Origin of the sequence: Stenotrophomonas sp. PAMC25021 (assembly GCF_004795795.1) — a bacterium.
Taxonomy (GTDB): domain Bacteria; phylum Pseudomonadota; class Gammaproteobacteria; order Xanthomonadales; family Xanthomonadaceae; genus Stenotrophomonas; species Stenotrophomonas muris.
Genome location: NZ_CP039255.1, coordinates 1912417 through 2024216, shown reverse-complemented (window position 1 = coordinate 2024216; position 111800 = coordinate 1912417). Strand labels below are relative to the sequence as shown.

Sequence of the window (111800 nt, the reverse complement as noted above, 5' to 3'; positions counted from 1 at the left end):
CAACCCGGAACAGCTGTTCGCCGCTGGCTACTCGGCCTGCTTCCTGGGCGCGCTGAAGTTCGTGGCCGGCCAGGCCAAGGTCGCGCTGCCGGCCGACACCACCGTCACCGGCAAGGTCGGCATCGGCCAGATCCCGACCGGCTTCGGCATCGAGGCAGAGCTGACCATCAACGTGCCGGGCGTGCCGCGCGAGCAGGTGGAAGAACTGGTGCAGAAGGCGCACATCGTGTGCCCGTACTCCAACGCCACCCGCGGCAACATTGATGTAACGCTGATCGTTGCCTGATGCGGCGCCGGGGTCGGATCCCTTTGCCACCGGCAAAGGGCTCTGACCCCATCCCAGGCCCGCACGGCTATATGGGGTCAGAGCCCTTTCGCGTTGCGAAAGGGATCCGACCCCCAAAAAAATGGGCGGATGCCGGTGGAAACCGAACATCCGCCCATCCCACCTCCGTTGTCCCGCACGGGGGCATGAGGTTGCCGGCCAGCGGCCGGCACTACCAGGTCACTTCTCGCTCGTGATGAGCTGCACGACGCTGGAGAAATCCAGCTTGCCGCGGCCGGCCTGGTGGTTCATCGAGTAGAGATTGCGGGCCACTTCGCCCAGCGGAATCGAAGCGCCGACACTCATCGCCGCTTCCACCGCCAGGCCCATGTCCTTCAGCATCAGATCACTGCCGAAACCGCCGCTGTAGCCACGCGAGGCCGGCGCATTCTCCAGCACGCCCGGCCACGGGTTGCACACTTCGGTGGCCCAGCTGCGGCCGGTGCTGACCGCCATCATCTGCGACAGCACCTTGGGGTCCAGCCCGTGCGCCACGCCCAGTGCGATGGCTTCACCGGTCACCGCCATGATCACGCCCAGCGCCATGTTGTTGCACAGCTTGGCGACCTGGCCAGCGCCGCTGGCGCCGACGTGGAAGATGTTCTTGCCCATCGCCTGCAGCACCGGGCGTGCGCGTTCCAGCGCGTCTTCCTCGCCGCCGACGATGAAGGTCAGGGTGCCGGCCTGGGCGCCGGCGGTACCGCCGGACACCGGTGCGTCGATCATCTGCAGGCCACGCGCGGCGGCCGCTTCCGAGACCTTGCGGGCGCTGGCCGGGGCGATCGTGCTGCAGTCGATGACCAGTGCACCGGCCGGGATCGCGGCAAGAATGCCGTCGTCGCCCAGGTACACGCCTTCGACATGACGGCTGGCCGGCAGCATCGAGATCACCACTTCGGCATCGGCCAGGGTGTCGCGCGCCGACGATGCAGCGCTGGCGCCGGCGTCGACAGCGGCCTGCACCGCGGCCGGAACCAGATCGAACACGCGCACGCTGTGGCCGTTCTTGACCAGATTGGCGGCCATCGGGCCACCCATGTTGCCCAACCCGATGAATGCAATGCGGCTCATGCAAGGCTCCTTTCAACAAGGGGAGTGCCCAGGTCGGCCAGCGGATGCGCGGCGTCGGCCCAGGGGGAAGCGAAGAAGGTGTCTGCCCACGCGCCGGTGGCCTCGGCCAGGGTGGCCGGGTTCCACTGCGGGTTGCGGTCCTTGTCGATCAGCAGCGCGCGGATGCCTTCGGCGAAATCACCATGGGCGGCGCAATGCAGGGCGACGATGTACTCCAGGCGATAGATCGCGGCCAGGTCCTGGCCGGCACTGCGGCGCTGCAGTTCGTACGCCAACCGTGCCGAACCCGGTGCACCGGCAGCAAGGGTCTTCTGAGCCGCCTGCAACCAGGCGTCGTCGGTCTGCAGGCCGGCAATGCGCGCCACGATGGCTTCAAGGTCATCGCCTCCGCACAACGCATCGACCTGCGCCGCGTGGGCCAGCAGTGGACCGGTGGCGGCATCGCTGGCATGCGACTGCAGCAGATGGGTCAGGCGTTCGTGGTTGTGTGCGGTGTCATTGGACCAGGCCACCTGCAGCAGCGCATCGAACACCGCGCTGCGGCGCTCTTCGGCCACGTGCACGTCGGCCAGGCCGGCGTAGATGGCATCGCCCGGGTTGAGCAGTGCGCCGGTCAGGGCCAGGAACAGGCCGCCGTTGCCCGGCACGCGCGGCAGCAGCCAACTGCCACCGACATCAGGGAACAGGCCGACGGTGATTTCCGGGAAGGCCAGCTTGGAGCGTTCGCTGACCACACGGTGGCTGGCGCCGGACATCAGGCCGATGCCGCCGCCCATCACGATGCCGTGGCCCCAGCACAGGATCGGCTTGGTGTAGGTGTGGATGAGGTAATCGACGCGGTATTCGACGTCGAAGAACTCGGCGGCATAGGCGTTCTGGCGGATGTCGCTGTGGCCGGCCTCACGGAAGGCGACCATGGCCTTGTACAGGCTGTGCAGGTCGCCACCAGCACAGAACGCCTTTTCGCCGGCGCCCTGCAGCACCACCATGGCGATGCCATCGTCGTCGGCCCAGGCGTTGAGCTGCTTCAGCAGCAGGTGCGCCATCGGCAGCGAGAAACCGTTGAGCGTACGCGGCGCATTGAGCGTGGCGATGCCGATGCGCGTGCCGTTGCCAGCCACGCGCTCTTCGAACAGCACCGGTGCGTCGTCGGCAGCGGTATCCGTGCTCATGCGTTCTTCCACTGCGCGGCGCGCTTTTCCAGGAAGGCAGTCACGCCCTCGACCTGGTCGGCGGTGTCGAACAGGTCGACGAAGGCTTCGCGCTCGGCCACCAGCGCCGAGGCGTGGGTGCCGGTGCGGGTGGACTGCACCAGGGTCTTGCAGGCGGCGATGCTGGTCGGGCTCTGCTTGCCGGCCTTCTTCGCCCATTCCAGCGCCAGCGCCTTGGCTTCGCCCTTGCCGACCTTTTCTTCGGCCAGGCCAATGCGCAGCGCGGTCTCGGCGTTGATGCGCTCACCCAGCAGGATCATGCGCTTGGCCCAGCCCTCGCCGACCAGGCGCGGCAGGTTCTGGGTACCGCCGGCACACGGCAGCAGGCCGACGGTGGCCTCCGGCAGCGCGACCTGGGCATGGTCTTCAACGATGCGCAGGTCGCAGGCCAGCGCGCACTCCAGGCCACCGCCCATGGCGTAGCCGTTGATCGCGGCGATCGACACGCCACGGAAACCGGACAGCGCTTCGAAGGCTTCACCGAAGCGGCGCGCGGCCTCACGTGCAGCGGCCTTGTCGCCGGAGGCGAACTGGTTGAGGTCGGCACCGGCGGAGAAGAATTTCTCGCCGTCACCGGTGATCACCAGCGCGTAAATGTCGCGGTCTGCGTTGAGCGCGCCGACCAGGTCGCGCAGCGCCGACAGGCTGTGCACGGTCCAGGTATGCGCCGGCGGGTTGTTCAGGGTGACCACGGCGGTGTGGCCATCCACCTCCACCTTCAGGCCCACGTGCTCCTGGGTACGCCAATCCTTCATCGCAGTTCCTCTTCGGTGTTGAGCAGGTGACGGGCAACGATCACCCGCATGATCTCGTTGGTGCCTTCCAGGATCTGGTGCACGCGGCAGTCACGCAGCAGGCGCTCGATCGGGTATTCGCGGATGTAGCCGTAGCCCCCGTGGATCTGCAGCGCTTCATTGCAGACGTTGAAACCGGCATCGGTGGCGAAGCGCTTGGCCATCGCGCACCACACGTTGGCATCGCTGGCACCGGCATCGAGCTTGCGTGCCGCGGTGTGCACCATCTGCCGTGCAGCCACCAGCTGGGTGACCATGTCGGCCAGCTTGAACTGCAGCGCCTGGAACTCGGCCAGCGCCTTGCCGAACTGGCGGCGCTCGCCCATGTAGCGGCGCGCAGCATCCAGTGCACCCTGTGCGGCACCCAGCGAGCAGGCGGCGATGTTGATGCGGCCGCCGTCCAGCCCCTTCATCGCCAGCTTGAAGCCGCCGCCTTCCTCTCCCAGAAGGTGGCTGACCGGCACGCGGACGTTCTCGAAGGTGATGCCACGGGTGGGCTGGCTGTTCCAGCCCATCTTCTCTTCCTTGCGGCCGAAGCTGATGCCCGGCAGGTCCGCCGGCACCGCAATGGCGCTGACACCGCCGGCACCGGCACCGCCGGTACGCGCCATCACCACCAGCAGCTCGGTGGCACCGGCGCCGGAAATGAAGGCCTTCGAGCCGTTCAGCACGTAGAAGTCGCCATCGCGCACGGCGGTGGTCTTCAGCGACGCCGCATCGGAACCGGCGCCCGGTTCGGTCAGGCAGTACGAGGCCAGCTTGCTGCCCGATGACAGGTCGGTGCCCCACGCATCGCGCAGGGCCGGCTGGCCCCACCTGGACACCATCCACGAGGCCATGTTGTGGATGCTGATGTACGCCGCGGTCGACGGATCGACGTTGGCGAGCTCCTCGATGACGACGGCGGCGTCCAGTCGGCTCAGGCCGCTGCCGCCCACTTCCGGGTCCATGTACAGACCGCAGAAGCCCAGTTCACCGGCCTTGGCGATCGCCTCGCGCGGAAAGATGCCCTCCGCATCCCATCGCGCGGCGTGCGGCGCCAGTTCGGCCTGTGCGAAGTCGCGCGCCGCCTCGCGGTACGCCTGCTGCGCTTCTTCCAGTTCCGTCGTCATCGAGTGGCTCATGGCTGCTCCTGCCGTTACTTCAGGCTGATCGTGGTGTTGACGCCGTGGCTCAGCGTCTCGTCATCGAACCAGCGCGCGGTGACCGTCTTGGTCTGGGTGTAGAACAGCACCACCTGCTTGCCATACGGGCCCAGGTCACCCAGCTTGGAGGCGCGCGAACCGGTGAACGAGAACAGCGGCACCGGCACCGGGATCGGCACGTTGATGCCGACCTGGCCGACGTCGATGTCTTCCTGGAACTTGCGCGCGGCAGCGCCGGACTGGGTGAACAGTGCGGTGCCGTTGCCGTTCGGGTTGCTGTTGACCATCGCGATGGCCTCTTCCAGCGTTTCCGCTTCGAGGATGACCAGCACCGGCCCGAAGATTTCTTCCTGGTAGATGCGCATGTCGGTGGTGACACCGGCAAAGATGGTCGGGCCAACGAAGTTGCCCTTCTCGAAGCCATCGACCTGCGGCTTGCGGCCATCGAGCACCAGCTTGGCGCCCTGCTCCACGCCCGAGGCGATCAGGCCTTCCACGCGCTCGCGGGCGCTGCAGGAGATGACCGGGCCGACGTCGGTACCGGACACGGTGCCGGCGCTGACCTTCAGGGTCTGGGCCTTGGCCACCAGGTCCTGCACCCAGTTGCGCGCTTCACCGACCAGCACCAGCGTGGAAGCCGCCATGCAGCGCTGGCCAGCGGCACCGAAGGCGGCACCGACCATTGCGTTGAGGGTCTGTTCCTTGTTGGCGTCCGGCAGCACCACGGCGTGGTTCTTGGCGCCCATCATGCATTGCACGCGCTTGCCGGCCAGCGAGGCGCGGTTGTAGACGTGGGTGCCGACGCGGGTGGACCCGACGAACGACACGGCCTTGATGTCCGGGTGGTCGCAGATCGCGTTGACCACTTCTTCGCCGCCGTGGACGACGTTCAGCACGCCCTTGGGAATGCCGGCTTCCAGCGCCAGCTCGACCAGGCGCATGGTGACCATCGGGTCCTGCTCGGACGGCTTGAGGATGAAGGTGTTGCCCGTTGCAATCGCCATCGGGAACATCCACAGCGGAATCATCGCCGGGAAGTTGAACGGGGTGATGCCAGCGCACACGCCCAGCGGCTGCATGATCGTGTAGGTGTCCACGCCATTGGCCACGTTGTTGGCCAGCTCGCCCAGCTGCAGGTTGCCGATGGCGGCGGCGTGCTCGACCACTTCCAGGCCGCGGAACACATCACCTTCGGCGTCCGGCAGGGTCTTGCCCTGTTCGGCGGTGAGGATGTGGGCCAGCTCACTCATGTTTTCGCGGATCAGCTGCTGGTACTTCAGGAAGATGCGCGCGCGGGTGCCGATCGGGGTCTTGCGCCAGGTCTTGAAGGCTTCCTTGGCGGCGGCGACGGCGGCGTCCACTTCGCCGGTGGTGGCGAACGGCACCTGGGCCAGCACGTCCTGGGTGGCCGGATTGATCACGTCCTGCCAGTGGGAAGTGGCCGATTCAACGAACTGGCCATCGATCAGCATGCGGATACGGGGCGCTGCAACAGTCATGACGACAATCCCACAGGGTGCGAAAGATGCTTGGCATTATTCACAGCACCCGGCTCGATTTCCGGGCTGAATCCGCTTAATCTGGCCAATGCGCCCCACGATTCCTGTTAATTCTGTGAATTATTCAGCTCCCCAGCGGCAACTCGGCCTGCGCCTGCTGCGGCTGCGCGAGCAGCGCGGCTACAGCCAAGCCGATCTGGCGCGTGCGCTGGGGCTGTCGGCCAGCTACCTGAACCAGATCGAGCGCAACAAGCGCCCACTGACACCGGCGGTGCAGAAGAAGCTGGGAGAGGTGCTGGGCGACGTTTCCTCGCTGTTCGATGACGATGAGCCCGCCGCCCTGCAGGAGGCGCTGGGCGAAACCCTGCGCGACCTGGGCCTGGCCGAGGTCAGCGCGACCGAACTGCGCGCCCTGGCCGGCAACCTGCCGCAGGTCAGCCGCGCGCTGTTGGACCTGCACCGTCGTCACCTGGCGCTGCGCGAGCACGCGGCCGCACTGGAGTTCCAGCTGGGCGAGCCCGGCGCCGGCAGCACCCTGCCCGCCGGTGACCAGGTGCGCGAGTTCTTCAACCGCATGCACAACCACATTCCCGAGCTGGACGAGCTGGCCGAGCAGCTGTTCGCCGAATGGGGGCTGTCGCCCGGGCATGTTGCACCGCGGCTGCGCCAGCTGCTGGCCGACCGCCATGGCGTGCTGGTGGAAGTGGCCGCACTGCAGGCCGGGCGCGAAAAGCGGCACTACGATGCCGGTGCGCGGCGGCTGTGGCTGCCCGATTACCTGGAGCCCGGACAGCAGGCGTTCCAGATGGCGGCCGAGCTGGCCCTGCACGGCTACCTGCCGCAGATCGATGCGGTGGTGGCGCGCGCCGGGTTCACCGATGAGGCACGCATCGCGCAGGCGCGGATCGGTCTCTCCAACTATTTCGCCGGTGCGCTGGTGATGCCGTACATGCGCTTCCTGCGTGCAGCCGAAACCAGCAGCTACGACATCGAACTGCTGGCGCACCAGTTCGGCGTCGGCTTCGAAGCGGTCTGCCACCGTCTGAGCACGCTGGCACGGCGCAGCGCGCCCGGCCTGCCGTTCTTCTTCATCCGCGTGGATCGGGCGGGCAACGTCTCAAAGCGCCATTCGGCCACCGATTTCCACTTCTCGCAGGTGGGTGGATCGTGCCCGCTGTGGATCGTCTACGAGGCGTTCAACCAACCCGGGCGCATCCTCACCCAGACCGCGCGCATGCCCGATGGCCGCCGTCATTTCTGGCTGGCGCGGCAGGTCAGCAGTGGCCCGGTCGGCCATGGCCAACCGCGCAAGACCTTCGCGGTGGCGCTGGGCTGCGACCTGCAGCATGCCGAACGCCTGGTGTATTCACTGGGGCTGGATGTGCAGAGCCCGGGCAATTCGGTATCGATCGGCCCGGGGTGCCGGGTGTGCCCGCGCGAGGACTGCATGCAGCGCGCGTTCGCGCAGTTGCCGGGGCGATAGGGCGGGTTTGGCAGGGCCGCGCCCTGCACCCGTGGTAGCGCCGGCCGCTGGCCGGCAAGAGCAGCAACCACTGCGGGGTCAGATCCGTTTTCCTGCGGAAACGGATCTGACCCCGATTCGACCGCAGGATCGGGTCAGTAGATCGGGGTCACCTTCATCTGCGGCAGCGGACGCGGTGCGCCGTCGGTAAGGTCCGGGCCGAGGTCCTCCCAGGTGCGGCCCTGCTCGACCATCAAGCCCCACAACTGCTGCGAGGCCAGCCGTTTGTCTTCCGAGCCCAGCTTGTACGACGGTGGCGTCGGCTGACCGCTGGCGACCATCGCGTACGCCGCGCGGTAGGCCAGCACCTGCTGCGCCGGATCATCGGTGCGCGCCACTTCCAGCGTGTAGCGCTGGTAGGCCGAGGCCAGGTTGCGCCAGCGGATCCAGTAGTGGTTCTCGAACGAAAACGAACAGAAGCGCGCACCGGCCAGGCTGCCCTTGTCGGCGATGCGGGAGAGTACCTCCTGCGGCATGTCCAGGTTCATGCCGCCTTCGTCGCCCTGCAGGCTGACGTGCACGATGCGGTCACGGTAGCCCGGCGCACGCGCCTGCAGCAGGTCGCGCCAGTTCTGCATGGTCGCCACGACGGCGAAGAGGAAGCGCCCCAGTTCGGCTGCGGCCAGCGGCGTGGCAATGGACTGGTAATGCCGTTGCCAGCCGTGGCGGTTTTCGGTGGGCAGGAACACCGCATGTTCCAGCGCCTGGCGGCCACCGCTGCCCTGGCTCACCGCTTCGGCGTGCTGTGGATAGACCAGGTTGATGGCGAAGGTCGGCCAGCGCGGCAGCGCGGCGTCGAACAGATGGATCGGGAAGTTGCTGCTGATGCCGCCATCGGAGAACCAGCAGATGCGGAAGGCGGTGATCACCGGGCCGCAGGTCTGCCCGGCACTGGTCAGCCCTTCCATGCTGTCGGCAACGTTGTGCTCCTGGTCGGCTGCGGGGGCGGTCGGTTCGCAGCGTCGTTCGCGGCGTGAGGGTTCATGCAGCGGCACCGCGCTGATCAGCAGCGGGAAGCTCAGGCTCATGCGCGTGGCCACCAGCACCGGCAGCTTCGGGCCCTGTGGCAGGTGGTAGTACTGCCGCCCTTCCACCTCCAGCGGCGGGCCGGCCTGGCTCACCAGCCACTGCACCACGCTGGCGGGGAACAGCTGCTCGAACTCCTCGCGCAGGAACCAGAACTGCGCACCGCCCAGCGGCAGCGTGCGCGGCTCATTGTGTGAGATGCAGGTGGTGATCATCTGCAGGCTGATCGCATGCGGGCTGTCCGGCTCACCGGCGTAGCGCGGCGCATCGTGCAGGTCGGCGAAGGTCAACGGTGCATCCAGCGGCTTGCCCGACAGCTGCTGCAGGCATTCATGCAACCACTCGGTCAGCGCCGGCCTGCGTGGATCGCGGCTGAGGCCGCTGCACAGGCCCAGCAGGTTGCGACGCGCCACCCGCGCGACCCGCAGCGCGGCACCGGCCACACCCGCACCGTAGGCGCACAGCAGTGATGGCAGCAGCGTGGCGGCCACGCCGCTCCAGCCACCGCCCCACCAACCCAGGCCGAGCAGCAGCGCCAGCGACACCAGCACTTCCAGCGGCGCGATCTCGAATACCGCAACGGCCAGGCACAGCAGTTTGTGCGGCAGGCGGGCATTGCCGGTCAGCACCACCAGCAGCCGATAGGCCGCGCGCGCGCCGCGCGCCGGCTGGAACAGGCTGTAGATGAAGCCGCGCCGGGACAGCTGTGCCGACACCGCCGACAGCCCGCCATAGCCTGCATCGCCGGGCAGCTGCTCGCCGGCCTGCTGGCGGCGATCGCCGCAGGCCGCTGCAGCCGCCACCGCTGCCGCAATGGCGCCGGCTGAAGTGCCGCCGATGCTCTTGAAGCGATACTCGCGGGCCAGCGCCAGTACCGCATTGGGGTACACGATGCCGCTGGTGATGCCGCCTTTCATGACCAGATCGCAGTACTTGTCCGCCACTGTCTTGCCCCCGAGCATGCCGTCCGCCGCGTGGGTTGCAGTATGGCGCAGGGGCTTCTCAGGGCCTGAGAACAACGGCGCAGTCCGCGCACGCAATGCGCCGTTCAGCAGAAAGCACGGCTGCAGGCTTGACCCGCCCCGCCATCGGCGTAGCATCTGCAGCAAGCCAAGGGACAGACCCGCGGCTGCCACAACGACATGAGGGATTCTCATGGAATTCGACTATCTCGTCTTCATCGGGCGATTCGAGCCCTTCCACAACGGCCACGCCGCCGTTGCCCGCCTGGCCCTGAGCCGGGCCCGCAAGCTGATCTTCCTGGTCGGCTCTGCCGATACCCCCCGCAGCCTGCGCAATCCCTGGACCGTGGCCGAACGCGCCGTGATGATCCAGGCGGCCCTCGACGGCCACACCGACCGTCTGCTGATCCGCCCGCTGCGTGACCACCTGTACAATGAAGCACAGTGGATCGCCAACGTGCAGCGCCAGGTGGCTGACGCCCTGCGCAACGACGGTGCCGCCGCCGATGCCAGGGTGGGCCTGATCGGCATGGACAAGGATGCATCCAGCTACTACCTGCGCGAGTTCCCGCAGTGGCCGCTGGTGGACGTGCAGCACACCGCCACCCTGTCGGCCACCGAGCTGCGGCGCTACCTGTTCGAGGCCGGCGACGTCGACTTCCACGGCGCGCTGCTGATGCTGCGTGGCAATGTGCCGGCGCCGGTGTACGACATGCTCGAAGCGTTCCGCAAAAGCGCGCCTGCGTATGGCCAGCTGGTGGCCGAGTACCGCTTCATCGAACAGTACAAGGCCGCCTGGAAGGATGCGCCCTACGCGCCCACCTTCGTCACCACCGATGCGGTGGTGGTGCATTCGGGCCACGTGCTGTTGGTGCGTCGCCGCTCGGAACCCGGCAAGGGGCTGTGGGCATTGCCCGGCGGCTTCGTCGGCCAGGAACAGAGCCTGCTCGACAGCTGCCTGCGCGAACTGCGCGAGGAAACCCGGCTGAAGATTCCGTTGCCGGTGTTGAAGGGGTCGCTGAAGGGCCAGCAGGTGTTCGACCACCCGGACCGCAGCCAGCGTGGCCGCACCATCACCCACGGTTTCCACTTCGAGTTTCCGGCCGGCGAGCTGCCGCCGGTGCGCGGTGGCGACGATGCCGACAAGGCACGCTGGATACCGGTGAGTGAAGCACTGGACATGGGCCCGCAGCTGTTCGAAGACCACCTGCACATCCTGGAGTACTTCCTCGGCCGCGGCTGACCGGCCCGGCTTTCCCACTGGCGGATAGACCGCCGGTGCCACCCGACGCGAAGGAGCTTCCGTCATGCACTACCTCGATAATCTTCTCCTCAACACCGACAGCTACAAGGCCAGCCATTGGCTGCAGTACCCGCCGGGTACCGATGCCACGTTCTTCTACGTCGAATCACGTGGCGGCCTGCACGATCGCACGGTGTTCTTCGGCCTGCAGGCGATCCTCAAGGACGCGCTGGCACGGCCGGTCACCCACGCCGACATCGACGACGCTGCTGCGGTGTTCGCCGCGCATGGCGAACCGTTCAACGAGGCCGGCTGGCGCGATATCGTCGACCGGCTTGGCGGCCACCTGCCGGTGCGCATCCGCGCCGTGCCCGAGGGCAGCGTGGTGCCCACCCACCAGGCGCTGATGACCATCGAATCGACCGATCCGGCCGCGTTCTGGGTGCCGTCGTACCTGGAAACGCTGCTGCTGCGCGTGTGGTACCCGGTCACCGTGGCCACCATCAGCTGGCACGCACGGCAGACCATTGCCGCGTTCCTGCAGCAGACCAGCGACGACCCGCAGGGGCAGCTGCCGTTCAAGCTGCATGACTTCGGCGCGCGCGGTGTCTCGAGCCTGGAATCGGCCGCGCTGGGCGGTGCCGCGCACCTGGTCAACTTCCTCGGCACCGATACGGTCTCGGCCCTGTGCCTGGCGCGCGCGCACTACCACGCGCCGATGGCCGGCTATTCGATTCCCGCCGCCGAGCACAGCACCATCACCAGCTGGGGCCGCGAGCGCGAGGTGGACGCCTACCGCAACATGCTGCGCCAGTTCGGCACGCCCGGTGCGATCGTGGCGGTGGTATCGGACAGCTATGACATCTACCGCGCCATCAGCGAGCACTGGGGTACCACCCTGCGCGATGAAGTGATCGCCTCGGGCGCCACCCTGGTCATCCGCCCGGACTCGGGGGACCCGGTGGAGGTGGTGGCCGAAAGCCTGCACCGGCTGGATGAAGCGTTCGGCCATAGCCTCAACAGCAAGGGCTACCGCGTGCTCAACCACGTGCGGGTGATCCAGGGCGATGGCATCAATCCGGACACCATCCGCGCGATCCTGCAGCGCATCACCGACGACGGCTACGCCGCCGACAACGTGGCCTTCGGCATGGGCGGTGCGCTGCTGCAGCGGCTGGACCGCGATACGCAGAAGTTCGCGCTGAAGTGCTCGGCGGCGCGGGTCGAGGGTGAGTGGATCGACGTCTACAAGGATCCGGTCACCGACGCCGGCAAGGCCAGCAAGCGTGGCCGCATGCGCCTGCTGCGCCGCCTGGACGATGGCAGCCTGCACACGGTGCCGCTGCCGGCCAACGGCGACGACACCCTGCCGGACGGCTTCGAGGACGCAATGGTGACCGTGTGGGAGAACGGCCGCCTGCTGCACGACCAGCGGCTGGACGACATCCGCACGCGGGCGGCCGCGGGGCATTGAAGGTGCATCCCGACCGGGGTCAGAGCCCGCTGCGTGGCAGCGGGATCCGACCCCTTCCTTCCGCTGGGGTCGGATCCCGTTGCAGCGTAGCGGGTTCTGACCCCTGCGCTCTTGACCGGCGCCACCAACAGGTCCACCTTGCACACGCCGAAGGTATCCCTCCCATCGCTGCGGCGCGGGGAGGGATTTAAACGGGAATCCGGTGAAGCCGCCTCGCGCGTCCATTCCGGAGCTGCCCCGCAGCGGTGAATGGAAACGAATCCTGCCAACAGCACTGGGCTCGCGCCTGGGAAGCGGCGGGTAGTAGGTGGGCTGCGGCCCGTGTCCATCAGCCCGAATACCGGCCCCGGCCGGGGGACACGACCGTCCCCTGACTCGACCTGGAATCTCCGCGGGGAGGTTGCCGGGGCCGTCGTCGTCCTGCGCGTGCAGGCGGTGTGGCCGCGCGCGTCCTGTTCACGGTATCCGGCCAGACCCGTTCACCCACGCACTGATGCATGGGCCACCGCCGTTGCCGGCGGTCCATGCGGTACCTGACGATGACCGAGCTCCAACGCCCCACCCTGACCCTGCCCGCCGACGGCAAGCGCCTGCTGCTGCATTCGTGCTGCGCGCCCTGTTCCGGCGAAGTGATGGAGGCGATCACCGCCTCCGGGATCGACTACGCGATCTTCTTCTACAACCCCAACATCCACCCGGTGAAGGAATACGAGCTGCGCAAGCAGGAGAACATCCGCTTCGCCGAGCAGCACGGCATTCCTTTCATCGACTGCGACTACGACACCGACAACTGGTTCAGCCGTGCACGCGGCATGGAAAACGAACCCGAACGCGGTATCCGCTGCACGATGTGCTTCGACATGCGCTTCGAGCGCACTGCGCTGTACGCGCACGAGCACGGTTACGACACCATCAGTTCTTCGCTGGGCATCTCGCGCTGGAAGAACATGGCGCAGATCAACGACTGCGGGATCCGTGCGGCGTCGCGCTATGAAGGCCTGCAGTACTGGGACTACAACTGGCGCAAGGGCGGCGGCGCCAGCCGCATGATCGAGATCAGCAAGCGCGAGCAGTTCTACCAGCAGGAATACTGCGGCTGCGTGTACTCGCTTCGCGATGCGAACCGCCATCGCCGCGAGAATGGCCGCGAGCGGATCAGGATCGGCCTGCTGTACTACGGGCAGGACGCTGGGACGCCACAGGGCGATTGACGTGCAGGCATGGGGCGGCCACGCTGGTCGCCCCTTCTGTTGTAGCGGAACTGCCATGACCGCCCTGCCCGCCGATGTCGCCCTGCTGGTGATCGACCTGCAGCCGGACTTCATGCCCGGTGGCGCCTTGGCCTGCGACCAGGGCGATGCGCTGGTGGCACCGATCGCCGATCTGTTGGCGCAGCGCCGCTACCGCACCGTGGTGGCGACCCAGGACTGGCACCCGGCCGACCATGCCTCGTTCGCCAGCCAGCACCCCGGCCAACGCCCCTTCGAGACCATCCTGCTGCACGCGCAGCCGCAGACGCTGTGGCCGGACCACTGCGTGCAGGGCAGCGCCGGTGCCGCGCTGCACCCGGGCGTGGACTGGACCGTGGCCGACCTGATCCTGCGCAAGGGCACGCGCCAACAGGTGGATTCGTACAGCGCCTTCCGCGAGAACCATGGCCCCGATGGCGAACGCCCGGCCACCGGCCTGGCCGGCTGGCTGCACGAACGCCGCATCCGCGAAGTGCACGTGTGCGGCCTGGCCCGCGACTACTGCGTGCTGTGGAGCGCGCAGGATGCGGTGAAGTCCGGCTTCCGGGTGAAGTTCCTGTGGGACCTGACCCGGCCGGTGACCGAAGCCAACGACGCGATGGTGCGCGATGCGCTGGGCAAGGCGGGGATCGCGACCGCCTGACCCACAACGGTAGTGCCGGCCGCTGGCCGGCAACGCCTGGATCCCTGCAGTTGCCGGCCAGCGGCCGGCACTACCGGATCACACCCGTGGGTAGCGCCGGGCCATGCCCGGCGGACGCGGGATGGGCGATTACCGGAACACCACCGTGCGATGCCCGTTGAGCAGGATGCGGTGCTCCACATGGCGGCGCACGGCGCGTGCCAGCACCAGCGATTCGGTATCGCTGCCCAGCCGCACCAGCTCGCGCGGCGCCATGGCGTGATCCACGCGGGCCACGTCCTGTTCGATGATCGGTCCTTCGTCCAGATCCTCGGTGACGTAGTGCGCGGTGGCGCCGATGATCTTGACCCCGCGCGCGTGTGCCTGGTGGTACGGCTGCGCGCCCTTGAAGCTGGGCAGGAAGCTGTGGTGGATGTTGATCGCACGGCCGGCCAGCGCGCGGCACAGCGTGGGTGACAGGATCTGCATGTAGCGCGCCAGCACCACCAGGTCGATGCGCTCGCGCTCGACCAGGTCGATGATCTGCTGCTCCTGCACCGCACGCGTATCGGCGGTTACCGGCAGGTGGTGGAACGGTACCTGGTAGGACGCGGCCAATGGCGCGAAGTCGGCGTGGTTGGAGGCCACCGCGGCAATGTCGACCTTCAGCTGGCCGCTGTGGGCGCGGAACAGCAGGTCGTTGAGGCAGTGCCCCTGCTTGCTGACCAGCACCAGCAGGCGTGCACGGCGGCGGCCATCATGCAGCTGCCAGTCCATGCCGAAGCCTTCGGCAAGCGTGGCCATCGCGGCGTGCACGGTCTCCAGCGGCAGGCCGGCGTCACGGTCGAAATGCACGCGCAGGAAGAAGCGGCCGCTTTCCTCATCGCCGAACTGCTGGGCGTCGAGGATGTTGCAGCCGTGGTCGAACAGCAGGCCGGACACGCGGTAGACGATGCCGGTACGGTCGGGGCAGGACAGGGTGAGGATGGAATCGGGGCGCATCGCCACAGTGTAGGGCAGCTTCCTGTCCAGCAGCCGGATGATCACCGATGCAACCGAACCGCTTGGTTCAGTCCCAAGCGATACTTGGCCATCACCGTGGCAAGCTGGTCGGTCATGAACCTGTTGCAACTGATCCGCAGCTTCACCCGCACCGCAGAGACCGGCAGCATTGCCGCCGCGGCCCGCATCCTTGGCATCAGCGCCACCGCAGTCGGCCAGAACATCAACCGGCTGGAAGCGCATCTGGGCGTACGGCTGCTGAACCGGAGTACGCGCCAGCTGGCGCTCAGCGAGGCCGGCGCGCTGTACCTGGCGCAGGTCCGCCACATCGAGGCCGACCTGGCGCGCGCGCAGGCGATGGTCACCTCCGGTGATATCGAACCGGCCGGGCCGCTGCGCATCGCCAGCAGCAGCGCGTTCGGCCGCCACGTGCTGGCCCCGTTGCTGCCGTCACTGCAGCAACGCTACCCGCAGCTGCAGCTGGAACTGCGGCTGACCGACCGCGCCGTGCAGCATGGTCCAGAGGCGGTGGATGCCAGCATCCGCATCGGCGCGCAGCTGGAAGACGGCGTGGTCGCACGGCAGCTGGCACGCGTACCGTTCGTGTTCTGCGCCTCGCCGGCCTACCTGAAGGCCCATGGCACCCCGCAGGAACCATCGGATCTGGGCAGCCATCGCGGGCTGCTGCACCGCTTCCCCACCGATGGCCGGCCGTTGCGCTGGGGCCTGCTGAAGGACGGCCAGCGTGTGGACGCCGTGCTACCGCCGAGCATGGTCTGCGATGACATCGATGCGCTGGCGTCGCTGGCGGCGGCCGGTGCCGGCATCACGCGATTGGCTGCGTTCGTGGCCGAGCCCTACCTGCGCGATGGACGCCTGCAGGCCGTGTTCGGCGCCGACAGCACGTGGCGTCCGGAGCCGATGGAGGTCTATTTCTGCGTCAGCGATCGCCGCGACTTCACCGCCAAGATCCGCGCGCTGTTCGAGCACCTGCGGGCCGGCATGGCGCCGGCCTGGCGGGTGTGAGCCTCAGCGCGCCTTGAACACGCCGCGCGCATCGCGCGGCTCGCAGCGCAGGTACTGCGGCGCCGGTTCCACGCTGTCGCGCAATGCGGCGGCGGCATGCCACGGCCAGCGCGGGTCGTAGAGGATGCCGCGCGCCAGGGCCACGGCATCGGCGTGGCGATGGCGCAGGATCGATTCGGCCTGCTCCGGTTCGGTGATCATGCCCACGGCGATCACCGGCATGCGCACCTTGGCCTTGATCGCCGCCGCGAACGGCACCTGGTAACCGGGGCCGACGGTGATCTTCTGGCGCTCGTCCAGGCCGCCACTGGAGACATGCAGGAAATTGCAGCCGCGCGCGTCCAGCACCTGGGCCAGTGCTTCGCTCTGCACCAGGTCCCAGCCACCCTCGACCCAGTCGCTGGCGGAAATGCGCACGCCCACGGCGACCTTGTCGGACACCGCCGCGCGTACCGCGTCGAACACTTCCACCAGCAGGCGCAGGCGGTTCGGCAGCGACCCACCGTAACCATCGGTGCGGCGGTTGCTCAGCGGCGACAGGAACTGGTGCAGCAGGTAACCGTGCGCGGCATGCAGCTCGATCAGCTCGAAGCCCAGGCGCTCGGCGCGCACCGCACTGGCAGCGAAGGCGGCGATGACCTCGGCGATGCCGGCTTCGTCCAGTTCCTGCGGTGCCGGATCGGCGGCATGGAACGGCAGCGGCGACGGCGCCACGGTGGCCCAGCCACGCGCATCGCCGGCCGGCAACTGGCCACCCCCGTCCCACGGGCGGGCGGTGGATGCCTTGCGGCCGGCATGGCCCAGTTGGATGCCCAGCGGCATCGGCGACCAGCGGCGGACGCTGGCCAGCACCTGTGCCAGCGCGGCCTCGGTGCCGTCATCCCACAGGCCCAGGTCGGCCCAGCTGATGCGGCCGCGCGGCTCGACCGCGGTGGCTTCCAGGATCAACAGGCCGGCGCCGGACTGCGCCAGGTTGCCCAGGTGCATGGCGTGCCAGTCGCTGGCGCGGCCGTCTTCGGCGGAGTACTGGCACATCGGCGCGATGACGATGCGGTTGGACAGGGTCAGGGGGCCGAACGAGATCGGCGAAAACAGCTGGCTCAAGGGGGTGATGAACGACGTAGGGGGTGTGTATTGCACCGCTGCGCGGCTTCTGGATCAACCGTCTGGATGGATCGCTGTTTCGCAGCCGATCATGCCGCCGAGCGCCGAACAGCCCCTTGTAGAGCCGAGCCGACGCTCGGCTCAGCCCGCCACCCAACCGGACAAGGCTTCAGCGCAGTCCCGCTCATCCTTGAACAACAGCAGGTCGTCGGCACGGGTGCGGCCGCGGTTCAGCGCCGCCACCGGCAATCCTGCCTTCGCCGCCGCCTGCACGAAGCGGAAGCCGGAATAGACCATCAGTGACGAGCCCACCACCAGCACCGCATCGGCCTGCTGCAGATGATCGTGCACCGCCGCCACCCGCTCGCGCGGCACGTTCTCGCCGAAGAACACCACGTCCGGCTTCAGCAGGCCGCCGCAGTGCGGGCAATCGGGCACCACGAATGTGGAGAAATCGGTCTCCAGGTCGGCATCACCGTCGGGGGCGATGCCGGCCTCCAGCGCGTCCCAGCCGGGATTGGCGTCCAGCAGCCGCTGCTGGAAATCCTCGCGGCCACTGCGGCGCTCGCAGCCCATGCAGCGCACCAGATCCAGGCGGCCATGCAGGTCGATCACGTTGCGGCTGCCGGCGCGCTGGTGCAGGCCGTCCACGTTCTGGGTCAGCAGCACCTGCAGCTTGCCGCGGCTTTCCAGGGCGGCCAGGGCCTGGTGGGTGCCGTTGGGCCGGGCCAGGCCGAAGCGCGGCCAGCCCAGCAGGCTGCGCGCCCAGTAACGCTGGCGGGTGGTCGCCTCGCCCATGAAGGCCTGGTAGGTCACCGGCGGCGTGCGTTTCCACTGGCCGTCGGCGTCCCGGTAATCGGGTATGCCCGAGGCGGTGCTGCAACCCGCGCCGGTCAGCACGAACAGGCGCTCGGCGCGGTCGATGAAGTCGGTCAGTGGCAGGGTCATGGCTGCCAGATGGGGGCGTCGCAGCGCCCCCGCAAGCACCGGTTCAGCCGCTGGTCTCAGGCGGCCGGCAGCGGCGGCACCGCGATCGGGTGGCCTTCCTCGTCCAGCGCGATCATCACGAAGTGGCCGCGGGTGCACAGCTTGCGCTCGCCGCTGTGCAGGTCCTCGGCGACCAGTTCCACCTCCACCTTCATCGAGCTGCGGCCGACTTCGACGATGCGGCCGATGGTTTCCACCATCTGGCCGATGCGGATCGGCAGCTTGAAGTCGACCTGGTCGCTGCGCGCGGTCACCACGGTGCGGCGCGAATAGCGGGCGGCGGCCAGGAACGCGGCCTTGTCCATCCATGCCAATGCCTGGCCACCGAACAGGGTGCCCAGGTGGTTGGTGTGGTTGGGGAAGACGATTTCAGCCATGCGCACTTCGGTGGGCGGCACGGTCTCGGGGATCGGGGTCATGGGGGTGCTTCGGTGTGGGGTGCTGCGGATTCTAAGCGACCGGCGTGATGGCCATCGGCATGCACGTGCAACGGTCACCCGGCAGCGGTGCCTGCGCAGGCCGCGCCTGCGGCAGGCGTTACACTGCGCCACGCCCACTGCCAGGACTGCCCATGCCCGCCACTTCCGACCTGCTGGCCTTTGCGCTGGTTTCGCTGGCCATGGTGCTCACGCCCGGGCCGAACATGATCTACGTCATCTCGCGCTCGATCTGCCAGGGGCCGATGGCTGGCCTGATCTCGCTGGGCGGGGTGGCGCTGGGCTTTGTGTTCTACATGCTGTGTGCGGCACTGGGCATCACCGCCCTGCTGATGACCGTGCCGTTCGCCTACGACGCGCTGCGCATCGGCGGCGCGCTGTACCTGCTGTACCTGGCCTGGCAGGCGCTCAGGCCCGGCGGCCGTTCGCCGTTCGCGGTGCGCGACCTGCCGCAGGACAGCCCGCGCAAGCTGTTCACGATGGGCTTCCTGACCAATCTGCTGAACCCGAAGGTGGCGGTGATGTACCTGTCGCTGCTGCCGCAGTTCCTGCACCCGGACGGCGAAGGCAGCGTGCTGATGCAGTCGATCGTGCTGGGCTCCACCCAGATCCTGGTCAGCGTCAGCGTGAACGGCATGATCGCGCTGACCGCCGGCAGCATCGCCGGCTTCCTGGCCGCGCGCCCCACCTGGCAGATGGTGCAGCGCTGGCTGATGGGCACGGTGCTGGCCGGGCTGGCGGTGCGCATGGCGGTGGAAGGGCGGCGCTGATTGTAGAGTCGAGCCATGCTCGACTTTCTTGCGAGCAGCAGTCGAGCGTGGCTCGACGCTACGGAAACAAAAAACCCCGGCATTGGCCGGGGTTCTTCGTTGCGGCAGGCCTGGCCGGTTCGATCAGAAGTTCATGTCGAAGGCGACTTCGCCCTGAACGCCGACCTGGTAGGCCGAGACGCGGCGTTCGAAGAAGTTGGTCAGCTCCTGCACGTCCTGCAGTTCCATGAACGGCAGCGGGTTGCGCACGTTGTACTTCTTTTCCATGCCCAGCTTGGCGAAGTGCTGGTCGGCGCAGTGCTGCAGGTACTGGCGCATGTCGCGGGTCGAGATGCCGGCCACGCCACCGGACAGCACGTCCTCGGCGAACTGCACTTCGCATTCGATGGCTTCGGCCAGCATGTCGTAGACCTGCTGCTTCATCTCGTCGTCGAACAGGTCCGGCTCTTCCTCACGCACCACGCGCACCGACTCGAACGCAAACTCCATGTGCGCGCTCTCGTCGCGGAACACCCAGTTGGTGCCCGAGGCCAGGCCCGGCAGCAGGCCGCGCGAACGGAAGTAGTACACGTAGGCGAACGCAGCGAAGAAGAACAGGCCTTCGATGCAGGCGGCAAAGCAGATCTGGTTGAGCAGGAACTGGCGGCGCTGTTCGCGGGTCTCGATGCGGGTCAGGTCTTGGATCGAGTCGATCCACTTGAAGCAGAAATCGGCCTTCTTCTTGATCGAGTCGATGTTCTCCACCGCCGAGAACGCCTTGGCGCGCTCTTCCGGATCCGGCAGGTAGTTGTCCAGCAGGGTCAGGTAGAACTGCACGTGCAGTGCTTCCTCATACAGCTGGCGCGACAGGTACATGCGCGCTTCGGGCGCATTCAAGTGCTGGTACAGGTTCAGCACCAGGTTGTTGGACACGATCGAATCGCCGGTGGCGAAGAACGCGACCAGGCGGTGGATCAGGTGGCGCTCACCCGGCGACATCTTGCTGTGCAGGTCGGTGATGTCGATCTGGAAGTTGATCTCTTCCACCGTCCAGGTGTTCTTGATCGCATTCCGGTACATGTCATAGAACTGCGGGTAGCGCATCGGGCGCAGGGTCAGTTCAAAACCGGGATCGAGCAGCATCTGCTTGGGCTTGTCGGCCATGGGTGTCTATTTCCTTACTTTAGGAGACTGGGCCGCCGCAACGGCGGCCCAATCACTTCTTACCGATCTTTGTTGGACTGAGAAACGAGGCTCGCAGCCAACATACGAGTAGCATCTGCGTACTTGTCGCTTGCAAGAACGCGACCAGCAAGCTCTTCCATCTGCGCTCCAGTCTGACTACCAGTCCGATGCTGCGCCAATGCCGATGCAGCAAGCTGCTTTGCAATCTGCGACGAATTGTTGTTCAGCAGAGTGTGAGATGCGAGCGAAGCGACAGAACGAGAGGTGCTTTTAGTATTTTTACTCACAGCGATATCCTCTGAATCATTAAGGATGCCTGAGTTCGAACCTTGATCTGCGCCTCACCAATTCCAGGAACAGAATTAGTACAATGAGTGCACTTCCTAGCCGAAGTAGCAGATCAAGAACACCCTCCTCAAGCGGTGGATGTTTTGTGAAGCATCAGAAGGGCCCCGAGTTACCCCTCGGGGCCCTTCTTTTTTACTGACAGGCCTCGCAGGCTTCCGGGTTTTCCAGCGAGCAGGCGATGGCTTCGTCCGGGCTGAACACCTTGGCCGGGGCGGCAGCGCTGACCGTGGTCTTGGCGATCTTGGTGGCCGGGCGCGAACGCAGGTAGTAGGTGGTCTTGATGCCCTGCTTCCAGGCGTACATGTACATGGAGGACATCGCGCCGATGTTCGGGCTTTCCATGAACAGGTTGAGCGAGGCCGACTGGTCGATGAAGGCGCCACGCTCGGCGGCCATGTCGATCAGCGAACGCATCGGCAGTTCCCACGCGGTGCGGTAGACCTCGCGCAGCGTTTCCGGAATCTGCGCCACGCCGGCGATGGAGCCTTCGGCCAGCTTGATGGCATCGCGCATGTCGGCGGTCCACAGGCCCAGCTTCTTCAGCTCGTTGACCAGGTAGCGGTTGACCTGCAGGAAGTCACCGGACAGGGTCTCGCGCTTGAACAGGTTGGACACCTGCGGCTCGACGCACTCGTAGCAGCCGGCGATCGAGGCGATGGTCGCGGTCGGGGCGATCGCGATCATCAGCGAGTTGCGCAGGCCGTGTTCCTTGATGCGGGCGCGCAGGGCATCCCAGCGCGCGGTGTCTTCCGGCACCACGTTCCAGGCGTCGAACTGCAGTTCGCCACCGGCGGCACGGGTGTCGTTGAACGACGGGTGCTTGCCACGTTCCTGGGCCAGCTCGCAGGAGGTTTCCAGCGCGTGGAAGTAGATCGCTTCGGCAATCTTCTTCGACAGGGCGCGGGCTTCGGCGCTGTCGAACGGCAGGCGCTTGCGGAAGAACACGTCCTGCAGGCCCATGCAGCCCAGGCCGACCGGACGCCAGCGCAGGTTGGCGCGGCGGGCGGTTTCGATCGGGTAGAAGTTCAGGTCGATGACGCGGTCGAGCTGGCGCACGGCCAGGCGAACGGTCTCGGCCAGCTTGTCGAAGTCGAACTCGTTGTGCTCGTCGAAGTGGTTGCCCAGGTTGATCGAACCCAGGTTGCACACGGCGGTTTCATCGTTGGAAGTGACTTCCAGGATTTCGGTGCACAGGTTGGACAGGTGGATCACGTTGCCCGGGCGCAGGGTCTGGTTGCTGGCGCGGTTGCACTTGTCCTTGAAGGTCATCCAGCCGTTGCCGGTCTCGGCCAGGGTACGCATCATGCGGGCATACAGCTTGCGCGCGGAGATGGTGCGGTTGGCCTTGCCCTGGGCTTCGGCCTGCAGGTAGGCCTGCTCGAAGGCTTCGCCGAACAGGTCGGTGAACTCCGGCACGACGCGCGGATCGAACAGCGACCATTCCTGGTCGGCTTCGACGCGCTTCATGAACAGGTCCGGCACCCAGTTGGCCAGGTTCAGGTTGTGCGCACGACGGGCCTCGTCACCGGTGTTGTCGCGCAGCTCGAGGAAGTCCTCGATGTCGGCGTGCCAGGTTTCCAGGTACACGCAGGCCGCGCCCTTGCGCTTGCCGCCCTGGTTCACTGCGGCCACCGACGAATCCATGGTCTTCAGCCACGGCACGATGCCGTTGGAATGGCCGTTGGTCGACTTGATCAGCGAACCACGCGAACGCACGCGGGTGTAGCTGACGCCGATGCCGCCGGAGAACTTCGACAGCTGGGCGATGTCGCCGTACTTGGAATAGATCGATTCCAGCGAGTCCTGCGGCGAGTCCAGCAGGAAGCACGAGGACAGCTGCTCGTGGGTGGTGCCGGAATTGAACAGGGTCGGGCTGGACGGCAGGTAGTCCAGGTTGCCCATGCGCTTGTACAGCGCCAGGGTCTCGGACACGTCCTCGCTCAGCGCGCTGGCGATGCGCAGGAAGAACTGCTGCGGGGTCTCGATCACCTTGCGGGTGTGCGGGTGGCGCAGCAGGTAACGGTCGTACAGGGTACGCAGGCCGAAGTAATCGAAGTTCAGGTCCAGCGAGATGTCGATGGCATCGTTGAGCTTGCGTGCGTTGGTCTGCACGAAGTTCAGCAGGCGGTCGTTGATCAGGCCGACTTCATGGCCACGGCTGACCGACTGCGAGAAGGCGTAGATTTCCTGGCCCGAGACTTCCTTGGCGATGTAGTTGGCCAGCAGGCGCGCGGCGAGACGGCCGTACTCGGGCTCTTCACCGATCAGCAGGGCGGCGGTGCGGATGGACAGTTCGTCCAGCTCGCGGGTGGTGGCACCGTTGTACAGGCCGGAAATGGTGCGGGTGGCCACGCGCATCGGGTCGACGGCGTGCAGGCCTTCGGAGGAACGCTGCACCGCACGCACGATCTTGTTCAGGTCCACCAGTTCGGTGGTCCCATTGCGCTTGGTCACACTCATCGCGTTGGCCGTCGGCGGCGACGTCAACAGGAATTCGCTTTCCTTCTCGATGGTGGCGCTGGATTCGGTGCTCACGGCGTGTGTCCTCTTGGCGTGATTTGGGGGTGCTCGATGCATCGGGTGACGCGGCCCGGGACATGACAGCCCAGGATGGCAGGACGGCGTCGCAGGGGATGAGACCCTGCGCCTGCCACTGCCGTTGACGATCGCGGATGGGTACCCCGGGGCAACCCCTGGAATGGGGGTTGCTGCGACCGACGGCCACAAGATAGTGGGGGTCATGGGGTCCGTCAACGCCAAATGTAGTGAAATTCGGCAATCCCTTGCGCCGCAAGGATCGTGCCATCGGCGCCCGGATCAGACGCTTCAGACCTGCCGGAACGGGCTGCGCAGTCAAGCCCGAAAGGCGTCATTGCGGTGGCACAACGCACCGCGAAAACGGAACAATGACAGCTTCACATGACAGTGATGAAACTGGCTAGGGACAACCCTGTGGATAGGTGGTGGGCAGCCGGTGGGAAAGCCGGTATGGCCGGACGAATCGCCACGCGCAGTGACTTTCGGCGGGTGACGGCGCCTGCCGAACGCGGGATGCTGGGGTCCTGCAATGACCGGAAAGGATTCCACCATGCGCCTGTCAGCACCCGCCTTGGCCCTGCTGGCTGCTGTGGTCACCGTACCTGCAATTGCCGCTGACACCCCGAAGCTGCGCGCGGACCAGTGCGGTATCCACACCGACTATGACGTGCTGGTGGACAGCGGTGGCATCTGGCTGCGGCATGGCCCGCAGGCACCGCACGAGGTGGTGTTCCACGATGGCGTGCTGAGCCTGGACGACACGGTCGTGCCGGTCAGCGAGGCCGACGCGGCCCGCCTTCGGCAGATGGAGGCCGGGGCACGGCAGCTGATGCCGGCCGCCACGGCGCTGGCCCATGAAGTGAGCGGACTGAGCTTCGACGTGCTCGACGGGGTCTATGAAAGCCTCACCGGTACCGCCAACAGCCGCAAGGTCCGGCGCCTGCGCCGGCAGGCCGATGACTGGATCGGCGGCACGCTGGGCAAGGGCTACTGGGAACAGGCTGTGTTCGGGCCAGGCTTCGAGGCCAAGGTGCAGGACATGGCCGAGTCGCTGTCCGCCTCCATCGCCCGCAGCATGCTGTGGCAGATCTTCACCGGACGCAGCGATGCGATGGAGGCACGCGCCGACCGTCTGGACGCGCAGATGGAACAGCAGCTGGAAGGCCGCGCCGAACGCATCGAGGCCCAAGCACAGTCGCTGTGCCCGCTGGTGCAGTCGCTGGCCGACACCCATGACGCGCTGGAAGTGCGCTACCAAGGCCAACCGCTGCGGCTGCTGGAGCGCAGCGAGAGCGTTCGGGTGGAGCACGGCGATGGCTCGGGCCTGCAGGTGTCGGCCGGGCCGGATGAGCGGCCGCGTGGGAATGCGGTGGCGCCTTCCCGATAGCTGCGCGGCGCTGCTGTAGAGCCGAGCCCATGCTCGGCTCCCTTTCGGCACATCATCCAGAGGCAGCCGAGCGTGGGCTCGGCTCTACAGTAAACCGCCCTCACGCCCGGTGCGGGGTACCCAGGTACTCGGCGCTCTGCATCTCGATCAGGCGCGAGGCGGTGCGTTCGAACGCGCCCTGCAGGCGCTGGCCGGTGTACAGCTCGATCGGCGAGGTGCTGGCGGTGCAGACCAGGTTGACGTGGCGGTCGTACAGCTCGTCGATCAGGTTGACGAAGCGGCGCGCGGCATCCTCATTCAAGCGGTCGAAGGCGGGAATGCCGCCCAGCAGCACCGTGTTGAACTCGTGCGCGATCTCGATGTAATCCGAGGGCCCGCGCGGGCCTTCGCACAGCGCGGCGAAATCGAACCAGGCAATGCTCTTGCCGCGGCCACGCACCGGGATCTTGCGGCCCTCGATCTCGATGTTGCCGGGCTTGGCCGGCTGGCCGCCGCTCAGCTCGTTCCAGCGCGTGGCCAGCCAGTCGTCGCTGTTGGCCGCCAGCGGTGCGCGGTATACCGGCGAGCGGGTCAGCGCGCGCATCCGGTAATCCTCGGTACCTTCGGCGTACAGCTCGACGCAGAAGCGCTGCAGCAGGCCGATGGCCGGCAGGAAGCTCTCGCGCTGCAGGCCGTTGAGGTACAGGTTCTCCACTGCGGTGTTGGAGGTGGTGACCAGGGTCACGCCCTCGGCGAACAGGCGCTCGAGCAGCCGCGCCAGCAGCATCGCATCGCCGATGTCGGTGACGAAGAACTCGTCCAGCACCAGCACGCGCAGGTTGCTGCGCCATTCCTGGGCGATCTTCGCCAGCGGGTCGCTCTGGCCCTGGTGCTCGCGCAGGCGCTCATGGACGCTGCGCATGAAGCGGTGGAAATGGGTGCGGTACTTCTGCTTGATCGGCAGCCCGTCGTAGAACAGGTCGACCAGGAAGGTCTTGCCACGACCGACGCCGCCCCAGAAGTACAGGCCCTTGATCGGCTCGGGCTTCTTCCAGAACGAAGACAGGCGGTCCAGCCAGCCATCCTCGGCACTGTCCAGCAGGCCCAGGTGGATGCGGTCCAGCTCGGCCAGCGCCGCATGCTGGGCCGGATCGTTCTGCCAGTCGCCACGGGCAACCCCTTCCGCATACCGCTGCGACGGGGTCAGCTCGGGTGCACTCATGCCGCCGCGCCCAGCCAGTGCTTGACGCCGTGGGTCAGCGCGCCGCGCAGGTCGATCAGCTTGCGGTGGAAGAAGTGGCTGGTCTCGGGCATGCGTACCAGCTCATGCGGGGCGTCCAGCGTGTCCAGCCACTGGTAGACGGCCTGCGGGTCGACGATCTCGTCCTGCTCGCCCTGGATCACCAGCCAGCGCGCCGGCGGCGCGATGCCGTCGAAATCCCAGCGACCGGCCGGCGGCGCGATCGAGATCAGCGCTTCCGGCTGCAGCGTGGCGGCGGCCTTCAGCGACACGAACGCACCGAAGCTGAAACCGGCCAGCCACAGGCGGTCGTCCGGGCGCTGGCTGCGCACCCAGGCCGCGACGGCCTTCAGGTCATCCTGCTCGCCCACGCCGCCATCGAAGGTGCCAGCCGAACCACCCACGCTGCGGAAGTTGAAGCGCACCGTGGCGATGCCCAGCTCGCGCAGGGTGGAGGCGGTCATGGTGACCACCTTGTTGTGCAGGGTGCCACCTTCGGTGGACAGCGGATGGCAGACGATGGCCACGATCGGCTGCACCGGCACATCGGCCTTGGGCAGGTCGACGACCACTTCCAGCGGGCCGGCCGGGCCGTCCAGTTCGAGGCAGGCGGTTTCGCCGGGGGCGACGGGGAACAAGGGCTTGTGCATGGCACCATGATACCGTCCCCCGCCCCTGCCCTGTGCCCGCCCCATGCTCTATCTGTCACTGGCCGTGATCTGCAGTGTGCTGGTTTCGGTGTTGTTGAAGGTGGCCGCACGCCGCCAGCTGGATGTTGCGCAGATGGTCACCTGGAACTATCTGGTGGCGGCAACGCTCACCGCCGTGGTGCTGCAGCCACCGCTGGATGCGCTGCGCGCGCCGCGTGCGCCGTGGCCGTCACTGCTGGCGCTGGCGGTGGTGCTGCCCTCGATCTTCCTGGTACTGGGCCGCGCGGTGGCGGTGGCCGGCATCGTCCGCAGCGACGTGGCGCAGCGGCTGTCGTTGCTGCTTTCCCTGGCCGCCGCCTTCCTGTGCTTCGGCCAGACCGCAACGCCCTGGAAACTGGCCGGCCTGGGCCTGGGCCTGCTGGCGATGGTGGCCATCAGCCTGCGCCCGCGCGGCCCGGCGGTGGCGTCCTCACCCGGCGGCTGGGGCTGGCTGCTGGGCGTATGGGCCGGATTCGCAGTGGTGGACGTGCTGCTCAAGCAGGTGGCGCTGTCCGGCACGCCGTCGATGGCGGCGGTGCTGGCCAGTTTCAGCGTCGCCTTCGTGCTGATGCTGGCAATGCAGCTGTGGCGGCATGTCAGTGGCCGCAGCCGACTGGCCTGGCGCAACCTCGGCGCGGGTGCACTGCTGGGCCTGCTCAATGGCGGCAACATCCTGTTCTATGTGCATGCGCACCAGGCGATGCCAGAGAGCCCGGCCACCGTGTTCGCCGGCATGAACATCGGCGTGGTGGTGCTGGGCGCGCTGGTAGGCATGTTCGTCTTCGGCGAGGCCACCACGAAGTGGAACCGCGCCGGCCTGGCACTGGCGGTGCTGGCGATCGGGATGATCGCCTGGGGGTGAGCGATACCCGGGGTCGGATCCCATTCCCACGGAATGGGCTCTGACCCCTACGCCTCAGACCCCGCGATGCCTTGGGTCAGAGCCCATTCCGTGGGAATGGGATCCGACCCCGGCCTGGCGCGTTACTTGTCGAAGCCCAGCAGCAGCGGGTCGTGGTCGGAGCTGCGCCACGGGCCCTGCACGTTGCGGCCCTGGTAGCCGCTGGCGTCCTGCTCGTCGGCGTTGCTGTGCCATTCGGCGGCACCGCGCAGGCGCCTGGCCATGCCCGGGTTCAGCAGGGCGTGGTCGAGGCGGCCGGTGTAGCCGTTGTAGACGTAGCTGTAGGGATGCTCGACCTTGGCAACCTTGAACGCGTCCTGCCAGCCCAGATCATGCAGGGCGCGGATCGGGTCTTCCATCGCGTAGGCATTGAAGTCACCCAGCAGCACCGCGTCCCTGGCGCCGGTACCGGTCGGATCGGTCTGCAGCCAGGCGTGCAGCTGCTGCGCCGACGTCACACGGGTGGCGTTCCAGCAGCCCTGATTGTCGTTGCGATCGGCGTCGGCACCGGCCGCGTCACGGCAACCCTTCGATTTGAAATGGTTGGCAACCACCACGAACGGCGCGCCCTGCTTGCCCTGGAAGGCCTGCGCCAACGGTACGCGGCTGTGCTCGACGAACGGGCCGCCGGTCAGCGTGGCCGGCTTGCCGACCGGCTGCAGGCGCGTGCTTCGGTAGATGATCCCGACCCGGATCGGGTTGTCGCCGGGGCCGTTGCCGGCGTCGACGAAGCGCCAGTCGCCCTGCGCGCCGCGGTCGCGGTTGAGCGCATCGACCAGTTCGGCGATGGCCGACTGCGGGCCGTAGCCGTCGTTCTCCAGTTCCATCAGCGCAGCGACATCGGCGCCCAACGCATTGACCGTGGTGACCAGCTTGGCGAGCTGCGCCTTGTGCTCGTCCAGCGTGCGCGCGCCGCGCAGCGTCGGGAAGCCACCGCCCTGGCCGTCACCATTGAAGAAATTCTCCAGGTTGAAGGCGGCCACGTGCAGGCTTCCCGGCACCGTGGGTACTGCCGGGCGCTTCAGTTCCGGCAGCTTCAGCGCGCCTTCGACCTGCAGGCGCGGATGGCCCTGCGCGTCCACGCGCACGATGCCCTCCACATTGCGCAGTTGCATGCCGGTGCGCAGCACCGGGTTGCCCGGCAGGTAGGGCACGCTGGCGGGGTCGCGGGCATCGCTGCCATCCTCCAGCACCAGGCGGCGGCGCTGGTTGTCGGCCATCACCTGCTCATAGCCGGCAGTGCCCGGCGCGGCCACTTCGGTCGGCTGCCAGAGGCGGCCATCGAACGCCACCGTGAGCTGGCCGAAGTGCTGCAGGCCATCGGTACCGGCCAGGGTAAGCGGCGCGGCGATGCGCACGCGCTGCCCATCCAGCGCGCGCCAGTCGGCCGGCGCAGCGGTCAGCACCACAGTGGCGCTGCCGCGCGCGACGGAGGGCGGCGCGACCGGCGTGGCCTGCGGCTGGGCCTGGGCAAAGGCGCCGGCCGGCAGCAGCAGGGACAGGGCAAGGGCGAGGGAACGGCGGCGCATCAACGGGCGACTCCATGGAAGAGGCGCACAGACTAACCCTGAAATGCGAAACCCCGCCTGCGCAGCGGGGGCATATGAGCGATCAGGCCTCGGTGGGCAAAGCCGGGGGATCGTAGAGCCGAGCCCATGCTCGGCTGCACCTGGCCACACCGCGCGGAGAGCAGCCGAGCGCGGGCTCGGCTCTACAGGAAGCGGCGCGTTGCGGCGGTTACTTCAGGTTGCCCAGCATCCAGTCCACGGTGGCGTGGATCTGTTCTTCGGTCAGCGCCGGGTTGCCGCCCTTGGGCGGCATGATCCCGCCGTCGGGGCCGGTATAGCCCTCGATGGCGTGCTTGTAGAGGGTGTCCTTGCCCTGCGCGATGCGCTTGTCCCAATGCGAATGGTCCAGCGTCGGTGCCATGCCCACACCGTTGGTGTGGCAGGCGGTGCACAGGTTGTCGAAGATCACCTTGCCATCCTTGGTGCCGCCGTAGGCCACCTGCGACGCCGCCTTGGCCAGCGCGGCGGCCTTGGCCGCGGCCTGCGCGGCGGCGCCGGTGCTGCCGGCATAGACCGCGCCGGTGGGCGAAATGCGCTGTTCGGTGCGCTTGGCCGCAGTGGGCGACACCTCGGGCGGAATCCGGGTGTGGATGTAGGCGGCAAGGAGGATGAGGCCGAGGGTGATGGTCGCCAGCAGCGCGATCACCATGGAGAAGCGTTTCAGGAACTCCAGATCGTAATTCCGCACTCTTCGTTACCCCTGGCTGATAGTCGTTGGACCACGGCTGAGCGACTGCGTGATGGACCGAGTATAGAACGCGCCTTGCGTGCGACAACAGGCGTCACTGCTGGTGCGGCGCAACATGCCGGGGGCTGGGGTCGGGGATGGGGTCAGATCCCTTTTGCGCCGCAAAAGGGATCTGACCCCAGCAACAGAAGCCGGCCAGCGGCCGGCGCTACCGGATTACCGGGGCACCGATCGCGCGCAGGCAGAAGCTGCAGATCGCATCCACCAGCGCGTCTTCGTCGCGGTGCGCTTCGCGGCTGGGCGCGGTCGGACCGACCATCGCTTCGGTGAAGGCGCCGACCAGGCACGCGGCGGCCACATGCGCGTCCTGCGCCGGCAGCTCACCGGCGGCCACGCCTTCCTCCACCAGCCGCAGGAACACGTCGCCGAACGCGCGACGTCCGCGCATGCGCTCGGCCTCCACGTCCGGATCGACCGGTTCGACGATGAAGGCGTGCGCCAGCCCCGGCCCGGCCAGGGCGCGGCGGACGAAGGCGGTGATTGCCAGCCGCAGGCGCTCGCTGGCCACCTCCGGACCGCTGGCGATGCGCTCCATGATCGCGACCTCGTGGGCCACCGCGGCGTTGAGCACCTCCACGAACAGCTCGGCCTTGGACGGGAAGTGGCGATAGATCAGGCCGGTGGACACCCCCGCCTGGGTCGCCACGGCGGTCACCGGGGCGTTGCGCCAGCCGCCGGTGGCGACCAGCTCGCGGGTGGCCAGCAGGATCCGTTCACGGGCGCCCGCCAGGCGTTCTTCCATCAATGCAGAGCGTTTATAGGCCATGTTCTGATTCTAGTTTCAATTTTTGAATTCGTATTCACTTCTTATCCGAACCCCGCTACGCTGGGGCCATCGCCCGTGCGGGTGGCGGTCCTGCCGACCGCCGCCCGCTCCCCCGCCGGGTGCGTCCATTCCCTGCCATCCCGCCGTGGAGCCACCACAATGCACGTGCCATCCCTGAACTTCGATCTTGGCGAAGACATCGACCTGCTGCGCCAGAGCGTGGCCCATTTTGCCGCCGCCGAGGTCGCACCGCTGGCCGCCGAGGCTGATGCCAGCAACCAGTTCCCGCTGGCCCTGTGGCCGAAGCTGGGCGAACAGGGCCTGCTCGGCCTCACCGTGGAAGAAGAATACGGTGGTACCGGCATGGGCTACCTGGCCCACGTGGTGGCGATGGAAGAAATCTCGCGCGCCTCCGGCGGCATCGGCCTGTCCTATGGCGCGCACTCCAACCTGTGCGTGAACCAGCTGCGCAAGAACGGCAACGAAGAACAGAAGCAGCGCTTCCTGCCCGGCCTGTGCAACGGCAGCCTGGTCGGCGCGCTGGCGATGAGCGAACCGGGTGCCGGTTCGGATGTGGTGTCGATGAAGCTGCGCGCCGACAAGCGCGGCGACCGCTACGTGCTCAACGGCAACAAGATGTGGATCACCAACGGCCCGGATGCCGACGTGCTGGTGGTCTACGCCAAGACCGACATGGAGGCCGGTGCCAAGGGCATCACCGCGTTCCTGGTCGAGAAGGGCATGAAGGGCTTCTCCACCGCGCAGAAGCTGGACAAGCTCGGCATGCGCTCCTCGCCCACCTGCGAGCTGGTGTTCCAGGACTGCGAGATTCCCGAAGAGAACGTGCTGGGCCAGGTCGGCGGTGGCGTGCGCGTACTGATGTCCGGCCTGGACTACGAGCGCGTGGTGCTGTCCGGTGGCCCGCTGGGCCTGATGGCCGCGGCCATGGACGTGGTCATGCCCTATGTGCACGAGCGCCACCAGTTCGGCGAACCGATCGGCAGCTTCCAGCTGATCCAGGCCAAGATCGCCGACATGTACGTGGGCCTGGGTGCCTGCCGCGCGTATGTCTATGCCGTGGCGCGCGCCTGCGACCAGGGCCGCACCACCCGCCAGGACGCCGCCGGTGCGATCCTGTACGCCGCCGAGAAGGCCACCTGGCTGACCGGCCAGGCGATCCAGATCCTCGGCGGCAATGGCTACATCAACGAATACCCGACCGGCCGCTTGTGGCGCGACGCCAAGCTGTATGAAATCGGCGCCGGCACCTCGGAGATCCGCCGCATGCTGATCGGCCGCGAACTGTTCCAGCGCACCCTGTAAGGCCACCGCGATGACCGTCCTGAACAGCCAGCTGCAACCGGGCAGCGAAACGTTTGAAAGCAACCGCGCGGCCATGCAGGCCGTAGTCGACGACCTGCATGCCACCCTCGCGCGCACCGCGCTGGGTGGCAGTGAGGCGGCACGCGCCAAGCACACCGCGCGCGGCAAGCTGCTGGTGCGCGACCGCATCGACGCCCTGCTCGACCCCGGCAGCGCCTTCCTGGAAATCGCGCCGTTGGCCGCGCACGGCATGTATGAAGACGCCGTGCCCGCCGCGGGCGTGGTGGCCGGCATCGGCCGGGTGAGCGGCGTGGAATGCGTGATCGTGGCCAACGACGCCACGGTCAAGGGCGGCACCTATTACCCGATGACGGTGAAGAAGCACCTGCGCGCGCAGGAGATCGCCGAGCAGAACCACCTGCCGTGCATCTACCTGGTCGATTCCGGTGGCGCGTTCCTGCCGCTGCAGGACGAAGTCTTCCCCGACCGCGACCATTTCGGCCGCATCTTCTACAACCAGGCCAACCTGTCGGCGCAGGGCATTCCGCAGATCGCCTGCGTGATGGGCAGCTGCACCGCCGGTGGCGCCTATGTGCCGGCGATGAGCGACGAGACCGTGATCGTGCGCGAGCAGGGCACGATCTTCCTCGGCGGCCCGCCGCTGGTGAAGGCGGCCACCGGTGAAGTGGTCACGGCCGAGGAACTGGGTGGCGCCGACGTGCACACCCGCATCTCCGGCGTGGCCGACCACATGGCCGACAACGATCTGCAGGCACTGGCACGGGTGCGCGCGATCATCGCCCAGCTCAACTGGCGCAAGCCGGAACCGGCGATGGCGGTGCGGCCCCCTGAAGCGCCATTGCTGCCGGCCCATGAGCTGTATGGCGTGATCCCGGCCGATACGCGCAAGCCCTACGACGTTCGCGAAGTGATCGCGCGGCTGGTGGATGGCTCGCGCTTCGACGAGTTCAAGCCGCGCTACGGCGCAACGCTGGTGACCGGTTTCGCCCATCTGAACGGCTACCCGATCGGCATCATCGCCAACAACGGGATCCTGTTCTCCGAGTCGGCCCTGAAGGGCGCGCACTTCATCGAGCTGTGCACCCAGCGCAACATCCCGCTGGTGTTCCTGCAGAACATCACCGGCTTCATGGTCGGCCGCAAGTACGAACAGGGCGGCATCGCCAAGGACGGCGCCAAGCTGGTGATGGCGGTGGCCTGTGCCAGGGTGCCCAAGTTCACCGTGGTGATCGGCGGCTCGTTCGGTGCCGGCAACTACGGCATGTGCGGCCGTGCGTACTCGCCGAACTTCCTGTGGATGTGGCCGAACGCGCGCATCGGCGTGATGGGCGGCGAGCAGGCCGCCAGTGTGCTGGCCACGGTCAAGCGCGATGGCATTGAAGCCAAGGGCGGCCAGTGGCCGGCGGCGGAAGAGGATGCCTTCAAGGCACCGATCCGCGACCAGTTCGAACAGCAGGGCCACCCGTACTACGCCAGCGCGCGCCTGTGGGACGACGGCGTGATCGATCCGGCCGACACCCGCCAGGTGCTGGCGCTGGCGCTGTCGGCCAGCCTCAACGCCGCCCCGCAGCAGACGCGCTTCGGCGTGTTCCGCATGTGACCCGTGCCATGACCGAGCACGCTCCTATGAAGCACGTTGCCATGTTCAGCAAAGTCCTGATCGCCAACCGCGGCGAAATCGCCTGCCGCGTCATCGCCACCTGCCGCCGCCTCGGCATCGCCACCGTGGCGGTGTATTCCGATGCCGACCGCAACGCACGCCACGTGCGCCTGGCCGATGAAGCCGTCCACATCGGCCCGGCCGCCGCACGCGAGAGCTACCTGCGCAGCGATGCCCTGCTTGATGCCGCGCGCGCTACCGGCGCACAGGCCATCCACCCCGGTTACGGCTTCCTGTCCGAGAATGCCGACTTCGCCGATGCCTGTGCCGCCGCCGGCATCACCTTCATCGGGCCACCGCCCAGCGCCATCCGCGCGATGGGTGACAAGAGCGCGGCCAAGGCGCTGATGGCCAAGGCCGGTGTGCCGCTGACGCCGGGTTACCACGGTGACCAGCAGGCGCCGGACTTCCTGCGCGCGCAGGCCGATGGCATCGGCTACCCGGTGCTGATCAAGGCCAGCGCCGGTGGCGGTGGCAAGGGCATGCGCAAGGTCGAACGCAGCGAGGACTTCGTCGATGCGCTGGCCAGCTGCCAGCGCGAGGCGGCCTCGGCGTTCGGCAACGACCACGTGCTGGTCGAGAAGTACGTCGAGCGCCCGCGCCATATCGAGATCCAGGTGTTCGGCGACAGCCACGGTGAGGCGGTCTACCTGTTCGAGCGCGACTGCTCGGTGCAGCGCCGCCACCAGAAGGTGCTGGAAGAAGCACCCGCGCCGGGCATGAGCCCCGAACGTCGTGCTGCAATGGGCAAGGCCGCGGTCGATGCCGCACGCGCAGTGGGCTATGAGGGGGCGGGCACGGTGGAATTCATCGCCGGCCCGGACGGCGATTTCTACTTCATGGAAATGAACACCCGCCTGCAGGTCGAGCACCCGGTCACCGAATACATCACCGGCACCGACCTGGTGGAGTGGCAGCTGCGCGTGGCTTCGGGCCAACCGCTGCCGCTGCGCCAGGACCAGCTGGCCATCCATGGCCACGCGATCGAAGCGCGGCTGTACGCCGAGGATGCCGACCGTGGCTTCCTGCCCTCCACCGGCACCCTGCGCCGCCTGCGCCTGCCGGCAGCGTCGGCCAACGTGCGCGTCGATACCGGCGTGGAGGAAGGTGACAGCATCACCCCGTACTACGATCCGATGATCGCCAAGCTGATCGTCTGGGACGTGGACCGCGACGCCGCGCTGCGCCGCATGAGCCAGGCCCTGGCCGACTGCCAGGTGGTGGGCGTGACCACCAACGCCGGCTTCCTGCGCCGCCTGGTGAATACCGATTCGTTCGCGCACGCCAGGCTGGATACGGCGCTGATCGAACGCGAACAGGCGGCATTGAGTGCCGTGGGCGACGCGGGTGCGGACCTGTGGCTGCTGGCCGCCGTGGCCGCGGTGGCAAGCACGGCGCCCGCCAGCACCGACGTGCGCGATCCGCATTCGCCGTGGCGGTCACAGGATGGCTGGCGCCTCGGTGCGTCCGCGCCGCGCGTAGTGCCGCTGCAGCAGGGCGAACGCAAGCACACGCTGAAGGTGTGGGCGCAGGCCGATGGCTGGCGCGTGCAGTGCGATGACGCTGCACCGGTGCGGGTGATCGGCACGGCCGATGTGCACGGACTGACGGTGCAGCTGGGCGAGCGCCGCGGGTCGCTGCAGCTGCTGCGCGACGGTAACCAGCTGTACCTGTTCGGCGCCGACGGCCAGCACCGCTTCACCCTGCATGATCCAGTGGGTGAATCGGACCACGCCGTGGCCGACGCCGGCAGCCTGCTGGCACCCATGCCGGGCAGGATCGTGGCCACGCTGGTCGCGGCCGGTACCGAGGTCAAGCGCGGCACGCCGCTGGTGGTGCTGGAAGCGATGAAGATGGAGCACACCCTGCAGGCACCGGCCGATGGCACGGTGAAGGGTTACCGTGCCAAGGCCGGCGACCAGGTCGGCGACGGCGCGGTGCTGGTGGACTTCGAGGCGACCTGATCGCCGGGGCGGCGGCCGCTCAGCGGTCGTCGCCCGTCGCCACCCGCCCGGCCGGATCGAATTCGGCCGTGTCCAGCGTGGCACTGCGCCAGCCCAGGCCACAGATGGCCATCGCGCTCTGGCCGATGCCATCGAACCCAAAAGCACGATCGACATCGGCATCGTTGATCGCCGCTGTCACGAATGCTGCCAGCCCGCGCTCGGTGGCGCACAGGTACAGCAACTGCGAAATGTGGCCCACGTCCAGCGTCACCGCACGGTGCGCCTTGGCATGGTTGCGATACTTCCAGAAGCAGCGGTCATAACGCGGTGCCAGTACCAGCAGCGCTGGCGCATCGGCGAACCACGCCTGCCCGGACAGCATCCGCCGCGCCATCGCAGGCAACGCCTGCGGCGGTGGCGAGGGCAGCGGCAGCACGGCGTGCTGCACCGGATGATAGTGGTACAAGCCCGGTGCCAGTCCTTCCACGTTCTGCACCAGCAGGAAGCCCTCGGTGGGGTGCAGGCCGCCACCGGAAGGCACGTTCTTCTTCAGGAACTCGGTATCGCGCTCGACCTTCTGCACCGCGTGCGCCATCAACGTCCGCTGCAGCACCTGGGCCAGCAGTGGCAGCGGCAACGCGCGCTGCGGGTCGAAATTGCGGCAGGTGGTGCGACGCGCCAGCAGTGCATCGAACGCGGCCTCTTCGCTGCGCGGCAGCGGCTGGTAGTCGCCCTGCATCGGCTGCACCACCGGCGGTGGCGGCCCCAGGCGCTGGCGCAGGCCGGCCGCGGTGTCCAACCCCTGCCGGCGCATGTCCTCCACGCTGTCCACGGCCTGCCAGCGCGCATGGCGATGGGCCAGCGCAGCCAATGGCCACCACTGGCTGCGCCGCAGCGCCTCGTCGCGCATCTGGTGCCCCACCTCGCTCGGTGGGTCGGTCAACAGCAGGCCCTGTTCGACCAGGCGGGCCAGCATGGCCGGGCAGGCATCGGCGGGCGGTTCGCTCCAGCGGTGCGCGCTGAGCCCGCCCAGCAGCTGGCGCTCCTCGGCGTCCACCGGCAGTGGCTGGTCCAGGTGGGCGGCCAGCGCCACCCAGCTGATCTGGCTGTCCATCTCGGCGTGGCCGGCCAGCATCGCGCGCAGGTCCAGGGTGACCGCCTCGCGAGGCTCGAACATCAGGCTGGCGCAGCGGCGCAGGCGCATCGGTTTCCTTCCTTGTGCCGCACAGCCGGCATAGCAGCAACGACCGCAGCGCGGCCAACTTTAGCGACGTGCACAGCGCGGCCCTCAATGGCGGGCTGTCGCGGCCGATACGAGTAGCTCCACCTACGGACAATCCCCATGAGCCATCCCCGTCTTTCCGCCGCCGACGCCAGCACCCTGCTGGACCACCTGATCGGCAGCGAAGCGTTCCGCAGCCACTTCACCGCTTCGCCGGCCAAGGCCCTGGCCTCGATCGGGCTGGACGGTGCCGTTGGCGAAAACGACTGCATGAAGATCGGCACCCTGGCCTCGGTCGAGGAGCTGAGCCGCACCCGTGATTCGCTGCATGCGTACCTGAGTACCTCGACCGCCTCGATGACCGTGGTGTTCTGCTTCGAAGCCGACCGCATCGACGAGCGCGTCAACGCCTGAGTCCGCATCAGCGCGACACTCGCACCGACGTCGCCTCGGTGGCGATGTCGTGCACATTCAGGGGTTGCCAGACCTGCATGGACGCCACCTCGGCAATGGCCTGGCCGTGGTGCCGGGCCAGCCAGGCCTGCTCGCGACGCACGCCGGCAGTGTCCTGCTCGGCACGCAGTGCCTGCAGCAGCACAACGTGGGCCTGCACAGGTTCGCTGCCATCAAAGGTGGGCTCGAGCAGATGGCGTGCCGCCCGCGGACGCTGTTGCGCCAGTTCGGCCATCGCCAACACAACCCGACGCCACTTGCCCACCACAGGGCTGCGCTGCCGCTCCAGCAGTTCGCCATGGTCGCGCAGCCACTCTGCGGCCAGCGCATGCTGGCCCTGGCGCTGGGCCAGATAAGTCAGGGCCAGCAGCTGCAGGCTGCGGCTGCCCACGGCGGAGTCGTCGTTGTTCCGCAGCAGCGGCCGCAGCACGGCGGCAATGGATTCAAGCTCCTTCGCATCGCCGGCCGTGCACAGCGTGGTCACGGTGGCGTGCTGCAGGCGTTGATGGATCTGGTAGTCGATCAGATCCGGTGCTGGACCGTCCGCAGCAATCGCGGCATGCAAACTGCTGCAATCACGCTGCTCCGCAGCCACCAGCAGGTGGGCCCGCAGGCGCATGCGCTGTTGCAGGTCGTCCCCCCGCGGCAACCGCATCAACAGCTGCTGCGCCTGTGCATCCAGGCCCTGCGCAACCAGCACGTCCACATCCAGGTCGTCGGCCTCGTCATTGCCGCGCAGCATCCGTGCCTGGCGCAAGGTGCGCATTGCCTGCTGCGGCTGGCCGAGGCCCAGCTGTGCCCGCGCCAGATGGATGGTCGGATACAGCCGCAACGGGTCCTGAGGCACCGTCGCGGCGCGCGCATAGGGCTCGGCCTCGGTGAAGCGATTGTCCTGCAGCAACCCCCAGGAGGTATTGGACAGCCCAGCAAACGAATCCGGATAGATCTTGGCCAGTGCACGCCACTGTTCCAGCGGCCAGCCACCGGGTTCCAGTTCGGCCTGCCAGCCCTTCAGGTACAGGCGCTCACGCGCGGGCAGGCGCTGCTGCTGGGCCAGCGCGTGCTCCAGCGCGTCACGCGCGTCCGCGACCTGCGCGGTGCGCGCATGCAGCTTGGCCACGCCCATGTAGGCCAGGGCAAAACCGGGATCGATGTCGATCGCGGCCTGGTAGAGGTTGCGGGCTTCTTCGAAGCGACGCTGACCCAGTGCGCTCTCGGCCAGCGCGAACGCGCGCAGTGCGCGCAGGTCCTGGGTCGAGGCGCGCGGCAGCGGCAGGGATTGCTCCAGGCTGGCCACCGACTCGCCCAGTCCGCGACGCAGGCGACCGACCACGTCGTCCACGGCGAACACCATCTGGTCGGATCGATCGGCGGTGGCGGTGAAGGTCTGGATCACCTGGCCACTGCCCGGTGCGGCAACATCGATGGCCAGCTCGTAGCCACCGATCTTCTGCCGCACGGTCGGCAGCAGCACCGCGCGCGCGCCCTCCCGCACCGCCACATCGACCGCGGTATCGCGGTTGAGCCGGGTATCGCCCGAGAGCCGCGCCATTTCCAGGCTTTCGCGGATCTTGCCTTCCGACAGCACGTTCACGTAGCGCGACTGTTCCAGCGCGATCCGGATCGCGTGCCGCATCGAGTCATCGAAGATCGGATCGCCGGTGAGGTTGTCGACATCGCCAAGCACCACCCAGTCACGTTCGGCGAAGGCAATGGCCGGCTCCGACCGCAGCAGCAGCCAGCCGCCCAGCACGGCCGCGGCAAGGATCAGGCCTTCGGCGGCCAGCACCAGCGGTTGCCGCCACAGCGGCAGGTCGCGGCGCGCCTTGGCGTTGGCGCGCGGCATGCGCAGCGGCGCCGAACCGATCTCGCCCACTTCGATCACTTCCTGCACCACCGGCACGCCCTTGAAGCGCCAGCGCCCGTGCGATTTCCACAGCAGGCGCGTGCCACGCTCGCCCAGTGCATCGGTGGCACGGCGGGTCAGCGATTCGGCCACCGCCGACAGCAGGATCTGGCCGGGGCGGGCCAGCATCATCAGGCGCGCCGCCATCGGCTTGGCCAGGCCTTCCACCTCCATCGACTTGGCACCGGCACGGACCGCCTCGGCACTGTTCTCCCAGGTCAGCACGTCGCCCACGTGCAGGCCGGCGCGCGCGCGCAGTTCAATCGCGCGCTGCTGGCCCAGCGCGTGCAGTTCGCGCTGGTAGTCCAGGGCGAAGCCCAGTGCGTCGACGACGCGCTCGAACAGCATGAACAAGCCATCGGAGCGATCGATCAGCTGGCCGTTCCAGCGCTGCTGCAGCACCAGTACCAGGCGATCGTGTTCCTGGAACAGGCTTGCCGCCGCCACATCGCCGATCCGCTCGACCAGCTGCAGCGAATCACACAGATCGGTGAACAGCAGGGCGCGCAGCTGTGGGCTATGCGGGGCTGACGTTCCGTTGTCGCCATTCATCGCCTGCCTCTCCCTATTGGCCGTCCGGATCATCCGCCCAGCGCAGGCAGTTGCCGCCATCGCGCTTGGCCTGGTACAGCGCACGATCCGCGCAGGCATACCACTCGCTCCAGCCTGCCTCCGGCGCCAGCAGGCAGGCGCCGATGCTGACCAGGCTCACATGCGGCGTGCCATGGCTGCGCTCGAGCAGGCCATGCACCGCACTGATGATGAACTCGGCCGCGTGCTGCACGATCTCGTGATTGCCACGGCGCAGGATCAGGCAGAACTCATCGCCACCAAGCCGGCAGGCCAGGTCCTGCTCGCCGGCCATCGAGCGCAGGATGTTGCCCATGCTCTGCAGCACGCGGTCGCCGGCCTGGTGGCCGTGGCGGTCGTTGATCTGCTTGAAGCGGTCGCAATCGATCAGCAGCAGCGCCTGCGGCGGCCCCTCGGCCCGCTCGCGGCACTCCTGCAGGTACAGGGTGAGGCCTCGCCGGTTGTGCAGCCCGGTCAGTTCATCGGTACGCACCAGCTCACGGGTGTGGGTCAACTGATGGGTAGTGATGTACAGATTGTCCAGCGCGGTTTCCAGATCGTGGTTGCGCCGGCGCAGCTGTGCGATCAGTGCCTGTTCGTTGGCCAGCACGCGCATGATCGTGCGGCGCAGGAAATAGGCCACCAGGCCGGGATCGGATTCGACCAGCCGATGGAAATCGGCCGGGCCCAGCTCCAGCACATCGCAGTCGACCAGCGCGCGCGCACTGGCGCTGCGCAGGTGGTCGCCGACCAACAGGCCCAGTTCTCCGAAGAACTCGTGCTGCCCGAGCGTCTTGATCACCAGGTCCTCGCCGAAGTCCAGTTCGATCTGGCCTTCGAGGATCACATACATGCGCTCGCCGCGGTGGCCACGCTGGAACAGCCACTGTCCGGCACGGAGCTTGCATGCGCGGGCGAATCTGGCGAACAATGCCACCTCGGCATCGGACAACAGAGCGTGCACGATCTCGGCCATCGCCACCCGGGCGATACCTGTCGTCACATCACTGTTCTCGGCCGCACCCCTGCCGGTCATTCCCTGCACCCGCCGCCAGCGTCCCCTGGTGAGCCGCGGAGCATAGCACCGCTTTAAAGTGTGCGCCCTATCTCATTTTGACCCTTCTGCCGATCTTGATTGATGTGAAGATCGGTGATGGCCCGTTCTGGTCACGGGTGTCCGGGCAAAACTCCTGCTGGATCAATCCGATGCCGGGTTTCACAGGGTTTCGGCCAAGTTGCCGGCACCGGGGTGCGCCTGATTGACGCTCCGCGCGTGCTGCGCCCTTGCATCGATACAACAACGCCGGCAGGTCCCCCGACCGGCCGGCGTTGTCTGGCCCTTCCCTGGCCACCCTGATCACCCGGAGCCCGGTAGTGCCGGCCGCTGGCCGGCAACTGCATGGGCTTCGGAAACATCGATGGGTTGCCGGCCAGCGGCCGGCACCACCGGATCACGCGGCGCGCCGCATCACGCCGCGCGTTCGCTGCGCCCGCCATGGAACTGTTCTTCCTCGGTCGAGCCGGTCAGCGCGGTGGTCGACGACTGGCCCTGCTGGATCGCCTGGGTCACCGCATCGAAGTAGCCGGTACCGACCTCGCGCTGGTGCTTGACCGCAGTGAAGCCGCGCTCGGCCGCTTCGAACTCGGCTTCCTGCAACTCGACGAACGCGCTCATCTGGCGGCGTGCGTAGCCGTGGGCCAGGTTGAACATGCCGTAGTTCAACGCATGGAACCCGGCCAGGGTGATGAACTGGAACTTGTAGCCGTAGCTGCCCAGTTCGCGCTGGAACTTCGCAATGGTGGCGTCGTCCAGGTTCTTCTTCCAGTTGAAGCTGGGCGAGCAGTTGTAGGCCAGCAGCTTGCCCGGGAACTTCGCATGGATCGCCTCGGCGAACTTGCGTGCGAATTCCAGGTCCGGCTTGCCGGTCTCGCACCACACCAGGTCGGCGTAGGGCGCGTAGGCCAGGCCACGGCTGATCGCCTGGTCCAGGCCGTTGCGGGTCTTGTAGAAGCCTTCGACGGTGCGCTCGCCGGTGGTGAACGGCTTGTCGTTGCCGTCGATGTCGCTGGTCAGCAGATCAGCCGCTTCGGCATCGGTGCGCGCCACCAGCAGGGTCGGCACGCCCAGCACATCGGCGGCCAGCCGCGCGGCATTGAGCTTCTCGATCGCCTCGCGGGTCGGCACCAGCACCTTGCCGCCCATGTGCCCGCACTTCTTCACCGACGCCAACTGGTCTTCGAAATGCACGCCGGCGGCACCGGCCTCGATCATCGCCTTCATCAGCTCGAACGCATTGAGCACGCCGCCGAAACCGGCCTCCGCATCGGCGACGATCGGCTGCAGGAAGTCGATGTCGTCCTTGCCTTCGGCGTGGTGCAGCTGGTCGGCGCGCAGCAGCGTGTTGTTGATGCGCTTGACCACTGCCGGCACCGAATCGGCCGGGTACAGCGACTGGTCCGGATACATCTGCCCGGCCAGGTTGGCGTCGGCCGCCACCTGCCAACCGGACAGGTAGATCGCCTTCAGGCCCGCCTTGACCTGCTGCATGGCCTGGTTGCCGGTCAATGCACCCAGCGCGTTGACGAACTCGCGCTCATGCAGCGACGCCCACAGCTTCTCCGCACCCAGGCGGGCCAGCGAATGCTCGATGTGGACGGTGCCGCGCAGGCGCACCACTTCGGCGGCACTGTAGTTGCGCTGGATGCCTTCCCAGCGCGGGTTGGTATCCCAGTCGTGCTGGATCTGTTCGGCAGTGGGCAGCTTGCTCATGTCTTTCTCCAGTTCGGTTCGTGCGTGCAGCGGGGAGGGAAACGGCGGGAAACGCGGGCGGCGATCAGTCGATGCGCGCGTAGGCCGGCAGGGTCAGGAAATCGGTCAGTTCGTCGCTGCGGCTCAGTTCGCCGAGCAGGGCGATGGCCTCGCCGATGCGTGCGCCACCGGGCAGCGTGGCGGTGTCACCCAGCCGTGCCGGCAGCTGAGCCAGCGTGGCATCCAGCAGTGCCAGGTCGATGGCGGTGCCATCGTCCAGCTGCTGGCCCGGCGTATGCAGCCACTGCCACAACTGGCTGCGGCTGATCTCGGCGGTGGCCGCGTCCTCCATCAGGTGGTGGATCGGCACGCAGCCGTTGCCATCCAGCCATGCCGCCAGGTAGCGCACGCAGACTTCCACGTTGCCTTCGAAGCCGGCGCGGGTGATGGTGCCGGGCGGCCGTGCGATCAGTTCGTCGCGGCCGACGCACACATCCTGGCGCAGCACGCTGTGCTGGTTCGCACCGGGCATGTGTTCGTCGAAGATCGCCATCGCCACCGGAATCAGCGCCGGATGCGCGACCCAGGTGCCGTCGTGGCCGGCGGTCACTTCGCGCAGCTTGTCAGCGCGCACGCGGGCCATCGCCTGTTCGTTGGCGGCGGCATCGTTGTTGATCGGAATCTGCGCGGCCATGCCACCCATCGCATGTGCACCACGGCGATGGCAGGTCTGGATCAGCAGTTCCGAATAGGCCTTCAGGAACGGCTGGGTCATGGTCACCTGGCCGCGCTCGGGCAGCACGCGGTCGGCGTGGCGCCGGAAGGTCTTCAGGTACGAGAAGATGTAGTCCCAGCGCCCACAGTTCAGGCCGACGATGCGGTCACGCAGCGCGTGCAGGATCTCATCCATCTCGAACACCGCCGGCAGCGTTTCGATCAGCACGGTCACCTTGATCTGGCCGTGCGGCAGGCCGAGCATGCCTTCGATGTGCGACAGCGCGGTTTCCCACAGCGCCGCCTCTTCCATGCTCTGCAGCTTGGGCAGGTAGAAGTACGGGCCGCGGTCCTTCGCCTGCAGGGTGCGGGCGTTGTGGAAGGCGAACACCGCCGCGTCGAACAGGCCGCCGGCGATGAACTGGCCATCGATGCGCACGTGCTTTTCGTCCAGGTGCCAGCCACGCGGGCGCACGATCAGCACCGCCTGCTCGTCATACGGGCGCAGCGTGTAGTGCTTGCCATTGGGGGCGGTGTAGTCGAGATCGCCACGCACCGCGGCGGCCAGCGACTGCTGCCCGGCCAGCAGGTTGCGCCAGGTCGGCGAGGTCGAATCCTCGAAGTCGGCCATGAACACCTTGGCGCCGGAGTTCAGCGCGTTGATGGCCATCTTCGGATCGGTCGGGCCGGTGATCTCGACGCGGCGGTCCTGCAGCGCGGCCGGCAGCGGCGCAACGCGCCAGTCGCCGCTACGGATCGCAGCGGTGTCCTCGCGGAAGTCCGGCAGGCCGCCCTGGTCGAAGAACGCCTGGCGCTCGCGGCGCGCCTGCAGCCGTGCCTGCCGGCCCGGTTCCACCGCACGGTGCAGCGACACCAGCAGGGCCAGCAGCGGCGCCGGCAGCACGGTGTCCTGGCCGGCCACGCGGGTCGCCAGGGCGATGCCGGGGGTAGCCTTGCTGGCAGGGGTGGGAACAGCGGAAGCGACGGCGGACATGGGGCGACTCCAGCGGTGGGGGAACGTCTCCACGGTGCCGCTGGGCCGGAGTATTTGGCAAAACAGTTTTTGCAATGTTCGACATAAGTTGTGCTAATACTCGTGACACGATGAGCACACGCACCCCGCCAAGTCCGCGTTTTTCCTACAAATCCGACCGGCTGAAGCCATTGCGTGCGTTCTGCCAGACGGTGCGCCTGGGCTCGGTCTCACGGGCGGCTGAGGCACTTTTCGTCAGCCAGCCGGCCATCAGCCTGCAGTTGCAGGCCCTGGAACGGGAACTGGGGGTGCCGTTGTTCGAGCGCAGTGGGCGCCGCCTGGTACCCAGCCGCGAGGGCCAGCTGCTGTACGAGATGGCGCAGCCGCTGGTGGAGAACCTGGACGGGCTGGAGGCGCGCTTCCGCGACAAGGTGCGCGGCCTGGATGCGGGCGAGCTGAACATCGCCGCCAACAGCTCGACGATCCTGTACCTGCTGCCGAAGATCGTCGAGCGCTTCCGCCTGCACCACCCGGACGTGCGCCTGACCCTGCACAACGCGATCAGCGCCGATGGCACCGACCTGCTGCGCGAGGACGCCGCCGACCTGGCGATCGGTTCGATGACCGATGTACCGGCCGACCTGACCTACGCCCCGGCCTACCGCTTCGAGCAGGTACTGATCGCGCCGCACGACCATCCGCTGGCCAGTGGCGGCGAGCTGGAGCTGGCCGACATCGCGCGCTACCCGCTGGTGCTGCCGCCGAAGCGGCAGATCACCTACCGGCTGGTTGACCAGGTATTCCAGCGCCACCGCATCGCCTACACCGTGGCACTGGAAGTGGGCGGCTGGGAGGTGATCAAGCAGTACGTGGCGATGGGCATGGGCATTTCCATCGTGCCGGCGCTGTGCCTGAACGAGGCCGACCGCGAGCGGTTGGCGGCGCGGTCGATGAAGCGCTGGTTCCCCGAGCGCAGTTACGGGGTGATCGTGCGCCGGGGCAAGGCGCTGTCGGCGCAGGCGCGCGCGTTCATCGAGCTGATCCAGCCGGAGTTGTTCAGTCCGCGCGATTACGACCAGAGCGGGCATTCGGAGCGGTGAGGGTGTTCGGCAGGGCTGCGCCCTGCACCTGCTGAAGCCAAAGCAACAGCAAAAGCCTGCTATCCGTAGATGGCGGGGCGGTGTGGGTGGGCAGGACACGCCGTGAACCCATCCCTGGGGGCTCGATGGCGCCATCCATGGCGCCAACGGTCCTGCCCACCCACACCGCCCCGCCTCTGACAGATTCCTGCTGCTGTTGGTATCTGCTGCTGTGGGTAGGTGTCGACCTTGGTCGACACGGTAGATCCACGCCATGCGTGGATGACGGGTGACCGGGGTCAGATCCGTTTTCCGCAGGAAAACGGATCTGACCCCATTTCCGGCTGGCGATGCATAGACTGGGCGCATGTCCATCGAACTCCGCCACCTGCGTTACTTCCTCGCCGTTGCCGATACGCTGCACTTCGGCCAGGCGGCGGAGCGGCTGGGCATGTCGCAGCCGCCGCTCAGCCAGCAGATCCGCCAGCTGGAAGACCTGATCGGGGCGCGCCTGTTCGTGCGCAGCCATCGTCGTGTGCAGCTGACGCCTGCGGGTGAGCTGCTGCAGGAGCGCGCGCGCGCCATCGTGCAGCAGGTGGAAACCGCGGTGGACGAGGTACAGCGCGCGCAGCGCGGCGAGCAGGGCGAACTGCGTATCGGCCTGACCCGGGCCACGCCGCTGTCGCCGCAGATTCCGCGTTCGATCCTGCGCTACCGCCAGCAGTACCCACAGGTGCGGCTGCAGCTGAGCGAGATGAACACGCTGCAGCAGATCGATGCGCTGCTCGACGGTTCACTGGACGTGGGCATCATCCGCAAGCGCGCATTGCCGCCGGAGCTGGTGGCGCACAGCCTGTTCGTCGATCCGCTGGCGTTGATCGTGCATGCCGACCACCCTGCCCTGCGCAGGCTGTCGAAGCAGGGCACGTTGTCGCTACGCGACTTCGCGCAGGAGCCGTTCGTGGCATTTCGCCGCAGCGCGGGCGCGGGCATCCATGACCACATGATCGCGCTGTGCGCGGCCGCCGGGTTCACGCCGCGCATCGTGCAGGAAGCCGGTGAGGCATCGACATTGATCAGTCTTGCGGCTGCAGGCCTGGGTGCGGCGATCCTGCCCTCGTCCTGCGATCACATCCGCGTGGAAGGCGCGCGCTTCGTGGCGCTGGCCGACGCCGGTGCGCATTCGGAGGTGCAGCTGGCGTGGCATCGCGAGGGCGTCACGCCGCTGATCCGCAACTTCGCCGGGCTGCTGCGCGGGGCGTTCGCCGAAGGATGAAGTGCCACCCACCTAGGTTTGGTAGACGCCAACCTTGGTTGGCTGCCGTGCCAGAGCGCCGACCAAGGTCGGCATCTACCAGAGCAACGCCGCGCCCGTGCGGAACGCGAGGCTGGCGTCAGGCCGTGACCGGCTGCGGCGCGCGCTGCTGCAGCGCCCAGACGATGCCGCCCCCGATCAGGGTCAGCACGGCAGCGAACGCGCACACGCCCAGCCAGTCCCAGGCCGCGTAGGCCAGGCCACCCACCCCGCCCAGCACGCTGGAGCCCAGGTAGTAGGCGAACAGGTACAGCGCCGACGCTTCCGCGCGCATCGTACCGGCACGGCTGCCGACCCAGCTGCTGGCCACCGAGTGGCCACCGAAGAAGCCGAAGGTCACCAGCGCGATGCCCAGTGCCATCGTGCTCAGCCACGGCATCGCCAGCAGCGCGATGCCGGCGCCGATCAGCGCGAACGAGATCGACAGGATGCGGCCGCGCCCGTACCGCGTAGCCTGCTGGCCCATCCACGCCGAACTGAAGGTGCCCACCAGGTACACGCTGAAGATCAGCCCGACCACGGTCTGGCTGAGGTGGTACGGCGGCGCCAGCAAGTGATAGCCCAGGTAGTTGTAGAGGGTGACGAACACGCCCATCAGCACGAACGAGGTGGCGAACAGCCACGGCAGGCCCCGGTCGGCGAACAGCGTGCGCCAGCGCGACGGCAACTCGCGCAGGCCATCGCGTCGCGCGCTGAAATGGCGCGACGGCGGCAGCTGCAGCCACAGCAGCACGGTACTGGCGATGGCGATGATCGAGACCACGCCGATGCCCCAGCGCCAGCCCCAGTGATCGGCGATGATGCCGGCCAGCAGGCGCCCGCTCATGCCACCGATGGCGTTGCCGCCGATGTACAGGCCCATCGCCAGGCCCAGCGCGCGGCTGTCCATCTCCTCGACCAGGTAGGTCATCGCCACTGCCGGCACGCCGCTCAGCGCCAGGCCAAGCAGGGTGCGCAGCACCAGCAGCGTGGTCCAGTCGTCCACCAGCGCCGTGCTCAGCGACAGCATGGCCGAGGCCAGCAGCGCGGCAATCATCAACGGGCGACGGCCGACCGCATCGGACAGCAGGCCGGCCAACAGCATCGCCACCGCCAGCGTGCCGGTGGTCAGCGACAACGACATCGCGCTGCCTGCGGCGGACACGCCGAAGTGGCGGCTGAACTCGGGCAGCAGCGGCTGCACGGTGTACAGCAGGCCGAAGGTGGAGAAGCCGGCCAGGAACAGTGCCAGCGCGGTGCGGCGGAAGGCCGGCGTGCCCTGCTGGATGCGGGTCTCGGCGATGGGATCGACAGTGGGGGGGCGGCGCTCGACGGCCGCCGCGGTTTCGCCAGTCATGGGATCGAAGGGCCGGTGGGGCGGCCGGGCATGGGAGGGAACGGGCCTCAGACTAGGCCTGTCGATCCAGTCGATCCATAACCTGATAAGTCAGGATTGATACCCAAGAAGTATCAATTCAGCTTACAGGCGCTGCCACTCGAAACCGTCGCCGCGGCGGTAGTACACCGCCACCGCACGGCCGTAGACCTTGTCGGCGTCGACGAAGCCGAAGAAGCGGCCGTCGAAGCTGTTGCCGCGGTGGTCACCCAGCACCAGCACCTTGCCGGCCGGCACCACCAGATCGGCGATGTCCGGACCGCCGCCCATGTCCAGGTCGAGGCGGGCACGGCGCTCGCCGAAGGCTTCCACGTCCTGCAGATCGGCGATCTGCAGCGGCTGGCCGTTGATGCTCAGATGGCCCTCGCGCATCTGCACGTGGTCACCGGCCACCGCCGCCACGCGCTTGATCAGGCGGGTGCCGTCGGCCGGTGAATCGAACACCGCCACTTCACCGCGCTGCGGGACGCCGGTGGCCATCAGTTCCTTGCCGGTGAACGGCAGGCGCAGGCCGTAGGCGCGCATGTCCACCACCACCCGGTCGCCCGGCTGCAGGGTCGGCTGCATCGAGCCACTCGGCACCACGTAGTGGTTGGCGAGGGTATCGCGGGCGGCGGCGAGCAGGCCGAGCATCACCAGCAGCGGCAATGCTTCCTTCTTCAGCCAGACCAGCGCGCGTTCGGACAAGGGAGGACGGGCAGCAGCATCCATGACAGGCTCCGGGTAGGTGGTAGCTGCATCAGACCACATCCAGGCGGGAGAGGTTCCCGCGACGCGATCCGGTAGAGCCGAGCCCACGCTCGGCTTGTTCCTTGCAGCGTCGCGGTTGCCCGACTGGGGCGCAGAGCGGCCGAGCGCAGGCTCGGCTCTACAGGAAGGGTTACGCAGGTTTTACGCGCGGGACCGGCCGCGGGCATCGCACCTTTACGGGCGGCACGCGCATCGTGTGCCCACCGCGCCGCAGGGCGCATTCCGCAAGGTGTTGTATGACCCTCCTGGTGATCCGCCACGCCTCTTCGTCGGCACCGCGTCCCCAACTGCCGACGCAGCTGGCCGGCCATCGCGTGCTGTGCAGCGACTGCGCCAGCCTGTCCGAGGTACGCCAGTGCCTGTGCCAGCCGCAGGCGCGCTCGGCCGACTGGGTACTGCTGGATGTCGGTACCGCTGACGAGGCGCAATGGCAGGCCGAAGGTGGCGCGCTGCAGGCGGCGCTGGAACGGCTGCCGGCGCAGTACATCGAACTGCAGGCCCCCAGCGAGCCAGGGCTGGATGCGCGCCTGCGCCTGCAGCACGGTCCCGCCGCCGTGGTGGTCGACCAGCGCAGCCAGCAGGCCGGCTACCCGTTGTCGCTGGCCATTGTCGGCCGCCGCCTGGCACAGGAGGGCTGAGCCATGTCGATCTTCATCATCCGTGGCCCGGAAGCGGCCGGCGCCCTGATCCGCACCGCGATGCCGCTGCCGGCACCGGTCCTGAAGTCACTGGTGCATCGTGCGATCGACGCCGGCACCAGCGTGGCGATCCGTGCCTGTGGTTCGGAACAGGAACTGCTGGACGCCCTGCGCGTGGCCGACCACAGCCGCGGCGAGGTGACCCTGCTCGACCCGGGCGCGTGTGCCAACAGCTTGCGCCTGCAGCGCCTGCTGCCGTACCTGCACAACGCCTATGTGGAAGTGCATGACGACGGCGCAGTGGCCGAGCCGTGCCTGCCGGCTGGTGTCGGCCAGCGCCTGGGCATCGCCGCCGGCTACGGCGCGCAGAGCTACGTGCTGGCGCTGGATATCGCGCTGGATCACCTGGGCCTGGCCGAGCAGGCCAACCGGGTGCACGTGGGAACGTAACGCTGTTTGTAGAGCCGAGCCCATGCTCGGCTGCCTTTCCAGGAACTATCAGCCGAGCGTGGGCTCGGCTCTACAGAAGAACGTCGAGCATGGCTCGACGCTACAGAAAGAAAAACGGCGGGGTTGCCCCCGCCGTTTTCGCTTTCTTACTTCAACCCGCGGAACTTCAGCAGCGGTTCCACCGACGGGTCCTTGCCACGGAAATCGCGGTACAGGGTCGACAGTTCCACGCTGTTGCCGCGCGAGAGGATCTTGTCGCGGAACTCCTGGCCATTGGCCGCGGTCAGGCCACCGTGCTCGGTGAACCACTGGTAGGCATCGTGGTCGAGCACTTCGGCCCAGAAGTAGGCGTAGTAACCGGCCGAGTAGCCACCACCCCAGATGTGGTCGAAGTAGGTGGTGCGGTAACGCGGCGGCACCTGCGGCAGGTCGACCTTGAACTTCTTCAGCGCGCTGGCTTCAAAGGCGCCGACATCCTGCAGCGGCGCGTCGGCCTTCTGCGTGTGCCAGGCCAGGTCCAGCAGCGCCGCCGACAGGTACTCGGTCGTCGCGTAGCCCTGGTTGAAGCTGCGTGCCTTGAGGATCTTGTCGACCAGCTCCTGCGGCATCGCCTCGCCGGTCTTGTAGTGCTTGGCGTAGTTGGCGAACACCTTCGGGTCCAGCGCCCAGTGCTCGTTGAACTGCGACGGGAACTCGACGAAGTCGCGCGAGGTCGCGGTGCCGGCGATCGACGGGTACTTCACGTTCGAGAACATGCCGTGCAGCGCATGGCCGAACTCATGGAACATGGTGGTGACGTCGTCGAAGCTGATCAGCGCAGGCTGGCCGGCGGCCGGCTTGGTGAAGTTGCAGACGTTGTAGACCACCGGCTTGGCACCGGTCAGGCCGTCCTGTTCGACGAACACGTCCATCCAGGCGCCACCGGACTTGCTGTCACGCTTGAAGTAGTCGGTGTAGAACAGCGCCAGCGAGGTGCCGTCCTTGTCGAACACTTCGTACACCTTCATGTCCGGGTTGTAGGTCGGAATGTCGGTGCGCGGCTTGAAGGTGATGCCGTACAGCTGGGTGGCGGCGTAGAAGACGCCGTTCTGCAGCACGTTGTCCAGTTCGAAGTACGGCTTGATCTGCGACTCGTCCAGATCGTACTTGGCCTTGCGCACCTGCTCGGCGTAGAAGTCCCAGTCCGAAGCGGCGACCTGGAACCCACCCTTCTGCGCGTCGATGACCTTCTGGATCTCGCCGGCTTCGGCACGCGCCTTGGCAGTGGCGGCCGGCACGGTATCGGTCAGCAGCTTGAGCGCGGCGGCCGGGGTCTTGGCCATCTGGTCGCCCAGCTGGTAGTCGGCGAAGGTGTCGAAGCCGAGCAGCTTGGCCTTCTGCGCACGCAGCTGGGCCAGGCGCTGCACGGTCTGCCGGGTGTCGTTGGCATCGCCGCGCTCGGCGCGGGTTTCCGAGGCCTTCAGCACGGCGGCGCGCTGGTCGCGGTCGCTCAGCGAGCCGAGCACCGGCTGCTGGGTGGTGTTCTGCAGCGGCAGCAGGAACTTGCCATCCAGCTTGCGGTCCTTGGCGGCGGCGGCAGCGTTGTTGATAGCGCCCTCGTCCAGGCCGGCCAGCTTGGCCTTGTCGTCAACGACAACGGCCGCAGCAGCGGTGGCGGCCACCAGGCGGGTGTGGAACTGGGTGGAGAGCGTGGTCTCTTCCACGTTGAGCTTGCGCAGGCTCGCCTTGTCGGCGTCGGACAGCTGCGCACCGGCGCGCACCAGGCCATCGTAGTAGTGCTCGACCAGGCGCTTCTGCACCGGGTCCAGCTCCAGCGTGTCACGCTGGTCGTACAGCGACTTCACGCGCGCGAACAGCTTCGGATCGAGGTTGATCTCGTCCTGGTGCGCGGCCAGCTTCGGCGCCACTTCTTCCTGGATCTTCTGGCGTGCGTCGTTGGTATCGGCCTGGACCAGGCCGAAGAAGATGCGCGACACGCGGGTCAGGGTCTCGCCGCTGCGCTCCATCGCCACGATGGTGTTGTCGAAGGTGGCCGGCTCGCTGCTGTCGGCGATCCTGCGCACGTCGGCCAGGTGCTGGCGCATGCCTTCTTCGAACGCCGGCAGGTAGTCGCTGTCCTTGATCTTGTCGAACGGCGGTGCCTGGAACGGCAGCGTGCTCGCGCTCAGCAGCGGATTGGTGGAGGCTTCGGCCGGCTGCTGGGCCGGGGTCTTCTGGGCATCGGACACGGGGGTGGACTCCTTGCCGGAACAGGCCGCCAGCGCCAGGCTGATGGCGGCGGCCAGGACTACGGTACGCGACATGTAAAACGCTCCTTGGGCAGACGGTATGGATACCAGCCCTCCACCCTACTCCTGTCGCGCTCGCCCGGCATGTGCCGGACGTGGCGTCTATGCGGCGGCCTGCAACCGGCTCAGACCGTGCCGCGGGTCTTGCCGATCCAGGGCCGGTAGAACTCGCGGATGGCAGCCATGTCGGCCACATCGTCGCCGCTCGGGGTGAACAGCGGACCGATGCCGATGGTCTTTTCCGGATAGTGGAAATACGCGGTCAGGATCGGTACGTCAGCCATCCGGGCAATCTTCAGGAAGCCGGCCTTCCAGTCCTTCACGGCCTTGCGGGTGCCCTCGGGCGTGATGGCGAACCACATCTTCTCGTTGTTGCGCAGCAGGTCCACGGCCTGGCCGACGGTGCCCTGCGGCGAGCTGCGATCGAGCGGGATCACGCCCAGCTTGTGCAGCAGCGGGCCCAGCGGCCACCAGAACAGCGAGGCCTTGCCCAGCACCTTCACCTTCATGCCCAGCGCGATCTTCGCCGCCATGCCCCACAGGCCGTCCCAGTTGGACGAATGCGGGGCGATGATGAAGACCAGCCTGGGGATGTCCGGCAGGGTGCCGGTCACCTTCCAGCCGCCCATGCGCAGGGTGCAGCGCGCCAGCCAGCGCAGGAAGGCGTTGGGTTTGACCTGCGGCATCTGCGGCGGCACGGCCGGCAGCAACGAAGTCGGGTTGTTCAAGCAATCACTCCCAGTCACGTGATGAGCGCCCGCGCTTGATCTGCGCGCGCCCGCGTTTGGCGTCCAGACGACGCAGTTTCGACCCGAGGGTCGGCTTGGTGGCCTTGCGCGGTTTGGGCACGCTCAGCCCGGCCTGGATGAAGGCCGCCAGCCGCTCGCGCGCATCCTCGCGATTGCGATCCTGGGTGCGGAATCGTTGCGCGTCGATGACCAGCACGCCTTCGCCGGTCATGCGCCGGTCACGCCGCGCCAGCAGGCGCGCGCGCAACGGTTCGGGCAACGAGGGCGAGTTGGCCACGTCGAAACGCAGTTCCACCGCGGTGGACACCTTGTTGACGTTCTGGCCGCCGGCGCCACTGGCGCGCACGAACCGCTCGACGATCTCGCCGTCGGGGATTTCAAGCTGCGCGCTGATGGTGACCGGTCCACTGCCCATCCGCGCATTGTAGCGGCAGGCACGTGGTGAAGTACGCCATCGCGCCCCGTATGCCGCCGATCAGGCACCGAACACGCCGCCTTCGCCTGGGCTGCGGGTATGCTGGCAGTCCCATGTACCGCAGGAAGCCCCGCATGACCCGCTCCACACCCGCCCTGCCGTCCCTGCTGCGCCGCGCCGCCCTGCTGCTGGCGCTGGCCGTGGCCAGCGTTCCGGCCCTGGCCGCCCCGCCGACCGACGGCGACATCAACCGCCTGCTGTCGGCCTCGCGCGCGCAGAGCATGATCGACACCATGGTGCCGCAGATCGAAGCCATGCAGCAGCAGCAGTTCCAGCAGGTGGCCGCGCAGCGCCAGCTCACCGCCCAGCAGCAGGAACAGCTGAAGCGGATCCAGGCCCGGACCAGCCAGACCCTGCGCCAGGCGATGTCGTGGCAACAGCTGCGGCCCATGTACGTGGACCTGTACAAGAAGACCTTCAGCAAGGAAGACGTGCTGGCAATGGCCGAGTTCTACGAGAGCGCGGCCGGCCAGAGCCTGCTGGACAAGACCCCGGCGCTGATGCAGAACGTGATGGTGGCGATCCAGGCGCGCATGCAGCCGCTGTTCGCGGATCTGCAGAAGGACCTGGAAGCGATCGTCAACGAGCCGGAAAAGAAATAACGGGATGCGCCGGGCCACGCCCGGCCGCTGGCTGTAGAGCCGAGCCCACGCTCGGCTTACCGCAGCAGCATCAGGCGTCGTCCACCTGCCAGCCGAACAGGTCCAGCGCCTTCTGGAACTCGCGATCCAGCGGCGCACTGACATCCACGCTGCCACCGTCCGGGTGCGGGAAGCGCAGGCGCTCGGCGTGCAGCAGCATGCGGTGCACGCCCTGCATGCGGAAGATGCGGTTGTGGCGGCCATCGCCGTGGCTGGTGTCGCCGATCATGTGGTGCGACAGGTGCTTGAGGTGCCGGCGGATCTGCCGGAAGCGCCCGGTCTGCGGCTGGCAGCGCAGCAGCGCGTAGCGCGAACTGCTGAACTCACCCACCGGCACCGACAGCTCGCCGGTGGCCAGGCGCTGGAAGTCGGTGACCGCCGGCTTCTTCACCGGCTTGCCCGGGCCGCCGTCCAGGTCATGGTCCACCCGCCAGGACAGCTCGGCCGGCCAGCCCCGGCAGACCGTCAGGTAGTCCTTGGCCACTTCACCCCCCATCAACGCCTTGCCCAGCGCACTGGCGGTCTCGCGGTCGAAGGCCAGCAGCAGGCAGCCGCTGGTGGCCCGGTCCAGGCGGTGCACGAGGAAGATCGGGCGGCCCAGCTGCTCGCGCAGGCGGTCGGCCAGGAAATCATCTTCGCCACGGGCCAGCTTGCTGTCGTGGACCATCAGCCCGGCGGGCTTGTTGACCACGGCCAGGCGCTCGTCCAGGTGCAGCAGCTGCAGGGGCGCGGTTTCGGTCTCGACCGCGGCGAGGGTGTCAGGTTCGGTGCTCACCGCAGGATTATACGGGCGCCCTGATCGGGGTCAGATCCCTTTTCCTGCGGAAAAGGGATCTGACCCCGGGTTGGTGGCGCGGCGGTCAAGCGTTGCGCACGGCCAGAAGCTCGCCGTTGCCCACCGGCACCAGGCTGGTGCCGAAGTCCTGATCGGCATCCAGCAACGCGCGCAACGGTTCCATCTGCGCGGCGTGCGAGGTGGCGTTGTCCACCACCAGCAGGCCCCCCCGCCGCAGCACACGGCGCAGCTGCGGCCACCAGCCGGCGTACTGTTCGCGGTCCGAATCGAGGAACAGCAGGTCAATGCTGGCATCGGCGGCCTGTGCCAGCCACTGCCCGGCATCGCCGTGGACCAGCGTGATGCGATCGGCAAGGCCACTGCGCGCGAAGGCGTCACGCGCCATCGCCACCTTGTCCGCGGCGTATTCCAGCGTCGTCACGTGTCCGTCGATGGCGGCTGCGGCTTCGGCAATCCACAGCGTGGAATAACCGTTGGAGGTGCCGATCTCCAGCACCCGGCGCGCATTGCCGAAACGCACCAGCACCGACAGGAATTCACCGGTGTCCGGCGTGATGTTGAGCATGCGCCGGGCGCGCTCGGTTTCATGCGCGTCGTTTTCAGCACCGAAGCGTGCCAGTTCGTTCTTCAATTCCGAAAGCTGCATCGTCATTGCTTCTTTCATTTGCCACAGCAAGGGTGAGCATTGTGGCCTGTCCGGCCACATTTCGTACTTCTCTTAAGCCTGTACTCCGATGAGGTTGCGATAGTTCCCGCCTTCTTCACGCGGGATGGTCCACCGGCCCGCGGCCCTCATTGGTTTCCGCAAGGACACGGCCATGGTTCTCGACATTCTGGCAATCGGCGCCCACCCCGACGACATCGAACTCGGTTGCGGCGGCAGCCTGGCCAAGCTGGCCCGCGACGGTGCACGCATCCATGCGCTGGTGCTCAGCCGTGGTGGCCGTGGCTGCCATGCCGGCATCGACCGCAGCGACGAATCCCACCGCGCGTTGCGCCGCCTGGGTGTGACCGAGGTGATCCAGCAGGATTTCCCGGATACGCGCTTTCCTGCCTGCCGCAACGACATCGTCGCGGTGATCGAGCAGGCCTGCGCGCAGATCGCACCGCATCGCGTCTACACGATGTGCGGCGAAGACCACCACCAGGACCATCGCACCGTCCATGAAGCGTCAATCATCGCCTGCCGCAGCATCCCGCAGATCCTCTGCTACGAGAGCCCCAGCACCCTGCCGCAGTTCGCACCGCAGGTGTTCGAGGACATCAGCGCACAACTGGACCTGAAGATCCACGCATTGCGCGAGCATGCCAGCCAGGGCGATCGCCACTACATGCAGGAGGACCACCTGCGCTGCCACGCGCAGTTCCGCGGCCAGCAGATCGGCATCGGCCCCAGTGAGGGCTTCGTGCCCTACCGGCTGGTGCTGTGATGAAAACGCTGCTGTTCCTGGCCATGTGTGCCTTCATCCTGGTGCGTGTGTGCGTGCAGGCCTCGCGTCGCCCCAGCACGCGCCTGTACAGCATCGATGCGATCGTGCCGGCCTACAACGAAGCGCCGTGCCTGGAGCGCTCGTTGACCGGCCTGCTGCAGAACCCCTACGTGGCACGGGTGATCTGCGTGAACGACGGTTCGACCGACAACACCGCCCAGGTACTTGATGCGCTGCAGGCGCGCTGGCCCGGGCGCCTCGTGGCCGTGCACCAGGCCAACACCGGCAAGGGCGGCGCGCTGATGCATGGCCTGCGGCACGCCACCGCCGAGCAGGTGTTCCTGACCGACGCCGACACCCACATCGATCCGCGCGGCCATGGCCTGGGCCACCTGCTGGACGAGATCGAGCGCGGTGCCGATGCGGTCGGTGGCGTACCCTCGTCCAGCCTGCAGGGTGCCGGCTTCCTGCCGCATGTGCGCGCCAGCCTGAAGCTGCCGATGATCGTCATCAAGCGCAGCTTCCAGCAGTGGCTGGGCGGCGCACCGTTCATCGTCTCCGGCTCGTGTGGCCTGTTCCGCACCTCGGTGCTGCGCAAGGTCGGTTTCTCCGACCGCACCCGCGTCGAAGACCTGGATATGTCCTGGTCGCTGGTCGCGCAGGGCTACCGTGTCCGCCAGAGCGTGCGCTGCGTGGTCTACCCGCAGGAATGCAACACGCTGGTGGAGGAATGGCGGCGCTGGCGACGCTGGATCGTCGGCTATGCGGTATGCATGCGCCTGCATCGCGGCCTGCTGCTGACCCGCTTCGGCGTGTTCAGCATCCTGCCGATGATGCTGCTTGCCCTTGCCGGCATCGTGCTGACGCTGCAGGTCTGGTTCGGTGCGGCCCAGCTGCATGGGCCGGGTGGCCTCGCCCTGTCGGTGATGCCGTTGTTCTGGATCGGCATCGTCATGTTGCTGGCGGTGATCAGTGCGATCCACCACCGCCGCGCGTCGCTGGTCCCTGCCGCCGCGTTCTCGATGCTGTACGTGCTGCTCGCCTATGCGATCTGGCTGATGCATGGCGTGGCCGGGCTGTTTACCGGCCGCGAGCCGGCACGCGACAAGCCGACCAGGTATCCGCATGTGGTGGAATGACCTCGCCGCCATGGCCGACGCGCTATCGACGCTGCCACCCCACGTCGATTCCAGCGCCCAGGTTTCGCCGCGTGCGATCGTGCGGGGCGAGGTACGGATCGGCGCTGGCAGCCGCATCTGCGACGGCGCCCAGCTGCACGGGCCGGTATCGATCGGCCGCGACTGCCTGATCGGCAACAACGCACTGCTGCGCGGTCCGCTGCACATCGGTGACGGTGTGCGCATCGGCTTTGCCAGTGAACTGAAGAACGCACTGATCGGCGACGGCGCCTGCATCGGCCCGCAGTGCTTCATCGCCGACAGCCGCGTCGACGCCCGTGCCTACCTGGGCGCGCTGGTGCGTACCAGCAACCATCGCCTGGACGGCGCAACGGTCACCGTCCACATCGGCGACACCGTCATCGACAGCCAGCGCGACAAGCTCGGCGCCTGGATCGGCGAAGGTGCCGCGCTGGGCGTCGGCGTGATCATCCTGCCCGGTCGCATCGTCGCCCCGGGCAGCCAGTTCGGCCCGCGCATCACCGTGGAACGAAACCTGCCGCCCGGTCGCTACCGGCTGCTGCAGTCGCTGCATTCCCAACCCCTGGAGTAACCCCATGCGATTGATCATCCGTGGCGCACTACCGTGCGCCCTGCTGCTGGCTGTGTCCAGCGCCCATGCCGGCATCGACCGGGTCTCGGTGCAGCTGGATCATGCCGACTACACCGATGGCTTTGGCAAGCGCGACGTACAGACCGTGGATGTGGCCGGTCGCAGCGGTGACAGCCGCTGGCATCTGGGCCTGGCCCATGGTGAACGCGACTACGGCAGCAAGCGCTTCAGCGGCAATCGGGTGCAGGGCTCCCTGCACCAGCGCTGGAGTCAACGCTTTTCGACCCGCACCGCCTTCACCGCCTCCAACGATGACCCGGTATTCGTCAACCGCCAGCTCAACCAGGACTTCCAGTGGAAGGTGGCACCGCAGACCGTGCTGAGCGTGGGCGGCAAGTACGCCCAGTACCATGCCGGCGCATACGTGAGTGGCTGGTCGGTAGGTGCCTCGCACTACTTCCCGCGCGTGACCACCTCACTGCGCCACGAGCGGCATCGCCAGTCCAATGGGCCCGACGGCCATGGCACCACGCTGTCACTGCGCCTGAAGGATGCTCAGGGCGGTGGTTCGACCCAGCTGTGGCTGGGCAGCGGTACGTCCGGCTACACCGCCGATTCCGATCCGCTGCTGCTGCGCGAACACGATGCACGTCGTGCCTTCCTGCGCCGCAGCCAGCCGCTGGGGGAGCATCTGGTGCTGGACATGGGCATTGGCAAGACCTGGCACAGGACGCGCCTGGACCGCTTCCAGAGCGTGCAGTCGCACCTGGGCCTGGGCTACCACTGGTAGAGCCGTGGCGGGTCGGCGGCGCGTGATGCCGCCGACCCTCGATCAACAGGCTTCAGCGCCACCACGCGCGCGCCAGCGCCAGCGCGCCGACGGCACCGGACACCCAGCTCCACATCGGCAGGTCGCCCCAGTACCAGCCTGGCGGCTGCAGCACGTACACCAGTGCGGCGATGGCCAGCAGGCCGACGCCGGTGATCGCACCGACCGCGCGTTTCTGCAGGCGCTGCACGCTGGCATCGAGCGCGACCAGATCGCGCGAGCGCATCGCCAGCTCATGGCGGCCCTCCACCTGCTGGGTCAGCCAGGCATGTACTAGGCGCGGCATGTCCGGCGCGTGGGTCATGATTTCCGGCAAGCGCTTGCCGATCTCGCGCACGACCCGACGCGGGCTGTAGCGCTCGCGCAGGATCTTCGCCAGCACCGGCTTGGCCACCGCCCAGATGTCGATCTGCGGATCCAGCTGGCGCCCGACACCTTCGATGTTCAGCAGGGTCTTCTGCAGCAGGATCAGCTGCGGCTGCAGGGTCAGCTGGTAGCGCTGCGCCACGCGGAACAGCTTCATCAGCACTTCGGCCAGCGAGATCTGCGACAGCGGGCGGGTGAAGTACGGCTCGCACACCGAACGCACGGCCGCTTCCAGATCATCGATGCGCACGTTGTCCGGCATCCAGCGCGCCTGCACGTGCAGTTCGGCGATGCGGCGATAATCGCGGTTGAAGATGGCCATGAAGTTCTCGGCCAGGTAGTACTGATCTTCCTGCGACAGCTGGCCCATGATGCCGAAGTCCAGCGCGATGAAGCGCGGGTTGGCGCGACGCGACGGATCGGTATCGACCCAGATGTTGCCGGCGTGCGCATCGGCATGGAAGAAGTTGTCGCGGAACACCTGGGTGTAGAACACCCGCACGCCCTTGGCGGCCAGCGCCTTGCGGTCGATGCCGGCCTTGTCCAGTGCAGCGATGTCATCGGACGGAATGCCCCACACGCGCTCCAGGGTCAGCGCGCGCTCGGCGGTGTGGCTCCAGATCACTTCCGGCACGTACAGGTCGTCGCTGTTTTCCCAGAAGCGGCGCAGCACGCTGGCATTGGCGCCTTCGCGCTGCAGGTCCAGCTCAGCGGCCAGGGTGTTCTCGACTTCGGCCACCACTTCGCGCGGACGGATCTTGTCGGCACGCGGATGGGTACGCTCGACCAGGGCGGCCAGCGAATTGAGCAGGGCGATGTCGGCGTCGATCTGCTTCTCGATGCCCGGGCGCAGCACCTTGACCACCACCTGGCGGCCATCGGCCAGCGTGGCCGCATGCACCTGTGCGATCGAGGCCGAGGCCAGCGGTTCGGTATCGAAGCTGGCGAATGCCTCGCTGACCGGCAGGCCGAGTGCTTCCTCGACGATGCGGCGCGCGGTATCGCCGTCGAACGGCTTGACCCGGTCCTGCAGCAGGGTCAGTTCGTTGGCCACGTCCGGCGGCACCAGGTCGCGGCGGGTGGACAGGATCTGGCCGAACTTGACGAAGATCGGACCGAGATCCTGCAGCGCCAGGCGCAGGCGCGCACCGCGCGACTGTACAGCGATGTCGGCCGAAGCACGCGGCACGAACGGTTTGGCCAGGCGCAGCCAGCGCTCAGCCGGCGTGCCGTGCAGCAGGTCGTCCAGGCGGTAGCGCAGGATCACCCGGCCGATGCGGCTTGCCCGCAGCACGGCCTTCATGCGGCACCCCGCAGGCGCTGGACGCGCGCGCCAAGGCGCTCGACGTCATCACGCAGTACGTCCACATCATCGTGGAAGGCATCCAGTTCGGCGCGCGGTACCACGTCGCGCGATTCCTCGGTGATGAACTCGGCAGCGCTGTGGGCCAGATCGATCGCACCCTGGCGCGCGTGCTGCAGGGCGCTGCGCAGGGTGTTGGCCACCTGCACACCCAGTACCTCGCCGAACACGCTGACGAACGGCTGCTGCCAGTCCGGATCGAAACCCTTGGCCAGCTGCTGCAGGCGTCGCGCCAGTTCGGCGTCACCGGCCACGCGTACACGGCCCTTGTTGTTGGACTCGCCGCGCCGTGCGTTGGCCAGCAGCGGCAGCTGCGCCAGCACGCCGGCCAGGCTGCTGCGCACGGCCAGGTCGGCTTCCTGCGCATCCACCGGGCCGACCCGCAGCTGGTCGCCGTCGACGCTGATGCGCATCGCCAGCGACGGCGCTTCCAGGGTCAGGTCGATGTGCCGGCCATCTAGACTGGCCAGTGCATGGCGGGTATCCGGATCCAGCGCCAGCGCGCGGTTCAGGGCGATCTGCAGGGCGCGGCCAGCGACCGGCTTGAGGGACTTGAGCAGGGAAAGAGCCATGTGCGCATTCTACCTGCGTGGGTGGGGGGCTTGCGCCGGGCTGCCGCCCGGCACCCGCGGTAGTGCCGGCCGCTGGCCGGCAAGATCAACATCAAAAGCTGGCGATCCGTGGGATGGCGGGGTGGGTCCCGTTGCTGCGCAACGGGCTCTGACCCCAATGCTGATGGGATCTGGCGTTGGTAGATGCCGACCTTGGTCGGCGCTGGATGTCAGGGGGCCAACCATGGTTGGCCGCTACCCGAGCCGGCAGCCCGGTGATTCATCTGTGCCTCACCTGGGTGGCTATGGAAGGTTCATGCTGTACGGCCACGCAACGCACAGGACATCGCATTCCCATGGCACGGACCCGGGTCGGCATCATCTTCGGGGGCAAATCCTCCGAGCACGAGGTTTCACTGCAGTCGGCGAAGAACATCCTCGATGCGCTTGATCGCGAGCGCTTCGAGCCGGTGCTGATCGGCATCGACAAGCAGGGCCAGTGGCATCTGAACCAGCCGGACACCTTCCTGATCAACGCCGATGATCCGTCGCGCATCGCGCTGCATCGCTCGGGCCAGTCGCTGGCGGTGCGCCCGGGTGCGGAACAGGCACAGCTGCAGCCGTCCGATCCGGCCAGCGCGCTGGGCCAGATCGATGTGGTGCTGCCGATCGTGCATGGGCCGCTGGGCGAAGACGGTGCGCTGCAGGGCCTGCTGCGCATGGCCAACCTGCCCTTCGTCGGCTCGCCGGTACTGGGTTCGGCAGTGGCGATGGACAAGGACGTGACCAAGCGCCTGCTGCGCGACGCTGGCCTGCAGGTGGCACCGTGGTTGTGCATCCGTCGCCACCAGGCGGCAACGGTCGATGTCGATGCCGTGATCGCGCAGCTCGGCCTGCCGCTGTTCGTGAAGCCGGCCAACCAGGGTTCGTCGGTGGGCGTGAGCAAGGTCAAGGACGCAGCGGGCTTCGCCGAGGCACTGGCATTGGCGCTGCGCTACGACCACAAGGTGCTGGTGGAATCGGCGGTGGTCGGCCGCGAGATCGAGTGCGCGGTACTGGGCAACGCGCACCCGCAGGCCAGCCTGTGCGGCGAGGTGGTGGTGCACGACGAGTTCTACGCCTACGACACCAAGTACATCAACGAAACTGGCGCCGAGGTGGTGGTACCTGCGGATATCGATGCCGCAACCCAGGCGCGCATCCAGCAGATCGCACTGCAGGCGTACCAGGCGCTGGAGTGTGCCGGCATGGCGCGCGTGGACGTCTTCCTTACTGCCGGCGGCGGGATCGTCATCAACGAGGTCAACACGCTGCCGGGCTTCACCCGCATCAGCATGTACCCGAAATTGTGGGGTGCCAGCGGAGTCGATTACACGACGTTGATTACGCGCCTGATCGAACTGGCACTGGAGCGTCACGAAGCCGATCGCGGATTGCACAGCGCCGCGTAGCGTTGTGATCGCCCGCAGAGCCGAGCATGGCTCGACTCTGCGGAAAGCGATGCCGGCCAGCGGCCGGCACTACCGGCTAGCCGCGCTTGCGGAACATGGAGATCACCGCAAGGATCAGGAACACCACGAACAGGATCCAGGCGATGTTCGTTGCGGCGCCGGCAATGCCGGAAAAGCCCAGAACGGCGGCGATGATGGCGATGACAAAGAAGATGATGGCGTAATGCAGCATGGCGCTCCTCGCGGGTGGTCGAGCCTTGGATGGCGTGGGTCCATCCTCCCGATCCTGCGGTGTGCAACCAGTGACGGCGATCTATGCAGCAGATGAAGCCTTCAGCCTGCGCAGCCCTTCTTCGATGCTGACCTGCGGCACATAGCCGAAATCCCGGCGGGCCGGCTCCATGCTGTACCAGTGCGGCGTGCACAGCTGCTCGGCCAGGAAGCGGGTCAGCGGCGGCTCGCCACGCAGGCGCAGCAGCGGCCACAGCCGTTCGCAGACCGCGCCGATGCGATAGGCGGTCTTGAAACTGATCGCCTTGTCCACCGTCGGCGCGCCAACAGCGGCCAGCAGCCGGTTGACCAGCTCGCGCATGGGCAGCGGTTCGCCGTTGGAAATGAAGTAGGCCTTGCCCGCACACGCGGCACCCGGCGCCAATGCCTCGAAAGCGAGGAAATGCGCGAGCGCGGCGTTGTCGATGTAGGTGGTATCGACCTTGTTGTTGCCGTCGCCGACCAAGCGCAGGCGGCCCTGACGTGCACGCTCGGCCAGGCGTGGCACCAGCTGCTGGTCACCCGGGCCCCAGATCAGGCGCGGGCGCAGTGCCACCGTCGCCAGCGATACATCGTTGGCGGCCAGCACGCGCTGTTCGGCGATCGCCTTGGTCGCCGCATACGGTGCCTGGAAGTCCTCACCGTACGGCACCTCGTCAGCCCCCAGGCCTTCCACCGGATGCGTGGCGCGGTGGGTCACGCTAGGCGTTGAGGTGTAGACCAGCCGGTTGATGCCGTGCGCGCGGCATGCCGCAATGACATTGTCGGTGCCGACCACGTTGGCCTGGTGGTAGCTGTCATAGCTGCCCCAGGCGCCGGCCTTGGCGCCGTTGTGGAACACCGCATCGACGCCGGCCACCGCGTGCAGCACTGCCTGCGCATCGGCCAGATCGCCGCGGATCTGGCCCACGCCCATGGCCTGCAGTTCCGGGTAGTGGCTGCGGTTGAACGCCAGCACCTGGTGGCCACGTTCGACCAGCCCGCGGCACAGCGCCTGGCCAAGGAAACCACCACCACCGGTGACCAGGATCTTCATGCGCGCTTCTCCAGTTCGGCGCTGGCCCAGACGGCGAGCTTCTCGCGGCCGATCTTGGCGTTGTGACGGATATCGACGGGGAACGCGGGATGCATCAGGAAGTGCTGCAGGCCGGCCTCAGGGGTGCGCGCTGCGGCATGCGCACGCAGCGCTTCCTGCAGCGCCGGGCTGTCGCTCTGGCCACGCTGCAGTTCCACGCACAGCACCGGTACCTGCGCACCCGCCGGGCCAACGCCGACCAGTGCCGTGCGTGCCACGCCGGGCACGGTATTGAACACCGGCTCGACCTGTTCGGTGTACAGCGGCCCTTGTGCGGTTTCCACGCGATGGGTCTTGCGCCCGCAGAACCACAGCCGGCCCTGCACATCGAAGTAGCCCACGTCACCCATGCGATGGACGATGCGGGTGCTGCCATCGGCCAGCGTCTCGCGGATCTTAGCTGCGGCCGTGGCCTGCGGGCGGTTGAAGTAGCTGTCGGTGGCGGTCGGGCCAGCCACCGTGATTTCTCCCACTTCGCCAACCGCCAGCACGCGCGCCTGCGACCAGTCGGCCAGCGGCGCGTCATCGATGGCGATGATGCGCACTTCGTTCGGGGCCACCACGCTGCCCACGCAGGTGCCGGCGCCGGCCTCGGTGGCCGCGCGGGTACGCTCCAGCTCACGCCCCTCGACCACCGCCACCGGCAGGCACTCGGTGGCGCCGTACGGGGTCCAGAACTGCGCATCGGCGGGCAGCAGGCTGCGGATGGTGGCGACCACGTCCGGCGGCACCGGCGCACCGGCCGAGGTCACCCGGGTCACCGTCGGCAACGGCCGGCCATGCCGGGCCAGCACCCGCATCAATGCCGGCGAGCCGAACAGCTGGGTCACGCCGAAGCGCTGGATGGCATCGTGCAGGCGTGCCGGATCGGCCTGCGCCGGCCGGGTCGGGTCCATGTCCGGGATCACCGAGGTCAGGCCCAGCGCCGGGTCGAACAAGGCAAAGGGCGGGAAGGTCGGCAGGTCCACGCCGCCCGCTTCCATGCCGAACGCGCTGCCCAGCAGCTGGATCTGGCCCAGGAAGTGGCGGTGGCGGTAGACCACGCCCTTGGGCACACCGGTGGAGCCGCTGGTGAACAGGATCGCCGCCATGTCCTCGCCATCGGTGTCGGCCAGCATCGCCCCGCCCTTGGCGCCGGCGCGCTCCAGCGCGGCCAGGCTGGTACCGCCCCAGCCGAGGCGGCGGCCAACGGTGACCAGGCGGGTCGCCGACGGCGCCCAGCGCAGCGCCAGCCGCGCCACGTGCGCCAATGGAATGCCGATGAAGGCCTGCGGCTGCGCCTCGTCCAGGCACTGTTTCAGCGCGCGCTTGTCGATGCCCGGATCGACCAGCACCGGCACCGCGCCCAGCTTGAACAACGCGAACATCAGCAGGAAGAACTCCGGCGACGGCCGCACCATCACCACCGTGCGCACTCCACGGCCGATCCCATAGCCGGCCAGGCCGGCGGCCATGGCATCACTGCGGGCGTCCAACTGGCGGTAATCCAGGGTGACATCGTAGGCGGCCATGCCGTTGCCGGCGCCCCGGCGGCCCGGGCAGCGGATGGCGATCTGGTCAGGGCGTTCACGCGCCAGTTCAGGCAGGCGCGCGGCAATGTTGCAGGGTCGGTTCATCCGTTCATTGTCGCCGCTTACGGAATTTCTTGCGCGGCGGCCCACTTCGTGGAAAATCCGCACCCTCGTTCCTGATTCCGACTGCCGCCCGAGGCGGCTTGCCCATGCAACATCCCTGCATGACCTGCGGCGCCTGCTGCACCCAATACCGCGTGGCCTTCCACTGGATGGAATCGGACGAGGTCACCCCCGGCGGCGTGCCGCACCAGCTGACCGAGGTGCTGGACCCGCACCGCCTGTGCATGCGCGGCACCCACTCCAAGCCGGTGCGCTGCGTGGCGCTGGACGCGCAGATCGGCGTGTACTCACGCTGCACCATCCACCCCAACCGGCCCAGCGTGTGCCGTGAGGTGGATGCATCGTGGGAGTACGGCAAGGCCAGCCCGCAGTGCGACAAGGCACGCATCGCCTACGGCCTGGACCCGCTGACGCTGGCCGACTGGCGCTGGCGCGATGACGCCGACAATGACGACGATCACCCGAACGACAACGGCAACAGCCCGTCCTCACCGCCGCAGGCACCGGTCGCGGCGTAGTAGTGCCGGCCGCTGGCCGGCAACCTCATGAACCCTTCGGGTGTGCCGACCAACGGTCGGCACCCACCGGAAGAGGAAGGGGTGGGTGCCGACCGTTGGTCGGCACACCGATCAGATCGGGTTGGCGTCCAGGAACGCGCGGATCTCCGGCACCAGCACTTCGTGCTTGTCTTCCAGCACGTAGTGCCCGGCGTCCTCGAAGGCATGCACCTGGGCCTGCGGCAACGCGGCCTGGAAGCCCTTCAGGAAGTGGTGGTCGAACACGAAGTCGCGCAGGCCCCAGCCGAGGAAGGCCGGTCGGTCGGCGAACGACGGCAGCGCCTTGCCGGCCCGCTCCAGCAGCGACCAGGCCTTGTCGGCCGGCGACAGCGGGATGTCCTGCATGAAACGGATGGTGCTGATGCGGTTGGCCCAGCTGTTGTACGGCGACACGTAGGCGCGGCGCACGTCGGCCGGCATCTTCCGCTCCACGCCCAGCCACGAGGCACCGGACGAGAACGCATTGAAGCTGCGGATGATCCACTCGCCGATCTTCCAGTGGCGGCCCAGCGCGATCTGCCACGGCATCTTCTTCGCCGCCGGCATCGGGAACGCGGCGGTGTTGAGCACCACCAGGCGCTTGACCTGGTCGTGGTGCGACAGCGCCCAGCCGAAACCGATCATGCCGCCCCAGTCGTGCACCGCCAGGGTCACCGGGCCGGTGATGCCCAGGTGCTTCAGCAGCGCATCGAGGTCGTCAACGCGCGACTGCAGCGTGTACTCGTAGCGGCTGTCATCGGGCTTGTCCGACAGGCCCATGCCGATGTGGTCCGGCACGATGCAGCGGTATGTGTCCGACAGGCCGGCCACCAGCGTGCGCCAGTAATAGCTCCACGACGGGTTGCCATGCACCATCACCACCACTTCGCCATCGCGCGGGCCTTCGTCGAGATAGTTCATCGACAGGCCGGGGCGAACCTCGAAGCGCTGCGGGTGGGCGGGGTAACCGGGAAGATCGCGCATGCGGAGCACCTAGGGAGAGTCGCGGCGCAATGTGGAGCCGAGCCGATGCTCGGCTGCTCTCCGGTCCGCTGCGGAAGAGCCGCGCTGCGCGCGTGAGCCGAGCAAGGCTCGGCTCTACAGGAGGTCGGGCAGCAGGCTGCTTACCAGACCACTTCAGCCATCGAGCAGTTCAGGCCGGAACCAATGCCCAGAAGTGCGATGCGATCGCCCTTCTTCAGCTTGCCCAGCTGCTTGAGCTTGCTCAGCACGATCGGCACCGAGGCCGGGCCGATGTTGCCGTGCTCGCCGAAGATGGTCATGACCTTCTTCGGGTCGATGCCGAAGTTCTTGATGAACGCAGCGGTGTGCGGCTGGCTGACCTGGTGGATCACGAACTGGTCCAGCTCTTCCACGGCCCAGCCCAAGGCGATCTTCGCGGCGGTGAAGGTCTTCTGGGCCAGCTTGATGCCTTCGATCAGCAGCAGGCGGGTATCGGTGACCATGCGGTCCAGATTGCCCAGGCACAGCTGGTTCCACTCGGTGGCCGAACGGGTCACGCCACCCTTGTAGCGGGGTGCATCCGGCACCAGTTCCGAGCGCGCCATCACCATCGCGGCGGCGCCCGAACCGGTGGTCAGGGCGGCCAGCTCGTTGCGGAAGTCGTCGGCGGTGACGTCCGGGGCGGTCATGCGCTCCAGGGTCTTCTCGTACACCAGGTTGGCGGTCTCGCCATCCACCACCAGCGCGTAGTCGATGTCGCCACGCTCGATCATGCGCGCCGCGATATCCATGCCGTTGATGAAGGCCAGGCAGGCATTGGCGACGTCGAAGGTCATGCACTCGTCGCTGACGCCGAGGTTGCCCGACACGATCGAGGCGGTGGACGGCTCCAGGTAGTCGCGGCTGACCGAGGTGTTGACCAGCAGGCCGACCTGCGTCGCATCGATGCCTGCGTCTTCCAGCGCCTTGCGGCCGGCCATGGTGGCGGCATCGGACGCAAGCACGCCGTTGTCCCACAGGCGGCGGGCATGGATGCCGGCGATATCGCCGAGCACGTCGGTGCGGATACCGAGGCGATCCAACGTCGGCTGCAGCCGCTCGTTGATTTCCTTGGTCGTCAGCGTATGCGGCGCATCAACGTGTGCCAGGCCGGCGATCGAGACATTCTTGAAGAGCATCGAGGTTAGCGCCAAGGCTCAGGCAAAAGGGGGCGCTATTCTATAACCCCCTGGGCCTTCACCGCATCTTTACGAATTCAGGCTTGGCCGTATGGTGAAGCGTTCAGCGCGGCGGGCACTGGAACGCGGCGAACCGCTGGCTGCCATCGGCGGGCGCGGCGGCGGCCTGTACGGCGTTGGCGCCGGCACTCGGGGCCTCGTTGCGGGCCAGGGTTTCCAGCTCTTCCTGCACGCGCAGCGGGTTGCGGTTGTAGAAGCCGACCTTGCTCTTCACGGTGACCACCACCTCGCCCTTGGCGATGCAGCCGGCCGGAACCGGACCTGCCGGCAACACGCGGGTCGCCTTGCCGGCCGGTTCGATCGGCACCCAGGTACAGGCAGTGACGGTGAGCAGCAGAGAGGAAAGCAGCAGAACGCGCATGGGCAGATCCTGGAAGGGTATGGGGCGATTCTGCCTGAACAGCCTGAATCGGGGGTAGCCGGGGCCGGGGTCAGAGCCCCCTGCGGGGGATCCGACCCCAGGTCGGCAGAGGGGTCGGATCCCCCGCAGGGGGCTCCGACCCCTTAAGGGTTTGCCGGCCAGCGGCCGGCACTACCAGGGGAGCCGGCCCGCCACAGGCGGGCCGGGTCGTGCCTTATTTCTTGACCGGGTTGCCCTCGGCGTCGATCACCGTCACCTCGCCCAGGTTCAGCGCGCGCACGGCCGCTTCGGTCTGCTTGAGATCGCCCACCACCACCCAGGTCAGGGCCTGCGGCTTGATCTCGGCAGCGGCCTGCTGCACCTGCGCCGGGGTCATCGCTTCGATCTCGGCCTTGCGACGCAGCACATAGTCGTCCGGGCGCTTGAACTGCACGATCGAACCGATGGTCGCGGCCACGGCACTGGCGGTCTCGTAGGCACCGGGGAGGCTGAGGGTCTGGATGTTGCGGATGCGGTTGACTTCGGCAGCGGTGGCCGGCTTGCTGCCGTCGGCGAATGCGGCGATCTCCTTGCGCATTTCCGCCAGTGCCGGGCCGGTCTTGTCGATCTGCACCGGCGCACTGGCCATCCACGGGCGCTGGCCCACCGAACTGGTCGCGCTGCTGCGCGCGCCGTACGACCAGTGCTTGTCCTCGCGCAGGTTCATGTTCAGGCGCGAGGTGAAGTCGCCGCCGATCACGCCGTTGGCAATGTCGAAGCGGGTCGAACTGGCGGCGCTGGACGGCGCCACCACCTGGCCGGCGAACAGGTTGGCCTGCACCGCACCCGGCTGGTCGATCAGGAACACGCGCGGGCCCTTCGGCAGCGCGACATCGGTGGCCGCCTTCACCTGCGGCGCCTCGCCGGTCGCCTTCCAGTCACCCAGCTGCTTGTCCAGCAGCGGCACGATCTCGGCCAGGGTGGTGTCACCGACCACGATCAGGGTGCCATTCTGCGGGCGCAGCCAGTCGTGGTGGAAATCAACCAGATCTTCGCGGGTGAGGCCGTTGATCGCCGCCTCGTCGCCGCTGCCGGTGAACGGGATGGCGTACGGGTGGCCCTTGCCGTACAGCAGCGGCGGCAGCACGCGCATGGCCACTGCACCCGGGTTCACCTTCTCCTGCTGGATGCCGGCGATCCAAGTCGCCTTGACCCGGTCGATCTCGCCCTGCTCGAAACGCGGTTCGCGCAGCAGGTCGCGGTACAACGCCAGCGACGGTGCCAGGTTTTCCTTCAGCGCCGACAGGTCCACGCTCATCGAGTCCAGGCCGGCCGAGGCATCCAGGCTGGCGCCCAGTGCGTCGGCGGCGTCGGCGAAGGCCAGCGAACCGAGCTTGCCGGCGCCTTCGGTCATCAGGCTCATGGTGAAGTTGGCGGTGCCGGGCTTGCGACCCTGGTCGGCGCTGAAGCCGCCCGGGAACTGGTAGCTGAACTGCACCACCGGAATCTCGTGGCGTTCGGCCAGGATCACCTGGGTGCCGTTCTTCAGCGTGGCGCGCTGCAGTGCCGGGAACTTCAGCTGCGGGAACTCGCGGGTCTGCGGCACGCCGGCCTTGCGGTCCACCTGTTCCGGCAGGGTGCTGTACTTCGGGTCCACCGCCGGCACGGTGAACGGCTTCGGCGTCTGGCTCGGTTCTTCCTTCAGCGCCACGCGCTCACCCGGTGCGATCACCAGGGTGTGGCTGCCCTTGTCCAGCCACTCTGCGCCCAGGCGGCTCAGATCGGCGGCACTGGCCTTCTCGATGTTGGCCAGCGAGGTGCGGAAGCAACCCGGGTCGCCGGTGAACACCGCGCACTCGGCCAGCGCATCGGCCTTGCCGCCGAAGCCACCGATGCGCTCGATGCCACGGATGAAGCCGGCACGGGCGCCGGTCTTGGCGCGCTCCAGCTCGGCCGCGGTCGGGCCCTGCTTGATCAGGCGGTCCAGTTCCTCGTCGATGATCTTCTCGACCTTGGCCGGGTCCTGGCCCTGCTTGACGGTCGCCACGATCACGAAGTTGGAGCCCAGCTGCGACGTCGACAGGCCCGAGCCGATGCTGTCCACCAGCTTGTCCTGGTGCTGCAGGCGCTGGCTCAGGCGTGAGGACTTGGCGCCGCCCAGCACTTCGGAGAACAGCTGCAACTGGTCGATGTCGGCGGTGCCGACCTGTGGCACGTTCCAGGCGCGGTAGATGCGCGCCTGCGGCACCTTGTCGGTCATCGTCTCGCGGGTATCGGCACTGCGCTTGGCCACGTTCACCGCCGGCTGCGCCATGGTCGGGCCAGCGGGGATGCTGCCGAAGTACCTGGCGACCTTCTCCTTGGCGGTGGCCAGATCGATGTCGCCGGCCAGCACCAGCACCGCGTTGTTGGGGCCATACCAGGTACGGAACCAGGTCTTCACGTCATCCAGCGAGGCCGCGTTGAGATCGTTCATCGAGCCGATCACGCCGTGGTGGTACGGGTGGCCAACCGGATACAGCGCCTTGTTGATCTGGTCCCAGGCCTGGCCGTAGGGCTGGTTCTCGCCTTGGCGCTTCTCGTTCTGCACCACGCCGCGCTGCTCGTCCAGCGCAGCCTGGTCGATCGCACCGACCAGATGGCCCATGCGGTCCGACTCCATCCACAGCGCCATGTCCAGCGCGGTGGTCGGCACGTTCTCGAAGTAGTTGGTGCGATCGGTGTTGGTGGTGCCGTTCTGGTTGGTGGCACCGACCTGCTTGAACGGTTCGAAGAATTCGCCGTCGTGGTTCTCGCTACCCTGGAACATCAGGTGCTCGAACAGGTGCGCGAAGCCGGTGCGGCCGGCCGGCTCATCCTTGCTGCCCACGTGGTACCAGACGTTGACCGCGACGATCGGCGCCTTGCGATCGGTATGCACGATCACGCGCAGGCCGTTGGGCAGGGTGAACTGCTCGTACGGGATATCGACCTTGGCCGGTGCCGTCGGCCTGGCGGCAAGCGCGGAGGTGGGCGCAAGCGTGCCCAGGGCGGTGCTGAGGGCGACGGCCAGCAATGCGGCGCGCGGGCGAAGGGCGAGAGACATATCCGGATCCTTGGTCACATAGGTGAACCCCGATCCTAGCCTGCGCAGGCAACGGCAGGAATCGGTCGCCAGTCACTGGGGGTGTTTGCCCTGAAGGCCATCCGGCCCGGCCCCAGCCGGGGGGCGTGAACCGTCACATGTGCCGGCTGAAGGCGTCCGGACAGTGTCCGCGGCACATCGAATGGACAGGTGTCCGCCCACCGGACACTTTTCGATTGATAAAAAACCCTTGTAAATCAATGAATAAAAGTTGGCACGGGGATTGCTTGGCACCTCCTGCGCCAGGAAGGGCTTCAGACGCAAGCTGACTGAAGACTGAACAAATGCAGGAAATCGAAAATTCTTCTTGCATCCCCAGAACTGGTGTACTACCTTACTACCACACCACTGATCACCAACACTAAACAGGCCCCGTCATGAACGCCAAGACCATTGCCATCGCCATCGCCCTGATCGCCGGCACCGCGGTTGTTTCGTCGGTGCAGGCCTCCGAATCCATCAAGACCCTGGCCACCGTGCAGGTTCGCCCGGCCGCCGACCAGCTGGCCCAGCAGGCCTGGGAACAGGCCAGCGGCATCCCGACCCTGGCCACCGTGGAAGTGCGCCCGAGCGCCGACCAGCTGGCCGAGCGCAACGGCTACGTCGCCGCCCCGGTCGCCGCCGCGATGCCGATCACCACCCTGGCCTCGGTGGAAGTGCGCCCGAGCCTGGAACAGCGCGTCGCCCTGGCCGCCGAACTGGAAGCCCAGCGCTACGCCGCCACCCTGGCTGCCGCTGCCACCAGCGTCGCCAACCAGGTGATCGTCAACCTGCCGGCCCTGCAGGTGCGTCCGAGCGCTGCCGACCTGCAGGCCCTAGCCACCGAAACCGCCCAGGTCCTGCTGCGCCCGTAAGCGGTGCCGCCCTGCCCAGCGCAGGGCGTGCGCCCTAGAGGCGGCCGCCGTCGCAGGTACACTGCGCCGATGAATGCCGCGCCCCCGTTCCACGTAATCCTGTTCCAACCGGAAATCCCGCCCAACACGGGCAATGTGATCCGGCTCTGCGCCAACACCGGCGCGCAGCTGCACCTGGTCGAGCCGCTCGGCTTCGCACTGGAAGACAAGCAGCTCAAGCGCGCCGGCCTGGACTACCACGAGTACTCGCGCCTGCAGGTGCACCCCGACCTGGACACCGCGCTGGCGCGGATCGCACCGAAGCGGTTGTTCGCCCTGAGTACGCGTGCCAGCGTCCGCTACGACAGCGTGGCGTTCGAAGATGGCGATGCCTTCCTGTTCGGCCCGGAAAGCCGTGGCCTGCCGCAGGACGTGCTCGATGCGCTGCCGGATGGCCGCCGCCTGCGCCTGCCGATGCGGCCGGGCAACCGCAGCCTCAATCTTTCCAACACCGTTGCCGTGGTGATGTACGAGGCGTGGCGGCAGCATGGGTTTGCCGGCGGCGCGTAAACCGCTCCGGGGTGGCTGTGGATCGCTGCTGGTGGGTGTGACCTGCTTCTGGTGGGTGCGGACCTTGGTCCGCACTGTTCCCCGGTCGCGTGCCGAAGGAGTGTGCCAACCAAGGTTGGCACCTACCAAAGACAGGTCAAGGCGGCTGCAGAAACTTCTGGAAAGATGTGCCAACCAAGGTTGGCACCCACCGGAACCAGGTTTCAGAACGCGTTGATGCCGGTCAGTTCGCGGCCGATCACCAGCTGGTGCACGGTCTCGGTGCCTTCATAGGTGATCACCGATTCCAGGTTCAGTGCATGCCGGATCGCCACGTGTTCGGTGGTGATGCCGGCCCCACCCAGCAGATCGCGACATTCGCGGGCGATGTCGATGGCCATGCGGCAGTTGTTCCATTTGGCCAGGCTGACCTGCTGCGGCTGCAGCTGCCCGGCTTCCTTCAGGCGGCCCAGCTGCAGCGCCAGCAGCTGCGCGGTGGTGATGCGGCGGGCCATTTCGGCCAGCTTGATCTGCGCGCTCTGGGTGGCCGCCAGCGGGCGGCCGAACAGCACGCGCTCCTTGGCATAGCCCAGCGCTTCATCCAGGCAGGCAATGGCCGCGCCGATCGGGCCCCAGCTGATGCCGTAGCGGGCCTGGGTCAGGCAGCCCAGCGGCCCCTTCAGGCCCTTCACGTTCGGCAGGCGGTGGCTGTCGGGCACGCGCACGTCATCGAAGAACAGCGCGCCGGTCAGCGACGCGCGCAGGCTCATCTTGTGCTTGATCTCCTGCGTGGTGAAGCCGGCCATGCCCTTCTCCAGCACGAAGCCCTGGATGCCGTCCTCGGTCTGCGCCCAGACGATGGCCAGGTCGGCCACCGGGCCGCTGGTGATCCACATCTTGCTGCCGCTGATGCGCCAGTCGCTGCCGTCGCGCACCGCGCGGGTCTTCATGCTGGCCGGATCGGAACCGCCATGCGCCTCGGTCAGGCCAAAGCAGCCGATCAGCTCGCCGCGTGCCATCGCCGGCAGCCACTGTTGGCGCTGTTCTTCGCTGCCGTAAGCGTAGATCGGGTACATGCACAGCGAGCTCTGCACCGAGACGAAGCTGCGCAGGCCTGAATCACCTCGCTCCAGCTCCTGGCAGATCAGGCCGTAGCTGACCGCACCCAGATCACCGCCGCCGTATTCGGCCGGCAGGGTGGCGCCCAGCAGGCCCAGCGAGGCGATCTCCGGCACCAGTTCAGAGGGGAAACGGGCCTGGTCGAAGGCATCGCCGATGATCGGCAGCACGCGCTCGTTGGTGAAGCGGGCGACGCTCTCCTGCACCGCGCGCTCTTCCTCATTGAGCAGGGAACGGACATCGAACAGATCGTACGGATGCAAAGCCATGGCACTCACGCGCAGTCAGGACCCGGCCATTGTCGGTCATCCGGGCAGAGCGTGCCGACCAGGGTCGGCACCCACCCGGGCCGCAGCCTTACGCTGCACCGCAGCAATCATGACGTGAACATCGGCGATCTAGCTCGATCACGCGCGGCCCGGTACCCTGACACATTCAAACAACCGTTTCGCTCGTGGCTGCACGCGCGATTCCCAGGCACCGCCGGTGGCCCCGATGCCGGCCCTACCCACGAGTCATGCAATCGATGAGCGCTGAAGCCAACGCCCTGCCCCCGCGTGAAGTAATGGAATTCGACGTGGTGATCGTCGGCGCCGGCCCCGCCGGCCTGGCCACCGCGATCCGCCTGCGCCAGCGCGCGATCGAAGCCGGCCGCGAGTTGTCGGTGTGCGTGCTGGAGAAGGGGTCCGAACCAGGCGCGCACGTGCTGTCTGGTGCGGTGATGGATCCGCGCGCGCTGACCGAGCTGTTCCCGGACTGGGCCGAGCGCGGCGCACCGCTGAAGCAGAAGGTCACCCGTGACGAATTCCTGTTCCTCAGCGAAACCGGCGCGCGCAGCACGCCCAACGCGCTGCTGCCGGAGTGCTTCCACAACGAAGGCAACTACATCATCAGCCTGGGCGAAGTGACCCGCTGGCTGGCGCAGCAGGCCGAGGCGCTGGAAGTGGCGATCTTCCCCGGCTTCGCCGCAGCCGAGGTGCTGTACGGCGACAACGGTGAAGTGATCGGCGTGGCCACCGGCGACATGGGTATCGAGAAGGATGGCAGCATCGGCCCGGCGTTCGAGCGCGGCATGGCGCTGCAGGCGAAATACACGATCTTCGCCGAAGGCGCGCGCGGCCATCTCGGCCGCCAGTTGATCGCGCGTTACACGCTGGACGAAGGCAAGGACCCGCAGGCCTACGGCATCGGCATCAAGGAGCTGTGGCAGATCGACCCGTCCCGGCATGAGCCGGGTCTGGTGGTTCACGCCGCCGGCTGGCCGCTGGACAGCGACACCTACGGCGGCGCGTTCCTGTACCACGCCGACGGCGGCAAGGTCGCCATCGGCTACGTGGTAGGCCTGGACTACAGGAACCCGTGGCTGAGCCCATTCGAAGAGTTCCAGCGCTTCAAGACCCATCCGTCCATCCGCAAGCATCTGGAAGGCGGTACCCGCATCGGTTACGGCGCGCGTGCGATCACCGCCGGTGGCCTGCTGTCGCTGCCGAAGACGGTGTTCCCGGGCGGTGCACTGGTCGGCTGCGAGGCCGGCTACCTCAACGCCAGCCGCATCAAGGGCAGCCATGCCGCGATCAAGACCGGCATGCTGTGCGCCGACGCCGCGTTCGACGCGCTGGCCGCCGACCGCCAGCACGATGAACTGAGCGCCTACCCGAAGGCGTTCGAAGCCAGCTGGCTGTTCACCGAACTGCAGCAGGCCAAGAACTTCAAGCAGTGGTTCAAGAAGGGCCAGACCGTGGCCACGCTGATGACCGGCGTCGAGCAGTGGCTGCTGCCGAAGCTGGGCGTGCGCAACCCGCCGTGGACCCTGCACCGCACGCAGCCGGATCATGCCTGCCTGGAACCGGCCGCCAAGCACACCCGCATCGCCTACCCGAAGCCGGATGGGGTGCTGACCTTCGACCGCCTCAGCTCGGTGTTCCTGAGCAGCACCAACCACGACGAGAACCAGCCCAGCCACCTGACGCTGAAGGACCCCAGCATTCCGGTGAAGGTGAACCTGGCCGAGTACGCAGGCCCGGAAGCCCGCTATTGCCCGGCCGGTGTGTACGAGTTCGTTGGCGAAGCCGACAACGCGCGCCTGCAGATCAACGCGCAGAACTGCGTGCACTGCAAGACCTGCGACATCAAGGATCCGACCCAGAACATCGTCTGGGTGACCCCGCAGGGCGGCGGCGGCCCGAACTACTCGGGCATGTGATCGCCCCGGGCTGCGACCGTGTGTCGCAGCCCGACCGCTCCACCGCACCGCTATCCTGCCCACCCATGCGTGCCTGCCGCCTGCTCACCGCCGTTGCCGTGGCCCTGCTTGCCACGGCCTGCCAGCGCCCGCCCGCGGTGCCGGCCACGCCCGAACAGGCCCGGCAGCAGGCCATGCAGCGCGCGTTCGAACTGTGTGCCGGCTGCCACACCGTGCAGCCCGGTGGCATCCACCGCTTCGGACCCAACCTGCACGGCGTGATCGGCCGCCGCGCCGGCAGCCTGCCCGACTATGGGTATTCCGACGGCATGCGCCGCGCCGACATCACCTGGACCGCACAGACGCTGGATACCTTCCTGCAGTCACCCACGCACCTGGTGCCGGGCACCCGCATGTACAACGCCTTCCCCAGCGCAGAACGCCGCGCCCTGGTGATCGCCTACCTGCAGCAGCAGTCGGCTCAGTGAGCCAGGCGCTGCAGCTGTTTCTGCAGCCGCGCCACGAACGTCGTTACGGTGGCGAACAACGGCGCCGTATCGGCCTCTGCCGCATCGTGCAGGCGCTCGACCAGGGCATTGGCCTGCTGGGCCAGTGCCGTGGCCCCGATCGCCCCGAGCCCGCCGGCCTGGCGATGCAGGTGCAGCGCCGCAGCCTGGCGGTCGCCAGCCTGCACGGCGCGCTGCGCGGCGGCCAGGTCACCCTCGCTGGCCTGCAACAGGCTGTCGCGCAGCTGCTCGGCCACCACGCGCGAGCCGAAGCGCTGCTGCAGGGTGGCCAGATCAGGCAATGCTTCACCGTCGTCGGCGGCAACCTCCGGCACCGGCACCTCGAACGACTGGCCCTGGGCCTGCGGCAGCCAGCGCAGCAGCGCCGCACGCAGCGTGGCCAGCGACAGCGGCTTGGCCAGTACCTCGTCCATGCCGGCCTCGCGGCAGCGGCGCGCATCGTCGTCCAGCACGCTGGCGGTCAGCGCCAGCACCGTCAGCCGCGGCTGGCCGGTACGGCCCTCGCGTTCGCGCAGCAGGCGGGTGAAGCCAAATCCATCGAGTACCGGCATGCGGCAGTCGGTGATCACCAGGTCGAAGCTCTCCGACGACAGGCGATCCAGCGCCTGCTGGCCATCGCCCAGCAGCACATGGGGCACGCCCAGCTGCTGCAGCCGCCACGCCATCATCGCCTGGTTGGTCGGGTGGTCCTCGATCACCAGCACCCGCGCCTGGCGCAGCGCGGCGGGCAGCAGCGCGGACTGGTCCTGCTCGGCCAGCAGTGCCGCCGCGTCCTCGCTGCCGGCCTCCACCAGCGATACCCGCACTTCGGCGCGGGTTCCTTCGCCCAGCGTGCTGTGCAGGGTCAATTCGCCCTGCATCATCTGCACCAGTCGCTGGCAGATGCTCAAGCCCAGGCCAGTGCCGCCGTGGTCACGCTGGATGTAGGCACCGGCCTGCGTAAAGGGCGCGAACAGGTGCTGCAGTTGTTCCGGTGCGATGCCGATGCCGGTGTCGGTAACGCTCAGGCACAGCGGTTGCACGCCGTCTTCGCTGGTCGGCCCCAGCACCTCCAGCTGCAGGCGCACCTCGCCCTGTGCGGTGAACTTGATGGCATTGCTGAGCAGGTTGAACACGATCTGGCGCAGCCGCACGCCGTCCACTTCGTGGGCCGGCGCCAGCTCGGGATCGATCTGCACGTGCAGCGCCAGGCCACGCGCGCTGGCCTGGGCCGACAGCAGGCGGCACACGCTCTCCAGCAGGGGCCGCAGCGGTTGCGGCACCGGTTCCAGGCGCAACGCCCCTGCTTCCAGCCGCGAGTAATCGAGGATGTCATCGAGGATCTGCCGCAGCATCTGGGCCGAATCCTCGATAACGCCGAGGATGCGCTGCTGTTCGCTGTCCAGCGGTGAGTGCGCCAGCACCTCCAGCATCCCCAGCACGCCACTCATCGGCGTGCGGATCTCATGGCTCATCGTGGCCAGGAAGCGCGATTTGGCCTCGGCGGCCTGCTCGGCGTCCGCCTTCGCCGCCGCCAGGGCATCGGCCTGCATCCGCGCTTCGCTCACGTCCACCCAGTAACCGCTCCAGATCACCGCGCCCTCTTCGGCGGCATAGGGGTGGGCCTGGCTGCGCACCCAGCGCACGCCCTCCCCATCGCTGCGCAGGCGGAACTCCAGGATCAATGGGGCGAACTGGCGCGCGGCCTGCTCGATGGAGTGCAGGATGTGCGCGCGGTCCTCTTCCTCGATGCGTTCCAGCAACACCCTCGCATCCTGTTCGGCCTGCTGCCGTGTAATGCCGAACAACGCAGGCAGGTCACCGGCGATGAACGGGAAGCTGAGCGCGCCATCGGCGTCGCGACGCGCCTGATAGACCACTGCAGGCAGGTTGTCGGTCACCTCGGCCAGACGCTGCTCCAGCTGGCGACGTCCTGCCACCTCGCGGCGCAGCCGCCAATGGCCGACGCCATGTACCAGCAGCGCGGTCAGCAGCACCAGCAGCACCGGCACGCCCCACCGCAGCACCTTGTTCCAGTCGACACCGTTGCGGTACTCCACCCCCAGCCAGGCATTGCGCAGGGCCTCGCGCTTGCGTGGGGTCATCTGCAGCAGCAGGCGATCGAAGGTGGTAGCCAGTGCCGCGTGGCGGCGGTCCACAGCCAGCACCAGCTGGTCGTTGAAGCCGGCCGGTGCCGCCACCTGCAGCCGCCCCGGGAAACGGCTGCGCAGCAGGTGATCGACCACGGCAAGGTTGCCGATGTACGCATCGGCGTCGCCAGCGAGCAGGCGCTGCAGCGACTGTTCGGCGCTGCGTGCAGCGATGATCCGCGCCTGCGGTGCCTGCTGCAGCACGTAGCCGCGCACACGCTCCGGGTCGGACAGCAGCACGCGCTTGCCCTGCAGGTCAGCCAGGCCCAGCAGCGACTCGCCATCGCTCCTGACCACAATCACGTTCGGCACGCTGATGAAGGGCTGGCTGAACACCCAGTCCGGGCCCAGGTACCGTGAATCGACAGGAATGCCCATCACCGCCTGCAGCTCACCGCGGCGGGCCTTCTCGCGCACCTCGTACCAGTCGTGGCTGTCCTCGACCTGCAGGTTGGCACCGGCCTGCATCAGGCGCTGCAGGTATTCGCTGGCCAGCCCGCTGGGCCGGCCATCCTCGCCGGTGAACGACAGTGGCGCGGCATTCGGGGCGAAACCGATCTTCAACGGCTGCTCCAGCACGCGCTTCTCGGCCTGGCTCAGCGCCAGCTGCGCCGATGCCGACCAGTGCGGCGGTGGCAGCCATCGTTGTGCGAGGGCATCACGCTGGGCCTGGCTGGTGGCCGCCAGCGCCAGGTCCAGGGCTTCAGCCAGGGGTTGCTTGCTGTTGGGAATGCCGAAGTGCAGCCGTTCAGGGGGCAGGTCGCTGGGCCGCAACAGCGCCACGCCCTGCAGGCGCCGGCTGGCAATCAGCTCGGTGGCGACAAAGGCATTGCCGATGTAGACGTCGGCCTTGTCGTCTCTGACCATCTGCAATGCGCTCAACGTGTCGTTTACGACAAGCTGGCGGGCACGCGGGAATCGGGCGCGCACCTGCGGACCGGTCAGGAAATCCTGCTCGATCACCACCCGCAGACCCTCCAGGTCGGGCATGTCGGAGGCACGCAGGTCGTCCGGCCGGCCCACCAGGGCCAGCGGCGCTTCGCTGTAGGCCGCGGTATAGACCATGCAGCGGGTGCGGTCGGCACTGAGGCCGACATTCATCACCACGTCGATCTCGCCACGACATGCCGCATCCAGCACGGATGTCCAGTCCGGATAGCGGCGCGCCTCGACCTTCATGCCGAGCTGGCGTGCAAGATGCGACAGGTAGTCCGGTCCCAGACCGACCTGCTGGCCGTCACGGAGGGACTCGAAGGGCGGCCAACCGCTGTCATACTGCCCGACAACGATGGTCGGATGCGCCACCAGGTATTCGCGCTGCAACGGGCTGAGCGGCAGCAGCCCAGGGGCCGGCTGTGCCTGGGCCACGGGCAGGGCCAGCACCGCCAGCAGCAGGAGCAGCCCGCGAACAGCCCACCTACGCATCTGCGTCGATCTCCTAGAATCCTGCCAGGGACCGCGATGGTCGCGGCCCGGCGTGCCCGATGGCCATACTAGAGCATGAGCTTGCGCATCATCATCGCAGACGATCACCCGGTGGTCCGCATCGGTACCCGCGCCGTCATCGAGTCGAGCGGCGTGGGCCGCGTGGTCGGCGAGGCCGACAGCGCGCAGGCGCTGATGACCCTGCTCGCCAACCAGCCCTGTGACCTGCTGGTCACCGACTACTCCATGCCGGGCAGCCCGCAGGCCGATGGCTTCGCCATGATCGGCATGATCCGCCGCCGGCATCCGGACCTGCCGGTGCTGATGCTCAGCGTCTCCAGCAACCTGGCGATCCTGCGCATGGTGCTCGACAGTGGCGTGCTCGGTCTGGTCGACAAGAGTTCGTCAATGGACGAGCTGCCGCAGGCCATCCAGTCGGTGTACCGCGGCCAGCCCTACATCAGCCGCAGCCTGCGCGAGCGGGTGGACGCGGCCGGCAGCTGGCGCATGCGCGAGGGCGACGGCAAGCCGTTGTCACCACGCGAAGTGGAGGTGCTGCGACTGCTCGGCACCGGCATGACGGTGAAGGAGATTTCGCTGCAGCTGCACAAGAGCGTCAGCACCATCAGCCGGCAGAAGGGCGACGCCATGCTCAAGCTGGGGTTGAAGGGCGACGCCGAATTGTTCGACTACCTGCGTGATGGCAAGATCTGAGACGCACTTCACATCACAGACCCGGCTGCCGCCCCCCTCTTTGACGGCCTGCGGATCTGTGCCAAGATGGACAGGCATGAGTTCTCAATGCGAGGTCGAAGGAATCGACCGGCTCATGTCCTCGCTCCCGTCCGTGGTGGATGGGGTGCGGCTTCCTGCCGGCCGTCTGGCCCGGCAACGCTGACCATGGAGAGGCGCATGCAGTCCCCCCCCGAGCTACGTTGGACCCTGCTGTTGCGGCCCCTGCGCGCATTCGCGGCATGCCTGCTCGTCTCCCTTTCCGCTGCCGCCTGCAGCGCCGCCGATCCGGCCCCCTCGTCCTCCCGGCCTGCGCCTGCGCAGGCTGCCAAAGCGCCCCGACAGGATGTTGCCCCGATGCAGAACCCCTCTCCCGATGCCGCCGTCACCCCGCCCGACGCGCCGTCCGTGATGTATTTCATCTACCAGGTGGATGGCGATGGTGCGACGTCCTATGAGGTCCAGAACGGCAGCGTGGCGACCTTCTGGTTCGGCCACCGCTTCACCCTGGACGGCACCACCTACTACACCGGTTTTTCCTGGGACACCCGCGAGCACTACGGCAAGCCGGGCGAACAGCAGCCGGCCGGCCCCGACGACCGCGCCAATCTGGCCGAGGCCACCTTCGTACTGGCCGGCGGCGACGCGAAGAAGCCGTGGAAGTTCCGTGGCCAGGAATGGACCATCGGTGCGCTCGGCGCCTACGACAAGGCCGACGACGTCGATACCCGGCGCAAGCCGATCGAACACCGCACCGCCGACGGCCGCCTGCTGCTGGCGGTGCCGACCAGCAGCTTCGACCGCGGCATCAGCAGCAGCGGCTACGCCCTGCTGCTGTTCAACCCCAAGCGCAGCGAGGACGACCTGGACAGCAAGGTCTGGCGCTACGTCGGCTCGGTGCGCACCGGCGAAGACAACAGCGCGGCCTGCGACGACGGCAACGTGATGCCGTGCACCGACAGCGATGGCGAACTGGCCTTCGTGGCCGATGGCAACGGCCTGCCGCAGCTGACCGTGACCTTCAAGGGCACCACCATCGAAGCCCCGGGCAAGACCCGCGCGCTGGGTGCCGGCGACACCGTGCACTACCGCTTCGACAGCAAGGCCCAGCAGTACATCGCGCCCTGATTTCCATCCGCCGCAGGCGGGTTACCTGTTGACCGACATGTTCTTGACTCACGGATGAGTCCGGTTGGCGATTCGCGGCATCGGCCGCTCCATCAACCCCGAGGAAAACGTCATGGCACAGCATGACTACAGCAAAAAGGAAGTCCTGGACATCGTCGAGCAGGTCGCCCGGCAGAAGGGCATCCCGGTCGATGACTTCATGCGCTTCGCGCACATCGAGACCGGCGGCACCTTCAACGAGCGCGCCCACAACACCTCGACCGGCGCCAAAGGCCTGTTCCAGTTCGTGCCCGGCTCGGCCCGCCAATACCACCTGACCGGCCACGAATTCGACCCGACCCGCAACACCGAAGCCGCCGCGCAGATGTACCAGGACAACCTGGGCTCGATGGCGCGCCGCAATGAGCGCACCGGCCACCCGTACCTGTCCGGCGGCGACACGCCGACCGGCCTGGACCTGTACCTGGCCCACCAGCAGGGCAGCGCCGGCTATGGCTCGGTGCAGACCGCGATCGCCACCGGCACCTTCGGCGTGGTCCGCAACGGCCATGGCGAAGAGATCAACATGCGCCGCAACGTGCTCAACCAGATCGGGTCCGATGCCAAGGCGCTGACCGGCCACACCCTGGCCGAAATGCGTGGCATGAACGACGGCGACCTGGCGCGGACCTTCTCCAGCTACTACATCCACAAGTACGCAGCGATCAGCATCCCGGAAAAGCACATCACGCCGCAGACCGTGGCACCGGGCCAGGCCCAGGCTCCAGGCACACCTGCGCAGACCGCCGCAGTGGGTGCCGCTGCGGCCACGCTGGCGGCGACCGCAACGGCTCCTGCTGCGCCGAAGCCGGGCATCGAACTGCACGCCGCGTACGACGCTGGCGTGAAGTACGACGATGTGAAGTACGCCATCAACATCCCGGGCCACGCGCTGTACGTGCCGGGCAAGACCGGCAAGAACGTGGACCAGGGCTACATCGATTGCTCCGGCTGGGTCGGCACCCTGCAGAACCGGACCATGGACGAGATCAACCAGAAGGCCGGGCACGCTGTCTTCAGCAAGGCCGACCGCATCGACCTGGGCAACCTCGGTTCCGGCGGCATCGTGCACAAGGCCGTCGAACAGTCCGGCGTGCTGCTCGAGCGCGACGCCATCCTCAAGCCCGGTGCGCTGAAGGAAGGCATGGTCATCGGCCTGGATACGGCCAGGACCCGCCACGAGCACTGGAATGGCATCGACCACATCGTGATGGTGGTGCGCGACCCGAACACCGACAAGCTGCTGATCAGCCAGTCCACCGGCAGCAAGGGCGTGCACACCATGCCGGTGGAGGATTACCTCAAGCAGGTGAAGGACCACCCGCACTGGAAGCTGTTCGCGTCGGACCCGTTGTCCAAGGCGCGCGACCTGCTGGAAAGCCGCACCCAATCGCATGAGCAGACCCAGGGCAAGCCTGCGGCCGAACACAAGGCCGCTGCCGCCCCGCACGCCGAGCTGTACAAGCCGGGCGCGCACAGCGAGGGCGTGCGCAAGGTGCAGGAGCAGCTGGGCCACCTCGGCTATGCCGGGGCCGACGGCAAGCCGCTGGCCGAGGACGGCCGCTTCGGCCGCAATACCGAAGCGGCGGTACGCCAGCTGCAGAAGGACAACGGGCTGATTGCCGACGGCATCGTCGGTGCAAAGACGCTGGATGCGATCAAGGAGGCCCGCGAGCGCCCGCTGCTGAACGACGAGCGGCACCCGCGCAATCCGATGTACCTGCAGGCCACCGAAGGCCTGGAGCGGATGCCGGCGGGCACCTTCAAGGACCGCCACGCGCTGGAAAGCGCCGCAGCGGCCCTGACCAGGGAGGCGCATGCCGCCGGCCTGCAGCGCATCGACGCGGTGGTGCCCAGCCCGAACGGTGAGCGCCTGTTCGCCGTGCAGGGCACGGTCGGTGACCCGGCGGCCAGCCGCGTTGCGGTGGAAACCCGCACCGCCAGCGAGCAGAGCATGGCGCTCAGCAGCGGCGCGGTGCAGGGCGCGCCGAACGTGCTGCACCAGCAGCAGGACGCGCAGCAGGAACAGACCCGCCAGGCGCAGAAGGCCATGGGCGTCTGAGCCCGCAGCGCCTTGCAGACCGGGAGGGGCCGCGCCATGCGCGGCCCTTTCCCTTTCTGCCAGCTGAGCGGTAAAAGCCACTTTCAGCCTTGCTTCATGCCGCCTGCCGCTAGATGAATGCGCAAGCCGCCCGGTAGGCCAGGCAATGTTCCGGCAATGTCGGAACGCCAGCGTGGTCTCCACGGCAGCCGGGGCGCCCCGCGCCCTCCCTGCCCAGCGTGGCATGCACCTCACAGGAGAACCGAACATGCTCAGTACTTCCACACTCAGCTTCCGTGGTCTGGCGATGGCCCTGGCACTGGTTGCCGGTGTCGCCGTGGTCAGCGATGCCAGCGCGATGTCGAGGAAGGACAAGCGCACCCTGGTCGGCGCCGTGGTCGGTGGCGTGGCCGGCAACCTGCTGTCCAACGGCGACCCTGCGGCCACCGTCGGCGGTGCCGTGGCCGGCGGCGCGATCGGCAACCTGACCACCTCCGACCGCCGCGACCGCCGTTACTACGACAATCGCCGTTACGACGACCGCTACGATCGCCGTTACGACCGTGGCTACTACCGCAGTGGCTACTACGACCGTGGCGATGACCGCCGCTGGCAGCGTGAGCGCTACTACGACAACCGCTACTACCACGACCGCGGCCGCCATCGCGGCTGGTAAGCAGCGCCGACATACCGATGACGCGGAGACGGGCGGGTCGATGACCCGCCCGTTTGCGTTGGCCACGCGCATGGCGTTGAATGCGCAGCCTTGGATGTGACTTTCCCGATCGGACTGTGGCATGACGTCTTCCTCCCACCGCGTGCAGGGCCTCAACAACGACGAGGTCGCTGCCGACTGGCCACCGATCAGCGCGGCGGACATCGCGTGGCTGAGTACGCGTTACCCGCAGCTGGGCGGGCACAGCCAACCGCGCTGGCACAGCCCGCGGCCGCTGTCTGCCGCCGCCATCGTCGACGACACGCGCGGCGCGGTGTTCATCAAGCGCCACCACCACAGCGTGCGCAGCGCGGCCTGTCTGGAAGAAGAACACCACTTCATCGCCCATCTCGCCGCCGCCGGCGTGCCAGTGGTGCAGGTGCTGCCGGCCACCGATGGCCACACTGCGGTCGAACACGGCGAATGGACGTTTGAACTGCACGATGTCGGCGTGGGCGACGACCTGTATCGCGACGCGGTGTCGTGGTCGCTGTTGACCGATGTCGCGCAGGCCCGCGAAGCAGGGCGCACGCTCGCACAGCTGCACCGTGCCGCCGCCAGCTACCACGCGCCCCAGCGCAGCACCCATCTGCTGGTGGCGCGCGACGACCTGATCCGTGCCGACGATCCGATCGCCGCCATCAAGGCAGGACTGGATGAACGTCCCGGGCTGGCACGCTATCTCGCGCGCATTCCATGGGAAGCACAGCTGCAGCGCGACGTGCTGCCGTGGCACGCCGGCCTGGCCGAGCGCCTGCGCGCCGAGCCCCGGCTGTGGGCGCACAACGACTGGCATGTCTCCAACCTGCTGTGGCGCAACGGCGAGGTCAGCACCGTGCTGGATTTCGGCCTGGCGTCGCCCACCAGCGCGCTGTTCGACCTCGCCACCGCGATCGAGCGCAACGCCGTGGCGTGGCTGGAACTGGAGCGCGGCATGGAGGCAGTGCGCATCGATATCGCGCTGGCCCTGCTCGACGGCTACCGCGAGGTGCTGCCGTTGTCGGCGGCACGCGTGCACCTGCTGGCCGACCTGCTGCCAATGGTCCATTTCGACTTCGCACTGTCCGAAGTGGAGTACTTCGAAGGTGTCACCCGCTCAACCGCGAATGCCGACGTGGCCTGGCAGCCCTTCATGCTGGGCCATCCGGCGTGGTTCCACAGCGCGCCGGGGCGGGCACTGCTGCAGGCCCTGCACGCCGTCGCGTGATCCGGTTGACGCAGCGTTGCGGTCAGATCCCTTTCCGCAGGAAAGGGATCTGACCCCGGCTGGCGCTCGCAAATCCGTACCATTTGTAGTGAAATGGTCACCTGAAGCGGGGGTGCCTGGATCTGCCAGGCTGAGAGAGTCCCTTGGAACCTGATCCGGTTTGCACCGGCGTAGGGAGCTTTGAGCCGCAGCCACACCCCCATCATGGGCCGGTGCACCTGCGCGCCGTCGCTTCGTCTCCCTTGTTGTCCGAAGACGAACCGAATGAACCGCTGCCTGCGCCCCACCCTGCTCTCACTCGCCCTCTGCGCCGCGCTGCCGCTGCATGCCAGCGAGGCCGAGGCCACCACCGATGCGGCTGCCACTGGTGCCGAACGCTCGCCGACCGAACTGGCGGCGGTGCGCGTGGAGGCCGGCAAGCCGAAGGCCGATACCTCGCGCGTGAATGCCTTCGGCGGCGGTTCGTGGAAGGACACGCCGGCTTCGGTGAACGTGCTCGAGCGCGACTATCTCGAACGTCGCCAGGTACGTTCGCTGTCCGAGCTGGCCAGCAACGATGCCTCGCTGGGTGATGCGTATGCACCTGTGGGCTACTACCAGAACATCGCCATCCGCGGCTTCGCGCTGGACGCCGCCACCGGCTACCGCTTCAACGGGCTGTCCATCGCCGGCGAGCAACGCTTGGCGCTGGAGAACGTGCAGTCGGTCGAGATCCTCAAGGGTGAAGCCGGCCTGGCGGCAGGGGTGATGGCGCCGGGCGGGATCATCAACTACATCGGCAAGCGCCCGGCTGAAGTACGCACCGCCACGCTCGGCACCGATTCGGAAGGCTCACGCTACGTCGCCGTCGATGTCGGCCACTGGATCACCCCGCGTTTCGGCCTGCGCCTGAATGCCGCATGGGACTCCAGCAATTCCTACGTCGCGCACGCCGATGGCCGCCGCAACTTCTACTCGCTGGCCGCCGACTGGCTGATCGGCGAGCGCGGCAAGCTGGAAGTAGATGCCAACTACCAGACCAGCTCGCAGCGCTCGGTGTCCGGCTACCAGCTGCTGGGCGCGCGTGACCTGCCGCGCGGTGTCGACCGCGAGCACCTGCTCGGCTACCAGCCGTGGCAGCGCCCGGTAGATATCGCCAGCACCAACATCACCGCGCTGCATACCTACGACTTCAACGATGCCTGGCAGTCGCGCGTCTCGGTCGGCCACAGCCGCTCGGTGATCGATGACAACGTCGCCTTCGCCTACGGTTGCTACTACGCCGTGCAGTGCGCCGATGGCAGCGTGCCAGGCAACTACTTCGCACCCAACGGCGACTACGATGTCTACGACTACCGCAGCCCGGACGACACCCGCCGCAACCAGCAGGCCCGTGCCGAGCTGCGTGGCCGCTTCGAGACCGGCAGCGTCGGCCATCAGCTGACCCTCGGTGCCGACTACTTCCGCCGCACCGTGGACAAGCGCCCGAGCGTCAACGAGTACGTCGGCACCAGCAACATCCACGACCCGCAGGTGCCCGTGTTCGCGCCGTCGCCGAAGATGCCCGGCCCCTCCGCACGACGCCTGGACAGCCGGCAGACCGCGTTCTTCGCGCTGGACCGGATGAGCTTTGGCGATGACTGGCAGTGGTTGGCCGGTGGCCGCTTCGTGCGCCTGGACGAGCGTGCCTACGACAAGCGTGGCGTTCCGCAGCGGCACAGCCGCCTGTCGCGGTTCCTACCGCAGACCGCGGTGGTGTGGAAGGCCACCGATCAGCTCAACGCCTATGCCAGCTACGTGCGCGGCATTTCGCTGGGCCAGGAAGCGCCGTTCTGGACCAGCAATGCCGACACTTTCCTGCCGTCGGTGCAGTCGCGCCAGCTGGAAGTAGGCGTGAAGTACGTGCCGGTCGAGGCGCTGACCCTGGGCGCAGCCGTGTTCCGCATCTCGCAGCCGTACCAGTACGCCAGGCCCGACAGCAGCGACGTCGGCTACACCTTCGTCGAGGAAGGCACGCAGACCCACACCGGCCTGGAGCTGACCGCCAACGGCCAGCTGACCGACGCACTGCAGATCGTGGCCAGCGCCAGCATGCTGCAGGCCCGGGCGCGCGACACCGGCACGCCGGCCTATGAGGGCCATCAGCTGGTGAACGTGCCGAAGGTGCGCGCCAGCGTGCACGTGGCCTACGCGTTGCCGTTCGTGCAGGGCCTGGACGTGACCGGTGGCTGGCGCTATGCCGGTGCCAACGTGGCACGCGCCGACGGTGGCGTGCGCGCGCCGGACTACTCGGTGTTCGATGCCGGCCTGCGCTTCCAGCATCGCCTGCACGAACGCGCGGTGACCTGGAACCTGTCGGTGGACAACGTATTCAACCGCTTCTACTGGCGCGATACCGGCAGCAGCGGCGGTGACTACTACCTGTTCCCCGGTGCACCGCGACAGGCCCGCCTGTCGGTGACGTTCGCGCTGTGAGCGGCGTGATGCTCGAGTGGACCGCCGCGCTGTGCAGCATCCTCGGCGTCTGGCTGATGGCCAGGCGCCGGCTGTCGGCATGGCCGGTGGGCCTGCTGTCGGTGGCGCTGTATGGCCTGGTGTTCGCCGAGGCCAAGCTGTACTCGGACACCCTGCTGCAGGTCGCCTTCGGTGGCTTCCTGGTCTATGGCTGGCTCAACTGGCGGCAGCACGCCGCCGATGAGGGCAGCATCCGCATCGTGCCACTGGCACGCGGCACGCTGCTGCGCGACCTGGCCTTCGGCCTGTGCGGTGGCGTGGCGCTGGGTGCGGCCATGCACACCTTCACCGATGCCGCGCTGCCCTGGCTGGACGCGATGCTGACCGCGCTGAGCCTGGTCGGCCAGTGGTGGCAGGCACGCCGCCACGTGGCCTGCTGGTGGGTGTGGATCGCGGTGGACGTGGTCTATGTGGGTGCGTACCTGTTCAAGTCGCTGCACGTGACCGCGGCACTGTACGTGTTCTTCCTCGGCCTGGCCGTGTTCGGGCTGCGCGCATGGAGCGCCGCCGCGCGTGAACCGCAGGTGGCAACGCGATAGAGCCACGCCATGCGTGGCCAGGCTACCGGTAGTCGCCAACCTGGGTTGGCGCGCCTGCCGACCAAGGTCGGCATCTACCCACCACATCCACGCATGGCATGGATCTACTTCGGCTCCAGCAACAGGCCCAATCGCATCGGTTGGCGCATGTCGGCCGGCGGTGCCGCCTGCAACGGCGCGGCCTGCAGCGTCGCGCGCAGGTCGGCGTCGACCTGGGCATCGCCCAGACTGTCGAATTCCAGTTTCGAAATACGGCCATCCGCCGCGATCCACACGCTCACCGGCAGCGGTGCCGGTGTGTCAGGGTGCGCCTGCAACCACGCCAGCACACGCTGCGCCTGCGGGTCCTGTTCCTGCTGCAGGCGCTGCTGCAGCTGGCCACCCACGGCGGCGGCGTAGGCCATCCAGTGCGCAGGGGCTTCCTGCGCGGAAACGCTGGCACTCCCCAGTGCCAACGCGCCGAACACCGTGGCCAGACGCCGCCACCAGCGGCGCATGCCGGTCCTGTTCCCTGCCATGGCCATCACCTGCCTCCTGCGCTCCCATCCAGCGCGCCATGGTCGGCGCCCTAGATGACAGGCGGATGGCGGGCCATGATGGCGCCGCGCGTCGAGCTTGCCCGATTGCGAGGGATTGCCTTCGATCAGTCCAGGCAGGCCTTCAGATCATCACGTGTCCAGCCGGTGAGACCTGCACCCTTCCAGTAGCGTGCAGACGTACCAGCCGGGACAGGGGCAAGCTCGACAATGGCAATCACCCCATGGTTCACAGGGTTGTCGATGACAATGCGCTGCCCGGATTCAGTGGGCAGCACGCGCACGACCTTATTGCGTTGTGTCCACGTCTGGGACAGGCAGACGGTGACCTGCTGTACCGATTTCGAAGAAGCAAATGACTCGGGTGCTTGTTCAAGCAGACCAGGTGCTGTCGAGCAGCCGGCGATGCCCATGAACAATGCCGCCAGGAATGGGGCTCTCAAGACAGACATACGTCCTCCAGATGCATACGCGTGCGTTGATCACTCGCCCAGGTCGGCCAGCACTTTGCGCGAGGGCGCGAAGAAGGTCACGCCGGTGGTGGCGGTGGAGAAGTCGAGGATGCGGTCGTGCAGCGGTGCAGGATTACCGATGAACATGCGCTCGAGCATCTTCTCGATCACCCACAGGCGGCGCGTGTAGCCGATGAAGTAGGTGCCGTACTCGCCGCGGCCAGGGTTGGCGAACGGCATGTTGTCGCGCAGGATCTCGTGCTCGCCGTCGGCATCCTCGATGGTGCATAGCGTCTTGTGCGATTTCTGCGCATCGGCCGGCGCGTCGTCCAGCTCGATGTTGTCGTGCTTGGTGCGGCCGATGATCGCCTCCTGCGCCTCGGTCTTCTGCGCGCGCCACGCATCGAGGTTGTGCAGGTACTTCTGCACCACCACGTAGCTGCCACCTGCGTGGTCCGGATCCTCGTCACCAACAATCGTGGCTTCGGGCAGCGACAGTCCTTCCGGATTGGCGGTGCCGTCGACGAAGTCGAGCAGGTCGCGGCCATCGAAATAGCGGAAGCCGGCCACGTCATCGACTGCTTCCACCGCATCGCCGAACGCCATCAGCAGGTTGCGCTCGAACGCCACGATCAGGTCCATGGTGCGTGCGCGGATGTGGTACAGCAGATCGCCCGGCGTGGACACGGCAGTGTGGGTCGCGCCCTTGATCTCGCGAAACGGCTGCAGCTCGCGCGGCGGCGTGGTGCCCACCAGCGGCTGCCACACGCGATGGCCGATGGCCACGTTGCAGGTGAAGGTGCGCTCGATCTCGCGGATGGCGGTGTTCTTGATCAGGTCATCGGTGCTGGCCAGCACCTCGCGCGCCTTGACGATCGACGCCTCGTCATCCTTCACCTTCAGCACCAGGAACGCCGCCGAATGGGTGAGCGGCGCAGTGATCTGCTGCGGCTCGTTGTCGAGCGAGTGGTTAAGGGCGGTGATCGGTGCGGGCTGGGAATTCACGGCAGTTCCTGCTGGCTTCAGACGGGTGCATCGCCGGTGGCGATGTGCCGGCGATCATAGCGGAACCGCCAGACCGGGGACGGAGCGGTTCTCGTTCCGTCCACCGGCGAAGGTACGAAGACCTCAGTCCACATCACTCCAGACCGCCAGTTCGTAGCCATCCAGATCGCGGAAGTGGAAGCGGCGGCCCCCGGGGAAGGCGAACACCGCCTGCACCACTTCGCCACCGGCGGCGACCACGCGCTGCTGTGCGTCGGCCAGGTCCGCGCAGTACAGGATTACCAGCGGTCCTCCGTGAGCACGCAACGGCGCGTCAGACACGAAGCCGCCCTTCAGCCGGCCATCGTCGAACTCGGTGTAGGACGGACCATAGTCGGTGAACTGCCAGCCGAACACCTCGCCGTAGAAGCGTTTGCTGCGGGCGATGTCGGCGACGTTGAATTCGATGTTGTCGATGCGGCGTTCGGCTTCGTGGGTAGCTTCGTGGCTCATGAGGTTGCTCCGTGATTGGAACCCCAGCTTCGGTCAGCGCGGCACGGCGGTCTTGAACAAAACGGCCATCATTGTCCCCACTCCAGGCGCAGCTCGCTGGCGGTCATGCCAGTCAGCTCGCGCGCCTCGCGGCTGAGATGGGCCTGGTCGGCATAGCCGGCATCAGCGGCCAGCATCGCCAACGAATGCTGTGGCAGCGCGCGACTCTGGCGCAGGAAACGTTGCAGCCGCAGGATCCGCTCCAGCGTCTTGGCGCCGTAGCCGAACTGCGACTGGCTGAAACGCCGCAGGCTGCGCGGGCTCAGGCCCAACTGCGCCGCCAGCGTATCCAGCGTGGCATTACCCGCGGCGAGCGCTTGGAACAGGACATGGGCGCGCTGCGCCGGCGTATCGAGCGCGGCCGCACCCATGTGCTGTTGCAGGCAGTGCGCCATTCGCTGCAGGCGCTGTGCAGGCGCGGTGTCGCCGATGGAGGCCGCCGCCTTGTTCGCCCACGCGCCCTTCAGATCAGCCAGTGGCACGGCCTGGCCGATGATCCCGGCCAAAGGCAGGCCCAGCGCGGCCAATGCCTGGCCGGGGCGGAAGCGTGCGCCCAGCACCTGCGCACCGGGTGCCAGCGCCGGGTGCGCGGCCACACGGTCCGGGCCGACGACGAACAGCGCACCGTCGCGCCAGAGGATATCCACGCAGCCATCGGGCAATACGGTGATGTGCCCATCGGCATCGGCAGGAAGCTGGCTCTGCCACAGCTGGCCAAAGTGGCCGCGCAGCGGCGCAGGCGTCAGATGTTCCTGGTAGGTCGTGCCGGTGCCTGCAAGAGAGGAAGGGTCGCCCATGCCGCATTGTGGCGCCACGGGGCCCATAAAAGTGAAGCCCGGCGCGAGGCCGGGCTTCGGTTGGCGTGTGGGAGAGAGAGAGAGTCACACGCCAGCACAACACGCACTAACGACAGGCGTTTGTTACCAGGTGAAGCGCGGGCCCACGAACCACTCGCGGTCGCCGGCCTTGGCCAGCTTCACTTCGCCGCTCAGGCCCCAGTTCTGGTTGAACTTGGCGGTGGCGCCGACACGGCCGTAGAACTCGCCGTCCGGGTTGATGCCGTGCTTCTTGGTGTAGTCCTCGTAGCCGGCCATCACGTAGCCTTCCACGTACGGGTTGAACGCGGTGCGCACGCCGACTTCGGTCGAGTAGCCGTTGAAGTCCAGGCCATGCTTCATGTCGAACTTCTGGTACGCAACGCGGGCCACCAGGTCGGTGTTCGGTGCGATGCCGTAGTTGTAGCCGGCACCGATGCGCCACTGGTCGACGTCATTCTTGAACTTGTCGGTTTCCTGCGCGCTGTAGTCGCCGAAGATGTGGAAGTTCGGGTGCACCGCCACGGAACCCTTCACCTTCCAGCCATCGGCGTCGCCGCCCTTGGCATCGGTGTTCACGTAGCCGCCTTCAACGTAGTTGTACGACAGGCCGTCGGTTGCCGATGCAGCGAACGGCAGGGCAGCCAGGAGACCCAGGGCGAGCAGCGAATTCTTGTTCATCGGGACACACCTTTAATTATTTTGGTTTCGTCGGCCGCCTCCCGGGAGGGGGGAGAGAGAGGAGGCGGTCGACAGGTGTGAATTATCCGTTAGGGGGTCTAATCGACCCTGAATATTGAACTGACTGGTGTATAAATAAGGCTGGCGTTCAGGGAACTCCACATGCCGCACGCGTCCGTCGCATCACTGCTGTTTCCGCCCCATGCGCGCCGCGCGGTGCGGGTGCTGCTGCTCGTCGCCCTTCCGATGATGCAGCTGCCAGCCAACGCGGCCGAGCGCGCCCAACCTTCTGCACGCATCGTGGTACAGACAGACGATGTCACGCGTTTCTTCAGCGTGCTGGATGCCACTGGAGGAAAACCAAGTGCCGAAGACCTGCAGCGCGGCTATCTGGACACCGGCACGGAGGCATTGCGCAGCTTCACCGACAGCCGCATCGGATCAATGGAGCGTTTGGCCAGGGCCATCCAGGACAAGCCGGCGTTGTTCGCCAGGGCGCGGACCTGTGCAGCGGCATTGCCGGCGATCCGCGCGCGGGTTGCCGACGCACTCGATCGGTTGGGCACGCTGCTCCCCACTGCACGTTTTCCTCCGGTCACCGTGCTGGTCGGGCGGGGTAACAGCGGCGGCGTCACCACCGAAGATGGTGTGGTGATCGGACTGGAAGCACTGTGCAACGCCGACTGGATGCAGCCTGACGTCGGCGATCGTTTCGTGCACCTGATCGCCCATGAGTACGTGCACGTGCAACAGCCCGGTGCGAGCGTCGATGTCGCGCAGCCCACCCTGCTCTATCAGACGTTGCTTGAAGGCGGCGCCGAGTACGTGGGTGAACTGATCTCGGGGCAACCGGCCAACGCGCATCTGCGTCGCTGGGCCCAGGGCCGCGAATGTGCGCTGGAGCGCGCGTTCGTACAGGACAGTGGGGGCACCGATCTTTCGAAGTGGCTGTACAACGGCCCCGGCGATGAAGCACGACGTGGAGATCTCGGATACTGGGTCGGCTACCGCATCGCGCGCAGCTATGTTTCCCGCGCGCCAGACAGGACCAGGGCCATCGCCACGCTGCTGGATGTGCGGCCCGACACCGCCGCGACCGTGTTCGAGGCGAGTGGATGGACGCCTGCCTGCACTGCTGCCAAAGGCGTGGAAACGCAAGTGCTGTGAGAGCCGCTTCATACTGATGAATTGGCGACCTTGAACAGGCACAAGGCACGCCGCCGACGTAGATCAGCTCGCCTGATCCCGCTTGTTAATGTTGGGTCAGGGGCCGGCTTCACAGTGCTTCCACGTATTCAAATTCCAGCTGAAAGCGCTTGGTAGCGGCGGGAACAAACGCCGCTATATTCCAGCTTCCCCAGACGAAGGAGGGAGTGCAATGAACCTGAACCCGCAACACATGAGGACGGCCCGCGCACTTGCTGTAGCGCTCATCGCCACCGTCAGCCTTGGCGCCTGCGCGTCATACAAGAACGAGTTTGCCACCATCAACTCGCGTCTCGATCAGCTCGACGTCAAGGTGCAGGGCGCTGCGCAGAGCGCGGAGTCCGCCAACCAGTCCGCACAGCAGGCCAATCAGCGCCTGGACCAGATCGAAGGTCGCGTGCAGCAGCTTGAAAGGGCACCTGCCGGCCGCAAGCCGCGCGGGTAATCGCTCCCTCACCTTTTGAATTGATCCACCTCTGTATCGGGTGTATCGGGGACCCAGTGGCCTTCGCCGGCCACTGGCATCCTTCCACCCACGATTGCATTGCAAGGAGCCGTCCCATTCGTACTTCCCCCTCCCCTGCACGCCGCGCCCTCCATGCCTCCCTGGCCATGGCACTGGCCGTTGCGTGCAGCGGCGTAGCCAACGCCAGGGACAAGGACGCACCTGCACCATCGGTCGCCGCCGTTGATGAACTTCCGCCCGACCAGAGCGTGTCCGAGACAGTGATCGAGCTGGCCGGCTGGGTGGTCGCCAGCAAGGACAACCAGGGCTATCCGTTTGCAGTCATGGACAAGGCGGCGGCGCAGGTTCTGGTCTTCGGCGGTGACGGCAAGCTGCGCGGCGCCGCACCGGCGCTGTTTGGGTCGGCGATCGGCGACCATTCCGCACCGGGCGTCGCCAAGCTCGCACTGAGCGCGATTCCCGGCCACGACCGCACCACGCCTGCCGGCCGCTTCATTGGCGGTTACGGCCCGTCCGACGATGCCGGACGCGTGCTGTGGGTGGACTACGATTCCGCCGTGTCGATGCACCCGCTGCCGCCGGGCAGCCCGAAGGAAAAGCGCGCCGAGCGGTTGGCATCGCCCTCGCCGGACGACAACCGCGTCACCCACGGCTGCATCAATGTCTCGCCCGCGTTCTACGAGCAGATCGTGCAGTCCACGTTCGAGAAGGGCGGTGTGTTCTACATCCTGCCGGACAAGGATTCGATCGCGAAGACGTTCCCGGAGTTCGCGCAGAGCCGTGCCGTCACCGATGGCAACCAAAAGAAGACCGCACAGCACGCTGGCGAGTAGTGCGTTTGTGCGTCCGCCCTGGGCGTTGTGGGCACATGCCGCCCGCCGGGCGGCTGCGATGCACAGTCTGCTCATGGAGAGTCGCCTGCGTGTGAGGCGTGGTGCCCCCGAGGCCCGGCACGCTGGCATACTGCGCCCGTAGACGATCCTGCGAGGCAATGTCTGCCTCGTCCATGAGGCCGCCGGTGGACCCACTCTTCCAGTTTCTGCTGAGCACGATGGGAGGCGTATTCGTCTTCCTGTTCTTCGTGGCGCGCGACTACCTGCGTGGATTGGGGTGGCTGCTCGGTTCCTGGGATCCGAACATGGGGCACGCGACCGAAGATGCGCTCATTTCGAAGGCCAATCGCAGCGCCTTGCTGATTGCGGCGGTGCTTCTGGCGTGGGCCTTCATGGGCCCTTCTCCCTACCGCCGCAACTGGGAAATCGAAGTAATGGGCATCGGCACCGGCATGTTGCTGGCCTATGTGGTGATCATCCGCCTTGCAGCTTCAAGGGTGAAGAGGCTGCTTGGGTGAGCGTGCCTCACATCGGCACCAATGAGGATCAGGAAGCCGTAGCCTCTGCAGCCCGCGCCAATGCCGCGGCGTGGGCGTCGCCCTTCCGCTCGCTGTAACGGTCTACCAGGTAGTCCGACCGGCCCCGCGTCAGCAGCGTGAACTTCACCAGCTCTTCCATCACATCCACCACCCGATCGTAGTACGGCGAGGGCTTCATCCGGCCGTCGTCATCGAATTCCTGCCAGGCGTTGGCCACCGACGACTGGTTGGGGATGGTCAGCATGCGCATCCAACGACCAAGCACGCGCAACGCGTTGACCGTGTTGAACGACTGCGAGCCGCCGCTCACCTGCATCACCGCCAACGTCCTGCCCTGCGTGGGCCGCACGCTGCCATCTTCCAGCGGCAACCAGTCGATCTGGTTCTTGAACACGCCGGTGACCGTGCCATGCCGCTCGGGGCTGACCCATACCTGGCCTTCCGACCACTGCGACCATTCGCGCAGTCGCTGCACTTCAGGGTGGTGCGGGTCCACGCTGTCCAGCATCGGCAGCGCATGCGGATCGAACACCCGGGTTTCGCACCCCAGATGGCGCAGCAGTCGCTCGGCTTCCAGCGCCAGCTTGCGGCTGAACGACTGGGGCCGCAGCGAGCCGTAGAGCAGGAGGATGCGTGGCGGCCCCAGATCTGCCGCGGCGAGCTGGTGATGATTGGGCTGGGGCAATGACGATTCCACCAGGTTGGGCAGGTCCAGGCTTGTGATTGGCTCATTCATTCGATTATTCTAGAAACATGGAAACATCGAATGCAATCTCCGCCCTGACCGCCCTCGGTCATGCCACCCGCTTGGCTGCCTTCCGCCTGCTGGTGGAGGCCGGCCCGGCAGGGCGCATGGCGGGCGACATCGCTACGGCCCTGCAGGTGCCGCCGGCCACGCTCAGCTTCCACCTGAAGGAGCTGGTGCAGGCCGGGCTGGTGGAGAGCGAGAACCAGGGCCGCCACGTCTGCTACCGCGCCAACTTCGATGCCATGAACGGCTTGATCGAGTACCTCACGCACAACTGTTGCGCGGGCTCACCCAGCAACCAGTGCGTCCCCGCCGAACCCGCCTGCAAGTGCTGATACCGCACACGACCCACCCCATCGAAGCGATTGCCACATGACCCGCAATGTCCTGTTCCTCTGCACCGGCAACAGCGCGCGCAGCGTGCTGGCTGAAGCCACCCTGCGCGCCTGGGACAGCGATCGCTTCAGGGCATTCAGTGCGGGCAGCCAGCCCACCGGCCAGGTCAATCCGTTCGCGCTGGCACAACTGCATGCCGAAGGAATGCCCGTTGAAGGGCTGCGCAGCAAATCATGGGACGAGTTCGTGGATGCAGCGCCCATGGACCTGGTCATCACCGTGTGTGATGCGGCCGCTGCCGAAGCTTGCCCAGTGGTGTTCGGTGACTTCATCCGCAGCCATTGGGGCCTGCCCGATCCGGCCGCCGTGGCAGGCAGCGATGCCGACAAGGCCGCAGCCTTCGCGCTGGCCCATGCCATCGTGAAAACCCGCCTGCGTGCGCTGCTCGCACTGCCCGAATCGGTGTGGTCCGAACGCGAAGCGCTGCAGCACGCGCTGGACCGGATCGGCCAGCTGTTGCCGACCGACGGCGCGCAGTGACGGTGCCACTGCCATGGGTCTGTTCGAGCGACACCTGACGCTGTGGGTTGTGCTGTGCATTGCGATGGGCACGCTGCTGGGCCACGTCCTGCCCGGTGCCTTCGCGGTGCTGGCGTCCGCCGAAGTGGCCAAGGTCAATCTGCCGGTTGCGGTGCTGATCTGGCTGATGATCATCCCGATGCTGCTGAAGGTCGACTTCCGCGCGATGCGCCAGTTGCAGCAACACTGGAAGGGCATCGGGGTAACACTGTTCATCAACTGGGCCGTGAAGCCGTTCTCGATGGCGCTGCTGGGCTGGCTGTTCCTGCGCCATGCCTTCGCCGACTGGTTGCCCGCAGCACAGATCGACAGCTACATCGCCGGGCTGATCCTGCTGGCAGCCGCACCCTGCACCGCCATGGTGTTCGTGTGGAGCAACCTGTGCCGCGGTGATGCCAACTTCACCCTGAGCCAGGTGGCGTTGAACGACGCGATCATGGTGGTTGCCTACGCGCCGGTGGTTGCACTGCTGCTCGGCCTGTCAGCGATCACCGTACCGTGGGATACGCTGTTGCTGTCCGTTGGTCTCTACATCGTGGTGCCGGTGCTGGCTGCTGCACTGCTGCGGCACTGGATCCTTTTGCGCAGCGGCGAGGCGGGCCTGCAACTCACGCTTCGAAGGTTGGGGCCGCTGTCCCTGTCCGCGCTGCTGCTGACGCTGGTGGTGCTGTTCGGGTTCCAGGGCCAGCAGATCGTGAAGCAACCGCTGGTAATCGCGCTGATTGCCGTGCCGATCCTGATCCAGGTCTATTTCACCTCGGGCCTGGCCTACCTGCTCAACCGTCGGCTGGGCGTGGCACATTGCGTGGCCGGCCCGTCAGCGCTTATTGGTGCCAGCAACTTCTTCGAACTGGCGGTGGCGACTGCGGTGGGACTGTTCGGCGTGCATTCCGGGGCGGCGCTGGCGACGGTGGTGGGCGTGCTGATCGAGGTGCCGGTCATGCTGTCCGTGGTGCGCATCGTCAACCGTACTCAGGCCTGGTACGAAAGACCCCAAGAGCGCTGACAACCAGAGTGGGGCGAGTTCGATTTACGTTCTTCGCTCCGCACTGTCGTCATCGGCTTGGTGGGGTACCCATATCCCTGTCATCAAGTTCGAACCATGTCGCATATTCCCCACGCTGCCACGGACGTTGCGGCACCTGCGTCCGCGACGGCTTAACAGCATGCAAGAATGCTGAAAGCGTCTTCGATCAAACGCTGTTTGCAACTCGTCTGATTGGCGTTGCGCAGCGACAGCGGTACAGATGGCGGGCCACCGGAAAATCGGTGGCCGGGCCTCGAAAACCCGTTAGATCACGAACGTTGTTTGCGCTTGCCAGCCGGCGTCACCCCGCGTGGCGCCGGCTGGCATTCCGTCTGCCGGCTATGGCGGGCGGAGCGTGGAGGCCTTGCGCCTGCCGGTCTTGTTCGTGATCTCCCGGTTTTCGAGCCACGTCTCCGCCCGCCACCTTTGTGTGGCGGCTACCGTCTGTCCTGCACGGAGCACTGCCATGACCACACCGGACTTCCCTCGCCTGCATCCGCATCGCTCATCCGCCACTGGCGGTGGGCCGCCAGAGCACGCGGCTGCGACCGATCCGAATGCCTTCATCGCCACGCTTCGCCGCATCGGCAAAGGCGCGGCCGCCGACGGCCAACCCTGGCCGGAGCGTCACCAGATGCCGGGCCGTTGCATGGCGCTGGCCGATGCGGACTGTGCGTTGGCAAGCCAGCGCGTGACGCTGGAACTGCTGCTGGCGGCCGAACGCGTACGCCAGAACGGCGCGGAGGCCGAGTACGTGGGCGACCGGGTGATGGAAGGGCTGATCATGGCGTGCCTGGCCATGAACGCACAGGCCAGCGCGCGTATGCGGCCGGAAGGGTGACGCGGGCGACAACGCCCGCGATTCCGCCGGGTAGGAGTCGGCGCTGCGGAGCGCGTCACATCACTCGCAGAGCGCGCTGTCTTCCTTCAACGCGGCATCCTGCAGTGGCTGGCGCTGTTCGATCTGCGCACGTTGTTCCGCCGTCGGCTCGCCCAGCCACCACACACGACAGCGCGCGGTAAGACGGCCGACCATCTTCGCCTCCGTCGGCGAATACAGCATCGCCAACGCGGTGCCGGGGCAGTCGTGGGCCTGGCAGGCGGTATAGAACCACCACGGCTCGCCCTGCAGCACCAGCAGCTCACCAGGACCGCTGGGCCCGCTCAACAGGCGTTCGCGCAGCGATGGAATCTCACTGTCAGCGGATTCGGCTGCGGCTGTGTTCTTCATCAGGGCGTTGAACGCGGCCAGCACCTTCGGGTCCTTGCGGCCGCAGTCGTCCACGGTATTGCCGCCCACCAGGGTGAAGAAATGCGTCGCCAGCGGGTTGTCCGCGCAGGTGAGTTCGCCGCCGGCACTCGGGTCTTCCGGTTCGCCTTCGTTGTCCCACACCGAGGGATCCACGCCATCTTCGATGGATGGCGCCTTCTCGACCACCGTTGCCGTGGCCGCAGGTGCTTCTGTGGCCGGTGCTGGTGCGGCTGGTGCTGCATCGGGTGCCGGTGCCTGCCCGCAGACGGCCAGCAATGCGACCGTCAGTGCCATCCCTGTGATTCGAATCTTCATTCCCTGTCCTTGTCTGATCTGCGCTGCATCCAGCAAATCGGCAGCCGCGTGATTCTAACCAGCACCGTGCCAGGATGCGTTCGTAGCGTCCCGTCATCGCCTGGAGCCGGACGCATGCGCCGTACACGACTCGCCAAGATCTTCTGCAGTGCCCTGCGGCTGGCATCGCCGGCAATTGCCCACGATGCAGAAAACGCGAAGCCTGCACGGCCTCTCCCGGGCGCAGCCCTGCCCGCACCGCTGGAGCGCGCACTACGCGATTACGAGCGGGCGTGGCGCTCGGCGGATGCCAGGGCATTGGCTGCGCTGTTTGCCGAGGATGGTTTTGTACTGCAGAGCAACCAGCCGCCGGTGCGCGGGCGTACTGCGATCGAGGCCGCGTATGCCGGCCAGGGCGGCAGTCCGTTGCGGCTGCGGGCGTTGGCTCACTCGGTGGAGGGCAACAGGGGCTACATCATTGGTGCGTATCGCTACGGCAGCAACGAGGGGACACCGGCAAGTTCATGCTGACGCTGAAGCGCGTGGGCGACGGGCCGTGGTTGATCTTCTCGGACATGGACAACACCAGCGCGCCGCCACGGGCGCGGTGATTGCCGCCGTCGGGCGCCAACCAAGGTTGGCAGCTACCGGAAGCGGGTTCGGCAGTAGATCCACGCCATGCGTGGATGGCTCGCGCACATAAAAAACCCCGGCACGTGGCCGGGGTTTCTCGATTCACTTGAACAGCGTGTCCGGGTATTCCGGTTTCTGTTCCCGCGCCAGCAGTGCGCGCAGGCCTTCTTCCGGGGTCTGCTCGCCGTGCAGCACGGCACGCACGCCGTCGGAGATCGGCAGGTCGATGCCATGACGGCGTGCCTGTCGCATCACTTCGTCGGCGGTCTGCACCGACTCGACCACCTGGCCGATTTCGCGCACGGCATCCTGCAGCGTCTGGCCACGGCCCAGGGCCAGGCCCAGGCGACGGTTGCGCGACAGATCGCCGGTGCAGGTCAGCACCAGATCGCCCAGGCCGGCCAGGCCCATCAGCGTTTCCGGCTTGGCGCCGATCGCCGCAGCCAGGCGCAGCATTTCATTGAGACCGCGGGTGATCAGGCCGGCACGGGCGTTGAGGCCCAGCTGCATGCCATCGGCCACGCCGGTGGCCACCGCCAGCACGTTCTTCATCGCACCGCCCAGCTCGGCACCGACCATGTCGTCGCCGGTGTAGGCGCGGAACGCCGGGCCATGCATCGCCTCGGCCACCGTCTGCGCGAACTCGGGCACGTCGCCGTGCACGGTGATCGCGGTGGGCAGGCCCTGGGTTACTTCCTTGGCGAACGATGGCCCGGTGACGACGGCCAGCGGCACGTCCTCGCCCAGCACTTCGCGCGCCACTTCATGCAGGAAACGGCCCGAACCGGGTTCGAAGCCCTTGGTGGCCCAGGCCACGCCGGCACCGGCCGGACGCAGCGGCGCCAGCGCACGCACGGTTTCACCGAAGGCATGCGACGGGGTCACCACCAGGATCCAGGCCGCGCCTTCCACCGCCGACGCCAGGTCGGTGGTGGCACGCAGGCTGTCCGGCAGCGGGATGCCCGGCAGGTAGCGCGGGTTCTCGTGGCGCTGGTCGATGGCCTCGACCACGGCAGCGTCGCGCCCCCACAGCACGGTCGGATGACCGTGCCGTGCGAGCAGGCTGGCCAGCGCGGTTCCCCAGGAACCGGCGCCCAGCACGGCGATCTTGTCAGCGGGAGTGCTCATCCGTGACGTCGCGGCAGGAATCAGGCGTTGCCAGCCGGCTCGGAGTCAGCCAGCGACGGTGCGTCGCCCTGCTCCTGGCGCTGGCGCAGGGTTTCTGCGTACAGGCCTTCGAAGTTGATCGGCTGCAGGAAGAACGGCGGGAAGCCGCCGGCCTGGATCAGGTCGCTGATCAGCTGGCGCACGTACGGGAACAGGATGTTCGGGCACTGGGTGCCAAGCAGCACGTCGATCGACTGCGGGTCCAGGCCGACCAGGCCGAACACGCCGGCCTGCTTCACTTCGGCCACGTAGGCGGTGCGCTCACCGGCCTGGCAGGTCAGGGTCACGGCCAGCACGACTTCGAAGGCGTTCTCACCCAGGCGCTGCACCTGCTGGTTCAGGTTCAGCTGCAGCTCCGGCTGCACCTGGTCATTGAAGATGGTCGGGGCGTTCGGCGACTCGAAGGAGACGTCCTTGACGTAGATCTTCTCGACGGTGAAAGCGGGGCCGGTGGCGGCATCGACCGGCGCAGCAGCGCCGTTGGTGATCTCTTCGGACATTTCCAGTAACTCCAATGAATGCAATGAAAACGATGGTCGAATTACTGCGATGGGGGCGGGATCAGGCCCATACAAGGCCGGATCCGCCACCTGCGGCAATCAGTTGCGGCCCTTGACCAGCGGCAGCTCGGCCTGCTGCCAGGCGGGAATGCCGCCGTCGAGCACGTAGACCTTCTCGAAGCCGGCCTTCTTCAGCGCCTTGGCGGCGGTTTCCGAGGCGTTGCCGCTGCGGCACACCAGCACCACCGGCGACTGCTTGGCGTTGGCCACCAGCTTGTGGTCCGGGCCGAAGGCACTGGCCTGGGCGTTGCGGCTGCCGGCAATGTGGCCCTTCTCGAAGTCACCGCTGGCCGACAGGTCGACCACCACCGTGCCGCCCGCGTTGATCAGCTGGGTCAGTTCGGCGGGCTTGATGCCCTTGAAGCCCCGGAACAGGCGGCGGATCTCGGTGACGATGATGGCCACGGTCAGGCCGACCAGGGCCGCGGACAGCATCGGGTTTCGGCCTGCAAAGGCCAGCAACTCTTCGTAATTCACTCAGGTCACGGGTCGATTAAGCGGGCGCCGATTGTCGCACAAGCCGGACGCGGCCCGTCACTGCCCCTTCCACAGGTCCGGCAGGCCGGCGGTCTGCCACCAGCGCTTGGCTTCCGGGTCCCAGCGCCAGCGCTCGACCACGACCACCGTGCGCTCGGCCTGGGTGTTCTGGTTGATCACCCCGATTTCGACCCGGCGCTCGACCAGTCCCCCGTCCAGTGAGGCACTGCTGCGCTCGCGGTAGGACGACACGCGCAGCTGCGCGTAACGGTTGAGCTCGAACTCGGTGGGCGGCTTTTCCTTGCGCAGCTTGGGGTCGAGGTAGCCGATGGCATCGTCCATGCTGCCCCAGCGGATGGTCGCCCCGTAGGCGATCTGGGTCTCTTCCAGCAGCTTGCGCTGCTTGCGGCTGAGGTCGTCGGCCGAGGCCACGGCACTGGCCAGCAGCAGGGAACAGATCAGGAACTGGATCAGGCGGCGCATCAGTGGTTTCCCCAGAACGTCAGCCTGCCATCCTACCCTTTGGCGAAGGCAACGAAGCGACCGCTGAATTCGGCGGCGGGCTTGCCATCGGCGCCGGGCTGGGTGGCGATGATGCTGATGCGGGCCTTGCGGCGCTGCCGGAAGGTGTTCAGGAAGGCATCCCAGCCGGTGGCCTCGGCCGCCTCAGCGTGGGCGTGCAGGTCTTCGTAGACCGGGGCCAGGTAGCGCAGGTTGCTGTCGGCCACGTAGACCTCGGCATCGTGGCCGGCCAGGCGCAGGCGCAGGCTGACCAGCGCCCAGCCGGACAGGGTCAGCACCGAGGCCAGGCTGCCGCCGAAGGCGTTGCCCTTGTCGTTGACGTTGGCGGCCAGCGGCGCGGTGATGCGCAGCACGCCATCGGCATAGCCGTCGAGCTGGATCTGCATGGCGCGCACCGCCGGCATGCAGTCCAGCACGTCCTGCAGGGCGGCCAACGAGGAAGTCAGGGCATCAACGGACATCTGAGCAGCGACCACGACAACGAAGGGCCCGCATAATGCAGGCAATGGCCGACCATACGATACCCACTGGCGCCACCCGTTCCGGCGCGCGCTGGACCCTGATCTCGCTGCGCCCGCGGGGCCAGAATGTGGCGCTGCGCCGCGCCGTTGCTGGGCTGGGCGGGGATGTCCTGGCCCTGGCGCCCTGGCGCCTGCAGCGCCTGCATGGCACGCCTGTGGTGCGTCAGCTGCAACGCGCGCTGAACTGCGATCGGGTGGTGTTCACCAGCCCGGCCGCCGTGACCGCGGCCGCCACCCTGCTGCCGCTGGCCGAGGCGCAGCGCAGCCCGTGGCTGACCGTCGGCGAAGGCACCGCGCGCGCATTGCGGGCACACGGCATCACCGAGGTGCATGCGCCGCAGCGGATGGACAGTGAAGGCCTGCTGGCGCTGCCGGTGCTGGCTGACGTACAGGGCCTGCGCATCGGCCTGGTGACCGCGCCCGGCGGGCGTGGCCTGATTGCCGCGCGGCTGCAGGCGGCCGGCGCCACAATCGAACGTGCCGACATCTACCAGCGTCGCCTGCTGCACCTGCCGCCCCGTGCGCTGGCTCGATTGGCGCATTCAGCGCAGCCGTGGATGCTGGCGGTGAGCAGTGGCGAAGCGCTGCAGCATTTCTGGCAGCAGCTTCCGCCGCCCTTGCAGCAGCGTCTGCAGGCGCACGCGACTGCCGTGGTGGCCAGTGATCGCCTCGGCGAACAGGCCCGGGCACTGGGCCTGCAGCATGTCGTGCGCGCGGCAGGCCCCACCAGCGCGCAGCTGGTGGCGGCCGCACACGCCACGCTCACCGTCCCGGCAGCGACCTGAACAGGGACGTGGGTCACGCTTGCCGCTGTCGTCGGCAACAGTGATGCTGTGCACAACGCGGCCTGCCGGCCCCCGACCGGCGACGTTGCCGACAAGGAAGCCCGATGAACGACACTCCGCCCGTTTCCCCGCCCCGTCGACCCGTGCGCTGGCTGCTGCCGCTGGCCGGTGTGGTCGTGCTCGGCGTGGGCGGCTATGCCGGCTGGTATGTCTGGCAACAGCAACAGAACGAACAGGCAGCGCAGGCACAGACCACGGCTGTCCAGCTGAAGGGCCTGGAGGCCACGCTGGATGCGCTGCGTCGTGACCAGCGCGCGACCAGCCAGCGCCTGCAGGACGCGGCCGCCACCAACCGCGTGCTGCGCGACGAGATGCTGGGCCTTTCCCAGCGCAGCGCATTGCTGGAAGAGAACCTGGCCAAGCTGGCCGACAGCGCCAACCAGGGCCGCCAGGCGGTACAGCGCGATGAGGCCGAACTGCTGCTGACCCAGGCCGCGCAGCGCCTGAACTACGCCGACGATGTGGAAGGCGCACGCCGGTTGTACGCCCAGGCCGCGACGGCACTGGCCGAACTGCCCGACAGTGATGGCCTGAACCTGCGTCAGGCGCTGGTGCAGGAGCGCGAGGCACTGGATGCGCTCGGCAGCGGCCCACGCGTGCAGTCGCTGCAGCGTCTGGATGCTGTGGGCAGGGCACTGCAGGGCCTGCCTTCGCAGATCACCGGCACAACCGGCAGCAGCACCGCCAAACCCTGGTGGCAGGCAGCTCTGGCGCCGTTCGTGGACATCACCCCGAGCCGCCAGAACGGCCCGCTGACCGCCGCCGAACAGCGCAATGCCGACGACGCGCTGCAGCTGGAACTGACATTGGCACGTGCGGCAATCGAGCGCGGCGACCGCGCGGGGCGCAATACCGCATTGGACCGCGTGGAGCACTGGGCACAGCGGCGCTGGCCGGATTCACCAGCCCTGCGCGCGCAACGTGCTGAACTGAAGGCCTTGCGCGAACTGCCGCTGCAGGCCAACGACGCTGTCCTTGGCAGCACCCTGCAACAACTGCGCACCCAGACCGACCGGAGGTAAGCCCGCATGAAACCCCTGCAATCCCTGGTCGTGCTGTTGCTGGCCGTGGCCATCGGCGTGGTCGCTGCGCAATGGCTCGGCGCCGATGACCTGAACCGCTTCGGCGAAGTGACCCTGCGCTACGGCGGCTACGACTACCACAGCAACCTGCCGAAGGTGGCGCTGCTGGCAGTGATCGCGGTGCTGGTGCTATGGCTGCTGTGGAGCCTGATCGCCGCACCGTTCCGCGCCTGGGGCCGCTACCGCCGCAAACAGGGCCGGGTGCGCCTGATCGACGGCCTGCAGGCCTATGAGCACGGCCAGTGGCAGCGTGCCGAGAAACTGCTGGACGGTGCCGCCAAGGATCCGGAAGTGAGCGCGGTGGCGCTGGCCAACGCCGTGCGCAGCGCGCAGGCACGTGCCGACGGCCCGGCTGGCGAGGCGCTGCTGCAGCGCCTGGGCGAAAGTGATGCCACCCTGCAGGCGCTGCTGCGCGCCGAACAGCTGCTGGCGCGCGATCTGCCGGTGGATGCGATCAACGCATTGGACGTAGCGGCGATCCAGCCGCTGCCGCCACGTGGCCTGTGGCTGCGCACCGAGGCACTGGCACAGGCCGGCCGCGCCCACGAGGCGTATGGCCAGCTGGGTGCACTGCGCCAGAGCAAGGTGCTGCCGGCCGAGGCCAGCAGTGAACTGGAAGCACGCCTGGCTGCACAAGCGCTGCTGGAAGCGGCCGACGTCAACGCACTGGCCGCGCAGTGGGAAGCCACGCCGAAGGCACTGCGACCGACTCCGGACGTGGTTGGCGCCTATGCCAGCCGCGCGGTGGCGCTGGACTGGGACGAGCCGGCGCTGCTGGCGCTGGAACAGGCCCTGGACCAGCGCTGGGATGACGAACTGGTGGCGCTGTATGGCCGTCTGCCGGCCGAGCGCCTGGCTACCCGCCAGGCCAACCTCGCACGTTGGCGCAACGTGCATGACGGCTCGGCCGCGTTGCGCCTGGCGCAGGGCCGCGTGGCCCTGGCCCAGCAGCAGTGGGAGGCCGCCGATGCGTTCCTGCACGAGGCCATCGCCGCGGGCGCCGGTGCACCGGCGTGGGAAGCGCTGGGTGAACTGTTCGCCCAGCGTGGCGAACACGCGCTGGCCGCGCAGTGCCTGGCCAATGCGCTGCGCCTGCAGCGCGGCGAGGACAGCGTGGCGCTGGTGCGCGGCGGCGAGACGCCACTGCGTGCCACGGTGGAAGAACAGCCGCTCGCGGTGCAGCCGCCGGTGTATGACGCCAACGAAGAGCGCGACGAATTCGGTAATCCGCGGTTGCCGTGACCGCTGCTGAAGCGTGCCGACCAACGGTCGGCACCCACCGGACAAAAAATGCCGCCCACTGGGCGGCGTTTTCATCTGCGGGACCCGGTAGTCGCCAACCCTGGTTGGCGCGTGGCCTTTCCGAGCGATGCCGTTTCACGGCCGACCAAGGTCGGCATCTACCACAGCAGATCCAGCACGCATTTCTGGTAGTCGCCAACCTTGGTTAGCGCGCGGTCGCAGCGATCAGCGTTCGACGATCGCCACCACGCCCATGCCGCCGGCGGTGCAGATCGACACCAGCGCGCGACCACCGCCGCGTTCGGCCAGCTGCTTGGCGGCGGTGGCGATGACGCGGGCGCCGGTGGCGGCGAACGGATGACCGGTGGCCAGCGACGAACCCAGCAGGTTGATCTTGTCCGGGTCGATGCGGCCCAGCGGTGCGTCCAGCCCCAGGCGGTTGCGGCAGTAATCCTCGCTCTCCCACGCACGCAGGGTGCACAGCACCTGCGCGGCGAAGGCTTCGTGGATCTCGTAGATGTCGAAGTCCTGCAGGGTCAGGCCATTACGCTTGAGCATCTCCGGCACCGCGATGGTCGGCGCCATAAGCAGGCCTTCGCCATGCACGAAGTCCACCGCAGAGACATGCGCGTCGCGCAGGTAGGCCTGCGGCTCATGGCCGTGCGCGCGCGCCCACTCTTCGCTGGCCAGCAGTACCGCAGCGGCACCGTCGGTCAGCGGGGTGGAATTGGCGGCGGTCAGCGTGCCACGGCCGGAAACCTTGTCGAACGCCGGCTTCAGCGTGGCCAGCTTTTCCAGCGAGGTATCCGGGCGCAGGATGTTGTCACGCTCGACGCCACGGAACGGTGCGATCAGGTCGTTGAAGAAGCCACGCTCATAGGCGGCGGCCAGCTTCTTGTGCGAGGACACCGCCCACTCATCCTGCGAGTCGCGCGAGATGTTCCATTCCTTGGCCATGTCCTCGCAGTGGTCGCCCATGCTCTTGCCGGTGCGCGGCTCGGCCACGCCCGGGAACTCGGGCTTGAGCTCGGAGAACTTGAAGCCGGAAGTGAGCGCGCGGATCTTGTCGCCAGTGCTCTTGGCGCGGTTGGCGGCCAGCAGGCGCGCGCGCAGCTTCTTGCCGTAGACGATCGGCACGTCGGAGGTGGTGTCCGAACCGCCGCCGATGCCCGATTCGATCTGGCCCAGCGCGATCTTGTTGGCGACAGTGATGATGCTGTCCAGCGAGGTGCCGCAGGCGCGCTGCAGGGTGATGCCCGGGGTCAGCGGCGACAGGCCGGAGGACAGCGTGGCTTCACGGCCCAGGTTCCAGTCGCTGGAGTGCTTGATCACCGCACCCATCGCCACTTCACCCAGTTGCTGGCCGTGCAGGCCGAACCGTTCGACCAGCGCGCCCAGCGTACGGACCGACATGCCGAGGTTGCCGACATCCGAATACGCGGTGTTCTGGCGGCAGAACGGAATGCGGACGCCACCGAGGATGGCGACGGGACGAGCGTTGGGCATGGAGATACCTGGCATGGATGAGGGTGTCTGCAACATGGCCTGCACGGCGGAGCAGGCATAATGGAGCCAAGTGTAGCTGCCGCCCTGTGATGGGCCAACCGTGGAACCATGAGCAAACCCGACCCCGCGATGAATGCCCTTGGCGTGCTGGCCCTGGAACTGGCCGGCGGCGAAATCCCCCGCCAGGCGGTGCTCAGCGCTGAACAGGCCGGTGAACTGGCCGAACGCGTCGGCCGTGACCTTTCCAAGCTGGTGCCGCAGGTGGCCGAGCTGGACCTGGTGTTCGCGGCCGCCCATTTCGACCCGGCCGAAGTACTGCGCCCGGGCTGGCCGATCCATCGCCGCCTGGAAGAACTGCAGATGCGTGCCCCGGGCCGCAACCAGGGCCCGCGCCTGCTGGCCTTCGGCACCGATGCCGCAGGCGATGTGCCGCTGCCGTTCCAGGCCGATGCGACCCTGGTGGGGGGCGGCCTGCGCGTGGTGCCGTTCCTGCTGACCGGCAGCGACGTGGCCACCACCAACGCGGTGGCCAATGCGCTGGAAGAAACACTGCTGGCCAACGGCATGGCGCATGCCGACACCGCGTTGATGGCACAGAACAGCTTCGGTGCCCGCATCGAACACGCGCGCTATTTCACCGTGAACGACCTGGCCGCGATGATGTCGATGCAGTACGACAACCAGGGCTTGGCGGCGCTGTGGCCGCTGATCGAGACCGCGATCATGGCGCCGGGCGAAGACGAGTGGCTCAATGCCGCGCCCGAGCCGCTGCTGCGCTATACCCATGGCGAGGCACGCATGGCGCTGTTCGATCCGGCCGGTTGGTGCGCGTACTACAACCACAGCAAGAACGATTGCGACCGCCTGCAGGGCATCTACGAGCAGTTCCTGATGCGCCAGCGGCAGATGGCCGCGGTGCTGGAAGCGCACGGCGTGCCGGTGCTGTTCGTGCACTGCGAGGCCGGGCAGGACGCGCGCGAGCTGCTGGCGCGCTGAAGGCGGGTAGTGCCGGCCGCTGGCCGGCAACCTCCGGATGTGCGATTGCCGGCCAGCGGCCGGCACTACCGATAAAGAAGAACGCCGGCTTGCGCCGGCATTTTCCGTTTCCAGCATAAAGGGCCGCAGTGCTGTTCGTGCACTGCGGGGCCGGGCACGACGCGCGCGAGCTGCTGGCGCGCTGAAGGCGGGTAGTGCCGGCCGCTGGCCGGCAACGTCCGGATCTGCGATTGCCGGCCAGCGGCCGGCACTACCGATAATGAAGAACGCCGGCTTGCGCCGGCGTTTTCCGTTTCCAGCAGAAAGCGCCGCAGTGCTGTTCGTGCACTGCGAGGCCGGGCAGGACGCGCGCGAGCTGCTGGCACGCTGAAGACGGGTAGTGCCGGCCGCTGGCCGGCAACGTCCGGATCTGCGATTGCCGGCCAGCGGCCGGCACTACCGATAAAGAAGAACGCCGGCTTGCGCCGGCGTTCCTTGATTCTTACGGGGCCTTCTGGATCACCGCACACGCCAGGCGTGCGCCGGCGTTGCCGGTCGGCTGGGTCTTGTAGTCGTCCGCATCGGCGTGGACGATCAGGCCGCGGCCGATGATGTCGAAGTCATCACCCTTGCCGATGTTGACATTGCTCGACACCGGGCCGTCGATGCTGGCCACGCCCTTGTCGTCGGCCTTGATGTTGGGCATGTCGCCGCCGTGGTGCGGATCGGTGGCGACGTTGCCGTGATCCTGCTTGCCCGGGTTGAAGTGGCCGCCGGCGCTCATGCCGTCCGGCGCGCTGCAGTCGCCCTTCTCGTGGATGTGGAAGCCGTGCTCGCTGCCCGGCTTCAGGCCAGTGATCTGGCCGGTCACGTGGACCTTGCCGTCGACCACCTTGAAGGTGACGCTGCCCTTGGTTTCGTTGCCCTGGGTCGGTGCCAGTTCGGCGGTGGCCGAGGCATCGGCAGCCGGTGCATCCGCCGGGGCTGGCGTTGCGGCCGGTTCGGTGGTGGCGCCCTCGGCCGGGGCGGCCGGCGGGGTTTCCGTCTGCGGAGCGGCCGGCTGCTGGCCGCAGGCCGCCAGGCCCAGCGCGGCGATGGCCGCAAACAGCGAAGTGTGGATCAGACGCATTGGAATCTCTCCCTGGATGTTGCCTGCAGTGATCAGCGGACGACCCGGATCACGCCACAGGCGATGCGGACGCCGGCATTGCCGGCGGGCTGGCTGCGATAGTCGTCGGCGTTGGCATGCACGACCAGTGCACGTCCGGCGATATCGGTGGCGGCGCCTCCGCCAAGGGTAACGCCCTTGAGGTGGATATCGACGTTGGCGCGCCCCTGGGCATCGGCACGCAGGTTGTCCATGTCGCCCAGGTGGTGCTTGCCGGTGCCGGCGCGGCCATGCGCGGCGCCACCGGGATTGAAGTGGTTGCCGGCGCTGCTGGCATCCACCGCGCTGCAGTCGCCACGCTCGTGGATGTGGAAACCGGCCTGCTGCAACGGCTGCAGGCCACCGATCAGGC

General features: G+C 67.5%; 104 protein-coding genes, 1 pseudogene and 2 riboswitches (2 of these 107 only partly in view). Of the genes and pseudogenes, 49 read left to right on the top strand and 56 right to left on the bottom strand.

The features are described from left to right. Nucleotides 1-286 carry the 3' portion of an organic hydroperoxide resistance protein gene (locus E5790_RS09525; protein WP_004153735.1) on the top strand. Its footprint begins 140 nt before the window's first position, so 286 of the gene's 426 nt are visible here — the last part of the coding sequence; its start codon lies off the left edge, out of view; the stop codon is at nucleotides 284-286. 219 nt (nucleotides 287-505) lie between these two features. Here E5790_RS09525 and mmsB read toward each other — a convergent pair whose 3' ends face one another. The 5 genes from mmsB to E5790_RS09500 are packed head-to-tail and all read right to left on the bottom strand — an operon-like array spanning nucleotide 506 to nucleotide 6045. Further along, the gene (mmsB, locus tag E5790_RS09520; protein ID WP_005407687.1) at nucleotides 506-1396 is read right to left on the bottom strand and encodes a 3-hydroxyisobutyrate dehydrogenase; all 891 of its coding nucleotides are present in this window, start codon (nucleotides 1394-1396) and stop codon (nucleotides 506-508) included. Further along, nucleotides 1393-2568, bottom strand: a complete 1176-nt coding sequence (locus tag E5790_RS09515; RefSeq protein ID WP_111206537.1) for an enoyl-CoA hydratase/isomerase family protein — start codon at nucleotides 2566-2568, stop codon at nucleotides 1393-1395. Before E5790_RS09515 ends, mmsB begins: the two co-directional genes overlap by 4 nt. After that, a complete protein-coding gene (locus E5790_RS09510) occupies nucleotides 2565-3362 on the bottom strand; it encodes an enoyl-CoA hydratase (protein WP_111206539.1) in 798 nt (265 codons plus the stop codon). The genes E5790_RS09515 and E5790_RS09510 overlap by 4 nt, the downstream gene beginning before the upstream one ends. Beyond that, entirely contained in the window at nucleotides 3359-4525 is a 1167-nt protein-coding gene (locus E5790_RS09505; RefSeq protein ID WP_014645592.1) for an acyl-CoA dehydrogenase family protein, read from the bottom strand. Before E5790_RS09505 ends, E5790_RS09510 begins: the two co-directional genes overlap by 4 nt. Nucleotides 4526-4539: 14 nt before the next feature. Next, entirely contained in the window at nucleotides 4540-6045 is a 1506-nt protein-coding gene (locus E5790_RS09500; protein WP_014645591.1) for a CoA-acylating methylmalonate-semialdehyde dehydrogenase, read from the bottom strand. Nucleotides 6046-6160: 115 nt separating this feature from the next. On the opposite strand from E5790_RS09500, the gene E5790_RS09495 reads away from it, so the two are divergent. Next, nucleotides 6161-7528: a short-chain fatty acyl-CoA regulator family protein gene (locus E5790_RS09495; protein WP_014645590.1), complete on the top strand. Its 1368-nt coding sequence runs from the start codon at nucleotides 6161-6163 to the stop codon at nucleotides 7526-7528. A gap of 134 nt (nucleotides 7529-7662) precedes the next feature. Here the strand turns inward: E5790_RS09495 and E5790_RS09490 are convergent, their stop codons facing one another. Next, nucleotides 7663-9555, bottom strand: coding sequence for a patatin-like phospholipase family protein (locus E5790_RS09490; RefSeq protein WP_053494644.1), 1893 nt, complete (start codon nucleotides 9553-9555; stop codon nucleotides 7663-7665). 187 nt (nucleotides 9556-9742) lie between these two features. On the opposite strand from E5790_RS09490, the gene E5790_RS09485 reads away from it, so the two are divergent. From E5790_RS09485 to pncA, 4 genes are all read left to right on the top strand, one after another. Further along, nucleotides 9743-10798, top strand: a complete 1056-nt coding sequence (locus tag E5790_RS09485) for a bifunctional nicotinamide-nucleotide adenylyltransferase/Nudix hydroxylase (protein WP_087786468.1) — start codon at nucleotides 9743-9745, stop codon at nucleotides 10796-10798. Between the two features lie 64 nt (nucleotides 10799-10862). Continuing rightward, nucleotides 10863-12272, top strand: coding sequence for a nicotinate phosphoribosyltransferase (locus E5790_RS09480; protein WP_111206541.1), 1410 nt, complete (start codon nucleotides 10863-10865; stop codon nucleotides 12270-12272). Between the two features lie 134 nt (nucleotides 12273-12406). Next, nucleotides 12407-12636, top strand: a riboswitch (cobalamin riboswitch). A 175-nt stretch (nucleotides 12637-12811) separates the two neighbouring features. Next, a complete protein-coding gene (locus E5790_RS09475) occupies nucleotides 12812-13483 on the top strand; it encodes an epoxyqueuosine reductase QueH (protein ID WP_032962114.1) in 672 nt (223 codons plus the stop codon). Nucleotides 13484-13538: 55 nt separating this feature from the next. Further along, nucleotides 13539-14165, top strand: coding sequence for a bifunctional nicotinamidase/pyrazinamidase (gene pncA / locus E5790_RS09470; RefSeq protein ID WP_014645585.1), 627 nt, complete (start codon nucleotides 13539-13541; stop codon nucleotides 14163-14165). Nucleotides 14166-14294: 129 nt separating this feature from the next. On the opposite strand, the gene purU is transcribed toward pncA, so the two are convergent. Further along, nucleotides 14295-15146: a formyltetrahydrofolate deformylase gene (gene purU, locus E5790_RS09465; protein WP_005411937.1), complete on the bottom strand. Its 852-nt coding sequence runs from the start codon at nucleotides 15144-15146 to the stop codon at nucleotides 14295-14297. Between the two features lie 114 nt (nucleotides 15147-15260). Here purU and E5790_RS09460 point away from each other — a divergent pair, with 114 nt between their 5' ends. Continuing rightward, the gene (locus E5790_RS09460) at nucleotides 15261-16172 is read left to right on the top strand and encodes a LysR family transcriptional regulator (protein WP_049441881.1); all 912 of its coding nucleotides are present in this window, start codon (nucleotides 15261-15263) and stop codon (nucleotides 16170-16172) included. A gap of 3 nt (nucleotides 16173-16175) precedes the next feature. On the opposite strand, the gene E5790_RS09455 is transcribed toward E5790_RS09460, so the two are convergent. The 3 genes from E5790_RS09455 to E5790_RS09445 all read right to left on the bottom strand — a co-directional run bounded on the left by E5790_RS09455 (nucleotide 16176) and on the right by E5790_RS09445 (nucleotide 18682). Then, nucleotides 16176-17276 (bottom strand): NADH:flavin oxidoreductase/NADH oxidase, encoded by a 1101-nt coding sequence (locus E5790_RS09455; RefSeq protein WP_014645582.1) that lies wholly within the window; start codon nucleotides 17274-17276, stop codon nucleotides 16176-16178. A gap of 141 nt (nucleotides 17277-17417) precedes the next feature. Continuing rightward, nucleotides 17418-18224 (bottom strand): NAD-dependent protein deacetylase, encoded by an 807-nt coding sequence (locus tag E5790_RS09450; RefSeq protein WP_111206544.1) that lies wholly within the window; start codon nucleotides 18222-18224, stop codon nucleotides 17418-17420. Between the two features lie 56 nt (nucleotides 18225-18280). Then, nucleotides 18281-18682: an acyl-CoA thioesterase gene (locus E5790_RS09445; RefSeq protein ID WP_004153688.1), complete on the bottom strand. Its 402-nt coding sequence runs from the start codon at nucleotides 18680-18682 to the stop codon at nucleotides 18281-18283. 152 nt (nucleotides 18683-18834) lie between these two features. Here E5790_RS09445 and E5790_RS09440 point away from each other — a divergent pair, with 152 nt between their 5' ends. Next, a complete protein-coding gene (locus E5790_RS09440) occupies nucleotides 18835-19470 on the top strand; it encodes a LysE family translocator (protein WP_032956621.1) in 636 nt (211 codons plus the stop codon). Between the two features lie 123 nt (nucleotides 19471-19593). On the opposite strand, the gene E5790_RS09435 is transcribed toward E5790_RS09440, so the two are convergent. After that, entirely contained in the window at nucleotides 19594-20613 is a 1020-nt protein-coding gene (locus E5790_RS09435; RefSeq protein WP_005420683.1) for a ribonucleotide-diphosphate reductase subunit beta, read from the bottom strand. 501 nt (nucleotides 20614-21114) lie between these two features. Then, nucleotides 21115-23517 (bottom strand): ribonucleoside-diphosphate reductase subunit alpha, encoded by a 2403-nt coding sequence (locus E5790_RS09425; RefSeq protein ID WP_075076407.1) that lies wholly within the window; start codon nucleotides 23515-23517, stop codon nucleotides 21115-21117. Nucleotides 23518-24070: 553 nt separating this feature from the next. Here E5790_RS09425 and E5790_RS09420 point away from each other — a divergent pair. Beyond that, nucleotides 24071-24907: a DUF2884 family protein gene (locus E5790_RS09420; RefSeq protein WP_032956617.1), complete on the top strand. Its 837-nt coding sequence runs from the start codon at nucleotides 24071-24073 to the stop codon at nucleotides 24905-24907. A 100-nt stretch (nucleotides 24908-25007) separates the two neighbouring features. On the opposite strand, the gene zapE is transcribed toward E5790_RS09420, so the two are convergent. Together zapE and E5790_RS09410 are read right to left on the bottom strand one after the other, a co-directional pair. Then, the gene (zapE, locus tag E5790_RS09415; RefSeq protein ID WP_136191735.1) at nucleotides 25008-26108 is read right to left on the bottom strand and encodes a cell division protein ZapE; all 1101 of its coding nucleotides are present in this window, start codon (nucleotides 26106-26108) and stop codon (nucleotides 25008-25010) included. After that, complete coding sequence (locus E5790_RS09410; RefSeq protein ID WP_014645576.1) at nucleotides 26105-26776, bottom strand: CocE/NonD family hydrolase; 672 nt, start codon at nucleotides 26774-26776, stop codon at nucleotides 26105-26107. The genes zapE and E5790_RS09410 overlap by 4 nt, the downstream gene beginning before the upstream one ends. 43 nt (nucleotides 26777-26819) lie before the next feature. Between E5790_RS09410 and E5790_RS09405 the strand changes: the two genes are divergently transcribed. Next, entirely contained in the window at nucleotides 26820-27677 is an 858-nt protein-coding gene (locus tag E5790_RS09405) for an EamA/RhaT family transporter (protein ID WP_111206550.1), read from the top strand. Between the two features lie 122 nt (nucleotides 27678-27799). Here the strand turns inward: E5790_RS09405 and E5790_RS09400 are convergent, their stop codons facing one another. From E5790_RS09400 to E5790_RS09390, 3 genes are all read right to left on the bottom strand, one after another. Beyond that, complete coding sequence (locus tag E5790_RS09400) at nucleotides 27800-29245, bottom strand: ExeM/NucH family extracellular endonuclease (RefSeq protein WP_049441793.1); 1446 nt, start codon at nucleotides 29243-29245, stop codon at nucleotides 27800-27802. 208 nt (nucleotides 29246-29453) lie between these two features. Continuing rightward, on the bottom strand, nucleotides 29454-29972 hold the full coding sequence (locus E5790_RS09395; protein WP_014035592.1) for a c-type cytochrome: 519 nt from the start codon (nucleotides 29970-29972) through the stop codon (nucleotides 29454-29456). 208 nt (nucleotides 29973-30180) lie between these two features. Further along, nucleotides 30181-30798 (bottom strand): TetR/AcrR family transcriptional regulator, encoded by a 618-nt coding sequence (locus E5790_RS09390; RefSeq protein ID WP_014645572.1) that lies wholly within the window; start codon nucleotides 30796-30798, stop codon nucleotides 30181-30183. Nucleotides 30799-30957: 159 nt separating this feature from the next. Here E5790_RS09390 and E5790_RS09385 point away from each other — a divergent pair, with 159 nt between their 5' ends. The 3 genes from E5790_RS09385 to E5790_RS09375 are packed head-to-tail and all read left to right on the top strand — an operon-like array spanning nucleotide 30958 to nucleotide 35766. Continuing rightward, nucleotides 30958-32121, top strand: a complete 1164-nt coding sequence (locus E5790_RS09385) for an isovaleryl-CoA dehydrogenase (RefSeq protein WP_014645571.1) — start codon at nucleotides 30958-30960, stop codon at nucleotides 32119-32121. A gap of 10 nt (nucleotides 32122-32131) precedes the next feature. Continuing rightward, the gene (locus E5790_RS09380) at nucleotides 32132-33742 is read left to right on the top strand and encodes a carboxyl transferase domain-containing protein (protein ID WP_014645570.1); all 1611 of its coding nucleotides are present in this window, start codon (nucleotides 32132-32134) and stop codon (nucleotides 33740-33742) included. A gap of 41 nt (nucleotides 33743-33783) precedes the next feature. After that, nucleotides 33784-35766 carry an acetyl/propionyl/methylcrotonyl-CoA carboxylase subunit alpha gene (locus E5790_RS09375; protein ID WP_136191734.1) on the top strand — a complete coding sequence of 661 codons (1983 nt, stop codon included), beginning with the start codon at nucleotides 33784-33786 and terminating at the stop codon, nucleotides 35764-35766. 19 nt (nucleotides 35767-35785) lie between these two features. Here E5790_RS09375 and E5790_RS09370 read toward each other — a convergent pair whose 3' ends face one another. Further along, entirely contained in the window at nucleotides 35786-36952 is a 1167-nt protein-coding gene (locus E5790_RS09370; RefSeq protein ID WP_046427993.1) for a putative peptide maturation dehydrogenase, read from the bottom strand. Between the two features lie 138 nt (nucleotides 36953-37090). On the opposite strand from E5790_RS09370, the gene E5790_RS09365 reads away from it, so the two are divergent. Continuing rightward, a complete protein-coding gene (locus E5790_RS09365) occupies nucleotides 37091-37384 on the top strand; it encodes an NHLP-related RiPP peptide (RefSeq protein WP_014645567.1) in 294 nt (97 codons plus the stop codon). A gap of 7 nt (nucleotides 37385-37391) precedes the next feature. Here E5790_RS09365 and E5790_RS09360 read toward each other — a convergent pair whose 3' ends face one another. The 4 genes from E5790_RS09360 to aceB all read right to left on the bottom strand — a co-directional run bounded on the left by E5790_RS09360 (nucleotide 37392) and on the right by aceB (nucleotide 44356). Next, on the bottom strand, nucleotides 37392-39881 hold the full coding sequence (locus E5790_RS09360) for a putative peptide modification system cyclase (protein ID WP_046427990.1): 2490 nt from the start codon (nucleotides 39879-39881) through the stop codon (nucleotides 37392-37394). Between the two features lie 13 nt (nucleotides 39882-39894). Next, a complete protein-coding gene (locus E5790_RS09355) occupies nucleotides 39895-40935 on the bottom strand; it encodes a GGDEF domain-containing protein (RefSeq protein ID WP_032956218.1) in 1041 nt (346 codons plus the stop codon). A gap of 432 nt (nucleotides 40936-41367) precedes the next feature. Continuing rightward, nucleotides 41368-42669, bottom strand: a complete 1302-nt coding sequence (gene aceA, locus E5790_RS09350) for an isocitrate lyase (protein WP_136191733.1) — start codon at nucleotides 42667-42669, stop codon at nucleotides 41368-41370. Between the two features lie 64 nt (nucleotides 42670-42733). Further along, on the bottom strand, nucleotides 42734-44356 hold the full coding sequence (aceB, locus tag E5790_RS09345) for a malate synthase A (protein WP_136191732.1): 1623 nt from the start codon (nucleotides 44354-44356) through the stop codon (nucleotides 42734-42736). A 110-nt stretch (nucleotides 44357-44466) separates the two neighbouring features. On the opposite strand from aceB, the gene E5790_RS09340 reads away from it, so the two are divergent. Next, the gene (locus E5790_RS09340; protein ID WP_046427979.1) at nucleotides 44467-45435 is read left to right on the top strand and encodes a LysR family transcriptional regulator; all 969 of its coding nucleotides are present in this window, start codon (nucleotides 44467-44469) and stop codon (nucleotides 45433-45435) included. A gap of 346 nt (nucleotides 45436-45781) precedes the next feature. After that, nucleotides 45782-46690, top strand: coding sequence for a LysR family transcriptional regulator (locus E5790_RS09335; protein ID WP_014645561.1), 909 nt, complete (start codon nucleotides 45782-45784; stop codon nucleotides 46688-46690). A 118-nt stretch (nucleotides 46691-46808) separates the two neighbouring features. Here E5790_RS09335 and E5790_RS09330 read toward each other — a convergent pair whose 3' ends face one another. Then, the gene (locus E5790_RS09330; protein ID WP_111206829.1) at nucleotides 46809-48065 is read right to left on the bottom strand and encodes an MFS transporter; all 1257 of its coding nucleotides are present in this window, start codon (nucleotides 48063-48065) and stop codon (nucleotides 46809-46811) included. Nucleotides 48066-48188: 123 nt separating this feature from the next. Then, on the bottom strand, nucleotides 48189-48815 hold the full coding sequence (gene lepB / locus E5790_RS09325) for a signal peptidase I (RefSeq protein ID WP_014645559.1): 627 nt from the start codon (nucleotides 48813-48815) through the stop codon (nucleotides 48189-48191). Nucleotides 48816-49090: 275 nt separating this feature from the next. Here lepB and E5790_RS09320 point away from each other — a divergent pair, with 275 nt between their 5' ends. Together E5790_RS09320 and E5790_RS09315 are read left to right on the top strand one after the other, a co-directional pair. Then, entirely contained in the window at nucleotides 49091-49492 is a 402-nt protein-coding gene (locus E5790_RS09320) for a hypothetical protein (protein ID WP_049441787.1), read from the top strand. A gap of 3 nt (nucleotides 49493-49495) precedes the next feature. Beyond that, nucleotides 49496-49942 (top strand): 3-dehydroquinate dehydratase, encoded by a 447-nt coding sequence (locus tag E5790_RS09315; protein ID WP_004153636.1) that lies wholly within the window; start codon nucleotides 49496-49498, stop codon nucleotides 49940-49942. 146 nt (nucleotides 49943-50088) lie between these two features. Here the strand turns inward: E5790_RS09315 and dcp are convergent, their stop codons facing one another. The 3 genes from dcp to arfB all read right to left on the bottom strand — a co-directional run bounded on the left by dcp (nucleotide 50089) and on the right by arfB (nucleotide 53394). Next, nucleotides 50089-52245 (bottom strand): peptidyl-dipeptidase Dcp, encoded by a 2157-nt coding sequence (gene dcp, locus E5790_RS09310; RefSeq protein WP_049405170.1) that lies wholly within the window; start codon nucleotides 52243-52245, stop codon nucleotides 50089-50091. A gap of 110 nt (nucleotides 52246-52355) precedes the next feature. Then, nucleotides 52356-52958 carry a lysophospholipid acyltransferase family protein gene (locus E5790_RS09305; RefSeq protein ID WP_014645556.1) on the bottom strand — a complete coding sequence of 201 codons (603 nt, stop codon included), beginning with the start codon at nucleotides 52956-52958 and terminating at the stop codon, nucleotides 52356-52358. 4 nt (nucleotides 52959-52962) lie between these two features. Next, nucleotides 52963-53394 (bottom strand): alternative ribosome rescue aminoacyl-tRNA hydrolase ArfB, encoded by a 432-nt coding sequence (gene arfB, locus E5790_RS09300; RefSeq protein ID WP_005420755.1) that lies wholly within the window; start codon nucleotides 53392-53394, stop codon nucleotides 52963-52965. A gap of 134 nt (nucleotides 53395-53528) precedes the next feature. Between arfB and E5790_RS09295 the strand changes: the two genes are divergently transcribed. Next, nucleotides 53529-54056, top strand: coding sequence for a DUF2059 domain-containing protein (locus E5790_RS09295; protein WP_014645555.1), 528 nt, complete (start codon nucleotides 53529-53531; stop codon nucleotides 54054-54056). Between the two features lie 70 nt (nucleotides 54057-54126). On the opposite strand, the gene E5790_RS09290 is transcribed toward E5790_RS09295, so the two are convergent. Beyond that, nucleotides 54127-54870 carry a pseudouridine synthase gene (locus tag E5790_RS09290; protein ID WP_014645554.1) on the bottom strand — a complete coding sequence of 248 codons (744 nt, stop codon included), beginning with the start codon at nucleotides 54868-54870 and terminating at the stop codon, nucleotides 54127-54129. An 85-nt stretch (nucleotides 54871-54955) separates the two neighbouring features. Continuing rightward, a complete protein-coding gene (locus tag E5790_RS09285; RefSeq protein WP_111206828.1) occupies nucleotides 54956-55543 on the bottom strand; it encodes an O-methyltransferase in 588 nt (195 codons plus the stop codon). A gap of 166 nt (nucleotides 55544-55709) precedes the next feature. Here E5790_RS09285 and E5790_RS09280 point away from each other — a divergent pair, with 166 nt between their 5' ends. The 4 genes from E5790_RS09280 to E5790_RS09265 are packed head-to-tail and all read left to right on the top strand — an operon-like array spanning nucleotide 55710 to nucleotide 58842. Continuing rightward, complete coding sequence (locus E5790_RS09280; RefSeq protein ID WP_014645552.1) at nucleotides 55710-56321, top strand: PIG-L deacetylase family protein; 612 nt, start codon at nucleotides 55710-55712, stop codon at nucleotides 56319-56321. Continuing rightward, nucleotides 56321-57460, top strand: coding sequence for a glycosyltransferase family 2 protein (locus tag E5790_RS09275; RefSeq protein WP_014645551.1), 1140 nt, complete (start codon nucleotides 56321-56323; stop codon nucleotides 57458-57460). Before E5790_RS09280 ends, E5790_RS09275 begins: the two co-directional genes overlap by 1 nt. After that, entirely contained in the window at nucleotides 57447-58052 is a 606-nt protein-coding gene (locus E5790_RS09270; protein WP_032962223.1) for an acetyltransferase, read from the top strand. Before E5790_RS09275 ends, E5790_RS09270 begins: the two co-directional genes overlap by 14 nt. Nucleotides 58053-58056: 4 nt before the next feature. Further along, complete coding sequence (locus E5790_RS09265) at nucleotides 58057-58842, top strand: YaiO family outer membrane beta-barrel protein (protein ID WP_032962225.1); 786 nt, start codon at nucleotides 58057-58059, stop codon at nucleotides 58840-58842. A 52-nt stretch (nucleotides 58843-58894) separates the two neighbouring features. Here E5790_RS09265 and ubiB read toward each other — a convergent pair whose 3' ends face one another. Both ubiB and E5790_RS09255 read right to left on the bottom strand, forming a co-directional pair. After that, the gene (gene ubiB, locus E5790_RS09260) at nucleotides 58895-60550 is read right to left on the bottom strand and encodes a ubiquinone biosynthesis regulatory protein kinase UbiB (protein ID WP_014645548.1); all 1656 of its coding nucleotides are present in this window, start codon (nucleotides 60548-60550) and stop codon (nucleotides 58895-58897) included. Continuing rightward, the gene (locus E5790_RS09255) at nucleotides 60547-61182 is read right to left on the bottom strand and encodes an SCP2 sterol-binding domain-containing protein (protein ID WP_005420772.1); all 636 of its coding nucleotides are present in this window, start codon (nucleotides 61180-61182) and stop codon (nucleotides 60547-60549) included. The genes ubiB and E5790_RS09255 overlap by 4 nt, the downstream gene beginning before the upstream one ends. A gap of 335 nt (nucleotides 61183-61517) precedes the next feature. Between E5790_RS09255 and ddlA the strand changes: the two genes are divergently transcribed. Continuing rightward, nucleotides 61518-62612 carry a D-alanine--D-alanine ligase gene (gene ddlA / locus E5790_RS09250; protein WP_111206827.1) on the top strand — a complete coding sequence of 365 codons (1095 nt, stop codon included), beginning with the start codon at nucleotides 61518-61520 and terminating at the stop codon, nucleotides 62610-62612. A 76-nt stretch (nucleotides 62613-62688) separates the two neighbouring features. On the opposite strand, the gene E5790_RS09245 is transcribed toward ddlA, so the two are convergent. From E5790_RS09245 to oleC, 3 genes are all read right to left on the bottom strand, one after another. Then, nucleotides 62689-62844, bottom strand: coding sequence for a DUF1328 domain-containing protein (locus E5790_RS09245; RefSeq protein WP_005407633.1), 156 nt, complete (start codon nucleotides 62842-62844; stop codon nucleotides 62689-62691). Nucleotides 62845-62925: 81 nt separating this feature from the next. Then, nucleotides 62926-63918, bottom strand: coding sequence for a 2-alkyl-3-oxoalkanoate reductase (oleD, locus tag E5790_RS09240; RefSeq protein WP_014645546.1), 993 nt, complete (start codon nucleotides 63916-63918; stop codon nucleotides 62926-62928). Next, the gene (gene oleC, locus E5790_RS09235; protein ID WP_111206826.1) at nucleotides 63915-65573 is read right to left on the bottom strand and encodes an olefin beta-lactone synthetase; all 1659 of its coding nucleotides are present in this window, start codon (nucleotides 65571-65573) and stop codon (nucleotides 63915-63917) included. The genes oleD and oleC overlap by 4 nt, the downstream gene beginning before the upstream one ends. A gap of 104 nt (nucleotides 65574-65677) precedes the next feature. On the opposite strand from oleC, the gene E5790_RS09230 reads away from it, so the two are divergent. Beyond that, nucleotides 65678-66109 (top strand): YkgJ family cysteine cluster protein, encoded by a 432-nt coding sequence (locus E5790_RS09230; protein ID WP_136191731.1) that lies wholly within the window; start codon nucleotides 65678-65680, stop codon nucleotides 66107-66109. Nucleotides 66110-66220: 111 nt separating this feature from the next. Here E5790_RS09230 and E5790_RS09225 read toward each other — a convergent pair whose 3' ends face one another. From E5790_RS09225 to E5790_RS09210, 4 genes are all read right to left on the bottom strand, one after another. Beyond that, nucleotides 66221-67111: an alpha/beta fold hydrolase gene (locus E5790_RS09225; protein WP_072167325.1), complete on the bottom strand. Its 891-nt coding sequence runs from the start codon at nucleotides 67109-67111 to the stop codon at nucleotides 66221-66223. 140 nt (nucleotides 67112-67251) lie between these two features. Then, entirely contained in the window at nucleotides 67252-68268 is a 1017-nt protein-coding gene (locus E5790_RS09220; protein ID WP_014035559.1) for a 3-oxoacyl-ACP synthase III, read from the bottom strand. Nucleotides 68269-68371: 103 nt separating this feature from the next. Next, nucleotides 68372-68689: a DUF4156 domain-containing protein gene (locus E5790_RS09215; RefSeq protein ID WP_005407628.1), complete on the bottom strand. Its 318-nt coding sequence runs from the start codon at nucleotides 68687-68689 to the stop codon at nucleotides 68372-68374. A 214-nt stretch (nucleotides 68690-68903) separates the two neighbouring features. Further along, nucleotides 68904-71753: a pitrilysin family protein gene (locus E5790_RS09210; RefSeq protein WP_049441774.1), complete on the bottom strand. Its 2850-nt coding sequence runs from the start codon at nucleotides 71751-71753 to the stop codon at nucleotides 68904-68906. A gap of 416 nt (nucleotides 71754-72169) precedes the next feature. Here E5790_RS09210 and E5790_RS09205 point away from each other — a divergent pair, with 416 nt between their 5' ends. Further along, complete coding sequence (locus E5790_RS09205; RefSeq protein WP_014645542.1) at nucleotides 72170-72646, top strand: hypothetical protein; 477 nt, start codon at nucleotides 72170-72172, stop codon at nucleotides 72644-72646. Between the two features lie 69 nt (nucleotides 72647-72715). Beyond that, complete coding sequence (locus E5790_RS09200; protein ID WP_049441773.1) at nucleotides 72716-73195, top strand: tRNA (cytidine(34)-2'-O)-methyltransferase; 480 nt, start codon at nucleotides 72716-72718, stop codon at nucleotides 73193-73195. Between the two features lie 203 nt (nucleotides 73196-73398). Here the strand turns inward: E5790_RS09200 and E5790_RS09195 are convergent, their stop codons facing one another. Continuing rightward, nucleotides 73399-74562 (bottom strand): acyl-CoA dehydrogenase family protein, encoded by a 1164-nt coding sequence (locus tag E5790_RS09195; protein WP_032962241.1) that lies wholly within the window; start codon nucleotides 74560-74562, stop codon nucleotides 73399-73401. Nucleotides 74563-74819: 257 nt separating this feature from the next. Between E5790_RS09195 and E5790_RS09190 the strand changes: the two genes are divergently transcribed. Together E5790_RS09190 and E5790_RS09185 are read left to right on the top strand one after the other, a co-directional pair. Continuing rightward, a complete protein-coding gene (locus tag E5790_RS09190) occupies nucleotides 74820-76496 on the top strand; it encodes an electron transfer flavoprotein-ubiquinone oxidoreductase (protein WP_041862952.1) in 1677 nt (558 codons plus the stop codon). 65 nt (nucleotides 76497-76561) lie between these two features. Beyond that, nucleotides 76562-76963, top strand: coding sequence for a c-type cytochrome (locus E5790_RS09185; RefSeq protein ID WP_014645538.1), 402 nt, complete (start codon nucleotides 76562-76564; stop codon nucleotides 76961-76963). On the opposite strand, the gene E5790_RS09180 is transcribed toward E5790_RS09185, so the two are convergent. Then, the gene (locus E5790_RS09180) at nucleotides 76957-80556 is read right to left on the bottom strand and encodes a transporter substrate-binding domain-containing protein (RefSeq protein ID WP_111206049.1); all 3600 of its coding nucleotides are present in this window, start codon (nucleotides 80554-80556) and stop codon (nucleotides 76957-76959) included. The two genes, E5790_RS09185 and E5790_RS09180, sit on opposite strands and share 7 nt — an antisense overlap. A 75-nt stretch (nucleotides 80557-80631) precedes the next feature. On the opposite strand from E5790_RS09180, the gene E5790_RS09175 reads away from it, so the two are divergent. The 7 genes from E5790_RS09175 to pnuC all read left to right on the top strand — a co-directional run bounded on the left by E5790_RS09175 (nucleotide 80632) and on the right by pnuC (nucleotide 89450). Next, on the top strand, nucleotides 80632-81270 hold the full coding sequence (locus tag E5790_RS09175) for a response regulator transcription factor (RefSeq protein ID WP_014035550.1): 639 nt from the start codon (nucleotides 80632-80634) through the stop codon (nucleotides 81268-81270). Nucleotides 81271-81645: 375 nt separating this feature from the next. Next, complete coding sequence (locus tag E5790_RS09170; protein WP_049441770.1) at nucleotides 81646-82416, top strand: hypothetical protein; 771 nt, start codon at nucleotides 81646-81648, stop codon at nucleotides 82414-82416. Nucleotides 82417-82528: 112 nt separating this feature from the next. Continuing rightward, the gene (locus E5790_RS09165; protein ID WP_111206065.1) at nucleotides 82529-84517 is read left to right on the top strand and encodes a peptidoglycan-binding protein; all 1989 of its coding nucleotides are present in this window, start codon (nucleotides 82529-82531) and stop codon (nucleotides 84515-84517) included. A gap of 247 nt (nucleotides 84518-84764) precedes the next feature. Further along, nucleotides 84765-85172, top strand: a complete 408-nt coding sequence (locus E5790_RS09160; protein ID WP_014645533.1) for a glycine zipper 2TM domain-containing protein — start codon at nucleotides 84765-84767, stop codon at nucleotides 85170-85172. A gap of 121 nt (nucleotides 85173-85293) precedes the next feature. Next, nucleotides 85294-86418, top strand: coding sequence for a phosphotransferase (locus tag E5790_RS09155; protein ID WP_049405211.1), 1125 nt, complete (start codon nucleotides 85294-85296; stop codon nucleotides 86416-86418). A gap of 98 nt (nucleotides 86419-86516) precedes the next feature. Continuing rightward, nucleotides 86517-86612, top strand: a riboswitch (TPP riboswitch). A gap of 70 nt (nucleotides 86613-86682) precedes the next feature. Beyond that, on the top strand, nucleotides 86683-88872 hold the full coding sequence (locus E5790_RS09150) for a TonB-dependent siderophore receptor (RefSeq protein ID WP_111206050.1): 2190 nt from the start codon (nucleotides 86683-86685) through the stop codon (nucleotides 88870-88872). A gap of 8 nt (nucleotides 88873-88880) precedes the next feature. Further along, nucleotides 88881-89450, top strand: a complete 570-nt coding sequence (gene pnuC / locus E5790_RS09145) for a nicotinamide riboside transporter PnuC (RefSeq protein ID WP_046427881.1) — start codon at nucleotides 88881-88883, stop codon at nucleotides 89448-89450. Nucleotides 89451-89554: 104 nt separating this feature from the next. Here the strand turns inward: pnuC and E5790_RS09140 are convergent, their stop codons facing one another. The 6 genes from E5790_RS09140 to E5790_RS09115 form a co-directional block, all read right to left on the bottom strand. Continuing rightward, nucleotides 89555-89974, bottom strand: a complete 420-nt coding sequence (locus tag E5790_RS09140; RefSeq protein WP_111206051.1) for a hypothetical protein — start codon at nucleotides 89972-89974, stop codon at nucleotides 89555-89557. Between the two features lie 119 nt (nucleotides 89975-90093). Then, nucleotides 90094-90399: a hypothetical protein gene (locus tag E5790_RS09135; protein ID WP_126411590.1), complete on the bottom strand. Its 306-nt coding sequence runs from the start codon at nucleotides 90397-90399 to the stop codon at nucleotides 90094-90096. Nucleotides 90400-90468: 69 nt separating this feature from the next. Continuing rightward, nucleotides 90469-91443, bottom strand: a complete 975-nt coding sequence (locus tag E5790_RS09130; protein ID WP_111206052.1) for a Dyp-type peroxidase — start codon at nucleotides 91441-91443, stop codon at nucleotides 90469-90471. A gap of 123 nt (nucleotides 91444-91566) precedes the next feature. Beyond that, a complete protein-coding gene (locus E5790_RS09125; protein WP_032959386.1) occupies nucleotides 91567-91935 on the bottom strand; it encodes a VOC family protein in 369 nt (122 codons plus the stop codon). Nucleotides 91936-92003: 68 nt separating this feature from the next. Then, nucleotides 92004-92771 (bottom strand): helix-turn-helix transcriptional regulator, encoded by a 768-nt coding sequence (locus tag E5790_RS09120; protein WP_046427864.1) that lies wholly within the window; start codon nucleotides 92769-92771, stop codon nucleotides 92004-92006. A 123-nt stretch (nucleotides 92772-92894) separates the two neighbouring features. Further along, a complete protein-coding gene (locus E5790_RS09115; RefSeq protein ID WP_005411880.1) occupies nucleotides 92895-93470 on the bottom strand; it encodes an Ax21 family protein in 576 nt (191 codons plus the stop codon). Between the two features lie 162 nt (nucleotides 93471-93632). On the opposite strand from E5790_RS09115, the gene E5790_RS09110 reads away from it, so the two are divergent. From E5790_RS09110 to E5790_RS09095, 4 genes are all read left to right on the top strand, one after another. Beyond that, nucleotides 93633-94637, top strand: coding sequence for a DUF2268 domain-containing putative Zn-dependent protease (locus E5790_RS09110; protein WP_219633131.1), 1005 nt, complete (start codon nucleotides 93633-93635; stop codon nucleotides 94635-94637). Nucleotides 94638-94848: 211 nt separating this feature from the next. Beyond that, the gene (locus tag E5790_RS09105; protein WP_111206053.1) at nucleotides 94849-95121 is read left to right on the top strand and encodes a hypothetical protein; all 273 of its coding nucleotides are present in this window, start codon (nucleotides 94849-94851) and stop codon (nucleotides 95119-95121) included. Nucleotides 95122-95288: 167 nt separating this feature from the next. After that, a complete protein-coding gene (locus E5790_RS09100; RefSeq protein ID WP_014645514.1) occupies nucleotides 95289-95975 on the top strand; it encodes a L,D-transpeptidase in 687 nt (228 codons plus the stop codon). Between the two features lie 185 nt (nucleotides 95976-96160). Beyond that, nucleotides 96161-96493: a hypothetical protein gene (locus E5790_RS09095; RefSeq protein WP_227864434.1), complete on the top strand. Its 333-nt coding sequence runs from the start codon at nucleotides 96161-96163 to the stop codon at nucleotides 96491-96493. 28 nt (nucleotides 96494-96521) lie between these two features. Here the strand turns inward: E5790_RS09095 and arsH are convergent, their stop codons facing one another. Beyond that, nucleotides 96522-97250 (bottom strand): arsenical resistance protein ArsH, encoded by a 729-nt coding sequence (gene arsH / locus E5790_RS09090; RefSeq protein ID WP_111206055.1) that lies wholly within the window; start codon nucleotides 97248-97250, stop codon nucleotides 96522-96524. Nucleotides 97251-97267: 17 nt separating this feature from the next. On the opposite strand from arsH, the gene E5790_RS09085 reads away from it, so the two are divergent. From E5790_RS09085 to E5790_RS09070, 4 genes are all read left to right on the top strand, one after another. Continuing rightward, complete coding sequence (locus E5790_RS09085; protein WP_111206056.1) at nucleotides 97268-97597, top strand: metalloregulator ArsR/SmtB family transcription factor; 330 nt, start codon at nucleotides 97268-97270, stop codon at nucleotides 97595-97597. A 37-nt stretch (nucleotides 97598-97634) separates the two neighbouring features. Then, complete coding sequence (locus tag E5790_RS09080) at nucleotides 97635-98138, top strand: arsenate reductase ArsC (protein ID WP_111206057.1); 504 nt, start codon at nucleotides 97635-97637, stop codon at nucleotides 98136-98138. Between the two features lie 13 nt (nucleotides 98139-98151). Next, on the top strand, nucleotides 98152-99183 hold the full coding sequence (gene arsB / locus E5790_RS09075; protein WP_046427852.1) for an ACR3 family arsenite efflux transporter: 1032 nt from the start codon (nucleotides 98152-98154) through the stop codon (nucleotides 99181-99183). Nucleotides 99184-99670: 487 nt separating this feature from the next. Next, the gene (locus tag E5790_RS09070) at nucleotides 99671-100045 is read left to right on the top strand and encodes a hypothetical protein (RefSeq protein ID WP_075076523.1); all 375 of its coding nucleotides are present in this window, start codon (nucleotides 99671-99673) and stop codon (nucleotides 100043-100045) included. Nucleotides 100046-100105: 60 nt separating this feature from the next. Here E5790_RS09070 and E5790_RS09065 read toward each other — a convergent pair whose 3' ends face one another. Continuing rightward, nucleotides 100106-100771 (bottom strand): hypothetical protein, encoded by a 666-nt coding sequence (locus E5790_RS09065; RefSeq protein ID WP_111206058.1) that lies wholly within the window; start codon nucleotides 100769-100771, stop codon nucleotides 100106-100108. Between the two features lie 114 nt (nucleotides 100772-100885). Here E5790_RS09065 and E5790_RS09060 point away from each other — a divergent pair. After that, nucleotides 100886-101361 (top strand): annotated as a pseudogene (locus E5790_RS09060) (nuclear transport factor 2 family protein). Between the two features lie 124 nt (nucleotides 101362-101485). Here E5790_RS09060 and E5790_RS09055 read toward each other — a convergent pair. The 5 genes from E5790_RS09055 to E5790_RS09035 all read right to left on the bottom strand — a co-directional run bounded on the left by E5790_RS09055 (nucleotide 101486) and on the right by E5790_RS09035 (nucleotide 104570). After that, nucleotides 101486-102511, bottom strand: coding sequence for an NAD(P)H-dependent glycerol-3-phosphate dehydrogenase (locus tag E5790_RS09055; RefSeq protein ID WP_005420929.1), 1026 nt, complete (start codon nucleotides 102509-102511; stop codon nucleotides 101486-101488). A gap of 20 nt (nucleotides 102512-102531) precedes the next feature. Beyond that, on the bottom strand, nucleotides 102532-103050 hold the full coding sequence (secB, locus tag E5790_RS09050; RefSeq protein WP_005407596.1) for a protein-export chaperone SecB: 519 nt from the start codon (nucleotides 103048-103050) through the stop codon (nucleotides 102532-102534). Between the two features lie 99 nt (nucleotides 103051-103149). Then, entirely contained in the window at nucleotides 103150-103587 is a 438-nt protein-coding gene (locus tag E5790_RS09045; RefSeq protein WP_014645505.1) for a rhodanese-like domain-containing protein, read from the bottom strand. Nucleotides 103588-103644: 57 nt separating this feature from the next. Further along, nucleotides 103645-104070, bottom strand: coding sequence for a hypothetical protein (locus tag E5790_RS09040; protein ID WP_014035526.1), 426 nt, complete (start codon nucleotides 104068-104070; stop codon nucleotides 103645-103647). A 32-nt stretch (nucleotides 104071-104102) separates the two neighbouring features. Then, a complete protein-coding gene (locus tag E5790_RS09035) occupies nucleotides 104103-104570 on the bottom strand; it encodes a YiiD C-terminal domain-containing protein (protein WP_005407593.1) in 468 nt (155 codons plus the stop codon). A 35-nt stretch (nucleotides 104571-104605) separates the two neighbouring features. Here E5790_RS09035 and E5790_RS09030 point away from each other — a divergent pair, with 35 nt between their 5' ends. The 3 genes from E5790_RS09030 to E5790_RS09020 all read left to right on the top strand — a co-directional run bounded on the left by E5790_RS09030 (nucleotide 104606) and on the right by E5790_RS09020 (nucleotide 107799). Then, complete coding sequence (locus E5790_RS09030) at nucleotides 104606-105415, top strand: uroporphyrinogen-III synthase (protein ID WP_111206059.1); 810 nt, start codon at nucleotides 104606-104608, stop codon at nucleotides 105413-105415. 104 nt (nucleotides 105416-105519) lie between these two features. After that, nucleotides 105520-106497, top strand: coding sequence for a uroporphyrinogen-III C-methyltransferase (locus tag E5790_RS09025; RefSeq protein ID WP_032959352.1), 978 nt, complete (start codon nucleotides 105520-105522; stop codon nucleotides 106495-106497). Nucleotides 106498-106503: 6 nt separating this feature from the next. Next, complete coding sequence (locus tag E5790_RS09020; RefSeq protein ID WP_049418860.1) at nucleotides 106504-107799, top strand: heme biosynthesis HemY N-terminal domain-containing protein; 1296 nt, start codon at nucleotides 106504-106506, stop codon at nucleotides 107797-107799. A 225-nt stretch (nucleotides 107800-108024) separates the two neighbouring features. Here E5790_RS09020 and E5790_RS09015 read toward each other — a convergent pair whose 3' ends face one another. Further along, on the bottom strand, nucleotides 108025-109320 hold the full coding sequence (locus tag E5790_RS09015; RefSeq protein WP_111206060.1) for an acetyl-CoA C-acetyltransferase: 1296 nt from the start codon (nucleotides 109318-109320) through the stop codon (nucleotides 108025-108027). 93 nt (nucleotides 109321-109413) lie between these two features. Between E5790_RS09015 and E5790_RS09010 the strand changes: the two genes are divergently transcribed. Beyond that, nucleotides 109414-110301 (top strand): hypothetical protein, encoded by an 888-nt coding sequence (locus tag E5790_RS09010; protein ID WP_041862938.1) that lies wholly within the window; start codon nucleotides 109414-109416, stop codon nucleotides 110299-110301. Between the two features lie 481 nt (nucleotides 110302-110782). Here the strand turns inward: E5790_RS09010 and E5790_RS09005 are convergent, their stop codons facing one another. After that, nucleotides 110783-111409: a superoxide dismutase family protein gene (locus tag E5790_RS09005; RefSeq protein ID WP_111206061.1), complete on the bottom strand. Its 627-nt coding sequence runs from the start codon at nucleotides 111407-111409 to the stop codon at nucleotides 110783-110785. Between the two features lie 32 nt (nucleotides 111410-111441). Continuing rightward, nucleotides 111442-111800, bottom strand: the 3' portion of a protein-coding gene (locus tag E5790_RS09000) for a superoxide dismutase family protein (protein ID WP_032959349.1). It continues 211 nt past the right edge of the window; only the last 359 of its 570 coding nucleotides appear in the window; the start codon falls outside the window, past its right edge; it ends in the stop codon at nucleotides 111442-111444.

Excerpts from the sequence above, each read along its gene's own strand:
- mmsB (WP_005407687.1), bottom strand. The coding sequence starts at position 1,396 with ATGAGCCGCATTGCATTCATCGGGTTGGGCAACATGGGTGGCCCGATG.
- E5790_RS09515 (WP_111206537.1), bottom strand. The coding sequence starts at position 2,568 with ATGAGCACGGATACCGCTGCCGACGACGCACCGGTGCTGTTCGAAGAG.
- E5790_RS09510 (WP_111206539.1), bottom strand. The coding sequence starts at position 3,362 with ATGAAGGATTGGCGTACCCAGGAGCACGTGGGCCTGAAGGTGGAGGTG.
- E5790_RS09505 (WP_014645592.1), bottom strand. The coding sequence starts at position 4,525 with ATGAGCCACTCGATGACGACGGAACTGGAAGAAGCGCAGCAGGCGTAC.
- E5790_RS09500 (WP_014645591.1), bottom strand. The coding sequence starts at position 6,045 with ATGACTGTTGCAGCGCCCCGTATCCGCATGCTGATCGATGGCCAGTTC.
- E5790_RS09490 (WP_053494644.1), bottom strand. The coding sequence starts at position 9,555 with ATGCTCGGGGGCAAGACAGTGGCGGACAAGTACTGCGATCTGGTCATG.
- E5790_RS09480 (WP_111206541.1), top strand. The coding sequence starts at position 10,863 with ATGCACTACCTCGATAATCTTCTCCTCAACACCGACAGCTACAAGGCC.
- E5790_RS09475 (WP_032962114.1), top strand. The coding sequence starts at position 12,812 with ATGACCGAGCTCCAACGCCCCACCCTGACCCTGCCCGCCGACGGCAAG.
- pncA (WP_014645585.1), top strand. The coding sequence starts at position 13,539 with ATGACCGCCCTGCCCGCCGATGTCGCCCTGCTGGTGATCGACCTGCAG.
- purU (WP_005411937.1), bottom strand. The coding sequence starts at position 15,146 with ATGCGCCCCGATTCCATCCTCACCCTGTCCTGCCCCGACCGTACCGGC.
- E5790_RS09460 (WP_049441881.1), top strand. The coding sequence starts at position 15,261 with ATGAACCTGTTGCAACTGATCCGCAGCTTCACCCGCACCGCAGAGACC.
- E5790_RS09450 (WP_111206544.1), bottom strand. The coding sequence starts at position 18,224 with ATGACCCTGCCACTGACCGACTTCATCGACCGCGCCGAGCGCCTGTTC.
- E5790_RS09445 (WP_004153688.1), bottom strand. The coding sequence starts at position 18,682 with ATGACCCCGATCCCCGAGACCGTGCCGCCCACCGAAGTGCGCATGGCT.
- E5790_RS09440 (WP_032956621.1), top strand. The coding sequence starts at position 18,835 with ATGCCCGCCACTTCCGACCTGCTGGCCTTTGCGCTGGTTTCGCTGGCC.
- E5790_RS09435 (WP_005420683.1), bottom strand. The coding sequence starts at position 20,613 with ATGGCCGACAAGCCCAAGCAGATGCTGCTCGATCCCGGTTTTGAACTG.
- E5790_RS09420 (WP_032956617.1), top strand. The coding sequence starts at position 24,071 with ATGCGCCTGTCAGCACCCGCCTTGGCCCTGCTGGCTGCTGTGGTCACC.
- zapE (WP_136191735.1), bottom strand. The coding sequence starts at position 26,108 with ATGAGTGCACCCGAGCTGACCCCGTCGCAGCGGTATGCGGAAGGGGTT.
- E5790_RS09410 (WP_014645576.1), bottom strand. The coding sequence starts at position 26,776 with ATGCACAAGCCCTTGTTCCCCGTCGCCCCCGGCGAAACCGCCTGCCTC.
- E5790_RS09405 (WP_111206550.1), top strand. The coding sequence starts at position 26,820 with ATGCTCTATCTGTCACTGGCCGTGATCTGCAGTGTGCTGGTTTCGGTG.
- E5790_RS09400 (WP_049441793.1), bottom strand. The coding sequence starts at position 29,245 with ATGCGCCGCCGTTCCCTCGCCCTTGCCCTGTCCCTGCTGCTGCCGGCC.
- E5790_RS09390 (WP_014645572.1), bottom strand. The coding sequence starts at position 30,798 with ATGGCCTATAAACGCTCTGCATTGATGGAAGAACGCCTGGCGGGCGCC.
- E5790_RS09385 (WP_014645571.1), top strand. The coding sequence starts at position 30,958 with ATGCACGTGCCATCCCTGAACTTCGATCTTGGCGAAGACATCGACCTG.
- E5790_RS09380 (WP_014645570.1), top strand. The coding sequence starts at position 32,132 with ATGACCGTCCTGAACAGCCAGCTGCAACCGGGCAGCGAAACGTTTGAA.
- E5790_RS09375 (WP_136191734.1), top strand. The coding sequence starts at position 33,784 with ATGTTCAGCAAAGTCCTGATCGCCAACCGCGGCGAAATCGCCTGCCGC.
- E5790_RS09370 (WP_046427993.1), bottom strand. The coding sequence starts at position 36,952 with ATGCGCCTGCGCCGCTGCGCCAGCCTGATGTTCGAGCCTCGCGAGGCG.
- E5790_RS09365 (WP_014645567.1), top strand. The coding sequence starts at position 37,091 with ATGAGCCATCCCCGTCTTTCCGCCGCCGACGCCAGCACCCTGCTGGAC.
- E5790_RS09360 (WP_046427990.1), bottom strand. The coding sequence starts at position 39,881 with ATGAATGGCGACAACGGAACGTCAGCCCCGCATAGCCCACAGCTGCGC.
- E5790_RS09355 (WP_032956218.1), bottom strand. The coding sequence starts at position 40,935 with ATGACCGGCAGGGGTGCGGCCGAGAACAGTGATGTGACGACAGGTATC.
- aceA (WP_136191733.1), bottom strand. The coding sequence starts at position 42,669 with ATGAGCAAGCTGCCCACTGCCGAACAGATCCAGCACGACTGGGATACC.
- aceB (WP_136191732.1), bottom strand. The coding sequence starts at position 44,356 with ATGTCCGCCGTCGCTTCCGCTGTTCCCACCCCTGCCAGCAAGGCTACC.
- E5790_RS09340 (WP_046427979.1), top strand. The coding sequence starts at position 44,467 with ATGAGCACACGCACCCCGCCAAGTCCGCGTTTTTCCTACAAATCCGAC.
- E5790_RS09335 (WP_014645561.1), top strand. The coding sequence starts at position 45,782 with ATGTCCATCGAACTCCGCCACCTGCGTTACTTCCTCGCCGTTGCCGAT.
- E5790_RS09330 (WP_111206829.1), bottom strand. The coding sequence starts at position 48,065 with ATGACTGGCGAAACCGCGGCGGCCGTCGAGCGCCGCCCCCCCACTGTC.
- lepB (WP_014645559.1), bottom strand. The coding sequence starts at position 48,815 with ATGGATGCTGCTGCCCGTCCTCCCTTGTCCGAACGCGCGCTGGTCTGG.
- E5790_RS09320 (WP_049441787.1), top strand. The coding sequence starts at position 49,091 with ATGACCCTCCTGGTGATCCGCCACGCCTCTTCGTCGGCACCGCGTCCC.
- E5790_RS09315 (WP_004153636.1), top strand. The coding sequence starts at position 49,496 with ATGTCGATCTTCATCATCCGTGGCCCGGAAGCGGCCGGCGCCCTGATC.
- dcp (WP_049405170.1), bottom strand. The coding sequence starts at position 52,245 with ATGTCGCGTACCGTAGTCCTGGCCGCCGCCATCAGCCTGGCGCTGGCG.
- arfB (WP_005420755.1), bottom strand. The coding sequence starts at position 53,394 with ATGGGCAGTGGACCGGTCACCATCAGCGCGCAGCTTGAAATCCCCGAC.
- E5790_RS09295 (WP_014645555.1), top strand. The coding sequence starts at position 53,529 with ATGACCCGCTCCACACCCGCCCTGCCGTCCCTGCTGCGCCGCGCCGCC.
- E5790_RS09285 (WP_111206828.1), bottom strand. The coding sequence starts at position 55,543 with ATGACGATGCAGCTTTCGGAATTGAAGAACGAACTGGCACGCTTCGGT.
- E5790_RS09280 (WP_014645552.1), top strand. The coding sequence starts at position 55,710 with ATGGTTCTCGACATTCTGGCAATCGGCGCCCACCCCGACGACATCGAA.
- E5790_RS09275 (WP_014645551.1), top strand. The coding sequence starts at position 56,321 with ATGAAAACGCTGCTGTTCCTGGCCATGTGTGCCTTCATCCTGGTGCGT.
- E5790_RS09270 (WP_032962223.1), top strand. The coding sequence starts at position 57,447 with ATGTGGTGGAATGACCTCGCCGCCATGGCCGACGCGCTATCGACGCTG.
- E5790_RS09265 (WP_032962225.1), top strand. The coding sequence starts at position 58,057 with ATGCGATTGATCATCCGTGGCGCACTACCGTGCGCCCTGCTGCTGGCT.
- ubiB (WP_014645548.1), bottom strand. The coding sequence starts at position 60,550 with ATGAAGGCCGTGCTGCGGGCAAGCCGCATCGGCCGGGTGATCCTGCGC.
- E5790_RS09255 (WP_005420772.1), bottom strand. The coding sequence starts at position 61,182 with ATGGCTCTTTCCCTGCTCAAGTCCCTCAAGCCGGTCGCTGGCCGCGCC.
- ddlA (WP_111206827.1), top strand. The coding sequence starts at position 61,518 with ATGGCACGGACCCGGGTCGGCATCATCTTCGGGGGCAAATCCTCCGAG.
- E5790_RS09245 (WP_005407633.1), bottom strand. The coding sequence starts at position 62,844 with ATGCTGCATTACGCCATCATCTTCTTTGTCATCGCCATCATCGCCGCC.
- oleD (WP_014645546.1), bottom strand. The coding sequence starts at position 63,918 with ATGAAGATCCTGGTCACCGGTGGTGGTGGTTTCCTTGGCCAGGCGCTG.
- oleC (WP_111206826.1), bottom strand. The coding sequence starts at position 65,573 with ATGAACCGACCCTGCAACATTGCCGCGCGCCTGCCTGAACTGGCGCGT.
- E5790_RS09230 (WP_136191731.1), top strand. The coding sequence starts at position 65,678 with ATGCAACATCCCTGCATGACCTGCGGCGCCTGCTGCACCCAATACCGC.
- E5790_RS09225 (WP_072167325.1), bottom strand. The coding sequence starts at position 67,111 with ATGCGCGATCTTCCCGGTTACCCCGCCCACCCGCAGCGCTTCGAGGTT.
- E5790_RS09220 (WP_014035559.1), bottom strand. The coding sequence starts at position 68,268 with ATGCTCTTCAAGAATGTCTCGATCGCCGGCCTGGCACACGTTGATGCG.
- E5790_RS09215 (WP_005407628.1), bottom strand. The coding sequence starts at position 68,689 with ATGCGCGTTCTGCTGCTTTCCTCTCTGCTGCTCACCGTCACTGCCTGT.
- E5790_RS09210 (WP_049441774.1), bottom strand. The coding sequence starts at position 71,753 with ATGTCTCTCGCCCTTCGCCCGCGCGCCGCATTGCTGGCCGTCGCCCTC.
- E5790_RS09205 (WP_014645542.1), top strand. The coding sequence starts at position 72,170 with ATGAACGCCAAGACCATTGCCATCGCCATCGCCCTGATCGCCGGCACC.
- E5790_RS09200 (WP_049441773.1), top strand. The coding sequence starts at position 72,716 with ATGAATGCCGCGCCCCCGTTCCACGTAATCCTGTTCCAACCGGAAATC.
- E5790_RS09195 (WP_032962241.1), bottom strand. The coding sequence starts at position 74,562 with ATGGCTTTGCATCCGTACGATCTGTTCGATGTCCGTTCCCTGCTCAAT.
- E5790_RS09190 (WP_041862952.1), top strand. The coding sequence starts at position 74,820 with ATGAGCGCTGAAGCCAACGCCCTGCCCCCGCGTGAAGTAATGGAATTC.
- E5790_RS09185 (WP_014645538.1), top strand. The coding sequence starts at position 76,562 with ATGCGTGCCTGCCGCCTGCTCACCGCCGTTGCCGTGGCCCTGCTTGCC.
- E5790_RS09180 (WP_111206049.1), bottom strand. The coding sequence starts at position 80,556 with ATGCGTAGGTGGGCTGTTCGCGGGCTGCTCCTGCTGCTGGCGGTGCTG.
- E5790_RS09175 (WP_014035550.1), top strand. The coding sequence starts at position 80,632 with ATGAGCTTGCGCATCATCATCGCAGACGATCACCCGGTGGTCCGCATC.
- E5790_RS09170 (WP_049441770.1), top strand. The coding sequence starts at position 81,646 with ATGCAGAACCCCTCTCCCGATGCCGCCGTCACCCCGCCCGACGCGCCG.
- E5790_RS09165 (WP_111206065.1), top strand. The coding sequence starts at position 82,529 with ATGGCACAGCATGACTACAGCAAAAAGGAAGTCCTGGACATCGTCGAG.
- E5790_RS09160 (WP_014645533.1), top strand. The coding sequence starts at position 84,765 with ATGCTCAGTACTTCCACACTCAGCTTCCGTGGTCTGGCGATGGCCCTG.
- E5790_RS09155 (WP_049405211.1), top strand. The coding sequence starts at position 85,294 with ATGACGTCTTCCTCCCACCGCGTGCAGGGCCTCAACAACGACGAGGTC.
- E5790_RS09150 (WP_111206050.1), top strand. The coding sequence starts at position 86,683 with ATGAACCGCTGCCTGCGCCCCACCCTGCTCTCACTCGCCCTCTGCGCC.
- pnuC (WP_046427881.1), top strand. The coding sequence starts at position 88,881 with ATGCTCGAGTGGACCGCCGCGCTGTGCAGCATCCTCGGCGTCTGGCTG.
- E5790_RS09140 (WP_111206051.1), bottom strand. The coding sequence starts at position 89,974 with ATGGCCATGGCAGGGAACAGGACCGGCATGCGCCGCTGGTGGCGGCGT.
- E5790_RS09135 (WP_126411590.1), bottom strand. The coding sequence starts at position 90,399 with ATGGGCATCGCCGGCTGCTCGACAGCACCTGGTCTGCTTGAACAAGCA.
- E5790_RS09125 (WP_032959386.1), bottom strand. The coding sequence starts at position 91,935 with ATGAGCCACGAAGCTACCCACGAAGCCGAACGCCGCATCGACAACATC.
- E5790_RS09120 (WP_046427864.1), bottom strand. The coding sequence starts at position 92,771 with ATGGGCGACCCTTCCTCTCTTGCAGGCACCGGCACGACCTACCAGGAA.
- E5790_RS09115 (WP_005411880.1), bottom strand. The coding sequence starts at position 93,470 with ATGAACAAGAATTCGCTGCTCGCCCTGGGTCTCCTGGCTGCCCTGCCG.
- E5790_RS09110 (WP_219633131.1), top strand. The coding sequence starts at position 93,633 with ATGCCGCACGCGTCCGTCGCATCACTGCTGTTTCCGCCCCATGCGCGC.
- E5790_RS09105 (WP_111206053.1), top strand. The coding sequence starts at position 94,849 with ATGAACCTGAACCCGCAACACATGAGGACGGCCCGCGCACTTGCTGTA.
- E5790_RS09100 (WP_014645514.1), top strand. The coding sequence starts at position 95,289 with ATGGCACTGGCCGTTGCGTGCAGCGGCGTAGCCAACGCCAGGGACAAG.
- arsH (WP_111206055.1), bottom strand. The coding sequence starts at position 97,250 with ATGAATGAGCCAATCACAAGCCTGGACCTGCCCAACCTGGTGGAATCG.
- E5790_RS09085 (WP_111206056.1), top strand. The coding sequence starts at position 97,268 with ATGGAAACATCGAATGCAATCTCCGCCCTGACCGCCCTCGGTCATGCC.
- E5790_RS09080 (WP_111206057.1), top strand. The coding sequence starts at position 97,635 with ATGACCCGCAATGTCCTGTTCCTCTGCACCGGCAACAGCGCGCGCAGC.
- arsB (WP_046427852.1), top strand. The coding sequence starts at position 98,152 with ATGGGTCTGTTCGAGCGACACCTGACGCTGTGGGTTGTGCTGTGCATT.
- E5790_RS09070 (WP_075076523.1), top strand. The coding sequence starts at position 99,671 with ATGACCACACCGGACTTCCCTCGCCTGCATCCGCATCGCTCATCCGCC.
- E5790_RS09065 (WP_111206058.1), bottom strand. The coding sequence starts at position 100,771 with ATGAAGATTCGAATCACAGGGATGGCACTGACGGTCGCATTGCTGGCC.
- E5790_RS09055 (WP_005420929.1), bottom strand. The coding sequence starts at position 102,511 with ATGAGCACTCCCGCTGACAAGATCGCCGTGCTGGGCGCCGGTTCCTGG.
- secB (WP_005407596.1), bottom strand. The coding sequence starts at position 103,050 with ATGTCCGAAGAGATCACCAACGGCGCTGCTGCGCCGGTCGATGCCGCC.
- E5790_RS09040 (WP_014035526.1), bottom strand. The coding sequence starts at position 104,070 with ATGCGCCGCCTGATCCAGTTCCTGATCTGTTCCCTGCTGCTGGCCAGT.
- E5790_RS09035 (WP_005407593.1), bottom strand. The coding sequence starts at position 104,570 with ATGTCCGTTGATGCCCTGACTTCCTCGTTGGCCGCCCTGCAGGACGTG.
- E5790_RS09030 (WP_111206059.1), top strand. The coding sequence starts at position 104,606 with ATGCAGGCAATGGCCGACCATACGATACCCACTGGCGCCACCCGTTCC.
- E5790_RS09025 (WP_032959352.1), top strand. The coding sequence starts at position 105,520 with ATGAACGACACTCCGCCCGTTTCCCCGCCCCGTCGACCCGTGCGCTGG.
- E5790_RS09020 (WP_049418860.1), top strand. The coding sequence starts at position 106,504 with ATGAAACCCCTGCAATCCCTGGTCGTGCTGTTGCTGGCCGTGGCCATC.
- E5790_RS09015 (WP_111206060.1), bottom strand. The coding sequence starts at position 109,320 with ATGCCAGGTATCTCCATGCCCAACGCTCGTCCCGTCGCCATCCTCGGT.
- E5790_RS09010 (WP_041862938.1), top strand. The coding sequence starts at position 109,414 with ATGAGCAAACCCGACCCCGCGATGAATGCCCTTGGCGTGCTGGCCCTG.
- E5790_RS09005 (WP_111206061.1), bottom strand. The coding sequence starts at position 111,409 with ATGCGTCTGATCCACACTTCGCTGTTTGCGGCCATCGCCGCGCTGGGC.